This is a genomic window from Pseudoalteromonas sp. JB197 (genome assembly GCF_002332205.1).
In the GTDB taxonomy this organism is placed as follows: domain Bacteria; phylum Pseudomonadota; class Gammaproteobacteria; order Enterobacterales; family Alteromonadaceae; genus Pseudoalteromonas; species Pseudoalteromonas nigrifaciens.
The window spans coordinates 461,374-576,716 of the sequence record NZ_NRGZ01000001.1 but is presented as its reverse complement, the minus strand read 5'-3'; the positions used below and the strand labels follow the sequence as shown (position 1 = coordinate 576,716).

General features: G+C 39.6%; 114 protein-coding genes, 1 pseudogene and 1 riboswitch (2 of these 116 only partly in view). Of the genes and pseudogenes, 30 read left to right on the top strand and 85 right to left on the bottom strand.

All coding sequences use genetic code 11. The annotated features are described in order from the left end of the window. The 3 genes in view from CIK86_RS02730 to CIK86_RS02720 are tightly spaced (at most 59 nt apart) and all read left to right on the top strand, a layout consistent with a single transcriptional unit that may run on beyond the window. Positions 1-209, top strand: the 3' end of a protein-coding gene (locus tag CIK86_RS02730; RefSeq protein WP_086998834.1) for a carboxylate/amino acid/amine transporter. 646 nt of this gene lie to the left of the window's left edge; the window shows 209 of its 855 coding nt (coding positions 647-855); its start codon lies off the left edge, out of view; its stop codon occupies positions 207-209. A 41-nt stretch (positions 210-250) separates the two neighbouring features. After that, the gene (locus tag CIK86_RS02725) at positions 251-1,492 is read left to right on the top strand and encodes a glycerophosphodiester phosphodiesterase family protein (protein ID WP_086998832.1); all 1,242 of its coding nucleotides are present in this window, start codon (positions 251-253) and stop codon (positions 1,490-1,492) included. A gap of 59 nt (positions 1,493-1,551) precedes the next feature. Then, a complete protein-coding gene (locus tag CIK86_RS02720; protein ID WP_086998829.1) occupies positions 1,552-2,286 on the top strand; it encodes a dienelactone hydrolase family protein in 735 nt (244 codons plus the stop codon). Positions 2,287-2,344: 58 nt separating this feature from the next. On the opposite strand, the gene CIK86_RS02715 is transcribed toward CIK86_RS02720, so the two are convergent. Further along, the gene (locus CIK86_RS02715) at positions 2,345-3,268 is read right to left on the bottom strand and encodes a LysR family transcriptional regulator (RefSeq protein WP_011328846.1); all 924 of its coding nucleotides are present in this window, start codon (positions 3,266-3,268) and stop codon (positions 2,345-2,347) included. 143 nt (positions 3,269-3,411) lie between these two features. Between CIK86_RS02715 and CIK86_RS02710 the strand changes: the two genes are divergently transcribed. The 3 genes from CIK86_RS02710 to yghU all read left to right on the top strand — a co-directional run bounded on the left by CIK86_RS02710 (position 3,412) and on the right by yghU (position 5,705). Then, positions 3,412-4,095: a type 1 glutamine amidotransferase domain-containing protein gene (locus CIK86_RS02710; protein ID WP_086998826.1), complete on the top strand. Its 684-nt coding sequence runs from the start codon at positions 3,412-3,414 to the stop codon at positions 4,093-4,095. 113 nt (positions 4,096-4,208) lie between these two features. Then, on the top strand, positions 4,209-4,793 hold the full coding sequence (locus CIK86_RS02705; RefSeq protein WP_086998823.1) for a rhomboid family intramembrane serine protease: 585 nt from the start codon (positions 4,209-4,211) through the stop codon (positions 4,791-4,793). Positions 4,794-4,865: 72 nt separating this feature from the next. Continuing rightward, a complete protein-coding gene (yghU, locus tag CIK86_RS02700) occupies positions 4,866-5,705 on the top strand; it encodes a glutathione-dependent disulfide-bond oxidoreductase (protein ID WP_086998820.1) in 840 nt (279 codons plus the stop codon). Between the two features lie 75 nt (positions 5,706-5,780). Here the strand turns inward: yghU and CIK86_RS02695 are convergent, their stop codons facing one another. The 7 genes from CIK86_RS02695 to CIK86_RS02665 all read right to left on the bottom strand — a co-directional run bounded on the left by CIK86_RS02695 (position 5,781) and on the right by CIK86_RS02665 (position 11,711). Further along, on the bottom strand, positions 5,781-6,236 hold the full coding sequence (locus CIK86_RS02695; RefSeq protein ID WP_086998817.1) for a hypothetical protein: 456 nt from the start codon (positions 6,234-6,236) through the stop codon (positions 5,781-5,783). Positions 6,237-6,248: 12 nt separating this feature from the next. Further along, positions 6,249-6,527, bottom strand: a complete 279-nt coding sequence (locus CIK86_RS02690; RefSeq protein WP_086998814.1) for an EF-hand domain-containing protein — start codon at positions 6,525-6,527, stop codon at positions 6,249-6,251. A 209-nt stretch (positions 6,528-6,736) separates the two neighbouring features. Continuing rightward, positions 6,737-7,417, bottom strand: a complete 681-nt coding sequence (locus tag CIK86_RS02685) for a response regulator (RefSeq protein ID WP_086998811.1) — start codon at positions 7,415-7,417, stop codon at positions 6,737-6,739. An 8-nt stretch (positions 7,418-7,425) separates the two neighbouring features. Next, on the bottom strand, positions 7,426-8,877 hold the full coding sequence (locus CIK86_RS02680) for an ATP-binding protein (protein ID WP_011328853.1): 1,452 nt from the start codon (positions 8,875-8,877) through the stop codon (positions 7,426-7,428). Further along, positions 8,877-9,407, bottom strand: coding sequence for a hypothetical protein (locus CIK86_RS02675; protein ID WP_086998807.1), 531 nt, complete (start codon positions 9,405-9,407; stop codon positions 8,877-8,879). The genes CIK86_RS02680 and CIK86_RS02675 overlap by 1 nt, the downstream gene beginning before the upstream one ends. Positions 9,408-9,416: 9 nt before the next feature. Then, complete coding sequence (locus tag CIK86_RS02670; protein WP_086998804.1) at positions 9,417-11,069, bottom strand: YHYH protein; 1,653 nt, start codon at positions 11,067-11,069, stop codon at positions 9,417-9,419. Positions 11,070-11,102: 33 nt separating this feature from the next. Next, complete coding sequence (locus tag CIK86_RS02665) at positions 11,103-11,711, bottom strand: flavin reductase family protein (protein ID WP_086998801.1); 609 nt, start codon at positions 11,709-11,711, stop codon at positions 11,103-11,105. A gap of 120 nt (positions 11,712-11,831) precedes the next feature. Here CIK86_RS02665 and CIK86_RS02660 point away from each other — a divergent pair, with 120 nt between their 5' ends. The 3 genes from CIK86_RS02660 to CIK86_RS02650 all read left to right on the top strand — a co-directional run bounded on the left by CIK86_RS02660 (position 11,832) and on the right by CIK86_RS02650 (position 14,023). Further along, positions 11,832-13,343, top strand: coding sequence for a deoxyribodipyrimidine photo-lyase (locus CIK86_RS02660; RefSeq protein WP_086998798.1), 1,512 nt, complete (start codon positions 11,832-11,834; stop codon positions 13,341-13,343). Then, on the top strand, positions 13,333-13,467 hold the full coding sequence (locus CIK86_RS02655; protein WP_086998795.1) for a DUF2256 domain-containing protein: 135 nt from the start codon (positions 13,333-13,335) through the stop codon (positions 13,465-13,467). The genes CIK86_RS02660 and CIK86_RS02655 overlap by 11 nt, the downstream gene beginning before the upstream one ends. Positions 13,468-13,594: 127 nt before the next feature. Beyond that, positions 13,595-14,023 (top strand): OsmC family protein, encoded by a 429-nt coding sequence (locus CIK86_RS02650; protein ID WP_086998792.1) that lies wholly within the window; start codon positions 13,595-13,597, stop codon positions 14,021-14,023. Between the two features lie 62 nt (positions 14,024-14,085). On the opposite strand, the gene CIK86_RS02645 is transcribed toward CIK86_RS02650, so the two are convergent. Next, positions 14,086-15,579 (bottom strand): dipeptidase, encoded by a 1,494-nt coding sequence (locus CIK86_RS02645; protein WP_086998879.1) that lies wholly within the window; start codon positions 15,577-15,579, stop codon positions 14,086-14,088. Positions 15,580-15,754: 175 nt separating this feature from the next. On the opposite strand from CIK86_RS02645, the gene CIK86_RS02640 reads away from it, so the two are divergent. Beyond that, complete coding sequence (locus tag CIK86_RS02640) at positions 15,755-15,943, top strand: DUF2986 domain-containing protein (RefSeq protein ID WP_086998789.1); 189 nt, start codon at positions 15,755-15,757, stop codon at positions 15,941-15,943. 147 nt (positions 15,944-16,090) lie between these two features. On the opposite strand, the gene CIK86_RS02635 is transcribed toward CIK86_RS02640, so the two are convergent. Further along, positions 16,091-18,217: a TonB-dependent receptor plug domain-containing protein gene (locus CIK86_RS02635; protein ID WP_086998786.1), complete on the bottom strand. Its 2,127-nt coding sequence runs from the start codon at positions 18,215-18,217 to the stop codon at positions 16,091-16,093. A 366-nt stretch (positions 18,218-18,583) separates the two neighbouring features. On the opposite strand from CIK86_RS02635, the gene CIK86_RS02630 reads away from it, so the two are divergent. After that, entirely contained in the window at positions 18,584-19,786 is a 1,203-nt protein-coding gene (locus tag CIK86_RS02630; protein WP_011328864.1) for an MFS transporter, read from the top strand. Positions 19,787-19,846: 60 nt separating this feature from the next. Here the strand turns inward: CIK86_RS02630 and CIK86_RS02625 are convergent, their stop codons facing one another. Both CIK86_RS02625 and CIK86_RS02620 read right to left on the bottom strand, forming a co-directional pair. After that, positions 19,847-20,893 carry an NAD(P)-dependent alcohol dehydrogenase gene (locus tag CIK86_RS02625; protein ID WP_086998783.1) on the bottom strand — a complete coding sequence of 349 codons (1,047 nt, stop codon included), beginning with the start codon at positions 20,891-20,893 and terminating at the stop codon, positions 19,847-19,849. 158 nt (positions 20,894-21,051) lie between these two features. After that, positions 21,052-21,765, bottom strand: a complete 714-nt coding sequence (locus CIK86_RS02620; RefSeq protein ID WP_086998780.1) for a DUF1499 domain-containing protein — start codon at positions 21,763-21,765, stop codon at positions 21,052-21,054. Positions 21,766-22,074: 309 nt separating this feature from the next. Between CIK86_RS02620 and CIK86_RS02615 the strand changes: the two genes are divergently transcribed. Continuing rightward, positions 22,075-22,290: a hypothetical protein gene (locus CIK86_RS02615; protein ID WP_011328869.1), complete on the top strand. Its 216-nt coding sequence runs from the start codon at positions 22,075-22,077 to the stop codon at positions 22,288-22,290. A gap of 58 nt (positions 22,291-22,348) precedes the next feature. Here the strand turns inward: CIK86_RS02615 and hrpB are convergent, their stop codons facing one another. The 40 genes from hrpB to flgB all read right to left on the bottom strand — a co-directional run bounded on the left by hrpB (position 22,349) and on the right by flgB (position 60,026). After that, positions 22,349-24,775, bottom strand: a complete 2,427-nt coding sequence (gene hrpB / locus CIK86_RS02610; protein ID WP_086998777.1) for an ATP-dependent helicase HrpB — start codon at positions 24,773-24,775, stop codon at positions 22,349-22,351. Between the two features lie 72 nt (positions 24,776-24,847). Beyond that, complete coding sequence (locus CIK86_RS02605; RefSeq protein ID WP_086998774.1) at positions 24,848-25,264, bottom strand: hypothetical protein; 417 nt, start codon at positions 25,262-25,264, stop codon at positions 24,848-24,850. Beyond that, the gene (locus tag CIK86_RS02600) at positions 25,254-26,606 is read right to left on the bottom strand and encodes a FliI/YscN family ATPase (RefSeq protein ID WP_086998771.1); all 1,353 of its coding nucleotides are present in this window, start codon (positions 26,604-26,606) and stop codon (positions 25,254-25,256) included. Before CIK86_RS02600 ends, CIK86_RS02605 begins: the two co-directional genes overlap by 11 nt. Next, on the bottom strand, positions 26,596-27,228 hold the full coding sequence (locus tag CIK86_RS02595; protein ID WP_086998769.1) for a FliH/SctL family protein: 633 nt from the start codon (positions 27,226-27,228) through the stop codon (positions 26,596-26,598). Before CIK86_RS02595 ends, CIK86_RS02600 begins: the two co-directional genes overlap by 11 nt. Before the next feature lie 2 nt (positions 27,229-27,230). After that, positions 27,231-28,229, bottom strand: coding sequence for a FliG C-terminal domain-containing protein (locus CIK86_RS02590; protein ID WP_254910766.1), 999 nt, complete (start codon positions 28,227-28,229; stop codon positions 27,231-27,233). Between the two features lies 1 nt (position 28,230). Further along, on the bottom strand, positions 28,231-29,973 hold the full coding sequence (fliF, locus tag CIK86_RS02585; protein ID WP_086998764.1) for a flagellar basal-body MS-ring/collar protein FliF: 1,743 nt from the start codon (positions 29,971-29,973) through the stop codon (positions 28,231-28,233). 9 nt (positions 29,974-29,982) lie between these two features. After that, on the bottom strand, positions 29,983-30,306 hold the full coding sequence (locus CIK86_RS02580) for a flagellar hook-basal body complex protein FliE (protein ID WP_086998761.1): 324 nt from the start codon (positions 30,304-30,306) through the stop codon (positions 29,983-29,985). Between the two features lie 16 nt (positions 30,307-30,322). Then, a complete protein-coding gene (locus tag CIK86_RS02575; RefSeq protein WP_086998758.1) occupies positions 30,323-31,636 on the bottom strand; it encodes a sigma-54 dependent transcriptional regulator in 1,314 nt (437 codons plus the stop codon). 15 nt (positions 31,637-31,651) lie between these two features. Next, positions 31,652-32,533 carry an OmpA family protein gene (locus CIK86_RS02570; protein ID WP_086998755.1) on the bottom strand — a complete coding sequence of 294 codons (882 nt, stop codon included), beginning with the start codon at positions 32,531-32,533 and terminating at the stop codon, positions 31,652-31,654. Between the two features lie 100 nt (positions 32,534-32,633). After that, a riboswitch (cyclic di-GMP riboswitch) is annotated at positions 32,634-32,721 on the bottom strand. A gap of 132 nt (positions 32,722-32,853) precedes the next feature. Next, the gene (locus tag CIK86_RS02565; protein ID WP_086998752.1) at positions 32,854-34,929 is read right to left on the bottom strand and encodes a flagellar biosynthesis protein FlhA; all 2,076 of its coding nucleotides are present in this window, start codon (positions 34,927-34,929) and stop codon (positions 32,854-32,856) included. A gap of 16 nt (positions 34,930-34,945) precedes the next feature. After that, positions 34,946-36,076 carry a flagellar biosynthesis protein FlhB gene (flhB, locus tag CIK86_RS02560; RefSeq protein ID WP_086998749.1) on the bottom strand — a complete coding sequence of 377 codons (1,131 nt, stop codon included), beginning with the start codon at positions 36,074-36,076 and terminating at the stop codon, positions 34,946-34,948. Positions 36,077-36,079: 3 nt separating this feature from the next. Beyond that, positions 36,080-36,859 carry a flagellar biosynthetic protein FliR gene (gene fliR / locus CIK86_RS02555; protein ID WP_086998745.1) on the bottom strand — a complete coding sequence of 260 codons (780 nt, stop codon included), beginning with the start codon at positions 36,857-36,859 and terminating at the stop codon, positions 36,080-36,082. Next, positions 36,856-37,125: a flagellar biosynthetic protein FliQ gene (locus tag CIK86_RS02550; RefSeq protein ID WP_086998742.1), complete on the bottom strand. Its 270-nt coding sequence runs from the start codon at positions 37,123-37,125 to the stop codon at positions 36,856-36,858. The genes fliR and CIK86_RS02550 overlap by 4 nt, the downstream gene beginning before the upstream one ends. Further along, positions 37,122-37,874, bottom strand: a complete 753-nt coding sequence (gene fliP, locus CIK86_RS02545) for a flagellar type III secretion system pore protein FliP (RefSeq protein ID WP_086998739.1) — start codon at positions 37,872-37,874, stop codon at positions 37,122-37,124. Before fliP ends, CIK86_RS02550 begins: the two co-directional genes overlap by 4 nt. Before the next feature lie 4 nt (positions 37,875-37,878). Then, positions 37,879-38,217 carry a FliM/FliN family flagellar motor switch protein gene (locus tag CIK86_RS02540; protein WP_086998736.1) on the bottom strand — a complete coding sequence of 113 codons (339 nt, stop codon included), beginning with the start codon at positions 38,215-38,217 and terminating at the stop codon, positions 37,879-37,881. Further along, the gene (locus CIK86_RS02535; RefSeq protein WP_086998733.1) at positions 38,210-39,130 is read right to left on the bottom strand and encodes a FliM/FliN family flagellar motor C-terminal domain-containing protein; all 921 of its coding nucleotides are present in this window, start codon (positions 39,128-39,130) and stop codon (positions 38,210-38,212) included. Before CIK86_RS02535 ends, CIK86_RS02540 begins: the two co-directional genes overlap by 8 nt. A gap of 40 nt (positions 39,131-39,170) precedes the next feature. After that, the gene (locus CIK86_RS02530) at positions 39,171-39,554 is read right to left on the bottom strand and encodes a PilZ domain-containing protein (RefSeq protein ID WP_086998731.1); all 384 of its coding nucleotides are present in this window, start codon (positions 39,552-39,554) and stop codon (positions 39,171-39,173) included. Then, entirely contained in the window at positions 39,547-40,539 is a 993-nt protein-coding gene (locus CIK86_RS02525; protein WP_086998728.1) for a flagellar motor protein MotB, read from the bottom strand. Before CIK86_RS02525 ends, CIK86_RS02530 begins: the two co-directional genes overlap by 8 nt. A gap of 2 nt (positions 40,540-40,541) precedes the next feature. After that, positions 40,542-41,405 (bottom strand): flagellar motor stator protein MotA, encoded by an 864-nt coding sequence (gene motA / locus CIK86_RS02520; protein ID WP_086998724.1) that lies wholly within the window; start codon positions 41,403-41,405, stop codon positions 40,542-40,544. A 17-nt stretch (positions 41,406-41,422) separates the two neighbouring features. Next, on the bottom strand, positions 41,423-42,145 hold the full coding sequence (locus tag CIK86_RS02515; RefSeq protein ID WP_086998721.1) for a FliA/WhiG family RNA polymerase sigma factor: 723 nt from the start codon (positions 42,143-42,145) through the stop codon (positions 41,423-41,425). Between the two features lie 12 nt (positions 42,146-42,157). After that, positions 42,158-42,607 (bottom strand): flagellar basal body-associated FliL family protein, encoded by a 450-nt coding sequence (locus tag CIK86_RS02510; protein ID WP_086998717.1) that lies wholly within the window; start codon positions 42,605-42,607, stop codon positions 42,158-42,160. A 27-nt stretch (positions 42,608-42,634) separates the two neighbouring features. Then, positions 42,635-43,999 (bottom strand): flagellar hook-length control protein FliK, encoded by a 1,365-nt coding sequence (locus CIK86_RS02505; RefSeq protein WP_086998711.1) that lies wholly within the window; start codon positions 43,997-43,999, stop codon positions 42,635-42,637. Next, entirely contained in the window at positions 43,996-44,313 is a 318-nt protein-coding gene (locus tag CIK86_RS02500) for a hypothetical protein (RefSeq protein ID WP_086998708.1), read from the bottom strand. The genes CIK86_RS02505 and CIK86_RS02500 overlap by 4 nt, the downstream gene beginning before the upstream one ends. Positions 44,314-44,523: 210 nt before the next feature. Then, complete coding sequence (gene fliS / locus CIK86_RS02495; protein WP_086998704.1) at positions 44,524-44,916, bottom strand: flagellar export chaperone FliS; 393 nt, start codon at positions 44,914-44,916, stop codon at positions 44,524-44,526. Positions 44,917-44,931: 15 nt separating this feature from the next. Next, positions 44,932-46,224: a flagellar filament capping protein FliD gene (fliD, locus tag CIK86_RS02490; RefSeq protein ID WP_086998701.1), complete on the bottom strand. Its 1,293-nt coding sequence runs from the start codon at positions 46,222-46,224 to the stop codon at positions 44,932-44,934. 172 nt (positions 46,225-46,396) lie between these two features. Next, positions 46,397-47,311: a flagellin gene (locus CIK86_RS02485; RefSeq protein ID WP_086998698.1), complete on the bottom strand. Its 915-nt coding sequence runs from the start codon at positions 47,309-47,311 to the stop codon at positions 46,397-46,399. 333 nt (positions 47,312-47,644) lie between these two features. Then, the gene (locus tag CIK86_RS02480) at positions 47,645-48,511 is read right to left on the bottom strand and encodes a flagellin (RefSeq protein ID WP_096317078.1); all 867 of its coding nucleotides are present in this window, start codon (positions 48,509-48,511) and stop codon (positions 47,645-47,647) included. 351 nt (positions 48,512-48,862) lie between these two features. Continuing rightward, complete coding sequence (locus tag CIK86_RS02475) at positions 48,863-49,738, bottom strand: flagellin (protein ID WP_096317077.1); 876 nt, start codon at positions 49,736-49,738, stop codon at positions 48,863-48,865. Positions 49,739-50,037: 299 nt separating this feature from the next. Continuing rightward, complete coding sequence (locus CIK86_RS02470) at positions 50,038-51,063, bottom strand: flagellin (RefSeq protein WP_086999040.1); 1,026 nt, start codon at positions 51,061-51,063, stop codon at positions 50,038-50,040. Between the two features lie 21 nt (positions 51,064-51,084). Then, positions 51,085-51,981, bottom strand: a complete 897-nt coding sequence (flgL, locus tag CIK86_RS02465) for a flagellar hook-associated protein FlgL (protein ID WP_086999036.1) — start codon at positions 51,979-51,981, stop codon at positions 51,085-51,087. 12 nt (positions 51,982-51,993) lie between these two features. Continuing rightward, a complete protein-coding gene (gene flgK / locus CIK86_RS02460; protein WP_086999033.1) occupies positions 51,994-53,301 on the bottom strand; it encodes a flagellar hook-associated protein FlgK in 1,308 nt (435 codons plus the stop codon). Between the two features lie 9 nt (positions 53,302-53,310). Beyond that, complete coding sequence (locus CIK86_RS02455; RefSeq protein ID WP_086999030.1) at positions 53,311-53,778, bottom strand: rod-binding protein; 468 nt, start codon at positions 53,776-53,778, stop codon at positions 53,311-53,313. An 11-nt stretch (positions 53,779-53,789) separates the two neighbouring features. Beyond that, complete coding sequence (locus CIK86_RS02450) at positions 53,790-54,899, bottom strand: flagellar basal body P-ring protein FlgI (RefSeq protein WP_086999027.1); 1,110 nt, start codon at positions 54,897-54,899, stop codon at positions 53,790-53,792. Positions 54,900-54,914: 15 nt separating this feature from the next. After that, entirely contained in the window at positions 54,915-55,637 is a 723-nt protein-coding gene (locus CIK86_RS02445; RefSeq protein ID WP_254910773.1) for a flagellar basal body L-ring protein FlgH, read from the bottom strand. 5 nt (positions 55,638-55,642) lie between these two features. After that, entirely contained in the window at positions 55,643-56,428 is a 786-nt protein-coding gene (gene flgG / locus CIK86_RS02440) for a flagellar basal-body rod protein FlgG (RefSeq protein ID WP_086999021.1), read from the bottom strand. A gap of 2 nt (positions 56,429-56,430) precedes the next feature. Next, the gene (gene flgF, locus CIK86_RS02435; protein ID WP_086999018.1) at positions 56,431-57,162 is read right to left on the bottom strand and encodes a flagellar basal body rod protein FlgF; all 732 of its coding nucleotides are present in this window, start codon (positions 57,160-57,162) and stop codon (positions 56,431-56,433) included. A gap of 11 nt (positions 57,163-57,173) precedes the next feature. Beyond that, entirely contained in the window at positions 57,174-58,550 is a 1,377-nt protein-coding gene (locus tag CIK86_RS02430; RefSeq protein WP_086999015.1) for a flagellar hook-basal body complex protein, read from the bottom strand. A 25-nt stretch (positions 58,551-58,575) separates the two neighbouring features. Continuing rightward, positions 58,576-59,232, bottom strand: a complete 657-nt coding sequence (locus CIK86_RS02425) for a flagellar hook capping FlgD N-terminal domain-containing protein (protein WP_086999012.1) — start codon at positions 59,230-59,232, stop codon at positions 58,576-58,578. Positions 59,233-59,235: 3 nt separating this feature from the next. Further along, positions 59,236-59,652: a flagellar basal body rod protein FlgC gene (flgC, locus tag CIK86_RS02420; protein ID WP_086999009.1), complete on the bottom strand. Its 417-nt coding sequence runs from the start codon at positions 59,650-59,652 to the stop codon at positions 59,236-59,238. Beyond that, entirely contained in the window at positions 59,652-60,026 is a 375-nt protein-coding gene (flgB, locus tag CIK86_RS02415) for a flagellar basal body rod protein FlgB (RefSeq protein ID WP_086999006.1), read from the bottom strand. Before flgB ends, flgC begins: the two co-directional genes overlap by 1 nt. 106 nt (positions 60,027-60,132) lie before the next feature. On the opposite strand from flgB, the gene flgA reads away from it, so the two are divergent. The 3 genes from flgA (at position 60,133) to CIK86_RS02400 (ending at position 61,704) form a co-directional block, all read left to right on the top strand. Beyond that, positions 60,133-60,888: a flagellar basal body P-ring formation chaperone FlgA gene (flgA, locus tag CIK86_RS02410; protein WP_086999003.1), complete on the top strand. Its 756-nt coding sequence runs from the start codon at positions 60,133-60,135 to the stop codon at positions 60,886-60,888. Between the two features lie 100 nt (positions 60,889-60,988). Next, complete coding sequence (gene flgM, locus CIK86_RS02405; protein WP_086999000.1) at positions 60,989-61,276, top strand: flagellar biosynthesis anti-sigma factor FlgM; 288 nt, start codon at positions 60,989-60,991, stop codon at positions 61,274-61,276. Then, complete coding sequence (locus tag CIK86_RS02400; RefSeq protein ID WP_254910772.1) at positions 61,276-61,704, top strand: flagellar protein FlgN; 429 nt, start codon at positions 61,276-61,278, stop codon at positions 61,702-61,704. Before flgM ends, CIK86_RS02400 begins: the two co-directional genes overlap by 1 nt. Positions 61,705-61,964: 260 nt before the next feature. On the opposite strand, the gene CIK86_RS02395 is transcribed toward CIK86_RS02400, so the two are convergent. Continuing rightward, positions 61,965-62,378 carry a group II truncated hemoglobin gene (locus CIK86_RS02395; protein WP_086998997.1) on the bottom strand — a complete coding sequence of 138 codons (414 nt, stop codon included), beginning with the start codon at positions 62,376-62,378 and terminating at the stop codon, positions 61,965-61,967. Between the two features lie 265 nt (positions 62,379-62,643). Between CIK86_RS02395 and CIK86_RS02390 the strand changes: the two genes are divergently transcribed. Next, positions 62,644-62,841 carry a CsbD family protein gene (locus CIK86_RS02390; RefSeq protein WP_011328875.1) on the top strand — a complete coding sequence of 66 codons (198 nt, stop codon included), beginning with the start codon at positions 62,644-62,646 and terminating at the stop codon, positions 62,839-62,841. A gap of 62 nt (positions 62,842-62,903) precedes the next feature. Here CIK86_RS02390 and CIK86_RS02385 read toward each other — a convergent pair whose 3' ends face one another. From CIK86_RS02385 to metA, 7 genes are all read right to left on the bottom strand, one after another. Continuing rightward, a complete protein-coding gene (locus tag CIK86_RS02385) occupies positions 62,904-63,515 on the bottom strand; it encodes a hypothetical protein (protein WP_254910771.1) in 612 nt (203 codons plus the stop codon). Positions 63,516-63,717: 202 nt separating this feature from the next. After that, positions 63,718-64,692 carry a transposase gene (locus tag CIK86_RS02380; protein WP_096317076.1) on the bottom strand — a complete coding sequence of 325 codons (975 nt, stop codon included), beginning with the start codon at positions 64,690-64,692 and terminating at the stop codon, positions 63,718-63,720. 193 nt (positions 64,693-64,885) lie between these two features. Then, entirely contained in the window at positions 64,886-65,641 is a 756-nt protein-coding gene (locus tag CIK86_RS02375) for a hypothetical protein (RefSeq protein ID WP_086993885.1), read from the bottom strand. A gap of 76 nt (positions 65,642-65,717) precedes the next feature. Continuing rightward, positions 65,718-67,076 (bottom strand): Fic family protein, encoded by a 1,359-nt coding sequence (locus CIK86_RS02370; protein ID WP_086994049.1) that lies wholly within the window; start codon positions 67,074-67,076, stop codon positions 65,718-65,720. 147 nt (positions 67,077-67,223) lie between these two features. Continuing rightward, positions 67,224-69,854 carry a methionine synthase gene (gene metH / locus CIK86_RS02365; protein ID WP_086993888.1) on the bottom strand — a complete coding sequence of 877 codons (2,631 nt, stop codon included), beginning with the start codon at positions 69,852-69,854 and terminating at the stop codon, positions 67,224-67,226. 12 nt (positions 69,855-69,866) lie between these two features. After that, a complete protein-coding gene (locus CIK86_RS02360; protein WP_011328880.1) occupies positions 69,867-70,946 on the bottom strand; it encodes a homocysteine S-methyltransferase family protein in 1,080 nt (359 codons plus the stop codon). Beyond that, positions 70,936-71,883 (bottom strand): homoserine O-succinyltransferase, encoded by a 948-nt coding sequence (gene metA / locus CIK86_RS02355; RefSeq protein ID WP_011328881.1) that lies wholly within the window; start codon positions 71,881-71,883, stop codon positions 70,936-70,938. The genes CIK86_RS02360 and metA overlap by 11 nt, the downstream gene beginning before the upstream one ends. 239 nt (positions 71,884-72,122) lie before the next feature. On the opposite strand from metA, the gene ettA reads away from it, so the two are divergent. Together ettA and CIK86_RS02345 are read left to right on the top strand one after the other, a co-directional pair. After that, a complete protein-coding gene (gene ettA, locus CIK86_RS02350) occupies positions 72,123-73,796 on the top strand; it encodes an energy-dependent translational throttle protein EttA (protein ID WP_011328882.1) in 1,674 nt (557 codons plus the stop codon). Positions 73,797-73,882: 86 nt separating this feature from the next. Further along, positions 73,883-74,791 (top strand): histone deacetylase, encoded by a 909-nt coding sequence (locus tag CIK86_RS02345; protein ID WP_011328883.1) that lies wholly within the window; start codon positions 73,883-73,885, stop codon positions 74,789-74,791. A gap of 157 nt (positions 74,792-74,948) precedes the next feature. Here CIK86_RS02345 and cyoE read toward each other — a convergent pair whose 3' ends face one another. From cyoE to CIK86_RS02260, 17 genes are all read right to left on the bottom strand, one after another. Then, positions 74,949-75,833, bottom strand: coding sequence for a heme o synthase (gene cyoE / locus CIK86_RS02340; protein ID WP_086993891.1), 885 nt, complete (start codon positions 75,831-75,833; stop codon positions 74,949-74,951). A gap of 9 nt (positions 75,834-75,842) precedes the next feature. After that, entirely contained in the window at positions 75,843-76,202 is a 360-nt protein-coding gene (gene cyoD, locus CIK86_RS02335; protein ID WP_011328885.1) for a cytochrome o ubiquinol oxidase subunit IV, read from the bottom strand. Next, positions 76,202-76,849, bottom strand: coding sequence for a cytochrome o ubiquinol oxidase subunit III (cyoC, locus tag CIK86_RS02330; protein WP_225740995.1), 648 nt, complete (start codon positions 76,847-76,849; stop codon positions 76,202-76,204). Before cyoC ends, cyoD begins: the two co-directional genes overlap by 1 nt. Then, positions 76,846-78,849 (bottom strand): cytochrome o ubiquinol oxidase subunit I, encoded by a 2,004-nt coding sequence (gene cyoB / locus CIK86_RS02325; RefSeq protein ID WP_086993894.1) that lies wholly within the window; start codon positions 78,847-78,849, stop codon positions 76,846-76,848. Before cyoB ends, cyoC begins: the two co-directional genes overlap by 4 nt. Positions 78,850-78,851: 2 nt before the next feature. Then, on the bottom strand, positions 78,852-79,766 hold the full coding sequence (cyoA, locus tag CIK86_RS02320) for a ubiquinol oxidase subunit II (protein WP_086993897.1): 915 nt from the start codon (positions 79,764-79,766) through the stop codon (positions 78,852-78,854). A gap of 316 nt (positions 79,767-80,082) precedes the next feature. Next, positions 80,083-80,502 carry a hypothetical protein gene (locus tag CIK86_RS02315; RefSeq protein WP_086994055.1) on the bottom strand — a complete coding sequence of 140 codons (420 nt, stop codon included), beginning with the start codon at positions 80,500-80,502 and terminating at the stop codon, positions 80,083-80,085. Positions 80,503-80,873: 371 nt separating this feature from the next. Beyond that, entirely contained in the window at positions 80,874-81,086 is a 213-nt protein-coding gene (gene nqrM, locus CIK86_RS02310; protein WP_011328891.1) for a (Na+)-NQR maturation NqrM, read from the bottom strand. A 94-nt stretch (positions 81,087-81,180) separates the two neighbouring features. After that, the gene (locus CIK86_RS02305; RefSeq protein WP_086993900.1) at positions 81,181-82,212 is read right to left on the bottom strand and encodes an FAD:protein FMN transferase; all 1,032 of its coding nucleotides are present in this window, start codon (positions 82,210-82,212) and stop codon (positions 81,181-81,183) included. 159 nt (positions 82,213-82,371) lie between these two features. Further along, complete coding sequence (nqrF, locus tag CIK86_RS02300; RefSeq protein ID WP_086993904.1) at positions 82,372-83,604, bottom strand: NADH:ubiquinone reductase (Na(+)-transporting) subunit F; 1,233 nt, start codon at positions 83,602-83,604, stop codon at positions 82,372-82,374. Positions 83,605-83,622: 18 nt separating this feature from the next. Beyond that, positions 83,623-84,231 carry an NADH:ubiquinone reductase (Na(+)-transporting) subunit E gene (nqrE, locus tag CIK86_RS02295; protein ID WP_011328894.1) on the bottom strand — a complete coding sequence of 203 codons (609 nt, stop codon included), beginning with the start codon at positions 84,229-84,231 and terminating at the stop codon, positions 83,623-83,625. Between the two features lie 10 nt (positions 84,232-84,241). Next, the gene (locus CIK86_RS02290) at positions 84,242-84,874 is read right to left on the bottom strand and encodes an NADH:ubiquinone reductase (Na(+)-transporting) subunit D (protein ID WP_011328895.1); all 633 of its coding nucleotides are present in this window, start codon (positions 84,872-84,874) and stop codon (positions 84,242-84,244) included. Beyond that, positions 84,874-85,647 carry a Na(+)-translocating NADH-quinone reductase subunit C gene (locus CIK86_RS02285; RefSeq protein ID WP_011328896.1) on the bottom strand — a complete coding sequence of 258 codons (774 nt, stop codon included), beginning with the start codon at positions 85,645-85,647 and terminating at the stop codon, positions 84,874-84,876. Before CIK86_RS02285 ends, CIK86_RS02290 begins: the two co-directional genes overlap by 1 nt. Next, positions 85,640-86,842 carry an NADH:ubiquinone reductase (Na(+)-transporting) subunit B gene (locus tag CIK86_RS02280; RefSeq protein WP_011328897.1) on the bottom strand — a complete coding sequence of 401 codons (1,203 nt, stop codon included), beginning with the start codon at positions 86,840-86,842 and terminating at the stop codon, positions 85,640-85,642. Before CIK86_RS02280 ends, CIK86_RS02285 begins: the two co-directional genes overlap by 8 nt. 4 nt (positions 86,843-86,846) lie before the next feature. Then, a complete protein-coding gene (locus CIK86_RS02275; RefSeq protein WP_011328898.1) occupies positions 86,847-88,190 on the bottom strand; it encodes a Na(+)-translocating NADH-quinone reductase subunit A in 1,344 nt (447 codons plus the stop codon). A gap of 345 nt (positions 88,191-88,535) precedes the next feature. Beyond that, positions 88,536-89,729 (bottom strand): enoyl-ACP reductase FabV, encoded by a 1,194-nt coding sequence (gene fabV, locus CIK86_RS02270; RefSeq protein WP_086993907.1) that lies wholly within the window; start codon positions 89,727-89,729, stop codon positions 88,536-88,538. A gap of 116 nt (positions 89,730-89,845) precedes the next feature. Beyond that, positions 89,846-90,151, bottom strand: coding sequence for a BolA family protein (locus CIK86_RS02265; RefSeq protein WP_011328900.1), 306 nt, complete (start codon positions 90,149-90,151; stop codon positions 89,846-89,848). 62 nt (positions 90,152-90,213) lie between these two features. After that, positions 90,214-90,804 carry an alpha-ketoglutarate-dependent dioxygenase AlkB gene (locus CIK86_RS02260; RefSeq protein ID WP_011328901.1) on the bottom strand — a complete coding sequence of 197 codons (591 nt, stop codon included), beginning with the start codon at positions 90,802-90,804 and terminating at the stop codon, positions 90,214-90,216. A 43-nt stretch (positions 90,805-90,847) separates the two neighbouring features. Between CIK86_RS02260 and CIK86_RS02255 the strand changes: the two genes are divergently transcribed. From CIK86_RS02255 to CIK86_RS02240, 4 genes are read left to right on the top strand one after another with little or no spacing between them, the layout of a single operon-like run. Further along, the gene (locus CIK86_RS02255) at positions 90,848-91,996 is read left to right on the top strand and encodes a methyltransferase (protein WP_011328902.1); all 1,149 of its coding nucleotides are present in this window, start codon (positions 90,848-90,850) and stop codon (positions 91,994-91,996) included. Next, a complete protein-coding gene (locus tag CIK86_RS02250; RefSeq protein ID WP_011328903.1) occupies positions 91,997-92,557 on the top strand; it encodes a YajG family lipoprotein in 561 nt (186 codons plus the stop codon). 2 nt (positions 92,558-92,559) lie between these two features. Continuing rightward, on the top strand, positions 92,560-93,180 hold the full coding sequence (locus CIK86_RS02245; RefSeq protein WP_086993910.1) for a peptidylprolyl isomerase: 621 nt from the start codon (positions 92,560-92,562) through the stop codon (positions 93,178-93,180). Positions 93,181-93,230: 50 nt separating this feature from the next. Then, positions 93,231-94,610, top strand: coding sequence for an MFS transporter (locus tag CIK86_RS02240; RefSeq protein WP_011328905.1), 1,380 nt, complete (start codon positions 93,231-93,233; stop codon positions 94,608-94,610). A gap of 88 nt (positions 94,611-94,698) precedes the next feature. Here CIK86_RS02240 and CIK86_RS02235 read toward each other — a convergent pair whose 3' ends face one another. Next, a complete protein-coding gene (locus CIK86_RS02235; protein ID WP_011328906.1) occupies positions 94,699-94,938 on the bottom strand; it encodes a helix-turn-helix transcriptional regulator in 240 nt (79 codons plus the stop codon). 387 nt (positions 94,939-95,325) lie between these two features. Between CIK86_RS02235 and CIK86_RS02230 the strand changes: the two genes are divergently transcribed. Further along, the gene (locus CIK86_RS02230; RefSeq protein WP_011328907.1) at positions 95,326-95,514 is read left to right on the top strand and encodes a hypothetical protein; all 189 of its coding nucleotides are present in this window, start codon (positions 95,326-95,328) and stop codon (positions 95,512-95,514) included. 315 nt (positions 95,515-95,829) lie between these two features. Here the strand turns inward: CIK86_RS02230 and erpA are convergent, their stop codons facing one another. Next, entirely contained in the window at positions 95,830-96,168 is a 339-nt protein-coding gene (erpA, locus tag CIK86_RS02225) for an iron-sulfur cluster insertion protein ErpA (RefSeq protein WP_011328908.1), read from the bottom strand. Between the two features lie 254 nt (positions 96,169-96,422). Between erpA and CIK86_RS02220 the strand changes: the two are divergent. From CIK86_RS02220 to hemL, 4 genes and pseudogenes are all read left to right on the top strand, one after another. Next, positions 96,423-98,106: pseudogene (locus tag CIK86_RS02220) on the top strand (chloride channel protein). Between the two features lie 16 nt (positions 98,107-98,122). Further along, complete coding sequence (locus CIK86_RS02215) at positions 98,123-98,557, top strand: CopD family protein (RefSeq protein WP_011328910.1); 435 nt, start codon at positions 98,123-98,125, stop codon at positions 98,555-98,557. 117 nt (positions 98,558-98,674) lie between these two features. Then, positions 98,675-99,691 (top strand): aspartate carbamoyltransferase, encoded by a 1,017-nt coding sequence (locus CIK86_RS02210; protein ID WP_011328911.1) that lies wholly within the window; start codon positions 98,675-98,677, stop codon positions 99,689-99,691. Positions 99,692-99,727: 36 nt separating this feature from the next. Further along, the gene (gene hemL, locus CIK86_RS02205; RefSeq protein ID WP_011328912.1) at positions 99,728-101,008 is read left to right on the top strand and encodes a glutamate-1-semialdehyde 2,1-aminomutase; all 1,281 of its coding nucleotides are present in this window, start codon (positions 99,728-99,730) and stop codon (positions 101,006-101,008) included. A 74-nt stretch (positions 101,009-101,082) separates the two neighbouring features. On the opposite strand, the gene mrcB is transcribed toward hemL, so the two are convergent. From mrcB to CIK86_RS02185, 4 genes are all read right to left on the bottom strand, one after another. Then, positions 101,083-103,425, bottom strand: a complete 2,343-nt coding sequence (mrcB, locus tag CIK86_RS02200; RefSeq protein WP_086993913.1) for a penicillin-binding protein 1B — start codon at positions 103,423-103,425, stop codon at positions 101,083-101,085. A gap of 176 nt (positions 103,426-103,601) precedes the next feature. Further along, positions 103,602-104,831: an ammonium transporter gene (locus CIK86_RS02195; protein ID WP_011328914.1), complete on the bottom strand. Its 1,230-nt coding sequence runs from the start codon at positions 104,829-104,831 to the stop codon at positions 103,602-103,604. 9 nt (positions 104,832-104,840) lie between these two features. After that, positions 104,841-105,179 carry a P-II family nitrogen regulator gene (locus CIK86_RS02190; protein WP_011328915.1) on the bottom strand — a complete coding sequence of 113 codons (339 nt, stop codon included), beginning with the start codon at positions 105,177-105,179 and terminating at the stop codon, positions 104,841-104,843. Between the two features lie 181 nt (positions 105,180-105,360). After that, positions 105,361-106,626 (bottom strand): diguanylate cyclase, encoded by a 1,266-nt coding sequence (locus tag CIK86_RS02185; RefSeq protein ID WP_086994059.1) that lies wholly within the window; start codon positions 106,624-106,626, stop codon positions 105,361-105,363. Positions 106,627-106,978: 352 nt separating this feature from the next. Here CIK86_RS02185 and CIK86_RS02180 point away from each other — a divergent pair, with 352 nt between their 5' ends. Then, a complete protein-coding gene (locus CIK86_RS02180; RefSeq protein WP_011328917.1) occupies positions 106,979-108,499 on the top strand; it encodes a carboxypeptidase in 1,521 nt (506 codons plus the stop codon). 60 nt (positions 108,500-108,559) lie between these two features. Here CIK86_RS02180 and CIK86_RS02175 read toward each other — a convergent pair whose 3' ends face one another. Continuing rightward, positions 108,560-110,080 (bottom strand): CYTH and CHAD domain-containing protein, encoded by a 1,521-nt coding sequence (locus tag CIK86_RS02175; RefSeq protein ID WP_086993916.1) that lies wholly within the window; start codon positions 110,078-110,080, stop codon positions 108,560-108,562. 216 nt (positions 110,081-110,296) lie between these two features. Here CIK86_RS02175 and CIK86_RS02170 point away from each other — a divergent pair, with 216 nt between their 5' ends. Beyond that, entirely contained in the window at positions 110,297-110,902 is a 606-nt protein-coding gene (locus CIK86_RS02170) for a TIGR04211 family SH3 domain-containing protein (RefSeq protein WP_086993919.1), read from the top strand. Positions 110,903-110,969: 67 nt separating this feature from the next. Here CIK86_RS02170 and CIK86_RS02165 read toward each other — a convergent pair whose 3' ends face one another. After that, positions 110,970-111,452 carry a winged helix-turn-helix transcriptional regulator gene (locus CIK86_RS02165; protein WP_011328920.1) on the bottom strand — a complete coding sequence of 161 codons (483 nt, stop codon included), beginning with the start codon at positions 111,450-111,452 and terminating at the stop codon, positions 110,970-110,972. Between the two features lie 169 nt (positions 111,453-111,621). On the opposite strand from CIK86_RS02165, the gene putA reads away from it, so the two are divergent. Next, a protein-coding gene (gene putA / locus CIK86_RS02160; protein ID WP_086993923.1) for a bifunctional proline dehydrogenase/L-glutamate gamma-semialdehyde dehydrogenase PutA crosses the window boundary here: on the top strand, positions 111,622-115,343 show its 5' portion. 82 nt of this gene lie beyond the right edge of the window; only the first 3,722 of its 3,804 coding nucleotides appear in the window; its start codon is at positions 111,622-111,624; the stop codon falls past the right edge of the window.

The window sequence follows — 115,343 nt, the reverse complement described above, 5'->3', positions numbered from 1 at the left end:
TTGGTTATTTTGTTTGGAACAAAGGGGCTACCTTAGTAAATGTGGGGGCGCTGGCGGTAATGAATAACTTACTGATCCCTGCTGGTATTATTGTTAATGTGCTTATTTGGAACAGAGATGCCGATTTATTCAGGTTAACTATTGGTGCAGGAGTTATTTTAGCTGCATTATTGGTGAATCAATACTTTAATAAAAGTGCCATAAAATAGCGCTACACTTACAGCATCTTAATAATTTAAAGTTGTTTTAAATGCTCGGTAAAATAATTTTAGTCGCCGGTTTTATTTTTATTATTACTGGCTGTAGCAATACACTAATTAACGAACAAAATGCTCAACTGGGTACGCGTCCTTATTATTTAATTAACGATATGGACGCTGGTGATTTAAAAGCACAATTAGAATCGTGTAGTGAAGGCCCTTTTTATCGCACCGACTTTTCAATTGGGCATCGCGGTGCGTCTATGCAGTACCCTGAGCATACCAAAGAAGCCTACACTGCGGCAGCAAGAATGGGCGCAGGTGTTGTAGAGTGCGATGTTACATTTACAAACGATAATGAGCTTGTATGTCGCCATTCACAATGCGATTTACACACCACAACCAATATTTTAGCCATTCCTGAATTAGCGGCTAAATGCAGCGAACCATTTATCCCCGCCGACGCTGAAAACGCAGTAACCGCCTCTGCAAAGTGCTGTACTAGCGACATTAGCTTGAGCGAGTTTTTAACGCTTAAAGGCAAAATGGATGGTGCAAACATGCAAGCAACTACTGCTAAGCAGTATATGCAGGGCACTCCCAATTGGCGCACCGACTTATACGCAACTAATGGCACATTAATGACGCATAAACAAAGTATTGCGTTATTTAAAGCACTCGGGGTAAAAATGACTCCTGAGCTTAAATCACCAGAAGTTAGCATGCCTTTTAAAGGCATGACACAAGAGCAATACGCGCAAAAAATGTTAGATGAATACATGCAAATGGGTATACCGGCATCGCGAGTATACCCGCAATCATTTAATCTTGATGACGTAAAATATTGGATAAACAACAATCCTGATTTTGCTGATCAAAGTGTCTATCTTGACGGGCGAGATAGCGATGCAGGGTTCGATCCAAGTAATCCACAAACATGGCAACCTAGCATGGATGAACTGGTTACTAATGGGGTGAAAATTTTAGCCCCACCTATTTGGATGATGTTAAAAATAGATAAAGAAAGCAATATTGTGCCATCACAATACGCAATTGCCGCTAAAGCTGCAGGCTTAGAGCTTATTGCATGGAGCCTTGAGCGCTCAGGTCCACTTAACCAAGGTGGTGGCTATTATTATCAATCAATTGCTGATGTAATAAATAACGATGGCGACATGATGAAAGTAGTTGATGTACTTGCGCAAGATGTTGGCGTAATGGCTATATTTTCCGACTGGCCAGCAACCGTAAGCTACTACGCAAGTTGCAATAAAATGCCTGCTAGTCTTTAACTAGTCGTATATTTTATCGCGCTCAGTTACCATATAAATTTATATAACTGAGCGCAATTATGATCATCGAACAACATAACGCCGACTTGCCTACCCCTACAGGGTTGATGCGAACCACTATATACCGCCCTCAGGCGCAAGGGTTGTTTCCTGCACTTATTTTTTACTCTGAAATTTTTCAGCAAACCGCCCCTATTGCCCGCAGCGCCGCTATTTTAGCAAGCCATGGCTTTGTAGTATTAGTACCTGAAGTATTTCATGAGTTAAATCCTATTGGCACTGTGCTCGCTTACGACGACGCAGGTAAAGACAAAGGTAATGCCGACAAATGGGCTAAACCTTTAGAGCATCACGATAGCGACACCCAAGCCATGATCGACTTTGTAAAACAACAAAACTATTGCACAGGTACGCTTGGTGTAATGGGTGTATGTATTGGTGGGCATTTAGCATATAGAGCCGCATTAAACCCTGAAATTAAAGCTGCATTTTGTTTATACGCAACCGATATTCACAGTAATACATTACCGGCAAAACCAGGTAATAACTCATTTGAACGTATGGCAGATATACAAGGCGAAATTCACTTTGTATGGGGTAAACAAGATCCACATGTGCCGCAAGAAGGCCGCACTAAAATTTATCAGCAATGCGTTAATACGGGTATAAATTACCAATGGCAAGAAGTAAACGCACAACATGCCTTTATGCGCGACGAAGGTGAGCGATACGACGCAGCGCTTGCAATAAGTATGTATCAACAAGCTGTGGCATTATTTAATCGCACTTTATAAATTAGATGTTTAAATTAACCCAAACGCTGGATAATAAATCTTTTAACCAGCGTTCATGTTAAATGTTTTTTAGCATGCCTAAAGCAGTATGTTGTTTTACAAAGTAGGCTTTTAAATAATCTATAAATAGCCGCAATTTTTTAGAGCCTGCTGCGCCTGGCGGAAACACCCCATAAAGCTCAATATCTTTGCTTTTGTAATCGTCTAATATAATTTCTAGCAACCCTGCTTGCACTTTAGGCCACGCATCGTACAGCGGTATACGGCCTATGCCATGCCCGGCTTCAACAAAAGCAGTACGGGCAGCAGCGTTATTGGTACTTAAACCGCCTTGCATTGTAATGTCGTGTTTTTTACCTTCTTTTGAAAGAGTTAACGTTTTACTGCCCAATTGATACACCACCCATTGATGCTGAGCTAACTCAACAGGGTTTTTAGGTTTGCCAAAATGAGCAAAGTAATCTGGCGAGCCACAAATACAGGTACTCATTGTTGTGAGTTTCGTTGCTTGTAAATTAGAGTCGCTTAGCGCCACCCCACGAATGGCAAAATCAAAACCATGCTTTATAATATCAACTACATCATCGCTAAGTTGTAGGTCTATGTTAATTTTGGGGTATTGGCGTTTAAAGCTATTAATAGCAGGCACTATTAATTGCATCCCTACATTTACCGGACAACTAATTTTGAGCAGCCCCTGAGGCTCACTTTTTATATTTTCTATTTGTTGATTTGCCGCATTGGCTTGCTCAGTAATTATTCTGCAGCGCTCGTAATACGCCACTCCCGCCTCTGTTAATGCCATAGTGCGTGTTGAGCGATTTAGTAGGGTAATTTCAAGTTGGGTTTCTAATTTTTTTAAATGGTAACTTGCCACCGCACGCGTTAAACCTAAATGCTTAGCCGCAGCGGTTAAACTACCCTGCTCTACAATTTGTGCAAACACCACCATACTTTTTAACTGCTCAAACGACACTTTCATAACATCTCCTAAATCCACTGCATTATTGTATCAATTATTGAATCAATAAAGTTAAATTTATCATCGTTGTTTAAAGCATTATTAGTGCATATAGTAGTTGGTAGCAAAGTTAACTAATTTAAATCATCAAAAGGAATATTCTAATGGCTAAAAAAATACTTATGGTTTTAACCTCACATGCAGAATTGGGCAACACAGGTGAAAAGACAGGTTTTTGGGTAGAAGAATTCGCAGCCCCTTATTACGCATTTAGAGATGCAGGCGTTGAAGTCACTCTTGCATCGCCAAATGGCGGCCAGCCCCCGATAGACCCTACAAGTACTCTTGCTGATTTTCAAACTGATGCAACTAAACGCTACGACGCAGACAGCGCCGCACAAGCATTAATGGCCAATACCAAAGTGCTTAGTGAAGTAAATTCGACAGATTTTGACGCGGTATTTTACCCAGGCGGCCACGGCCCACTATGGGACTTAGTAGAAAACACCGACTCTATTGCACTTATTGAAAGCTTTATTAAAGAGCAAAAGCCAGTAGCGGCTGTTTGTCATGCCAGTGCCGTATTTTTGAATACTAAAGATGCCGATGGTAATGCACTTGTTGCTGGTAAAAAAGTAACTGGTTTTACTAACAGTGAAGAAGCGGCAGTACAACTTACCGACATAGTGCCGTTTTTAGTAGAAGACGAACTGATTAAAAAAGGCGGCGACTATCAAAAAACGGATGACTGGGGTGTACTTGTACTCGAAGATGGCCTAGTAATTACCGGTCAAAACCCAGCAAGCTCAGAACTTGCTGCTAAAAAGCTACTAACCAAACTAGGTTAATAACGATTTATAAGTAAAAAGCACAGCATTTAATGCTGTGCTTTTTTAATTGCTTTGCATTAGCAAATACAATTCCTATACTGGCAACTATTAAGCTCAACTAGGACTATTATATGGCAACCACACGGTCATTACTAACAAGCAAACGCTTCGCTATTTTTAGTATTGTTACAATTTGCTTTGTTTTACAGCTAATTAATAGCTTACCTGGCATTAATCTTAATGGTTTTGGCATTTATCCGCGCAGCATTAATGGCTTAATTGGCATACTGAGCGCGCCATTTTTACATGGCAGTTGGTGGCACTTTGCCAGTAACATGCTGCCTTTTATGGTTTTAAGTTGGTTGATTTGCCAATACAGCGTTAAGCGTTTTTATAACGTATTTATTTTTACCGCATTAGTAGGTGGTTTTTTAGTATGGGCACTTGGTCGTAGTAATATTCATGTTGGTTTAAGTGGCGTTATATATGGGTTGTGGGGTTTTATACTTTGCTATGGCGTAATTAGACGTTCATTTAAATCCATTGTTATTGCTGTTGTCGTTGCCCTACTTTACAGCGGATTTGTTTGGGGTGTACTACCACAGCGCTTGCATATTTCGTTTGAAAGCCACTTATTTGGAGCATTGAGCGGATTGTTTTTAGGCTATAAATTAGCAAAATCCGACAAACTTAAAAGTCAAAAAACTCGCCTTTAATTTATTTTAATGGCCACATTTATTAATACATATATTTTTTATATGTATTTCATTTAAACAGAGGTTATTTTTATGAGTGATCAAAATCAATACACCCCACCCAAAGTTTGGACATGGGACAGTGAGAGTGGCGGTAAATTTGCCAGCATTAATCGCCCCATTGCCGGCGCAACTCATGACAAAACCTTACCTATTGGCGAGCACGCATTTCAGCTTTATTCGCTTGCTACACCAAATGGTCAAAAAGCCGCTATTATGTTTGAAGAGCTGTTAGAGCTGGGCTTAACCGATGCAGAATACGACGCATATTTAATCAGCATAGGTGATGGTGATCAGTTTGGTTCTGACTTTGTTGATATTAATCCAAATTCAAAAATTCCAGCGTTAATGGATCATTCAACCACGCCGCCAACGCGTATTTTTGAATCGGGCTCTATACTGCAATACCTAGCAGAAAAGTTTGATGTGCTTATACCTAAAGATTTAAAAGCTAAAACTGAATGTCGTAACTGGCTATTTTGGCAAATGGGCTCAGCGCCGTACTTAGGTGGTGGCTTTGGCCACTTTTATAGTTATGCACCCACTAAAATGCAATATCCTATTGATCGTTTCACCATGGAAACCAAGCGCCAGCTTGACGTGCTAAACCGCCATTTAAGTGCAAACGAATACATGGCAGGAGATGAGTACTCAATTGCCGATATCGCAATTTGGCCTTGGTATGGCTCTTTAGTGCTTGGCGACATTTATGATGCAGCTGAATTTTTAGATGTTGCCTCATACACTCATGTTGTACGTTGGGCTAAACTGGTTTCAAAGCGCCCTGGCGTAAAACGTGGTCGTCGCGTTAACCGCACATGGGGACCTGAAGAAGAGCAACTAGCAGAGCGCCACAGTAGTAGTGACTTTTAACCTTGCTGTTATTGGTAAACTAAAAAATCAGCAGTAATAGCTGATTTTTTAGTTTAGGTGTTGCCTTATTTATAATTACGCTTTAACACTCAGTATCGAATCACCTTGTGATAAAGCAAACTTTTCTTGAACCGCCGATAAAATAGCACTTTTATCTTCGTCATTTAACTGGCTTGAATACTGCGCTAACAACTCATCTAAATAACTAACTACATCTTTAGTATTTACTTGCTCAATTGAATTTTTAGGCGGTAGTGGTGGGCGCTGACCTTCAGGTCGAGCAGCATCACCTATGCTTTTAGCCTCAAACTCCAACTCGCCCATTAGCTCAGCCAACTCTTTTGTTGGCGCTATACCTTGCTCTTTAAGTGCAGCTTGAATACTTAGCGCGTTTTCTGCCGTTAAATTTTCGGCATCGAATTCAGCGAGTGTTTGTTTTACAAAGTCACTTTGTGCTGTTGTTAACTTTGCGGTTTGGTTACTTTGTTGCTGCACCAGGCTTGCAGAATTACTGCTAATATTATTAATCATTACAGTATCCTTTCAACGCTTACGACGAGGTGGTTTATGATCATTTACTTCTTGCTCACTAATTTCGCCATTACCATCTGAATCTATTTCGTCAAAAATTGTTTGTGCGTCTTCGCCGTGTGGTGGTTTTTTAGCGCTAAACTCTGCATAGCTAATTACGCCATCGCTATTGGTATCCATGCTTGAAAAATCAGGTTTAGGTGGTTTGCAATCGCTGCCTCTTGCTGCAACATTTACTGAAAAAGCAACCGACAATAGTGTAATAATTGTAAGTGATGATAAGTGTTTCATGCTCGTAACCTTTTGTTTAATTAATAACGAAAGATTACGCTATAAAAATGCAAACAATGTGCAAATAATGAGGAAGTAAAAATAATGTATATCGCTAATGCATAAATTTAAAATGATAGCGAAATGCTAATGCGAGTAAATAGCTAAAGTGGCTATTAATTACTTACGTTAACGCATCGTATTATGCTAATTAATCAAACATTTTGTTGTTAATTACACTGCTGTGGATTTACAAAGCGATAACCAACACCATAAACCGATTGAATAACGCTGTCGGTTTTGGTTAATTCGTCCAGCTTTTTACGCAATTTTTTTATATGACTATCAATAGTACGCTGGCTCACAATACGTTGATCGGCGTACATAGTATCCATTAAGCTATCGCGCGAAAAAATACGGTTAGGGTTGTTAAACAAGGGCTTAAATAACTGAAACTCAACATTAGTAAGCTCAATACTTGCTGCTTTGTATTTTACACTGTAGGTGCTTTCATCAAGTTGCATAACATTGGTTTTTGGCTCAACGTTATTCAAGCGCCTTAAAATAGCTTTAACACGCGCCACCAGCTCCGCATAACTAAAAGGCTTACAAATATAATCATCGGCTCCTAATTCAAGCCCAAGTAATCGGTCAATCTCCTCTACCTTTGCCGACACCATAATGATAGGCACATTAGAGAACTGCCTAATTGCTTTACACAATTCAATTCCGCTTTGACCAGGTAGCATTATGTCGAGCAAAATCACACTAGGCTTGTTAATTTCAAGCCAAGGTAGTACTTCATTACCATGATGTATTTGATGCGTTATGTAATGATGGCTTGTTAAAAAATCGCTTATTAAGTTAGCCAGCTTAACCTCATCTTCTACAATCAGTATTTGCTCTTGCATAGTGTCCTCTAAGCTTTAAATAAGGGTAATTTAATAATGATAGCAAGACCGCCTAAACTAGATTTTTCAGCTTTAATCTCGCCTTTATGACCTTTAACTATGTGCTGACAAATAGATAACCCCAAACCCGAACCGCCCTCTTGGCGATTTCGCGAACTATCTACTCGGTATAAATACTCAAATAAGTGCGATAAATGCGATGGCTCAACCCCCACGCCATTATCTTCAATAATAAGCTGTAAATACATTTGCCCTTTAATACTTATATTACTCGCCGTTAATGAAATAGTAGAGCATTGTGCGTAATGCACTGCGTTCATTAAAATATTATCGAATAACTGTAAAAGGCGTGTTTTATCTGCTTGAACGGTTATATTTTTTGCAGCATTTAATAGGTAGAGCTTTATATTATGTTGCTCAAGTATAACCTGATATTTTTGCTCAATAGTATTTAATAACAATGCCATATCAGTAGCTTGCATAGTGTAATGCATGCCCCCTAACTCTGCGCTATTGAGCATATGCAAATCGTCTATTAAGCGCTTTAAATGCAGGGCTTCGTCGTTGGCCGAGTTTATATTTTTTGCATTTGGCTCGCGTATGCCAAGTAGCATAGCTTCAAGCTCACCAAGCAAAATGCTCATTGGCGTTCTAAGCTCATGAGAAATATTGGCAAGCCAGCGTTTACGTACTTGCTCGTCTTTGGCGAGCGTAAATGCAAGCGTATTAAAATCCTCGCTTAACTGCCCTAGTTCGTCTTTTCGATCTAGGGTCAGCTTAGTCTCGTAATTGCCTTGCGTTAAGCGGTGCATACCGTTAGCTATTTGTTTTACTGGGCTAACTAAATGCCGAGATAATAAAAAGGTAACCAGTAATGTAAGCAGTACCGCCGCTAAAGCAATAAACCATAAGTAGTTTGTTTGCTGCTGTAAAAAATCAAGTTCGTAGCCATCAACTAAGCTATCTCTTTTGGATACAGCTAAATAACCAACCGCTTTATTATTCACTGTAATGGCTGTAGTCATATAGTTTAAATTACTTAAATACCTGCCCACTATTCGCTGTTTATTTTCGTCAAGCAAAGCATAATGAGCAATATTTTCAGGAGGTGGTCGGCGCGCGCCTAAAACAATATGCTCGGATGGTGGTGGCCGGCGCATCATTCGCCCTCTTGGATCAGGGCTTTTTGGTAACTTAGATAAAAACTGGCTGTTTTCTAGTTGCGATTCTATAAGCATTCTAAAGTTTTTGTCGCCGCCAATAACTAACTCCCACGAGGGCGTTTTTTGATACTGCTTTGCAAGTTGTAGCGTAAGTGGTTCTAATGCTTTTATCTCTTTTGCATTAACAAAATCAATAACGCCTTGCCCTATACTCCACTGTATAAGTATTACCATCCCTGCAATAACACTAAAGGTAAAACTAAATAGTATTAAAAAAAGTTTATTATGAATTTTCATTAATGCGTATTTTTAACCTTGCTAGGAAAGCTTTCAAATCGGTATGTTATAAACTCTTTGGTTTGATCATTAACATACAACGTAGCAACTATTTTTTTGCCCTGAGCGGTCCAATACATGTGACCATGATTATTTAAAGTAACCGATACAGTATTTATACCACTTTTAAATAAGTTAGCAGGTAAATGCAATGCATGTCCGTAAATTCGCTGTATTTTAACGCCATTAATATATAAATGAGCGTGGCCTTGTAAAAAACCGGTATTTTCGTTTGTTGTCGCGCTCATCATTTGTTGCATGTTCATGGCGCCCTCAGGAGGCACTGATAAATCATAACGCTGTGTATCTAAAATTAAGTTATAACCCGACATACTATCTTTTAATAACTTAAGGCTCAGTGCCGGTGTGGGTGCAGCGTTTGGTACTGCAATAGGCATATGGCTATGACCCATCATTTCCTGCTGCGCAAAGAGCTTAAAGCTCAATAGCACAGCAGTAGTTAGGATCAATGCGTATTTAAAATAACGCATAGTTACTCCTTACCTTCTTGGTGGTGGACCCATTGTTTCGCCCGTATCACAGCGACCAATTGAATTATCAGCTAATTGACCTTTAAAACGTGGCCCAATTTGATAAGGGAACGAAGGCTGTAATTTACCATCGCTGTCTAACGAAAGTGTTATGTGGTAGTGATAACCTTTACCATCGTTGGTATCGTGGCCGTTATGCTCATCAAGTTGTGCACCTGCTACTGTTTTTTGGGCGTAGTAATAATCTTCAAAATAATAACCGTCGTCGGCATTTAATGTATTACCTGAAAGTGTTGTTACTTCTGCGCCAATAGCTGGGCCTGTATCGCTTATTTGTGTACCTTGGCTAATATCGTATTGATTGACTAAAGTACAGCTTCGCTCACCTTGCGTACCACAACCGCCCTCGCTTGTTGATGCACCATAATCGCGCATTTCCCAACCGCTTAATGCAAGTTGCCCGTTACTTTCATAAGGGCCATAAAGTGGGTAGCCATCAGCTGCAAAACCATAAATTGGTGAATGCGCATCGCCATCATCTTCAAGTAAATCAGCTAAGCAGCTCGTGTAAAAATGATGATGATATTCTCCGTTAGCAGCGTGTCCGCCACATACATCCACATCGTATTGTTCGGCAATTGGCGCTAACGTATACCAAACATTATTACCGTAGCTCATACCATCGCCCCAATTAAATATGCTGGTGCCATTAACCATTAAACCAACTGTACCTAGGCCAGTTTCACAGGTTTCGGTGTCAGGTAAATCGGTGGGTGTTATTGGAAAGTACGCTTCTACAGCTTGTTCAGTCGGACAACCAGATCCTGGAGGCCAATAGCCTGCACCGCCTGTATCATTACAATTTTCAGTGCTGCTGTTATAACCTATGTCTTCACCAAAAGAGATTGTTTGCCCTACTGCTGCTGAGGTTACACCGTTATAAAAATCGGTGGCTGCACGTGGGCGGTTATTTAGCGCGTCTACTTGCTCTTGTGTAAGCGTTACGTCATATTTTGGAATATCTGTGGTTTGCACGTACATGTATTCAACGTCAGCATCATCTTGTGCAACGCTAACAACTTCAACTGATTGCACATCTTCAACCACTGCACCATTATTTTGTATATAAGTAGAAGTTGTATCCTTGTTAATTAGCCAACTAGCAAGCTTTGCACTGGTATTGCTAGTATAATCTGATGATGCACGCACAGTAATTGTTACACTATCTATAACAACATCATTAGTGCCATCATCTGCACTGAGTTCAAATATCAGTGCTTCGTCGGTTAATACCTCAGGTGCTACAAACTCTGTTGACGTTGCAGTACTTAAAGATAAACTAACGGTTGTGCCCGATGTTTGCGACCAGCTAACCGATACTTCACCATCATCTTCAACCGTAGCGTTTAAATAAACGGTATCACCCGCATTAACTATTTGATCAATACCCGCATTAACTGTTGGAGCTGCATTACTGACTATTTCGCCTTCAATAGTTGCACTTGTTGAATCGCTATTACATGCGCTTAAAGCGATGCAAAGTGCACTTAATGCGAATAACTTAGCTACATTCGAGGTTTTTGTTTTAGAGTGCGTTTTCAATGTTTGAACCTTTACATTAACGTTTAATAAAACAAAGTTAACAAGTAAAAGTGCAAACAATGTGCACAAACTAAGGAAGAATCTACATTTAAATTACAATTGTGGCCTTTTGAGCACAAATTTATCTTTGGTTGTACTAAAGTAATCGCCGCCCATTTTGCCCACTGCATTTAATAATTTGGGATCAATATAGCCATTACTCATCACGCTATCGTTTATACAAATACCCACTACATCCAATAACATCATTTTTCCGCCGCCAGGCTCATTGGAAATGCTAATAACCTCGCGTAACTTACATTCAAACCGTACTTTTGAACCGGCAACACTTGGCGCGTTAACTAACAGACTTGGAGCTTGGGCGATGTTAGCTGCATCAAATTCACTTATATCACTAGGATAATTTGCACAACTTTGATTCATTTTTTCAACTAGCTCTTGGCTAACTATATTAACCACACATTCTTTAGTTGCCATTAAATTACTGAGCGTATCTTTATTCGTTTTATCACTTGGGTTTACTTGCGTAACGCTTAAAACAGGTGGTTTGCAGCTAGCCACAGTAAAAAATGAATAAGGCGCAATATTCGCAATACCTTCGCTATTTAATGTACTTATCCATGCGATAGGCCGTGGGCTTATACCGCCTACTAAGTAAGAATAAACATTTTGACTGGTGTTTTCGGTTAGATCTAAAAACATACTTTTCCCTTTAATACATTAAAACTAAATCTTAATTCAAAGTAGTTACGTATAGGCTTGGCTGACTTAGCTAAATAACAAACTAATTTTTATCTCCATTTAAAGCAATAAACAAATTATATGAAAATAAACATAGTGTGGTTTAAACGCGATTTACGCCTTAGCGATCATCAACCATTAAAAAATGCATTTAGTAACGGCTTACCTACCCTACTACTTTATAACTTTGAGCCATTAATGCTTGAAGATCCACACTACAATGAGCGGCATTGGCGCTTTGTATATCAATCAATAGTTGAGTTAAATAATCAACTAACATGCTTTAATGCCTGCATTTATATATTTAATTTAAACATGGGTGACTTACTTGAATCGTTAAAGACGCAGTTTGAAATAGTTAATATTTTTAGCCATCAAGAAATAGGTTTAAACAATACCTTTGAGCGCGATAAAGCCATTAAAGTGTGGTGCCAACATAACCACATTAATTGGCAGGAGTCGCAAACAGGCGCAGTAATTCGCGGCAAAAAAAATCGTAATAATTGGAACGAGCGCTGGCAGCAAACAATGCAAGCACCTATTGCTGTTCCTAATTGGAAGAATATAAAAACAATTACACTCAATAACTACCAAACACCTGAGCTGCCAAGCGCTTATACGCAAGATCACGACAGCTTTCAACAAGGTGGCCCGCTGCAAGCGCGCACTGTAATGCAGAGCTTTTTTGCCGAGCGTGGCAAGGGTTATCAAAAAGGAATATCGAGCCCAAGTTTAAGCCAAACTTATTGCTCTCGGCTTTCGCCGTATTTAGCCTGGGGGAACATTAGCCTTAGGCAAGTGTATCAAATGGCCGTTGATGAATATTATTCAAAGCATCCTGATAAAAGAGGCTGGAAGCGCCCGCTTGCTGCATTTGTATCGCGCTTGCATTGGCACTGCCACTTTATGCAAAAGTTTGAGAGCGAATGTTCTATGGAGTTTTTAGCCCTTAATCCGGGGTATCACGTATTTCCGTATCGCGATGACGAAAACGTAAAAAGCGATATTGAACGCTGGGCGCAAGGCCAAACAGGTATTCCAATCATTGACGCTTGCATGCGCTGTTTAAAAGCCACCGGTTATATAAACTTTAGAATGCGTGCCATGTTAGTGAGCTTTGTAACGCATCATTTAAATATAAGCTGGCAGCAAGCAAGCTTGCCTCTCGCTAATTACTTTTTAGATTTTGAGCCTGGAATTCACTACCCGCAAATTCAAATGCAGGCCTCGGTTACTGGCATTAATACCATTAGGCATTACAACCCAATAAAGCAGTCGGAAGATCAAGATCCAACAGGCGCGTTTATTAAAAAGTGGTGCCCCGAACTTGAAAAACTCCCTATTGAATATTTACACCAGCCTTGGCAACAAACGCCAATGGAAGCACTATTCAACGACTTTAAATTAGGAGTGGATTACCCCGAACCCATGCTTAACTTAACCGCAGCCTCAAAAGCAGCGCGCGAACGTTTATGGCAGTACCGCGAGCGAGCAGATGTTAAACGCGCCATAGGGAGTATTCTTAAAAAGCACGTTGGCGTTACCCGCACTACAACTAAAGTAAAAAATAAAACCACTAACGATGGCTCATAAAAAGCAAATCTTACCTCAGAAAATATGCCCCATTTGCAATAAACCTTTCGCGTGGCGTAAAAAATGGCAGCGCGACTGGGACAATGTTATTTACTGCTCAAAGCGCTGTAAGTGCAACACCTAATAATAGCTGGCGCTCATCTTGCACTAACCTTATAAATACAACGCTTTTTAGCTATATTGTGATTATTTTTGCAAATAACTCTCACCTAGCATGAAAAGCTTACCGCCAATGCAATAAGGAGAAGATGATGACAATTAAAAAATCTGCAAACTCAAAATGGTCTGGTGATATTAAAACAGGTAAAGGCAGTATTTCTACGCAAAGTGGCGCGCTTAATAATCAACCCTACGGATTTAATACTCGCTTTGAAGATAAGCCCGGCTCAAACCCTGAAGAATTAGTAGCTGCGGCGCACAGTGCATGCTTTAGTATGGCATTATCGCTAGCATTAGGTGAAGCAGGGTTTACCGCCGACAACATTGATACCAAAGCGGTAGTTAGCTTAGATGAAGTAGACGATGGTTTTGCTGTTACCCGCATTGCGCTTGAAGTTAATGCTAAAATTGCTGATATTGCAAACGAGCAGTTTCAAGCTTTATGCGATCAAACCAAAAAAGGCTGCCCTATTTCTAAACTAATGAATGCTGAAATATCACTCAAGGCTGAGCTGAACTAACTATTGTAAATACATTATTAAAACGCCGCATTTATTTGCGGCGCTATATTACATGCGTTTAGTTACATATTACCTAGCTCTATCATCATCGCGGTGTACATGCGCAAGTTAAGCTTTAGCTGCTCAAGGGTAATAAACTCATGCTCAGAGTGTCCGGTGTAACGCTTACCTGGCATTGATGGGCCAAACGATACCGCATTATCAAATAACTTAGCGTTAGTACCGCCGCCAATAGAGACAAAGCCGGCTTGTTGATCACCCGTAAAGTGCTTAAAAATATCAAGTAATTTTTGCGCATGCGGCGCGCCATCAAGTAGCATAGGCGTACCAATAATAGTTTTAACATCATTTAGTGTTACATTGTTAGTGGCTTGCCATTTTGCTAATGCAGTGTCTATTTGCTGCTTTAACACCAACTCTTCTTTGCCCATAGGGCGGCGCGCATTTACACTAAGCGTTAGGGCATTTCCCTCTCGTTCAATCACAGTAGGTGCCACTGTCATTGGCCCCATAAAATCATGTTTATAGGCAATATCGCCAAACTGTTTGCCATGAATATCTAAACCAATCAGCTGATTTACAAAGTTAATTAACTGCCCATCGCTATTATTTTCAAGCACTAGACCTTTAAATATTTCGGCTAAATAAGCAATTGCGTTAACACCCGACTCTGGCTCTGATGAATGCGCCGATACGCCTTTTACACTAATTGCGACAGCAGTATCGCTTTGCTGAGCAAAGTTAAACTCTACTTGCTTAAGCGTACTGGCTTTGGCTTTTAATTGAGTAAGTAACTTAGCATCGGCATTATGCAGTACTAGGCTGGCGTCTTCTGGTATTTGGCTTACAAATGCACCACCTGCAACATCACTAACATAAACGCCTGTTTTTGCCGAGGTAGCATTGAACGTTGGCGCAATTAAACTCCAACCTTTTTCAGCCACCACTACCGGGTATGACGCATCAATTGTTACTGCGTACTTTGGCTGCTCATAGGTTTTCATAAACTCAGTAAGCGGGCCCCAATCAGACTCCTCAGCAAGGTAAATCATTAACTCAATACGGTTATTAAGCGTTATGCCTTTATCTTTAATGGCTTTCATGGCGTAAAGCGCTGTCGCTATTGCGCCTTTATCGTCTTCGGTACCGCGGCCAATTAAGCGCCCAGGCTCTGATGTTGTATCAATAATAAATGGGCTTTGCTGCCACTTACTCGCATTAGCTGGTTGCACGTCGCCGTGTGTTACTACGGTTACTTTATCGCTTTGTTCCCCAAGTCCAATTAATACTGTGTAGCCTAGATCCTGATAATCTAAACCCAGCTCGGCCGCTTTCATTTTGAGTAAGGCTTTAAAACCAATAAAGTCGGGATTTTGTGGTGCGCTAATATCGCTTTTATTCACAGTAGGAAATGATACTAAATTGGTTAGTGTATGTACCTGGGCGCTTTGGTAGGTATTTACGGCATAATTGGCAACACTATCAATATTTTTATTTAACTGTGCTTGGGCACTAAACGCAAATAATGCAACACTGGCTAACGCTAACTTTTTCAAAACAATTCCCATTTAATTAATCACTAAGAAACATAATTATAACCTTGTGTATCTCACACAAACAGCGCTTTGCGGTAAAGTCACATAACAACCAGTGCAATTAGTTAAATATTTATATAGTTGCTTTTATACTTGGTGCTATATAATGCGCGCCTTAAAATTATGAGTATTAAACATGAACCGTCGCAAAAAAATCGTTACTAAATTTCAAAAGAAAGACAAGCGCACCAATGCCAAATTACATAAAAGCAAAAAGCCAAGTTATGTATCAAAAGCTGAGCGCGAAAAACTTGAAAAACTTACTGACGAAAAAGTAGAACAAACAACTGAGCAAACCGCTGAACCTGAAGCTGAGCAACAATAAGCGCTTTAAGGCGCTTATTGCTTTAAGTTTTTACGGATCTATTGTGGTAAAAGTAGCGTATCGCTCAATAACCTACTACCACAGTGGTAACTATTAATTTAAAAGCCATAGTAAATTTATATAGCCCTTCTATTTACCGTTTCAACCTTAAAACGCGTAGCTTAATGCTAAATTTAATGATCTTCCTTGTCCTGCTAATTGCGTAAAGCCGGTTGCGTTATCTTGTTTAAACCCCGCAATGCTAACCCCACCTAATGGTAGTTGGTAATACTGATCAAATAAATTTGTTACCTCAACACTGAGTGTAAATGCATTCCACACTGCTTTAGAACTTAAATTAACTAAATGGTAGCTATCGGTTTGGTTTTCAAAGCGGTTGTTATCTACTCTTGTTTTAGTATCGACCCATTGCCATAAAAGCGAGTTTTCAACATTGCCAATTTGCTGGCTAATACCAAGTTGAGTTTGCAATGGTTTAATTTGATAAAGCGACTGAGTGCTAGAGTTATCGTCGCGCTTGCCACGGGTGTTAGTTATATTTGCTTTTAACTGCCACTGACCTAACTGTTCAGATTGATGAATACTGGCACTTAAATCTACTTTAGCGCCATATAAAATGGCATCTACATTAGTAAACTGCAAAATATTGCGACTATTACCGTCAATACCTGAACTATTAAAGTTCCTTACTATGTCAGCATCAATATAATCACTCACATCGGTATACCAAATATTAGTGCTTACACGCCAGCTGTCGTCTTTTGCCAATTTAGTATAAGTAGCACTCATTGTATGTGCGGTTTCAACGCCAAGATCTGGGGTGCCAATATAACCATTCCCATTGCCGTACCAGCCAATCATGGTGGTTGCCATATTGCTAACCCCCCAACTGTATCGCTCGTATAAGTTGGGCGCGCGATTTTTACGAGCAATACCAAGTTGCAGTTCATCAACGTTAGTTATTTGGTAATTAATTAATACGTTTGCATCAACTACAGTATCGGTTTTACTTCTACTTCCTGCATTAAACGTATTTGCTGCCATAGCGTCACTTGGCCCCATATGCATACCGCCCATGTGCATACCTGTGTTATACGCCTGTACTTCATCTACTTGGGTATTTATATTTTCAATACGCACACCCGTGTTTAACCATAGTTTTTTACTATTTTGGCTTTCATATTCTGCAACAAGTGCAATGCGTTGACGCTTACCATTATTAATGTTTTTATAGTCGTTTGGCCCCATCATGGCCGAACCAGTAATACCTGGCCACCAATCATCAATACTGTAATGGTAATATTCTTGAGCTAGCAATATGCTGCTATCGTTATCTAAATTTATACGCCATTTTAACTGGCTGCTTATATCTTCTGCATCGGTTTTCATTGGCATCATGCCGGTTTTTTCTGGGCTAAAAAATCCCATATCGTGTTTTACACTATGCCAATTTAGTTGCCCGGTAAATTCACTATTTTTTAATGTCCTTTTATATTGTGCGGTTGCCCCATAACTGGTGTTATCTGTCATATCCATATACTGGTTAGCAAAGCCTTGATAGGGGATTTTTTGATGACTAAGCTTAACTACAACTTGCTGTTTATCGTCGCGTATAGCCGCTGTTAAGCTATGATTTTGGGCGCGATATAAAGTATCTAATACAGTATCGCCGTTACCGTCTTCATAGCTGTTTGCATCACTAAACGAGCCCTGGTAATTAACGCTAAATGTATCACTTGCTAAACGCGCGCCTACCCCAAGTTTACGGCCATTATCAACAGTGCTGTACTTTGCCGATACATAACCAGAATGCCATGCTAAATCGCTATTTTGAGTGTACTGCGGTGCTATAGAGTTAACACTTATTACACCGGCTATATTATCGCCACCCGCACTTACCGGCGATACACCAGCAGCCACATGATAAGACGTAACTTGGTTAGCCGAGATATACGACAACGGTGGGTTCATTTGATTAGCACATGCCGCAGTTACTTCTGCCCCATCAACTAACACTTTTACTCTGTCACCCATTAAACCATTTAAAATAGGCAAATTAGATACGCCACCAGCGGCTGAAAAATCAACTCCTAAATCACTTAATAGCGACTCTGTAGAGCCAAGTGCTAAATGTTTATTTTGAGCATCCCCATGTACTTCAATCACTTCTAAAGATGTATCGTCGGCAAATACTAAAGGAGATAAAAGCCCACTTGTTAAAAACACTAAAGGTGAGAGTAAGTAAGGTGTACGGTATATTATTTTATGCGCCATTATTTTATTCTTTGGACTGCTATTATTAATGACGTAATTATACTGGATTCACCTTACTTGCATGCGCGACATAATGTCGCACTTTATTAACTATAATCAGCATTTTTAGCCAAGCTTATCTTTTTATATTAGGTTATTTGCCTCTCTAAATTAACCACACGACATTAAGATTTTATTAAAGTAATTAATTTACCTTTAACGGCCAGCTAATAGATGACGCCCTATGTTATTTAGCTTAAAATGGCCGCCTATTTATTCCCAGCATTTACAACAACACTTCTTTTGCTTTTTTCGCAGCAACAACACTTTACAGTTTGCTTGTTGCCCTAGTTTTTATGAATTAAACATTAATCTCAAAGGATTTTTATGACCGCTAATGTAGCGCCGCCATCTAATCAACTTAACCGAACAGCTATATTAATCGTGCTTGCGCTCGGTACTTTTATTTTAGGGTTATCTGAATTTTCGATGATGCCTATGCTGCCACTGATCAGTGAAACTTTTGGCTCAACGCCTTCGCAAAGTGGCTACGCTATAAGCGCTTATGCTTTAGGTGTTGTTGTTGGTGCGCCTATTTTAATGTTAACTACTGCAAACATGAGAAAACGCAAAGCGTTGCTTATATTTTTAAGCTTAATGTGTATTTCTAATAGCTTAAGCGCTTTTGCAACGTCACTTGAGCAATTGGTATTGTTTCGCTTTTTAAGTGGCTTGCCCCATGGTGCTTATTTTGGTGCAGCCATTTTATTAGCCTCTGAAATTGCCCCTGCAGGTAAGCGTGCAAGCTTTATGTCGAAAGTTTTTATGGGTTTGACCATTGCCACCATTGTTGGCGTACCTGTGGTAACTTTAGTAGGGCAAAACTTAAGCTGGCGTTACTGCTTAGCCGGTGCAGGTGTTTTAGCTTTTATTGCTTTTATTTTTGTATATAAAGTTGTGCCAAATATTGAAAACACTAAACCATCTAATTTACTTAATGAGTTTGGAGTATTAAAAAACAAGCTGGTTTGGTCTATTTTGGGTATTGTAATTATTGGTTTTGGTGGGGTATTTTGTATTTATACCTATGTTGCCGATACTATTTTAGAAGTAACCGAAACAGCGCCCTACACCATTTCGATTGCTATGGTGATGTTTGGTATTGGCTCAACATTAGGTAATTATGTATTAGGTAAAGCGGCAGATAAATCTGCAATTAAAACAACTGGCTTAGTACTGGTTTGCACTATTGTATTTGCCTTTGCTTATGTAACCGCAAGCTATAACATTTGGCTGCTTTATGGGGTTATATTTTTTATTGGCTGCAGTTTAGGTTTAGCAACGCTAGTACAAACCTTACTAATGGATGTGTCTCCTAATGGGCATGCCATGATAGGCGCGTTAGTACAGTGTGCTTTTAATGTTGCTAATGCAATTGGCCCTTGGGTTGGAGGCATTGCAATTGCGCAAGGTGCCGCGCCAAATCAAACAGGCTATGTTGCCGCTGCTCTTTTTGTTGGTGGGTTTATTATGTGGTTACTTAGCTACTTACAAATGAGCAATAAATCGTTTGTAGCAAAAGAGGCTTAATAGTTAACTAAAAAGAGCCGCTAATTTGCGGCTCTTTTTATTTTTAATTACTAAGTGTAATTAAACACTTAACGATGCCATATCAATAACAAAACGATAACGAACGTCAGACTTTTCCATTCGCTCATAAGCTGTATTTATTTCATCAATATTGATCATTTCACATTCGGGTAAGACATTATGCTCGCCACAAAAATCAAGCATTTGCTGCGTTTGTGCAATACCACCAATAAGTGAGCCTGCAATACGGCGACGCCCCATTAATAATGGCACTGTGCTTAGCTCATCAACCGGGCCAACCTGACCAACAATAACCAGTGTGCCATCAATATCTAGCAGTGGTGTGTAAATAGATAGATCGTGCTTTACCGGTACGGTATCAATAATAACGTCGAAGGCTGACTGCGCACTTTCCATTGCATCATCGTTTGACGACACTAAATAATGCTGGGCACCTAGTTTAACCGCATCGTCTTTTTTAGACTCACTACGGCCAACTACCGTAACGCTTGCGCCCATAGCGACAGCGTTTTTAACCGCCATATGGCCAAGACCACCTAAACCAACTACAGCAACACGACTGCCTTTTTTAACGCCCCACTTATGTAATGGCGAGTAGGTAGTAATGCCTGCACACAACAGCGGTGCAACACGCGACAGCTCTAAGTTTTTAGGTACTGAGAGTACAAACTCTTCACGCACTACAACATGTTTAGCATATCCACCTTGGGTCATATCGCCGCTAACACGATCTGTTCCTGCGTATGTGCCTACCATGCCTTCACGGCAAAACTGCTCTTCGTTGTTATCGCACTGATCGCAACTTTTACATGAGTCGACCATACAGCCAACTGCAACCGTATCGCCTTGCTTATATTTTGTAACGTCGCTACCTACCGACATAACCTTACCAACAATTTCGTGTCCGGGTACTAACGGGTAGCGACTACCACCCCAATCATTACGTACCGCGTGTAAGTCTGAATGACAAACTCCACAGTATAATATTTCAATTTCTACATCGTTATCTCGTAAATCGCGGCGCTCAAAAGAAAACTCGGTGAGTTCTGAACCTTGGCTTTTTGCTGCATATCCTACTGTTTTCATAATAACTCCATAGTATGTTAAAAATATAAATACCAAATAAGTATACTTGCTTAGCTGTGAACACTAACTGATGATAAAAAACCCAAGCCGTACGCTTGGGTTCCATTTGATTGCTGATAACTTAATTGTTAGTAACTTAACATTTAGGTTTGCCCTAATTATTTTGCCAGTACCGCGTTTAATTCATCTACAAATGTATGAATACGCTCTGCATTTTTACCTAAATCACTGCGACCAATACGCGACTTACTACGAATATCAACAAAACGCTGAGAGCCTTCATCTTTAATACGCACCACTATATCGTCTTTAAAACCAAACCAGGTGGTTGTCTCGGTTGCTTCAACAATCCCTTGACTGGCATCGCTATTAACTAACTCCCAACCCAAATTTTTAATCGCTTGCACTGTAGCCACTACTAGCTCACTTTTTGGGTAAGCATAATTAAGGGTAGTCAGTTCTGGGTAAGCTTTAAGCTGTTGCGCAGCCGTTTCTGCTCCGGCATAGGTCACTGGGTTTGGCGCATCGGCACGCAGTGGTGCAATAGCTACAAACTTTGGTGGATTAACTACGTCTGTCGAAATATCATGAATTGGCGGCACACTTTTCGCTTTATCCATCATATTAAGCGGCATAAAAATAGCAATACCCGCAAATATAACAGCCACTACAGTGCTACTTACAGTGGCTGTTTTACGCATAAATATAACCTGCACCAAAAGTAATACAAGCGCAGCTCCCCCCACGTAAACACCAAACCTAAATCCAGCAAATGCAGTGCCTAATTCAACAACGCCAAATTTATATAATGGCCCGGGCAATACAACCATTAAAAAGGCGATTAAACTCACCAAACTTACTAAAACTTTCATTATATTACTCCAATATTTTTAAGATTATTGCTTTTACTAAGCTTAATACTGCTTATAGGTACTTTTGGATTACTCTTTACGCCTAATTATTCAATAAAATTAATACTGTAATCACCATACTCTAAATATAGCTGAGCTCATAATTCAAATAAATAAAGGCTATCAATGTAATACGCGGTAGCTGCCCAGAAATAAGTAACTTTAAAACGATAAACGTATAAAAAACACTGGTTTTTATACCCAAAACTTGACTAATTCGTAAAAATGCACAAACTGCAGAGGTTAAAAATAGCCAGAGCCTTATTAATTATGAAAACAGAAATTAGCTATCGTTTTGAATCTTCTCAAGTTGCCAACCGATTTATACACCTGCTTAAAAATTGGCCCATTAACGATGTAAAAACAAAATTATTTAATGGCGGCAATTGCGTAAAGGTTAATTATGACTATGACGAGAGTGGTTTTGACTACACAGTTGCAGAGCTAGACGATTTAGCCGAAACACACGGCGGTAAAGAAATTTAAAGCACCTTAATAACTCCTAGCGCTTTATTAAACTTTAGTATTTTTAGGTTAAGGCTCTCTACATTTTACTTTTTACTTTATTAGTTGCAATGCTATTGGCCGGATCGTCGGGCCAAAAATGCTTGGGGTAACGCCCTTTCATTTCTTTTTGTACATCGCGATAACTGGTATTCCAAAAGTGTGCTAAATCTTGAGTAAGTTGCAACGAGCGTTTCCCCGGCGACAATAACTCCATCAGCAGTGGCAATTTCCCCTGCGCCAACAACGGCGTGCTGGTCATACCGTATACTTCTTGCATACGTACACTGAGCTTTGCAGGGCCTTCAAGCTGATATTCAATCCTAATATTAGAGCCGCTCGCTACCGTTAAACGCAGTGGCAGTAAGCTTTTTAAGGCACTTTGTTGTTGCCAGTCAAAACAATTTTGTAATGCCTCAAAGTAGTTAAACTTTTTAAGCTGCTCCAGGGTTTTAATATCTTGTAAAAATACACCTAGCCACTGCGGTGCCGTTTGAATAAGTTGTTGCTCGTTAATTTTCGGAAACTTTTCGCTCATTAGCTTACTTGCTAAGCTCATTCTAATTAATAGTTGCTCAGCGTCTTTTTGTTCATTAAACAGTGCAAAGCCATGTTTAGTAAATAAATTTAACCATGCTTTGGCGCGCTCACTTTTATCGAGTTTTTGCGCACTTGGCTGGCTAGTAAGCGTAATAGCGCCAAGTTTCACTTCGTCTTGATGGATAAAGCGTGCGGTTTTTTCATCAAACTCACAGCGAGTTTGCATGCTAAATAAATGCGGCAAATAAGCTTGCAGCTCAAATGGGCTAAGTGATGTGGCACTAAAAATACGCCCGCCTTTGTGCCCGCCCATAGTGGCAATTGCAAGGTAGTCGTCGTTATGCCAGTAATCGCGGTTTAGCTCAGCGCCTGCACCATTGGCAAGTAAGTATCCACTGCCACGCTTTTTCGCGATTCGATCGGGGTAAGCAAGCGCCACCAGCAAGCTTAAGTGCCCGGTATTTAAATCGCCATTTGACTCTTTTACTTTTAAGCGAGTTTGCCAATATTTTAATTGCTGCTTGAATACCGGATGTGGCCGTTGTTGTTGGCTATGCAGCGCTAAGCTTAGCTCATTAGCAGTATTAACTCGGCTTTCAAGTAATGCCACCAAATAAATAGCGAGTCGATAAATACCGGGGAGTGCTTGCTCTAATGCCTGCGCTTTTAATAGCATATGCGCCAAACGAATATCAGCGCCAAAGCCTAACATTTTACTGCCAAGCGGTGTGAGCTTGCCTTTGCTGTCTATGGCTTCAAGCATGCTAAGTAAGTTACTTGCCTGTATGCCTTGCTGCTCAGTAGGCTTATCAAGCAAGGTTAGCTCCTCAATGCTTGCCCCCCACTGCTTAGCTTCTAGCATTAGTTGGCTTATGTCTGATGTGAGTATTTCGGGATTGTCGTGACTATTACGGCGCTCAAAAGTTTGCTTAGAGCCAAGCCTATAAACCACACCTGGCTCTATTCGCCCTGCACGCCCTGCACGCTGCACTGCCGATGAGCGCGATATGCTTTGTGTTGTGAGTTCAGTAACACCGGTTTTTAAATTAAAGGTCGCGGCGCGGCGTTTACCGCTATCAATCACAATCCTTATGCCTTCAATGGTTAAGCTAGTTTCGGCCACATTGGTAGTAAGTACCACCTTGCGCATCCCTTCAGGCGCAGGAGCAATAGCTGCTTGCTGGTTGGCTTTATCTTGCTCGCCAAATAGCGTTGCCACTATACAATTGTTTGGTAAGTCAGTGAGTGCTTGTTGTACCCTGAGTATTTCGTGCTGCCCTGGTAAAAACACCAACGCGCTGCCTGTTTGCTCACTCAGTGCTTGTTTTATTATAGTGGGGATTACATCAAGCCAGCGGCTTTCATCTTTTATGGGTATATATACTTCATCTATTGGATAGCTGCGCCCATTTGATTGAATTACAGGGCAAGCAAAAAACTCAGTGTAGCGCTGGGTATCAAGGGTTGCCGACATCAACATTATGGTTAAATCTTCGCGCAGCGCACTTTGGGTCTCTAACGCAAATGCCAATGAAGTATCGGCTGCAATAGAGCGCTCATGAAACTCATCAAATATCAGTAAATCAACATCGCTAAGCTCAGGATCGTTTTGCAGCATACGAGTAAGCATGCCTTCGGTAACTATTTCAAGGCGCGTATTAACACTTACTTTGCTCTCACCTCTTATACGCAGACCAACACTTTGGCCAACACTCTCGTTTTGACACTTTGCTAAGTAACTAGCAATATTACGCGCAGCTAAACGACGCGGCTCTAGCATTACAATACGTTTAAAGTGCCCATCACGCATAAGTTGCAGCGGCAACCAAGTAGACTTACCTGCACCCGGCGGCGCTTGCAGTAGCGTAATTGGGTTGCTTTGTAATGTTATTACGAGTTGTTGATATATGTTTTGAACCGGCAGCACAGCTATTTACCCTAAATTGCTTTACCGGCATTGTAACAAAAAATGCAGAGGATATAGACTTTGTAATTATAGCTATTTATATAACTGGCGAATATGCGCTTGGCTAATCATTTCGTCTAAGTTCTTTTCTTCTTGTTTATTGATATAAGCTTGCTTAGTCGCTATTCGGTTACTTACAAGACCTTCAATCCCTTTAGTAAAGCTCATTTGCTTTAAGCAGGCTTGCTGTTGGCGCATTTCGTCTTGTTGCGAGTCTTTAAAGCGCTCTATTTGCTGGGTAGAAAGCCCACTTAAAATACTTTTCATACCCGATAAGTTTTGTAAACCTAAAGCCGATTTCATCTGAGCACTTTTGTCCATACTATTAATATGTACTTGTAACTGAGCTAGACGCTGCTGTTCTTCTAAACTTTTTAGCTGTAATTGTGATTGTTTAGCTAACATTATATCTAGTTTATCTTTTTGAATTGTTAAAAATTTATTTAGCATTGAGTTTATTCATTATTTCATTAAGTTGATTTGCGGATTGCGCAAAATCAAATTTATCATTTAGCCCTTGGCATAAAAAAGCTTCAATTTCAGGATAAAGAGCAACAGCGTTATCCAGCTCAGAATCTTTTCCGACTTGATACGCACCTAAAGGAATAAGCTCATGGACTTGCATGTACCGGCTATACAATTTTTTTAACTTATAACATTGTTCTAACTGCTCAGAAGAAACTATATTTGGCATTACTCGGCTTATTGATGCCCCAATATTAATAGCTGGGTAATGACCTTTTTCAGCTAAAGCTCTATCTAGTACTATATGTCCATCAAGTATAGCTCGGGCATTATCGGCTATAGGATCTTGCTGATCGTCACCCTCTGCAAGTACCGTATATATAGCAGTAAGTGAGCCTTTACTTTTTTCACTATTTCCAGAGCTTTCAACAAGCTGTGTTAACTTACTAAATACTGACGGCGGATAACCTTTAGACGCAGGCAGTTCACCTACAGATAATCCTATTTCACGCTGTGCTTGCGCGTATCTTGTTAATGAATCCATTAACAGTAAAACATTTAGGTTTTGATCTCTAAAATAAGCCGCCAACTTATGGCTTAATTCAGCCGCCTTAACCCGTAATAGTGGTGAGTCATCTGCTGGAGATGCAATAACAATCGCTTTTTTTAAACCTTCGGGACCAAGGCTTTGCTCTATAAATTCTTTAACTTCCCAGCCACGTTCACCCACTAAACTAACAATAACTACATCCGCAGATGTATAACGAGTCATCATGCCTAACAGCTTACTTTTACCTACACCAGAGCCAGCAAAAAGCCCTAAGCGCTGGCCCATTCCAACACTAAATAAGCTATTTATTGCTCTTATACCTACATCTAATGGCTGTGTAACCCCTTTTCGCTGCAAAGGAGTCATTGAGTAATCTTTTGCTAATGATGACAAGTTACTACTTTCATCTTTTTCTAATGCACCTAAGTTATCAATTGGCTGCATTTGGGCATCAAGTACACGTCCAAGTAACTTTTCAGAAATTGAAACATTCGAGGTTTTTAATACAGGCCTTACTCGCCCTCCAGAGCATAAGTTTTGCACCTTTTTAAGCGGCATTAAATAGGCTTCAGATTGATTAAAACCAATTACTTCAACGTCATACCAAACACCATCAACACTCTCAACTTGATATTTTCCGCCTATTGCAAACTGCCCACCTGTTGCTGTTAGTGTTAAACCATTAACGCGTGTTAGCCTGCCATAACTTTGAATTAAAGGCGGACGATTTAATGTAGCGTATGCTTGCTCTAAACGTATATGAAGATCATTGTTCATGAGTGTCTTTAAGTATCACCGGTGTTATTTCATCAAGAAGACTTTGCAAGCGCTGAGAAAACGAAAAGCTATGTGTTTGGCGCTCTGCTACTAACTCAATATCACCAGAAGCTAACTTGTCATCAAAAGACACCGCAATAGAAAAACTTTTTAAACTCTCAGCGTTAAGCCATTCTTTATCTAAAGATGAAAAAATAATTTTAGTTATTAAGTCTCGATCAGCAAGTAACTTAATTGCCTTTTCAACCAACTCTAAGCGTATTTCCGGCTTGGTTTGAAGCTCAGTATCAATAACAAATTCAGCTAATCGCGTTATGATTAAAGTAATATCTGTTTTCAAACTGGCCGAAAGCTGTGACAACTCACTGTTTGCTTTGTCTAAAATAATATTAAAGTTATCTATAAACTGTTTCTTTTCAAGCTCTAAACGCTCTTGAAGCAACGCATCAACACGCGCTTCAATTTGCTGCTCTAGCGCTGCTTGTTTTTCAAGCCGCCCTTGCTCTAAACCATTTTCAAATCCACTTTGCCAACCTACTCTTTGCGCAGCATCTAGACGTTCTTGAAGGCTTTGATGCTGCTCAACTTTATTTAAGGTTGGGAAACGAAACGCTTGGCTCATATTTATCCCGCTGTTTCTTCTTCGTATAAGCGATAGTCAATTTCGCCTCGTTTAGACATGTCTCTAACTATTGACATAATTTCTTTTCGAGCCGCTCTGACCTTGCTAATCGGTTGTGAACTTAAGCCGTCAATCTGCTGTTGATAAACCTGTGCTAACCTTTTCGGTAAAGCACCTAAAATACGCCCTAAAAGCTCACTATCTGCACCTTTTAATGACATAGTCCATAACTCATCTGGTATATCATTAAGTAACTGTGTTAGCGTTTCATCTGTTTGTTTAGATAAGCCATCAAAGTCATACATTTTTTCTTGTATTTCAGCAGCAACATTACTGTTTTGTTTTTTCATCATTTCGATTATTTGGCTCTTATTACCATTATATCGATTGATTATTTCTACAGCTTTATCCACGCCATTAACTTGAGCGCCCACTTGACGACCCACAAACTCTATACATGCTTCTAGCGTTAAACGAACATCATCAATAACATGCTCACTCACTTCTCTTAAGCTTGCTATTCTATAAAGTAAATCGTCATGCTTAGATTCAGGAAATAACGCTATAATTGCTGAAGCTTGTTCTGGTGGTAAAAACGCTAAAAATAAAGCCTGCATTTGTACATGCTCTTGCTCTAAAAAACGTACGATAAGCTCAGGCGGGATCCACTCTAAGCGTCGCAAATCATCATTCATCGCTCCACCATAAATATCGTCAAGCATTGTTTTAGCTAGCTTACGACCAACGGCTTTATCTAATGCTTTTTCAAGATAAACGCGAGATGCTCCATTTACACCGCTTTCATTTCTATAGCAGTCAAAAAATTCACTTAGCGTAGAGGCAACATCTTTTTGAGTAACGTTAGATATTTTGGCCATTCTTTGTGAAATTGCTTGGACTTCGCGGCGGCCTAATTTACGAATAACGCTCGCAGCATTTTCCTCACCCATGCTTAACAATAAAATGGCAGCTCTATCTAATGCTGGTAATTGTGTTGCCATATCAGCCCTTTCTTGATTCAATTTCAACCCCTTGCTCTACCCAATACTTTATAACCGACGTAACTCGCTCAGTTTCTCTGCTTGCTAGTAGTTGCATATGCGCAATTTGCTCTTCAAAGTCATTGCCTATCTGAGGAAGAGCTATGGCTGCGTGTTTCGAATTACCTTCCCTAGAGGTTAAGTCATCTACTTTAGAGTCTGAGCTAATAGCCTCATCTAAAGGAGTACTTTGCCTTTCTTTGACATCTTTATTAGCGCTAGAAGCCTCTGATGTTTGTGCTAGAGCTGGGGCTTGTGAATTATTTTTACCTCTGATTAAGTGATTAACCAAAGGGCGAACACCAAATAAAATAAGTAATAAACTAATTAAAGTACCAAATATATAACGAGCATATTCTTTAAGCTCTGGCATTTGCCACCACTCTAAACCTTCACCCGGTGCTAACAGTTTTTCTTGTACAAAAGTGAAGCTTGTTATATTAAATTGATCGCCTCGTGCATCACTGTAGCCAGTCGCTTTTTTTATCATTTCACCTAATGAGGCTAACCCTTCATCAGACCACCCCTCAGCTGCAGCAGAAGCGCCATCATTAACTAAAACAGATAAACTCATCGACTTAATACGCCCTACTTCAAACTGCGTATGTGTAACAGAACGTCCATTTTCAAACTGTCTATTGCTTTCACTTCTCTCAGAAGTTCTTTCGTTGTTTTCATCTTCGCCTTGCTGATCAGGTACTGGTGGTTCATTCGCTAATGAACCTGGAATGCCTGCAGCAAATTGATCTAATGTACTATCAGACTTTATAAACTCTTGTTTAAGTACATTTTGTGGGTCAACCTGCTCTCTTGTTTCTTCAACAACACTAAAATCAACGTCTGTAGAAACCTGGATCCTAAAGTTACCTTCACCTAATATTGGCAATAACATTATTGATGCTCTTTGCTCAACATTACGCTCAATCTTCTCAACAAAAGCGAGCTTTTTATCTGTTTCTTTACCCACTGGGGTATTATCAAATAAGTCACCACTTAGCAGTTTTCCTCGCTGATCAACAACTGACACTGATCTTGCATCTAACCCAGGAACACTGCCAATAGTTAGTGCAATAATAGCCTCTACTTGCTCAGGTTTTAGATCATGCCCTGGGGCTAAATCAACCATCACCGATGCAGCCGTTTTTTGTTCTGTACGACCAACAAACAAGCTTCTTTTAGGTACTGCTAAATGCACGCGAGCATTTCTAACACCCTGCATATTAATAATAGTGCGAGCTAACTCGCCCTCTAATGCATGCTGGTATTGCATTGACTCAATGAACTGACTTGTTCCCATAGAAACTTTGTCACTCATGCCTTCCATACCTTGCGGCATAGAGGCTTTAATACCTCGAGCTGCTAAGGTAATCCTAGCATCGGCAAGTTTCTCTTGAGGCACTAAAATATTACCGCTGTCGGTATCAATGCGAAATGTAATTTTTTCTTTATCTAAAATTTCAAGAATATTGGCTTTATCATAACTTTCTTGGTTCCCATAAAGCGGAACGTAGTTTTTAGCAGAAGTCCACAAAATCAATACAATTGTAGCCGCCACCAGTGTTGCCAATAAAGCGATCGTGGCAATACTTCTATCATCTGTTCCACTAAAATTTAACTTATTAGAAAAATTAACAACTTTTTCTTTTAATTTGAGGTCGCTATTAGCAGATCCAGATTCTGGTATTTTGGTTAATTCTCCTTTCATAATAAGCCTCTACAGTGACATCCGCATTACATCATCAATGCCATTGAGCACCTTATTACGCATTTCCATTAACATAGAAAAGCTTAAACTTGCTTTTTGACTTGCAACCATAGCACCAACAACATCATCACTTTCTCCGGCATCAACCGCTTTCATCATATCCCCAGCTATATTTTGCTGCGCGTTAATAGAACGAATAACGTGTTTAAAATCGCCACTTATATTAGCTCCGCCATTGCTAACAATCGCAGGCTCAATATTATCTGAGGCTGCCATTTTTTGCATTTCTACCATTTTACCAAACATTGTTTGTTGGCTTTCAATCGGTGACATTCTAACTTCCTTTAAGTTATATTATTGCATCAATATCAATGCCGTATTCGCGCATAGCGGCAATTTTGTATCTTAATGCTCGGGTACTAACGCCAAGCGCCTCTGCGGTGCGAGTTCGGTGTCCATTAAAGCGACTCAATAAACTGTAAATATAATCAAACTCAGCTTGTTTTTTATTATTCTTTAATTGAGACGAACAAAAAGCAGCTGCAGCTAATGAGCACTGTGGTAAATTTAAATCTTCTGCTTGTATTTCTGCGCCCCTAGCCATTACTAACGCTCTTTGAATAACGTTCTCTACTTCTCGTACGTTACCTGGCCAGTTGTAGCAAAGCATCAAGTCTTTTGCTTGTTTACTAATATGATAATCAGACGAGCCATACTTTTTTATAAAGTAGGAAGCTAATGGCATAATGTCATCAACTCTGTCACGAAGTGGTGGCCAGTTTAGTGGTAAAACATCAAGTCGATAAAATAAATCTTCACGAAATGTTCCCTTTTCAACTTCTTCTCTTAATATTTTATTCGATGCGGCAATCACTCTCACATCAAGCTTAATTTTTTGATGACTCCCTAACCTTTCTACCTCTCGCTCTTGCAAAACACGCAATAGCTTAGCTTGCAGATCTAATGGCAGTTCTGTAATTTCATCTAATAAAATAGTCCCACCGTTTGCTAATTCAAACTTGCCCGGCTGAGAGTTAATAGCGCCAGTAAAAGCGCCTTTATTAAAACCAAATAACATAGCCTCTAGCATATTTTCTGGAATAGCAGCGCAATTAACAGCAACAAATGACTCATCATTTCTCTTTGATGCTTTATGAATAAAGTGAGCTAACTTCTCTTTACCTGTTCCAGACTCTCCCGTTATTAAAATTCCAGCAGAAGTTTGTGCTGCGCGATTAGCTAAACGAAGCACTTGCTGAGACTTAGTCGATACAGCGATTAAATCTTTAACCCCATGCTTCATTGAGTCTGTATTTCGGATTGTATTTTTAAGCTGCTCTGCAAAAAAAGGCTTTAATAAATAATCTACCGCCCCACCTGCATTTATAGTCTTTGAAGCAATTTCACTTTGTGATGAGTCAACTAAAGTAACCACCTGCGTAATAGGATTTGTTTTAATAAGCAGTTTAACTAACTCAACCTGCTCGATATGCTTAATATCAGCATCAACAAAAATAAGCTCAGGCTTTGTATCTATACAATAGCTAACCGCATCTGCAATTGAACCTGCGTACAAAAACTTAAAATTTTCCGACGAAACAGCCTGTTTGTACTCAATACTTGGCTGATGTTCGCTGACCCATAAAAGGTACCTTAAACTCATTTTATCCTCTGTTTACTAATTTGAATGTCGAAACAATCGGATCAACACGCGACGATTCGAAGCCTGCTTTAACTTTGTATTTTCGACCAGAGGATAACGTTGACCGTGAGCTCTGACTTCTAACATATTACTTGGTAAGCCAAATTCTATTAGTCTGGAAGCAACATCATCTGCTCTTTCTTTAGAAAGCAAACGATTAGCTAAAGGAGAACCTACATTATCAGTATGTCCATCAATCATGACCTTTTTGACACTTGTATCTAAAGAAACATAACGAACTAAGTCTTTCAAAAACATTAAGTCTTTAGTGTTCTCAACCGTTCTACTCCCAGTATCAAAGAAAATCTCATTATCTCTAGCTTGTGACCACGTTAATGGGGATAAATTATCTAGGCATTGCTGATAGCTATTAACAACTTCATTACTGTAAGTATTAGTAAACGTAAGGCGAAGCTGTTCGTCACCAAAACCAATTATTGTATCAAGCCACCCACCTTGTTTTATGACTCTTAATAATGATGAAGGGTCAGTATCAAAGCTAATAATTGAATTTGCCATGTCTGCAGAAAAAAAGTTTATTTGAGGGAGTAAAATATCTTTAGATTGCCAATCGGCCTTTCTTGAAATTATCTGTATATCGGTAATTTCTCTATCGGGGAGTAGCCATGTAAAAACCAGTTGTTCTGGTTTTGAAGGGAGCTTAATTAGCTCTAACTTTGCATAATTATCAAAACTTTGATTTAAGCTGCAGTAAAAAGAATTGCTTTCATTAATCCACTCACCGCTTTCGTAGCTTTGTATTAATTTTTGTTCGGTACCACCATTTGCTTTGCCTGAAATGATCACTATTACAGTAAAAACAATTAAATTTTTAATAATTAAAAACATCTTCTCCATAAGTATTCCGTTTACAGCTTAATCAAACAATTAAGTCTTTTTAATATAAGTAGCGAAATACATACCAATACAATCATAGTATTAAACGATATCACTAAGCTAATGTAACCCCACGATCTTAGCCAAATAAAAGCCTTAGACTGGAAGCTTTGCGTCCTATACTTTCATATAGTTTGCCATTTAATTTATTAGTACGCTTATTCGTAACCAAAAATAGTAACTATGTACCATACTGTAAGACAGAATATAGTTATTTATAACCAAATGCAAATACCCTAGTTAAGAATTCACTTTATATTCATCTTTAACTAGGATCGAATTTATCCTAATGAACCGAGTATATCAACTCTAACATAATCAGGAACTTCATTATAAGAAAGAACAACTAAGCTTCCTTTTGTAAACGTTCGTGCGTAACGCGCTAATAACGGCCTTAGTTGTGGAATAACAATCAGCGTTGGGGTAACCCCTCTTGATTTCATGTCATCTACAATCAAGGGCATAGTTCTTTGAAATTGCCCTAACAAGTTTGGATCAACTGGAAAACTATCAAGTGAAACCTTGCCCGCCTGCATGGCTTGATCAAGTGAGCTTTGCATTGTACTTTCAAGCTTTTCGTCCAGGCTATACGCAGCAAGTTCCTCTCTATTACCCATAACTTGTTTAGCTAACACTTTTTGTAAAGCGCACCGCACATCAGACACCAACAATATTGGATCTTTTGTAACCTCAACGCTATCAATTAAAGTACCGGCAATCGTTACTATATCTTTAATGCTAATATGCTCTCTTAAAAGCAAGCGTATTACTTTTAACTGTAAGTTTGTGGGAAGTGCTTTTTCAAATGTTTCAGCTAAGCTAGGTGAAATATCCTTTAATCGTTCATTTAATCTTTGAATATCTTCATAACTAAATAGCTCATCTAAGTGCTCTTTAATTATTTTCCCTGTATGTGTAGCGATAATAGTAGCTAAGTCGACAACAGAATATCCCATGTTTAACGCTTTCGCTTTATCGTCATCTTTAATCCAAACCGCTTCTAATCCATATGCTGGATCTGTCGTTATTTCTCCATCAAGAGTGCCGTACACATCTCCGGTATTTAACGCTAAAAGTTCTCTAGCATTTACGTGGCCATTAGCAATGGGAACTGCTGAGAGGTTTACCTTGTACTCTTGCGGGTTTAATTTTAAGTTATCTTTTATTCTTATTTCTGGTAATAAAAAACCAAGTTGTTCTGAAAGATTTTTACGAACACCACGCAATGTTTTAACAAGCTCCTCGCCTTTTTCCTTATCTGCTAAATAAACCAGACGAAAACCAAGATCTACAGATAATTTATCAACATGAGAAATATCACGCCATTCTAAATTAGCTTGTTGCTCACTTAAAATAGTATCTGTAATGCTTTCGGCTTCAAGAAGATCAGAGGTTGGAAGCGACTTTTGTAATCGCCAAGCGACATAAAATAAAGGAAGTGCAAACCCTAAAAATGCCACTGTAGGCATTCCAGGAACCATCCCTAATGTAGCCATAATCAAACCAGCGGTTAAAATAACTCTAGGTGAAGCTAGTAACTGCTTACCTACAGTTTCACTCATATCACCTTCGTCATTCATTCTTGTTACAATAATTGCAGCAGCAACAGCAAGTAACAATGAAGGTATTTGAGCGACTAAACCATCACCTATAGTTAACAAGGCAAAGCGTTGAAATGCTTCAGCTAGGCTTAATCCATGCTGGAATGCCCCTATTGAAACACCCCCAAGTAAGTTAATTACAAGAATAATTAAACCGGCAACAGCATCACCACGAACAAATTTTGAAGCCCCATCCATAGAGCCATAAAAGTCGGCCTCTTGTGATATGGTCGCACGCCTTTCTTTTGCTTGCTCTGGGCCTATTAAACCCGCGTTTAAATCTGCATCTATTGCCATTTGTTTACCTGGCATTGCATCAAGCGTAAAGCGGGCTGCTACTTCTGAAATACGTTCGCCGCCCTTAGTGATCACCACAAAGTTAATCACCATTAAGATAATAAATACAACAATACCAACGACGTAGTTGCCACCAATAACCACTTCACCAAAAGCTTGAATAACACGCCCTGCTACATCAGATCCCTCATGTCCATGCAGTAATACAATACGGGTTGAAGCTATATTAAGCGTCAACCTCATTAGCGTGGCAACAAGTAAAATAGTAGGAAAAACAGAAAAGTCTAATGGCTTTTTTGTTGAAGCGGCCACCAACAACACAATGACAGCAAGCACAATGTTAAAAGTAAATAATGCGTCCAATAACCAACTCGGCAATGGTAAAATAACCATCGCAAGCACAGCTAAAAGTAAAACAGGTATGGCTGTATAAGGCCGAGTAAAACTACGCCAGTTCAAATTATAACTCCAACATCTAAGATTTTTGTAAGTTTTTAGGGATTTTCAATTTTGGTAAAGGTGCGGGAGGTTGCCCACGCCCTTGTTTATAGGCTTTTAGCTGCATAACATAAGTTAAAACATAGGCAACTGCCGCATATAAACCATTAGGCACTTCTTGATCTATTCTAGTCGAGAAGTATATAGCTCGTGCCAATGCTGGTAGCTCTATAACTTCCTTATTATGCATTTTAGCAACTTCTCTAATTCTAAGCGCCATTTCATCCACACCTTTAGCTACAACATAAGGTGCTTTTGCAGCCTCCTCACTATATTTTATTGCAACAGCATAATGAGTTGGATTGGTAACAATCACATCGGCTGTAGGAACCCGCTCTTCAATTTTACGATTTGCTTGCTGGTACTGAATTTGCCTTATTTTATTTTTAATTTCGGGACTACCATCTGAAGACTTTCTCTCTTCTTTTACTTCTTGGTGGGTCATTTTAATTTTTTTAGCTATTTGATGTTGCTGAAAAGGAACATCAATAACGGCAATAAACAATAATAACGTTACCGTTATCATCAATGATAAAAACAACAGCTCAATACCCTGCCCTATAGCCACTTTAATATCTAAGTTCTGCAAAAACATTAACTGCATCCATAACTTAGTTAAAAATGTATATAAACATATAGCAAGTAAGGAAATTTTAAGAATCGATTTAAGTAGTTCAACCAAAGATTGCATACCAAACATTTTCCCAAGCCCTTTAATGGGGTCGAGCTTACTAAATTTAGGAGCAACTAATTTACTTGAAAAAACAAATCCGCCCGGTAAACAACCAGTGATCCACATTGCTATAAACGATAAAACCAAAAAGGGTGTTAGGGTCGACAGCATATCTAGCACAGCTTGCCCTAAAGCAAGGGGCATCATTTTTGTATTATTTATAATATTATGATCAAGCTGCATGCTCGTGTTCATTAAATTTACAAATAGCGTATAAAATAAATTTGCAAACCAAAGTAAACCAGACACACTAACCATTAATAAAATAGCGGTATTTAACTCTTTAGAACGTGCAACTTGCCCATCTTCTTTGGCTTTTTTTAATCGTTTTTCTGTGGGTTCTTGTGTTTTTTCTTGAGAACTATTTTCTGACATAACTTATCTCATTGCTGCGCTAAAGGTAGAAAGAACATAATAAGTGAGTGATGAAAAAGAACTACCTGTATATTCTAAAGTCATAAAAACACAAAAAAATCCCATAAGAAGAGACATAGGAAACCCTAACACAAAAATATTAAGTGAAGGAGCAGCCCTACTCGCCACACCAAATGTAAGGTTAACCAACAACATGGCAATAATACCAGGCATAGAAAGTAATAATGCTGAGGAAAACATCCACGCAAATAACATTACAATAGAGTGAATATCAAATTCGTAAATACTCCTACCAATAGGAAATACTTCAAAGCTATCAACCATCACAGTTAGTGTAATTAAGTGACCATCTGCTGCAAAGAATAATAAAGCACACATAATCCAAAATAATTGCCCTAACAAAGCAACTTGGTTGCCACTACCAGGGTCCATAACAAGCGCCATAGATAAGCCCATTTGCATTGACAAAATCAAGCCAATCATTGCCATAACTTCAAAAAGTATACGCAGTGATAGACCCATCATTACACCAAATACAATTTGTTCTACCGTTAATATAACCGCATCTAAAGAAAAAATATCAATTGCAGGGGCAAGTGGTAATTGAGGAGCCACTAAAAAAGCCAACATCATAGCAAGCATAATTCGTGATCTGGGTGTTACAGCAGGGTTATCAAAAACAGGCATTGACCACAACAAAGCTGAAAACCGAACGAATGGCCACCACATGGTCCCCATCCAGCTAACCAACTCACCTGACGTTAGCGAAAGCAAAGAGCTCAACCAAATACTCCTGGCAGCATATATTTGAGCTTTTCAAACCAATCAATCATCACTTGCAACATCCAATGCCCAGCAAAAACGATCATTAACAAAGTTAATATCATACGAGGTAAAAATGTTAAAGTTTGCTCTTGTATAGACGTTGCACCTTGAATAATTGCCACAATAATACCTAAAATCAAACCAGGCACAATTAACACTAATATCAATTTTATTATTGTATAAACGGCGCTAGAAATAAGCTCAACAGACATTTCTGGCGTCATGGCGACATTCCAAATGTCGCAGCTAAAGTACCAGCGATCATCGACCAACCATCCGCTAAAACAAACACCATCAATTTAAAAGGTAAACTTATTATTAATGGAGAAAGCATCATCATACCCATAGACATTAAGACACTAGCTACAACTAAGTCTATAATTAAAAAAGGTATAAACAACATAAATCCTATTTGAAACGCGGTAGTCAATTCGCTTAAAACAAATGCGGGCATCAAAACCTCAAAAGGAATTTCTTCGGCCGTTAGTGTCGTTGGCTCATTGGCTATTAATAAAACCTGTCTTAATTCACTTTCTCGTGTTTGCCTAAGCATAAAATTACGTAAAGGTTTTTCTGCTGTTAGTAACGCCTCTTCTAAGCCAATAGTTTGGGCTTGAAATGGTTTATACGCATTTTGATACATGTCTTGCCAAACAGGTCTCATAATAAGCATAGTTAGCATTAATGAAATACCAATTAAGATTTTATTAGGCGGACTTTGTTGTAAGCCCATTGCTTGTCTTAAAATTGCTAAAACAATAATAATTCGTGTAAAAGAAGTCAGAACCATCAATAAAGCTGGAATTAAGCTTAAAACAGTCATTAGCAATAATATTTGCAACTTGACGTTGTAATCTTGCCCTTCCCCAGTATCTTTTAAAGAAAATAGCGTAAATTCTTCAGCACTTAACCAACCAGGTACTAAAAGTAATATTAAGATTAAAGCCGTTTTGAGAATTACGCTTTTACTCATTTGATTATTCTTCCTCTTGCCCTAAAGCTTTATTAGTAATGAACTTTAGTCCGTATTGACCTTCAGTCATCACTACTTCTGCTTTAGCAAAGAAAACGCCATTTACTTTAACGTCTAGCGCCTCTCCCGCAGCTTTATCTAACCTTAATACATCACCGTCCTTTGCTTGGCTTAACTCACCTAATGTAATTTCAGTGCTTGCAACTTCGAGGGTAACTTGCAAAGGAACATCACGAAAAAAAGACATGTTTTCAGCGTTATCTTCGGTAATTGACTTTACATCAAACTCATCAATACCGTCTAAATCTAAACCAGCCAAAGCGTTATCAAGATTATCATTCATAATTTATGTTGCTCTTTTCTTTATTTGTTAATTCGGTTATTTGAAATGCCAAACCAGTATCTTGCTCTACTACTTGGCCTTTAAATATATTCTTTTTACCAAGTTTAAATAAGGCAGGGTCATTTAGCTCAATTGGTAAAATATCACCTTTCATGCATTTTTTTAGCTGATTAAGAGTTACTTTTTTAGTTGCCATTTCAATTTTACCGCGCACAGCAAACTCACGCCACAGCTCCATAGAAACGTTGTCAGCAATAGTATTTTGCGCGGGCTCTATAAGGGCTTTTTCACTAAAAAATGAAATAGGTACCCAAAGAAACCAACTTATTACTTCACTATCTAAAATAAGGCGCACTTTAAATGCTAGGTATTTCAGGGGATCAGGGAGTTCTTCATATTTTTGAACCTCGCCCAACAATGTCGAGCGTTCTTTAAATAACAGATTCTGTATTCCTTGAATCTGCCTTTGTAGTAAACGACTACATATTCTCGCCTCAGTTGAACTTAACTCTGCAGGTAACTCAACTTCATCTAAAGAACTACCTAAACTGTTAAACTGTCCACCCAAACACAAATCAGCCGTTCTATGTGCGCTTTTATAGTCAAGCGCTAAGTAAGCCGAGTCTTCTTCAGGCAAAAACACTGGGCATTCAATAAAAATTCGTGCCGATTCTTTAAACCAACTTTTTATTACTAAGTGATTGCATTGCGATATTTCAATACCAAATCGAGTATCATTAAAAAGCTGTGCTAACTCCAACTCTAATACTTTGCGCATATTAACATTTATCGCATCAGCTTTTTGTATTGCGCCATCAAAAACTCTTTGCTCTAATGTAAGAGGAAAAGCAGTACAATCTGTAGCATCTTTTGCTTTGATTAACTTTGCTTTAGATTTCAAATTTTTACGCATATAAACACTTTTCCTGACTCATTTTTTTCATTTAATTCCGCTACTTTTTATATTGAGCTTGTTGCTGTAAGTACGACACTATTTTACTTTTTTTACGCTCATTTTTAGTGACCCACTCAACACCTAAAAACATCAGTTTTTCATTAACGCTACGTCTATACATAACCTTACCAACCAAGCGATTATGTTTATCGAATACAACAATAATCTTGTCAGGAATTGCTCTTTCAGCAGGAACTAACAACCCAACTCCACCTACACTTATATCTTTGGCAACCGCATGACAAATCGAAAAATCAATAAAAAAATTACGTAACAGCTCTACGGCAATTCCACCGCGCTGTACAGATTCAGGTTCATAATTATCTTTTTGATTTAAGTTCCATCTTTTATAATTTCGTTTTGTTTCAAATTGATTACTCATAACCACCTTCTAGGCGTAATACAGGCTTATTTGCTGTCGCAGCTCTTGCTGACGTATTTACAGGACTATTTACATTATCATTATTAAATAGCGCATTTAGTTTTTGTTCTGCATCTTCAGTAAGTATCAAAAGTTCAACGCGTCTATTTTCATTAGCGGCTGTATTAGCTACATTAATAGGCCTATTTGAAGAAAAAGCATTCACTTGTAATACACTCGTAGCAGGCATTCCACCGGCTGCCATTACTTTTCTGGCTTCTTGCGCTCTTGCGCCTGACAAGTCCCAGTTTCTTGATTTTCCATCTTTGAAACTACTTGAATCACTGTGTCCAGATATTATAATCTTATTATTTATACCAACAAATAACCCGCCTAAGTGTAAAAACAAATCCTCAAAAAAAGGCGTCATTTGAGTATTAGAACGCTCAAACATATTATGATTTTTATCATCCCTAATAATTACTCTAAGACCCGAGGGAACTTCTTCTACTAGCAAATTATTTTTTAGTAAGTCTTCTTTAGTTAAGTCTTGAAAGCTTTTTAATAATAAACTCAGCTCAGAAGACGCTTTAAAGTCACTATCAATAGCAGAGTTTAGTTTTTCTCCCTTACCCGCTTCAGGCGCTAATTCACCTTCAGGAATTTGTAAAAACTCACTCATCCCAGGCATAGGAGCATCGGGAGGTGTATCACCCGACTCCAAATGTTTTATTACTGAAGGAGAGCCTCCTAAATCAACTGGAAAAGGAGTATTTTGTGGGTTAAAAATAGCTGGGCCACCATCAAATACCGAATGCGTTCGCATATAATGTGCTATTTCCTCTCGCTCAGACTCATTCGTAATAGCCATAATCCACATCACCATAAAAAATGCCATCATAGCTAATGTAAAGTCAGCAAATGCTACTTTCCAAGCCCCTCCATGAACCTCATTTTTAGCTTTTCTACGGCTTTTTCTTATTATTATTTCATTATTTTTTTCCATCACTAAGCCGCCTTATTATTTATCCACTCTTCCATTGTGGTGAAAGTCGGCTTAATTTCTTCATTTATTAATTTTCGACCTGAGTCAGTCGCAACAATAGGCACATGCCCTTTTGCATGTGCTACCAACATAGCTCTTACGCATTCAAGCATTGCCATTTGCTTTTTTACATACTGCTCCATAGCCGATGCCAAAGGGGCTATTAAGCAATAACATGCAAATATACCAATAAAGGTACCCACTAAAGCGGCCGCAATATGATAACCAATTTCACTTAGTGCGCCATCAAGGTGTTGCATGGTAATTATAATACCACCTACAGCTGCCAATATCCCAAAACCAGGCATAGCCTCTGCAATATTACTAAGCGCATGAGAAGGCTTTAATTTTTGCTCTTCAATTGTATAAATTTCTTGCTCTAGCATTGCATCAAAGTCATGCGATGTGATTTTCCCCATACTAAATAAGCGTAAGTTATCGCAAATAAATGTCACTAATTGAGGAAACTCATAAACCTTGGGGTAAGCAAGAAAAATAGAACTCGTTTCCGGGTTTTCAACATGTTCATCAAGCCCTTTAATTCCTTTTACACGCGCTAAATCTAATAGCGAGTATATAACTAATAAAAGATCATGATATAAATCTGAAGTGCTGCTCGCCTTGCCACTTATAAATTGATACTTTAACTGACTCAACATCTCGGTTAAAACATACTTTGAGTTACCAATTATTAATGCCCCAATACCTGCGCCAAATATTATTATAAATTCAGCGGGCTGCCATATGGTCGATAAATTACCGCCCGCAATAGCAAAACCACCCAATACTGTAGCAAGTACCACAAGTAAACCTATAACTCTTTGCATTGTTTATCCCTTAGATATTAGATTTTGTGAAGCTTTTTAGTTAGTGTTTCAAGTGCACGCTTATGTAATTGGCACACTCGTGCTTCTGTGAGTTCAAGTGTTAGTGCAATTTCTTTCATATTCATTTCATGGGTGTAATATAATTGCAAAAGAAGCTTCTCTCGGGTATTCATTTCACCCATTGCTTTTTTTAGCATCACGGCGGTGTCTGTATCATCTTGTGAACAAGGAGTTGTTAGAGATAGCTTAGGGTTATCTTCAAGTAAGCTTTCTAAACTTTCAATCGCTTCTGCTTGCTCGCTATATTGCAATTTAATGAGCTCTTCATGCTCTATATTAAGGGCAATACACAGCTCACCATCTGTCGCTTCTCGGCCATATTCTTTACTTAATGTGCGTGTCATATCGCGTAGTTTATGCGATTGCTGTCTAAGCTGTCGCGGCCGCCAATCTAAACGCCTAAACTCATCTAACATAGCACCGCGAATACGCTTAAAAGCAAATGCTGAAAACCTTTCATCAACATCACGGCCATAACGTCTTATTGATGTAAGTAGCGCAACAAGCCCTATTTGCTGAATGTCATCATTATCAACCAGCACACCAACTTGTGTACGCATATGCGCAGCGGCCCTTTTAACTAAAAAAGAATATTTATTAAGTAATGCGGTTTCTTTTTCAGGAGACAATGTCACCAATGACTCAGAGGCTATTTCCCCCCACTCCTCATTCAATAACATATTTAAAATAACCTATTGAATAAACACATTAGTAACAAGCACATCATCTAGCTTTAAAAATGTTTTACTTTTTAAAGCTAAATTAAATTGCTCTAATAACGTTTTTTGCACTGAATCTATGTCTGTAAATAGGGTTTTAACATTTGCATGGCTCATATTTGCAAATTGCTTAACCAACACATTTCGTAATAACGGCGTTATTTTTTTCACTTCTAATTTACTATCAACATTAGGCTCTAAAACCAACACAAGATCCAAAACTAAATAACGGGCATAGTTTTTATCTGAAACACTAATTATAAAGCGTTCCATTTCAAAGTACTGAGATTCGTTAACCTCCTCAGAATTAGTAGCAGACTGAGTTGCTTCATTAGTTTTCGCGTTATCTGTAAATAATTTCCCTGCAAAAAATGCGCTGCCAATTAATACTAATGCGCCAATTCCTATAATTATTTTTTTCACTCTTCTCTCGCTCTAACAAAATGTTAATTACACTAATCTATTTAACCAATCCGATGAGGTACTTTGCTTATTTTCTGTGTCTTGCGACGTGGCATCAATGATGGAGTCATTTTCAGCAATTTTTTCATCCTGTGTTTTCTGATGCTGCTCTTGCTGCTTGTCGCTTAAATTTAAATCAACCGATACACTGCCATTTTGTAACAGCGTTTGACGCAATTGCTCTAGTGTTTGAGAAATAGCCTCCCTAACCTGAGCATTACTCGTTACTAAACTTACTGAGGTTTTATCTCCATCTATATCAATAGATATTTCTATACTGCCTAAATGAGGTGGATCTAGTCTTATGTGCGCGCGCTGTAATTGCTGCCCTATTTGTAAGCTAACTTTATCGCCCAGCACATTTAGTAAACGCTGCCCCCATTCATTTTGGGTTCCTTTAAGCGTTTCTGCTCGCCATTCAAAGCTATTCATAGCTTGCTCTTGGTTTGTTGTAACGGCACTAAATAAAGGGGCTTTAGGAGTTAATAATTCACGGCTTTCAATATTAAAAACACCTTGGGGTGTATTCACTATTTGTTTTAGTTGCTCACTTTTTGTGGCATTTAAGTTTTCAGTAATGACAGTTTTATTATTAACATTAGTAGCATTAACATCAGTAGTATTAGCATTAGTAGTGTTAACTAAAGTTGGAGCCGCATTTAAACGACTTGATACTAACTCTAAAGTCCTAAAATCACCTTGCGACATTTTTAAATTATTAACGCCACTTGTATCGGTTAGTTGCCCCGCACTAGTAAAGTTAAATTTAAGATCTGCGCGTTGCAATTCAGTTAATTCAACATGAGTTAATTGATTTACTAGCGGTGTAGCCGTAGCAGCTTTAGTTACTTGTTCATTAGTTACTTGTTCATCACCTACATTTAACAATAAATCATTAGCCACTAATGCAGCTTGTGTAGGACGATTTTCGCTATCACCTTTTACTATTTCACCAAGCGTTGATAACACTTCAACCGGCATGCCTTCCTTTAGTAAAGTTAGCTTATTAACGGCTGCTTCACCCTGTTCTTTTATGGTTGAGCTTTGTGTTAATGTACTATAAAACTTTAAGCTTGGGTTAAGTAACGGATGAGTAGAATCTTGCTTTACTATCATTTCATCTGCTAAAAGAATAGCTTCAATGTCGTCATTACTAAGCTCATTTGTATTAAATGTCTCTTGTGTTAACTTTTCACTCTTAGGGTGTTCGTTTTGAAAAAGTAATGAGGGCTGATCAAATTCTTTATTATCAATAGCAGCATGCTCATTGCTGGCATTTTTTATTATTGTTTTTTTACCCGGCGCAGCCTCTGGGCTAGCCTTAGATACAGCAAGGCTTAAATCAACATTCATATGCTAGTGTCCTCCGACAACGCTTTATAAGCTTCAATGCCATCTTTATCATTTTGATGCCGCTGCATTTTTATTTTAATTTCTGACTGCTTATCGCCAATCTGCTTTATAACGTCTTTATAACGTTTTTGTAGTTGCTCTGGCTGTATGCTCATAGTGCTAAACCAAGGCATGCTTTTAGCGTAACTAAATAATAACTGAATTTGTTTATCGGCTTCTTTAACTTTATACCAATTATCTTTTTGCACAGCCTGAAACATAATTACACATAACTGCTCTAGCTTTTGCTCAGTTTGCAACTTAGATAAACTCATTTATTTAATTAAACCCATAAAAAACATAACTACCACAAGCAAAAAACAAGCCAAAATATAAAACACTGTTTTTACTAACAATAAACTATTAAACACCGCCACTACGGAAGGTAAACTTCCGCAGTGGAAGCTAAGGGAAACAACAGCTGTACTCAAAACAAAAAACCAGCTAATAATTTTTAGCTGGTTTTATTACGCGGCGTTAATAAATTAAGCGATTTGAGTGCCTAAACCTTGCCAACCTTCTTGTAAATTAGTCATTACTACACGAGTTGAATCTATAAAGCTTAAGTCATTTTTCAAACTTGCTTGCAGTAACGCTTGGCCACAATGCTCATATAGTTTTTGCATGTTTTGCGCAACTTCACCGCCTTTATCAAGATCAAGTGACGCTTCAAGGCCACCTAAAATACGCATTAGCTTTTCAATACTTTCGGCTTTTTTATCGTAGCGCTTTTGCTTAATATGCCCGCTAACTCTTTCAAGCTCATCTAAAAAACCATCAAACAACATTAAAACAAGTTTGTGTATATCGGCACTGGCTGCTTTAGCATCTACCGAGGTACTTTTATAGGCCGAAAAGCCATCGTTTAAATCCAACATAGTTAGTCTCTACCCTTAAAATTGACCCATTGTAGATTCTAATTTAGCAATCGTCTGTTGCATTTGTGTAAACTGCGATAAATAACGCTGATACACCTGCTCCATACTCACTTCATGGTCTTTTTGCTGTCTAATTACAATATCTAAGCTTGACTGCAAAGTATCTTTTTTATCGGTCATTAAGCCATAACTTTTAGTATAAGGCTCAACCCGTGTTTCTAACTTTGACAATAAACCATCCGGGCCACTAAGCATAGCGGTTAGCTTTTCAGGGTCGGATGCCATGGCTTCTTCAAGCCTTTTACTGTTTATTTTTAAATTACCACTGCGGTCAAACTCAATACCTACAGAATAAAGTGTTTTTCCTTCAAATGTACCCTGAAAATCATTACGCAGTGAGCGAGCAAGGCCAGAGGCCATACTGTCTCTTTTTAAAGAGTCGTTTCCCGTAATACTGTTTGTTAAGCTATTAAATTGATCAACAAATTTTTGAATGTTTTCTTTACTGGCATCTTGATCTTGATTAACCGATATATGAACGGGTTGATCGCCCGTCGTTTGTGCTTTAGTTAGGTTAAGCGTTACACCATCAATCACATTGTCGAGTGTATTGCTTGCTGAGGTAATAGTTAACGCTGAATTTGCGCCTAATTTAACTATAGCATCTTGTCCCAAGGTTAAATCTTGTTTCGTGTTTATAGCATTAGTAATATCGCTGCCATTAGCATCGGCTGCAGGGGTAAAGTTAACCGTAATTTGATTAGCAGCACCCGATTCTTTACTGGTTAGAGTTAAAAAAGTTTCATTACCTGAGCGCACTAACGCTGCTTTAACCCCGGTGTTGTCAACATGTGAGTTTATCGCATTTGCTACATCACTTAACGACGCATCGGCACCTAAGCTTGCAAAATCAACACTAAATGCACTGCCCGCTAAATCTATATTAAGCTCGCCATCGGTAGTTAGTGTTTTTGCCGGATCAAAGCTAAGCGCAACTTGATGCGCTTGCGCTAGTTGCTCTACAAAAATATCATACTCACCACTGGCTGCCGTGCCACTGGCGGTAATATTTAAAGCGCTCTCGTCGCTCACTTTAGCGCTATTAGCAAACAAGCTACTTTCTGTTTTTAAACTGGCTTTTAAACTATCGTAAAAGCTCGATAAGTTGCTTTTCAAACCATCAAACGCTTTTATTTGATTGCTAAACTTAGTACTTTTTGTATTTAACAACTGATCTTTTGATGCGCGTTCAATTTGCGTGTATTGACTGGCTAATTGCCCGGGGTTTATTCCTAGTGCAGCACTCATTTTAATCTCCAAGCTTTTTTATTTATAAGTAAAAATCTATATAAAATACCTTTTACTTATAAATACAATTACCTATAAATACTTTAAAAGAGAATAGCTACATTATAAATGTAGCTATTATTAACTAAATTACTAAGCTATTAAATAATTAAATCATCAATGAACGTGCTAATTAACGAAGTAGTGAACCAATCATTTGTGTAGTACTGTTAGCTGTGCTTAGTACTGAAATGCCTGAGTTCATTAACAACTGCTGCTTAGTCATGTTAGACGTTTCAGCAGCAAAATCAGCATCCATTAACGTAGAAGCCGCTGCTTGGGTATTCTCTTTCATGTTAGTTACGTTCGTCATAGTATGCTCAAGGCGATTCATTGACGCACCTAATGATGATCGAGCCGTACCGATAGTACTAATAATCGTGTCAACAAAACCAAGCTGTGCCTGTGCATCCGCAACATTCGCAATGCTGCCAGCAGTTACTACTGGTGTACCACCCGTAGTACCAGTTGCAACTCTAGTTGATGAATTAGTCATCGCACCTTCAACAGCCGTTAAGCTACCTGCAATATCAACTGTTAATGTTTCAGCCGCACTTGAACCCACTTGGAATTTAACTGCAGTAGCAAACTTACCAGCGGCGGTAACAGGAGCAGGTGCAACCGTTGCAGAGCCTAATAACTTTGTACCACCAAACGAGGTATTTTGCATAATACTCGTTAATTCTTTTGACAAAGCTGAAAACTCAGCCGTTTGCGCAGCCCACTCTTTATCGCCATTCGCGTCACTTGCACCTTGTGTTGCAAGCTCTTTCATACGAAAAGCAATATTTGTCATCTCATCAAATGCGCCCTCTGCTGTTTGCATCATCGACATTGCATTCGCGCCGTTGTACAAACCTGCTTCTTGGCCTTTTACTTGTGCATTTAAGCGTGAAGCAATTTGCAGGCCTGCTGCATCGTCTTTTGCTGAGTTAATTTTAAAACCAGAACCTAAACGCTCAAGCGCGGTAGATAAATCGTTGTTACTACGCCCTAGTTGGTTTTGAATTGACATTGATGCCATGTTTGATTGAATTGATAAAGCCATGTTTAATTTCCTTTATGATTTTAACGCTACCCACACTTTAAAAGCATAAATAGCAGTGACTAATCATTTAGAGCGACCATATTAAGAAAAAACTAAACTTTATTTTGATTTTATTTATTATATTTTAGTTTAGCCCTCATATTCATAGTGGCACTAAACCACAAACTGCCCTCAAACAACTATCAAAACAGCTAAATAACTGCATTCAATATTATTAAAGCACTATAAAAACAGCCGCACCAAAGGCGCGGCTGTTTTTATGTTTGCTCATTGGTCACTTATTAATCGTGTATTAATTACTTATTATTGCTTAAGTAACCCTTAGCTCAGCTATTAACGAAGTAATGAACCTATCATTTGTGTTGTGCTGTTAGCAGTACTTAGTACCGAAATGCCTGAGTTCATTAACAACTGCTGTTTAGTCATGTTAGACGTTTCAGCCGCAAAATCAGCATCCATTAGCGTAGAAGCGGCTGCTTGGGTGTTTTCTTTCATGTTTGTTACGTTCGTCATGGTATGCTCAAGGCGGTTCATTGATGCACCTAGTGATGAACGAGCTGTGCCAACACCAGCAATCAGCTTATCAATTTCTGCCAAATGTGCTTGCGCCTCACCTACAGATGCAAAACCACCCGTAGTTAGGCCTTGGATATCATCAATGTTTTTAGCTACACCTGTAGTGGCATCCAAAGATGCAGCGATGTTAACCGTTAGCGTTTCAGCATCACTTGAACCAACTTGAAATTTAACACCAGCGGCAGCAGCGAATTTACTTGTGGCGCCCTCTAATAGTGCTGTACCACCAAACGTCGTGTTTTTCATAATGCTATCAAGCTCTGAGGTCAAAGCAATATATTCAGCACTTTGTGCAGCCCACTCTTTATCGCCATTCGCGTCACTTGCACCTTGTGTTGCAAGCTCTTTCATGCGAAAAGCAATATTTGTCATTTCATCAAACGCGCCCTCTGCTGTTTGCATCATCGACATTGCATTCGCGCCGTTGTACAAGCCTGCTTCTTGGCCTTTTACTTGTGCATTTAAGCGTGATGCAATTTGCAGACCTGCTGCATCATCTTTTGCTGAGTTAATTTTAAAACCAGACCCTAAACGCTCAAGCGCGGTAGATAAATCGTTGTTACTACGACCTAGTTGGTTTTGAATTGACATTGATGCCATGTTTGATTGAATTGATAAAGCCATTATTTATTTCCTCTATGATTTTAACGCTATCCACACTTTAAGGCATAAACAGCAGTGACTAATCATTTAGAGCGACCACATTAAGAAAAAACTAAACTTTATTTTGGGTTTATTTATTATATTTTTAGCTTAGTCCCTATATTCACAGTGGCACTAAACCACAAACTGCTCTCAAACTGCTCTCAAAAAGTATTAAAACGATTAAATAGCGACACTCAATATTATTAAAAAGCACTGCATAAACAAAAACAGCTACACCAAAGGCGTAACTGCTTTTATGTTTATTCATTGGTCACTTATTAATCGTGTATTAATTACTTATTATTGCTTAAGTAACCCTTAGCTCAGCTATTAACGAAGTAATGAACCTATCATTTGTGTTGTGCTGTTAGCAGTACTTAGTACCGAAATGCCTGAGTTCATTAACAACTGCTGCTTAGTCATGTTAGACGTTTCAGCAGCAAAATCAGCATCCATTAACGTAGAAGCCGCTGCTTGGGTATTCTCTTTCATGTTGGTTACGTTCGTCATGGTATGCTCAAGACGATTCATTGAAGCACCTAATGATGAACGAGCTTCGCCTACTGCATCTATAAACTTATCTACTTTAGCTAATTCATCCTGCGCTGTGGCAACAGTAGTAAAAGAAGCTGCAAACTTAGTAGCGGGAGTCGCTGAGTTCAAAATATCATCAACAGCATCCAATTCATCGGCAATATCAACTTCTAATGTTTCAGCAGCACTTGAGCCAACCTGAAAGCTAACTTCGTTAGTAGCTGTAAGAACTGAGCCAAACTTACCAAGTGTTTTATCCAATAGCGCAGTACCACCGAACGAAGTATTTTTCATAATACTACCAAGTTCATCAGCTAAAGCCTTATACTCTGCACTTTGTGCAGCCCACTCTTTATCGCCATTCGCGTCACTTGCACCTTGTGTTGCAAGCTCTTTCATGCGAAAAGCAATATTTGTCATTTCATCAAACGCGCCCTCTGCTGTTTGCATCATCGACATCGCATTAGCGCCGTTGTACAAACCTGCTTCTTGGCCTTTTACTTGTGCATTCAAGCGTGATGCTATTTGCAAACCTGCTGCATCATCTTTTGCTGAGTTAATTTTAAAACCAGAACCTAAACGCTCAAGCGCGGTAGATAAATCGTTGTTACTGCGACCTAATTGGTTTTGAATTGACATTGACGCCATATTTGATTGAATTGATAAAGCCATTATTTATTTCCTCTATGATTTTAACGCTAACTACACTTAAAAGTATAAATAGCACTGACTAATCATTTAGAGCGACCACATTAAGAAAAAACTAAACTTTATTTTGATTTTTTTATTTATATAACATTTTATATAACGAATATAGTTGCGGCACAGTGAAACTGGTGGCTAGCGGTAATTTGAAGTTTTATTTAGGCTATATTTGGGCTTATGTTTGGGCTTTATTTTAGCTAAGGCATGCCATGTAACATGCGCAGATACATTAAAAAGTGAAGTAGTTAAGTTAAGCTTGGTTTAATTTAGTTTAATGAATACTGCACCATATTACGGGTAACATTAGCTTGCGCCATAATAACACTAACGCTATTAGCGCCTGCACTTAGCATTTGCTGCTTTGAATTACTGCTCAGGCTTGTTAATGCCTCAGTATTGTTGAGTGTACTGGCGGAGTCTATTTGCTGTAATTGCGCAAGTAATTGTTGTTTTTGCGCCTGTACTTTTATTAAATTAGCTTTGAGCTGGCGTTGAGCACTTTGAATTTGCTCTCGGTGCTGCGCAATTGTGGCATTTTTTTCTGCCACTTTAGCTAACTCATTTAGTGGGTTGTCTATATCGTTTAACTGCAATGAAATAGGGTTTCCTGCAGCTACACGCACACCTTGCCCGCTCATAACCCAAGGCTCAAACAAGGGGCTTGCATGTTCTTTTTGCGCGCTAAAAAGCAAACGGTTTTCTCGTGTTAGCTCAACATTAATTTGGTGCTGGGCGAATGCATCTTTAATGGCTGAATAATTATTACGCTCGTCTTGGTTTGCGGGTAAATGTAAACTGAGCGACTTACCACTGCGCCCCATTAATAATTGAATGCTTTCTTCATGTGGGCGCTTACTAACTAAATCAATATTGGCGCTAAGCTGGCGCGCTACTGGGCGATTTTCATCAGCAATCATTAGCTGTGCATCAAGCCCCGAGCCTTGTTTATTTGCTGTGGTTTGTAACCCTGTAATGTGCGAGCTAATACTACGCTGATGCATGGCCGATGGTTTACTTGTTGCCGCTTGCGTATTTAATTGCTGTGCGAGTTTTTCAAGCCCTGTATATAAGTTACGAATAGTTGCTTCGCTTTGCTCAGCCTTAGCCAATTGCTGAGCTAAATTACCACGAGCAGACCAATGCGTTAATATTTGTACCTGCTCTTGCTTAGCAACCACTTTATTTTTAACAAGCTTGCTGGCAGTGTTTTTTTGTAAGGTAACGACCTCGCTAGACTTTGCCGTAGTGGCTTGATCTAGTGATTGAACTTTTTCGCTACTTTTAACGAGCATGGTACATTCCTACTATTATTATTAAATATACGAAAACAATGATAAATTACTAATGTTTGAATAAACCTGCATTGACGCTTCATAAGCGGCCATAGATTCGTTCATTGATATAAACGCTTCGGGGTAATCTACGGCGCTTAAATCGTCGCGTAGGTTAACTGTAAAGGTAGTAATATCTAGGTTGCTATCTATAACTGAGTCAAGCGATGCCATTGTTGCACCTATTGTAGTCACTTGCCCACTAATAGTACTTAAAAAGCCCGCTAGCTTATCAATCATTGCTCTTGATTCATTACCCACACCGCCTGCTGGCGGATTATTAATAACAGCAAGATAGTCTTTCATGTCATTTAAAAAACCAGCCCCAGGGTCTAAGTCATTACCTATAATGTTATTTAGTACCCTTGAGTCATCTGAAACAGCTACATCTCTTACTATATCATCGCCGCTATAAACGTAATTACCTAACGCATCAACTTGAAATGGTTTTTCGTCAGTTTTACTGCCCGAAAAATAATATTTACCGTCGCTATCTGTGGCATTAAGCAAATCGACAATGGCCGGGAACGCAATACTCATTTCTTGACCCAGTGCTTTTATTTCGGCCTCCCCCATTGAACCATCGGCGGCTGTGGTAATTAAGCTTTGCAGTGAATATATTTGATTAACTATGCCGGTTAATTGTACTTCTTGTTGGCCTAGTGAAAAATTAACTGCATTTATGTTTGTTTTATATTGTTCTAATGAGTTAATTTCTGAGCCTAGGTTCATTAACATTACTGTTCCTAGTGGATCGTCAGACGGCTTTAATATTCTTTTATTTGTTGCAAGCTGAATTGACTTTTCATTAAAGTTTGCTGTATTTTTTTGTATATTTTGAATTGAGTTTAAATGAAACTGATGACTACTTATTCGCATAGTAATTTTCCTTTAAAACATTTGCAGTAAAGTATTAAACATTTGATCTGCGGTGCTAATTACCTTTGCATTAGCGCTATACATTTGCTGAAAGTGCATTAAGCTTGCTGCTTCTTCGTCTAAATTAACGCCACTTAAACTATCTCGTGCTGCAACTGCATTGGTGTTCAAACTTGAGGCTGTGGCAATACTTGTTTGATTTTGCTTACTGGTAATGGCTAAATCGCCAACAAGCAGGGTAAATCGGTCACCTTTACCCGCCATTGCAGAAATAATATTAGTTATATTGCTGTTATCTCCTGGGCCTGCGGTATTACTGCCTTTAAATGCCAGTTCATCTGTGCCTATATTTGGGTTTATACCAATGCTACCTAACGGATTAGTTGCATTGTATTCAAATAAAGCAATACCAGCATTATTATTTAAATCGAAGCCACTTTGTAGCGCCGTATTTATGTCGTCTGCTAAATCGGCTACTAAGTTATTTAAGCTTGCTAGTGTAGGCTGTATTACTTGTGTATCTGCACTAATTAAGCCACCAAATTGCCCACCAACATGCTCGTTTAGTTTAAACTTTTGACCTAAAAAGTTACTACTAACCGTTGTGCCATTAATTTCAATCGACGCTCCCTTTGTACCAACAACTAAAGGGGCTCCACTTAATGTACTAATATCAACTAAGCCATTACTTCTTTCGACTGTTGATACACCAATGTGCTTTGACAATTGGTTTATTAATCTTTCTCTGTTGTCTTTTAACTCTGCACTGGGCTGATTATTTGCTACCGCTTTGCCTATACTGGCATTAACATCTGCAATTTGTTTGGTTAAAGATGTTACTTCAAGTGCTACATTGCTCATTTGCGTGTTTAATTTATTGAGTTGCCCCTCTAATGCGCCATTTATTTGCCCAAAGTCTCGCATTAGCCCTTCTGCGGCTGATAAAAACTGCTGCCTGTATGCATTTGAATCTGGAGTAGTTGCTGCAGCATTTAATGCACTCGTTAAAGAAGTAATTGAGTTATTTAAATTAAGTGAGTCACTACCAACAACTTGCTCAATAAAACCAAGGTAAGTTTGTTTATTTTGAAAGTAAGATAAATCAGAATTTGTACGCCAAATATCATCGTTTAAAAAGGCATCAACAATTCGATCGACAGAAGCAACTTCTACACCGCCTAAATAAACATTAGATGTTTTAAATTGTGCTTGTTGACGAGAATAGCCATCAACCGCTGCATTAGCTACGTTTTGCCCTGCAACTGTAAGTGCTATATTTGCTGCATTAAGTCCACTCAGCGCATTGTTTAACATCGACATATTTTATAGTTACCTAATTGTAATAGCATTTAACGGCTGTATAAAAGAAGTTCCTGAGTAAATATCGTTACTCTGGGCTTGTTTAACTACTTCACCACTTCTGTGTATAGGATCAGCGACCAGTTCTGGGATTTTCTTAAATGTATTTTCAATTGGCGTGATTTTTTCATCAAACTGTCTAATTATAGCTTCAGCTAAACCAAGCTGCTGTGTAGATGCTAAATGCTGGGCTGTTTGTGCATCGTGCATATCTCGGTAGTGTGCTTGCTCTTTACTATTAAAAAAGCCGTTTTCACCCGATAAAGTTTCTGTAGCGCTATTCATGCTTTTTAGCACAAGCTGCAAAAATATAGCTTCAAATTGCTCTGCTGCTTGTTTAACGCTGTCGCTTTCACTGGTATTTTTAGTAATCTTTTCTAAATTTGTAGGGTCAATAGCCAGTGATTGTGACAATAAGTGGGTAGGCTCTATTTTCATCGTGTTATCCGTTAAATTACTAAAAGTTCGGCTTCTAATGCACCTGCATTATCTAAAGCAATTAAAATAGACATTAATTCTGCAGGTGTAGCACCAAGGGCATTTACAGCTTTAACTATTTCATCTAATGATGTGCCTTCTGGCCATAAAAGCATATTTTTTTGTTGTTGCTCTACACTAATATCACTGGCTTGAGTTTTTGCCGTTTGTCCGTTAGAAAAAGCACCCGGTTGAGATACGCTTTCTTGCTCGCTAATTGTAATGGTTAAATTACCATGATTAACTGCTGCCTTATGAACTTTTACGGTATCGTTCATAACAACCGTACCGGTGCGGCTATTAAATACAATTTTAGGGCGCACTGTTCCCTCTTCAACAACAATGTCTTGCAGCATTGACATAAAGGTATTACGGCTATTTGCATCACTTGGCGCACTCACAATTAACCGTCCCCAGTTTTCTGCAGACGCCACTTCAGGGCCAAACACTTTATTTATTGCTCGCACAACATTACGCGCAGTTTGATAATTTGGGCTTTTTAAATTTAATACAACCTCTGGTTGCATTTTAAACATATCCATAACGTTACGCTCAATAATAGCGCCGTTAGGAATAAGCCCTGATGTAGGTACGTTAACTGTTACCGATGATCCGCTTTTACCACTGGCATTAACACCGCCAACCACTAAGTTACCCTGTGCTAACGCATATACTTTTCCATCAACCCCTTTTAAAGGCGTTAACATTAAACTACCACCGTGTAAGCTTTTAGCATCTCCTAAAGAATTTACTGTTACATCTATTAGCTGTCCGGGGCTTCCCATTGGCGGCAAGGTTGCGTGCACAGCAACTGCGGCTATATTCTTTGATTTAGGTAAGCTATTTTCATCTACTGATACACCAAACTGCTTAAGCATATTACTTAATGATTGACCCGCAAATTTAATTTGTGCTTTGTCTCCCGAGCCTGGCAGCCCCACAACTAAGCCATAGCCTACTAATTGATTGTCGCGCACTCCTAACACATCAACTATGTCCAGCAATGGCCTAGTTTTAGCTGCATAACTAAGCTGTGGTATTAAACCCATAATACTTATGCATACCAGTAAAAAATATTTCATTAAAACCTCTAATAACTAAAATGGATTCAAGTATCGTGTGAACAACTTAGTAAACCAACCTGGGCTACTTGCATCTGCTAAAGTTCCTTTTCCTGTATAACTAATTTCAGCTTCGGCAATTCGCAGTGACGACACTCTATTACTCACATCAATATCTTCTGGGCGAACAAGTCCTTCTATTTTTATGTATTCGTCACCTTGGTTTAGGCGTATTTTTTTACGCCCATTTATAACCAATGAACCATTAGAAAGTACATGTTCAACACGAACTGTAATAGAGCCGCTCAGTGAATTACGCTGATTAGCGCTGCTTTCACCATCAAACTTAGTGCTAGAACCCACGCCTAAATTAAAGTCTGAAACATTTAAGTTACCAGCAAGCGGAACGCCAACATCAAAACCTGTGCTTTTATCTAAACTTGAGTCGGCGCTTTTACTTGACTGAGTTCGCTCATTTAAAATAACGGTTAAAATATCACCTACTCTGTATGCCCGTTTATCTGCATAAAGTGAAAACATATAGCTATCTTGAAATAAACTACCATCTTGATGACTCAAGCCATCTTGATAGGCGTCTTGATTTATTTCATAGTCTTCGCGGGTTTTTTTTACCGTTTTTTGAGGGCATTTAACCTCGTCATAAACAACTTCACATTTTACAAACTGTCTATTTTCAAGCCCGCTACTACAGCCTGAAATTAGTAATAAAAGTATAAGCAATGCTAATTTATTCATCATAATAATTATACGTTTTGGTTTATAAAACGTAGCATTTCATCGGCTGCTGAAACAACTTTAGCGTTCATTTCATACGCGCGCTGTACAGCTATCATGCTAACCATTTCGTCTACTACACTTACATTTGAACCTTCAATGGTGAACTGCTGTAAAGCACCAAACGCTTCTTCGCCTGGCACGCCTTCAACAGGCTCTCCTGATGCTGCTGTTTCGCGGTATAAATTACCACCTAAGCTTAATAAACCAGCTGGGTTTGCAAAGTTCACCGTTAGTAATTGCCCTAACTCTACTGGTTGAGCTTCTTTACCAACCACTGCGGTAATAGTTCCGTCAGTACCAACACTTACCTTTGTAGTGCCTTCTGGCAGCGCTATATTTTGTGCTAGCGGCAAACCATTACTGTTTACAAGTAATGACTCTGAATTAAGCTGAAACTGCCCATTACGCGAATATAAAAGCTCTCCATCTGGGCTTTCTATTTGAAAGAAGCCTTGCCCTGCAATTGCAATATCTAACTGATTACTGGTTGTTTCAAAGCTGCCTTCGGTAAATTGCTTTTGCGTGCCGTTAATACGTACACCTGTACCAACCTGTATACCCGATGGCAGTTGGTTAAGATCATCAGCTTGCGCACCCGGTTGCTTTTGTACTTGATAAAATAAGTCTTCAAATACGGCTCTGTCTTTTTTAAAGCCCGCAGTGCTTACGTTTGCTAAGTTATTAGAAATGGTTGTCATTCTTAAGTCTTGGGCAGCTAGACCTGTTTTACTCACCCATAATGCTGAATTCATTCTTAACCTTCTCCACTAATAAGCTTGTTGCCGCTTGTTGCTAATTCGTCTGCCGATTTCATCATTTTTACGTTCATTTCGAATTGGCGACTAATGTTCATTGTTTTTATCATTTCGGATACTGCATTAACGTTAGACCCCTCTAAAGCACCGGCTCTAAGAGTAATAGTGTCGTCTGCTTCAAGTGGCTGTAAATCATTACTTCTTAGTAACCCATCAGCCCCTTTTATTAGGTTAGCGTCTGTACTTGCTAGCTTTATTCTTGCTTCTTCGGCAATAACACCACCACCAACAGGTGTAAGGTTAATTATTCCATCCGAACCTATTTCAATATCACCAAATTCTGGAAGCTGAATATCTCCGCCATCGCCTTGTAAACGACGCCCATGCACTGTAATAAACCCTTCAGCATCAACAACAAGGTTGCCTGAACGGGTATAAGCAGGGTTACCGTTATCATCCATTACTTCTAAGTAACCACCATCGCTTAGGGCAATATCTAGGTTACGCCCGGTATCCATAATTGGCCCAGACGATAAGTCGGTAGTAACAGGAGTAAGCTGGGCGAGGTAGCGAGTTCTAAAGCCATTACCCTGAACCATCATTGATTGCGCTTGTTCCATGTCGGCCTTAAAGCCAACGGTACTCACATTTGCTAGGTTATTAGCAGCAACACGCAATGCTGTGTTATTAAGTTCAGCACCAGAAACTGCGGTATAAATTAACTTTTCCACAATTTATTCCCTTAGGTATTGCTAAACAAAATTTGCATCATTTCATCAGCTGTACTAATTGTTTTAGCGTTAGCTTGATAGTTTTGCTGAAACGACATTAAACCTACCAACTGTTCACTAATATCAACGTTAGAGCCCATAAATGACCCCGCAAGTAATTTACCTAATGAACCACTATCTGGCTCGCCATAAAGTGCATTACCCGATTCTTCGGTTTGATACCAAACTGTATTACTGCCTTGCTCTAAACCATCAACATTAGCGAACGATGCAAGCACGACTTGCCCTTGTAACTTTGATTCACCATTGGTGAAGGTAGCGAATACTTTACCGTCGTCACCAACGGTTACACCCGAAAACGCACCTGACGTATAACCATCTGCATCATTTTCGTTTACGCTAAAGCTTGACCCAAATTGGGTTGTACCATCAAATTTCAGGTTTATAGCTAAAGCGGCAGCGCCTGTTTTTATTTCAGCATTAGTGGAAGTACCAGCACCAACAGCAACGGCTAAATTAACACCGGTTACACCTGGAGCAGCTCCATAAGGCACCATTTGGCCATTTGGATCAAATGTCATTTTTAGAACACCAGCTGAAACAGCTGTACCAGTTCCATCATCAACACTTTGAGCACCAACGTTTGCCCCTACCACTGGTGGTGTATCAGACATACCAGAAGTAAGACCAGCACCAGTTAATTGAGCTTCCGTTAATGGCTTTCCATCAAGAAAAAACATTGCTTGCCACTCGTTGCTACCGGTGTGGTTAAAATACTGGGTCATTACATGGCTATTACCTAAGGAGTCAAACACTTCTGTTGATTGAGAAAAGTTATATTGGCTACCATCTTTAGGATCAAAAAGAGCGGGAGTTACAGGATACGGAATCACATCACTCGCTGAACTTAAGTTACCGTTAAAGTTAATTTCGGTAGTTGCTTTAGCTTCAATATTTGATGCTTCTATTTTTAAATCAGTTAAAACGCCCGATACGATTGTTGGTTCACCACCAGCCACATTAGAAACACCGAAACCCTGTAATTTCCCACCATTGGCATTAACAATGTTTAACTCATTATCTAACGTAAACTGACCTGCTTGGGTATACGCTGTTCGGCCATTTTCTGATACAGCAAAAAAACCTTGCCCATCAATTGCAATATCAAGTGCATTACCCGTACGAACAATTTCGCCGCCAGTAACAAAATCTTCTTTAATGTTTGCAACTTTAACACCACCACGTTGCCCACCATTGTAAACAGCTGCAAATTCTGCGGTATTATTTTTATATCCGGCAGTACCTGAGTTGGCAATATTATTACTGGTTACTTCTAAACCGGTTTGAGTACTTTTAAGGCCACTAAGACCAATATTAAACATAGACATATTAATTTATTCCTACTTAGCTTAATTACGCTAGTTGATTAATTTCAGTGAGACCAAAATTACCTAAACCATCAATTTGTAATAAAATATCTTGTGGTGTAGCACCAACAGATACTCGCTCTACATCGCCACTAAGCCAAGTTTCTAATTGTTTAGGCACACCTGATGTGGTTGTATAAGCTCTAACGGCATAGCCGCCGGCATCTTGGTTGTCAAATTCAAAACGAAGCGCGCCAACACCAGAGTAAGGCAGCTCTTTCTCCTCGACCAGCTCACCATTTTTGTTATATAACTGAACAGTAACGCTATCCGCTGGAGTATCTAAATTAACAAGCCCTTTAACACTGCCATCTTTTTCAAGTGCAATACTATTTGCTTTAACATCAACAGACTGGCCAACCATTTTAGTCGCTTCTAGCACGGTTAAACTGCTCATATAATCAAGGCCACTGCTTGTATTTTGTCTAATACCTTGCAGCGACTCAACATTTGAAAACTCCGCTAGTTGGCTCACATATTGTGTCCCGTCCATAGGTTGCAATGGGTTTTGATTTTTTATTTGAGCTACTAGCAATTCTAAAAACATGTTAGACATTTCACCTGCTGAGCTATTACCTGCAATATTGCTTACGCTATTTTTTACGATGTCTTGTGGGTTAGTATTAGTTGTATCCACTTGCATTTATTATTGTCCTAACTTTAAAATACTTTGCTGCATGCTATTAACTCGTCCCATCACTTCAACTGATGTTTGGTAACTGCGACTTGCCGACATCATGTCTGCCATTTCTTCGAGCACATTTACATTTGAATAAAAAACATAGCCGTCGCCATTCGCAATTGGATTGTTTGGTTCATAACGCTGCTCTACTGTTCTATTTGATTCTGTAATCCCTAAAACATCAACAGAAGCCGAAATAGATTGGCTATCTAATGTTTGCTTATATAACGCAGAAAAAACAGGCTTGAGGGCTTTGTATGCATCAGCTTCTGATCCTGCTGCGGTGTCGGCGTTCGCTAAGTTAGAAGCAATTGTGTCTAAGCGAATAACTTGCGCGCGCATTGCACTGCCGCTTGCATCGTAAATAGAGCTAAAAGACATTATGACTCTCCTTTAATTACTTTATATAAACCATTTATTTTCATATTCAAAAAGGTCAAACTTGTCTGAAAATCCATACTGTTATTTGCAAATTTGGCTTGTTCTATATTTAATTCAACCGTATTTCCATCACTTGATGGTTGATAAGGCACGCGATATTTTAAGTCTTCAACTTGTGCCCCAGCAAAATCAACATTTCTATTTTGCGCAATACTCGAAGAAACACTTTCCATTACTTGACGGTAATCAACATCGCGAGATTTAAACCCAGGTGTGTCTACATTAGCCAAGTTGCCTGCTATTATTTCAGCTCTATCCAAGCGTAATTGCATTGAAAATGGATGAACTCCCAACGCCTTATCAAATAGTTCCATTGTTGCCTCTAGATTCTGATTCTTGTATGCTCACTCTATTCACATACTTCTACCACTGCAGCGACACATCAAGCTTCATGCCAACTTTAAAAAGAACTAAATTTCAATGGTATACACAAAAAAAGCACTCATAACACCAAGCGTACCGGAAGCCCTACTTCCTCTATGGAAACGCTATACCTTCCGTGCTTTTTTATTAACGTTAGTTTTTTGTACACAAAGTTATGCAGGCGAAATAAACTTTGATAAAGAAATCCGTCACTTTATAAAAAATGAAATTAATAGTTACTTTACAAATGTCAGTGCAGATAAATATAAAATAGATCTCTTTATCCCTAAGGGAAGTGAAAGTTTGCATTGCAATAACATACTAATTAGCCGCTCTAAAAAAAATAGCCCTCCGGCTGGGCGCATAAGTATTACAATTAAATGCAAAGAACCAACTTGGCGCTTTAGGGCTAGCGCTAAAGTTAATGTGTGGATTGATCTTGTTGTGGCAAAAAGAAATTTAAGCAGAGGAGAGGTACTTACTCCTAAACTTTTAGAATATAAAAGTATTGATATTAGCCACCATCTGCACACATTAGAAAGAAACCTAGCTCAATTAGTGGGCATGACAGTTAAACGAGAAATAACCAAAGGTGATGTAATATCACGACGATATTTAGACAATAAATATTTAGTAAATAAAGATGAACATATTTTACTGCAAGTAAATACCAGCAACTTTTCAGCTAATGTAAAAGCAATTGCATTGCAAGATGGTCAGCTAGGTGAAGTAATTAATGTAAAAAACTTAACCTCAAATAAAGTTATTCAAGGTAGAGTCGTTGCTTTAAGAGAGGTAGAGGCTATTTTTTAATAGCTATTCTTATAATAAAAATTAAGTTTAAAAGAATTTTGGTCGCTATAATTATTTATGCAGGTAACCAGTAATTTTTAAATATGATGAGTAACCCCAAATGAATATAACAAATACACCCGTTACACAAATAGATCAAAGCCATAAACTAACTTCACGCTCTTCAACAGCCAATACGCAAGAGCAAAAGTCAGCGCAAACATCTGATAAAAACACTAGTGAAGTGAGTAAGTTAAGTAAATCTATCGATTCTACTTTTGATAATTTATCTACTCAACCTGATGTTGATATGGAAATGGTTTCAAAGATGAAGGCCGCTATTGCAAATGGTGAGCTTAAACTAAATATTGATGCAACAGTTAACGCAATTATTGAGCTACACAAATAATGAAAATCTCGACAATAAAAGAATATATTATTAGTTTACAACATGATATTACTAAATTAGATTCTTTAATTAGCTTTCTTGATTCGCAATATGAACTACTAAGCCAGCGCAACCTTCAACTTAAAGAGCATAACGATAAAATGCTCACTATGTTAGATAGCCTAAATATTTCGCATATGCAGCGTGATGATTTTTTAGTTAGTTTAGGACTTTCTAGTGGTAAAGAAGGGCTAATGCAGCTAAGAGAACGCTTACCTGAAGATATTAAAAAGCTAACGACCAAGTTATTACAAGAGCTAGAGATAAAAGCTAAAACCTGTAAAATAATGAATGAACGCTCTGGCCAATTACTTTCGAGCCAACGCAGATTAATGCAACGCTTAATGGGCGGTGAAAATAAACAATCTTACCCTGATATGCAACTCTAGATTATAGCCACTGTATGCTCTATTTTTATATTAAGTTATATCAGCATCAAAACACCGCAAAATATTAGCCTCATTATTTAACTGCCCCTGGCAGTATTTATAATTAAATAATTGCATTGCGACAACAATACTTCCTTTAATTTTTAGTGGCAATTGTAACAAAAGCATAGCTTAACTGCGGCTTTTTGTTTAATTATTAATACTCCTTTACAAGTAACTAAGTTCAATAAGTTGCCCGCTTAGCACCTATTAACTCTCTACTAGCTACCCGATACCATTCTAATTCGCTCTGCGGGTACGCGCAATTGCTGCATTAAATACACTTTAAACGACTCTGCATAAGGCTGATCATCTACGGCTTTTTGCATGCATAATAGCCAAGCTTCACTTTCGGCAACGCCTACCACCAAGTGTTTATGCGCCTGTGGAATGTTAATGCTGCCAAAATGCTCCGCGTACAGCTTAGGGCCGCCCATCCAACCTGACAAAAAGTAAGCTAACTTTTTACGCGACTGCGACAAGTCTTTACTGTGCATACCTCTTATGTGCTTAGCCTCTTTTAACTGTTGCATATAATCATAAAATGCATCAACCAGCTGGGTAATACCTACTAACCCCCCCGCCATTTTGTAAGAGCAATCTCCTACGCCATATTCACACACTTTAGTATCCATAACTCACTCATACCGTCTGTTTTATCGCAACATAATAACTTAAAACCTATATTGGATAAGCAATTATTACAAACTGCTATGTATATTTTGTATACATTTAAAGAAAGGCCACATAATTACACCCACCTTTTAGCCTTACTCTATTTATGATTGATATTAAGCTACTGATATTAATTACAAAAAATATTTATACTTTTTTTTGGTATACGACTTGCTACTTTATAGTTGACTGTTAATTTCACTAATCTAAAGTAAGGAGCTACTTATGAACAGCGATCGTATCAAAGGTAATTGGAAAGAACTTAAAGGTAAAGCGCAACGTAAATGGGGCGACATAACCGACGATGATTTAGATAAAATTGAAGGTAGCCGCAAAGAGTTAGTTGGCAAAATTCAACAGCAATACGGTAAGTCGAAAGAAGAAGCCGAACGCGAAGTTGATGAATTTGAAAAAGACCATTAATTTTAGCTATTAGCTACTTAAAAATAACCGCCTTTGTTGGCGGTTTTGTTTTTGGCTAAACATTAATGAGCACTTATCACATCTTCAGCTAATAGTAGCTCACCGCCTTTATATACTTCGAGCCAGCCTGGCGGGGATGTATCGCAACCAATAATAGTTACCTGTAACACATAACTATAACGACCATTTTTAAACGTATAATTATGATTGCCACCACTGCCTTCAAATGTAATATCGCCATTTAGTAAAACCATATCAGGCTTGTCGCTTGGCTTTTTATCAATACCCCACACTGCATAACGAAAATTATGATCGCCTAAATCATCCACACGAATATGGTAGTTAGCTGTTTTCCAATCAAGTACTGGCTTTTCAAAAGTATTGATACTTGCATGCAAAGATTGCTTACCTTGTTCTATTAAGCTTTTAGCAAGTGCCTGCTCTTTAGCGTTTTGGGTATTTACAGCAATAATTTTACCGTCGGTATCTACCCACATAACGCCGCTATTGAGCATAATGCCGCGCCAACCTACACTATCCCAATCGGTATCAATGTTTGAACTGGCAATAACTGCAGTGAGTTCATCATTAAATACTTCATCAAAGCGGTTAATAAGCTCAGCCTCATCTTTAATGTCAGGTATAGGATATAGAAACATAGAATGAAGAAACATAGAATGACACCCACCCTAATAATTAATCCCTTTGATGTTTATCTAAATAAACATTGCTGAGCTTAAAACCCTATTAGCTTTAACAATCTCTCTGCTTATTTAAATAATATTCAAATAACGCTGTTTTTATTCATTTTTAGGCATGCGAAATACTCTGCTTTCACAGTGAGGGGGGAATAACGAGGAGTTTTGAAGTAAAGGTTTAAGCCAGTAGTTTTTCACAGTTACTCACGTTGGTGCGCCGCTTTCTATTTAGGTGTTCGCAGTATCCTTCGTGTGACGCTGGGCGACCTACTGCGCCATGAAATACGCGACTAAATTGTGTGGTGAGTTTTAGCCAGTTTTCGGGGGTAATGTTTACTCTTTGTAACAGGGGTAAAGTGGTACTCTCAATATGGCCTTTCTTGCCTTCGCGTATACAACGTCCAGTTAATTCTACTAGTTCAAGGTAAGATTTAAGCGCAAATGGTAATCCTTTTGCCATTTGCTTTTTTGGTTTACCTGAAAAGCGCAGGAGTTGCTTCGGTTGCTTACCTGCCGTGGCACTTTCAATGCGTATTTTTACACTGGTATGCTCTGATGTTTCTGGTGTTGTTGCTGCCTTTGCTCTTATTGGGTTTAAATCAACATATGCCATACAGGCGATTAATGCGGCTTCATCTAAGAGGGCTTGTGATTTAAAGCGTCCTTCCCAAAAGCGGCCGGTACAGTTATCTTCTTTATTAGCTCTGCGCGCAATGTCTTCATTTAATAAGCGCATAAACCAACTGATATTAGCTAAGCGTTCTCGGTATTCAATGATTGTTTCATTTAGAAAGAGCCATTCAATTTTACTTAGCTCTTCACCTTGCAGATATTTGTTAGTGAGTACAGTGCCTTTACAAAGCCTGTGCCACCGCTGAATAATGGCTTTATCGGTTAGTCGCTTGGCTTTTTTATCATCAACATAGAGTACTAAATGAGTGTGATTGCTCATTACTGCATACGCGCACACATCGATACAAAATACGTTAGCGAGGGCAAGTAATTTGCTTTCAACCCACCCTCTGCGATGTTCATACGATTGATTAGTAAAGTTGTCTACGCCGCATAAAAATGCACGGCGTACACAGCGCGAAATACAGTGGTAGTATTTTGTATCGACCAAACTAACCTGACGTTTTCTTGCGATAGCCATGTGACACCCTGCTTAATTATTGCACTAAACAGAGCATAGTTAATTACACTGATATTACAAATATTAAGGTGGGTGTCTGTTCAATTTCTACTTTTAGCCTACCACTTAGATCTATTTTATAAAAATACTAATTATTAGAACGCTTAATTGTTAAAAACAGATCCACATTGTTTAATACACTCAAAAACATACATTAATTAGCACTTACCACAGGCTCGTTTAACAACCGCTCATCGTCTTTGTAAACTTCAAGCCAACCTGGTGGTGATGTATCGCAGCCAATAATGGTTACTTGTAGCACATAATTATAGCGACCATTTTTAAACGTATAGTGATGATTCCCGCCGCTACCCTCAAATGTAATATCGCCATTTAGTAAAACCATATCAGGCTTGTCGCTTGGTTTTTTATTAATACCCCACACTGCATACCGATAATTATGATCGCCTAAATCATCAACACGAATATGGTAGTTAGCCGTTTTCCAATCAAGTACTGGCTTTTCAAAATTATTGATACTTGCGTGCAAGGATTGCTTATCGTGTTCGATTAAGCTTTTAGCAAGTGCCTGCTCTTTAGTATTTTGGGTATTTACAGCAATAATTTTACCGTCATTATCTACCCACATCACGCCGTTATTTAGCATAATTCCGCGCCAACCTACGCTATCCCAATCGATATCAATGTTTGAAGCGGCAATAACTGCGGTGAGTTCATCATTAAATACTTCATCAAAGCGGTTAATAAACTCAGCTTCATTTTTAATATCAGGTATGGGGTACTGTCGTTTTAGCGGGTAGCGAATAAGTGCTGCAATCGCAGGCTTATCATGCGTTTTAAAAGCAGCAATAACAGGTAAAACACTCCCGTGATACTTTTGCTCAAGAGCAAATGTGTTTGATGTAAAAAGTAGGCAGAACCACGACATTATGTGAATAAAAAACTTCATTTATAGTCCTTTTTTGAAGCCCCCTAAAAAACCAGAGCTACATCCACGAAAAATAAAAGTATTAACTTATATTGTATTAACTTTTCCATGACTCAATTATTTTTTTCTGGCTCAACATACTGTAAACCCACTCCCTACCCTGTTTTTCTTTTTTAAATAAATTTAGCTCAACTAAACCATTTAAAACATTTGATGCAGTATTATAAGCGCATCCTAAATTTTCTTTTACATTCATTGCAGTAAATTGGTGCGCGACTCCACTTCTTGCGACTTGGAAAACAGTTTGTTGCTTATCGTTTAACTTTCTATATAAACCAGATTCCCAAAGCCATTTATTAAAAGTTTCTGCATCCTTAAGAGTATTTTTATAGGATTCTTTAAACTGACTTATTGCACGTATAACGACACTGCACTGATAGTCTATAAAGTATGTTAGATCCATATTATCTGTTTCACTATAAAGGTAGCTTTTACCATATTTGATTGGAGCTGACTTTAAAAGTACGCTGATAGCTATATATCTAAATGCTGCAAAGTCATTTTTAAACATATACCAATAGAATAAAGCTCTGGCAACCCTTCCATTACCATCTCTGAATGGATGCTCATAACCAATAACAAAATGTAATGTGATAGCTTTTATTAATGGATGAAAATACTCTTTATTATCAACATCATGATGACATTCATTTACCCACTTTGATAATTCTTTAATACGTTTTGTTAAACCTTCTGCTGGGGGAGGGATATGGACTGTCACTCCTTCAGAATCAACAACTTCAACGTCATTTGTAACTCTAAATACACCGGGAGTGTAATTATCATTATCAATATTTTCGACGCCTTCTTGGTGGATAGAAAATATTAAATCAATCGACAAGTCTCTGTGTCTATTATCCCAAGCAAACTTCATCATCTTAAAGTTTCCAACAATCATTTTTTCGTCTGGAGATCTTGGCTTTCTTTTTCTTTTCAGCAAGTCCTTTGCTACTTTAGTTGTTGTTGCAGCTCCCTCAAGCTGGCTGCTACTTATAGCCTCATCCTCAACTAAATCATTTAGTAAATATTCTAAATGCTTTTCTTCACCAATCTTACTGCACATCCACTCTAAGGAAGCACTAGTTGTGTTTCTGTCTGTTTCTGAAAGTGCTTTTTGGATTGTAGGTGTTAAGTAAAACTTACAATTTTTTGATGGAAAACCTACTGATATGATGTGTCTCAATTGCCTATCTCTGGCAAGCTTGACGATAGACCATGATATTTTTTGATCTAAGTTTTTTGGTAGACGATACTTAAAGTCATCAAAATGTAAATAACGACCTTTTGTATCTACGGGTGAAAATAGCTCTAAGTAATCTTCTAATTTATTAGGCTCTTTTTCTGCTATGAGTTGAAAAGGGTTTTTTATTAATTCTTGCGGTGGTTTATTTACCATTTTAATCTCAAAAAGTAGCAATATTGAAATAAGAATAAACTAATTCATTAACCTTGTCTCACTTTATGTATAAATTGAAATATAAAACACAAAAAAACGAGCCAAATTTGGCTCGTTTTTATTTTACTGATAACTGACCGCTCCGCTCTATTCCGGATCATACCCTAAGTTAGGCGATAGCCACCTTTCAGCTTCTTCCAGCGTCATATTGGTTCGTTTAGCGTAATCTTCAACCTGATCCTTTTGTACCGCTGCTACTGCGTAGTATTTTGCCTCAGGGTGTGAAAAGTACCAGCCCGAAACGGCCGCACCTGGCCACATGGCGTACGAGCTTGTTAGCTGCATGCCAATACGTTTTTCGATGTCGAGCAACTGCCAAATTTTCTTTTTCTCGGTGTGCTCTGGGCACGCTGGGTAACCTGGCGCAGGGCGAATACCTTGGTAGTTTTCGCGTATTAGCTCATCGTTTTCTAGGTTTTCATCTGGTGCAAAACCCCAGTATTCTTTACGTACTTGCTCGTGTAGGTACTCGGCAAACGCTTCGGCGAGCCTGTCGGCAACGGCTTTAATCATTATTTTGTTGTAGTCGTCTTGCTGGGCGTCAAACGCATTAGCTAGGTCGTCTTCTTCCAACCCCCCCGTTACTGCAAATGCGCCAAAGTAATCTGGCGTACCTTTTGGGGCTATGTAATCGGCTAGGCAGTAGTTAGCAAAGTCGGTTTTTTCGGTTTGCTGGCGTAAATGGCACGAGGTAGTTAACACCTCTTTGCGTGTTTCGTCTGTGTATATTTCTATGTCGTCGCCAACGCGGTTTGCAGGGAATAAACCAATTACACCCAGTGGTTGCAAACTGCCTGCTTTTTCAAGGTCGTCTAACATGTCGTTGGCGTCTTTAAATAAGCTTTGCGCTTGCTCGCCAACTACTTCATCGGTCATTATGCGCGGGTATTTACCAGCAATTGACCAGGTCATAAAGTATGGCGTCCAGTCGATATATTTACGCAAAGTAGTAATTGATACATTTTTAAACTCTTGCACGCCAAGCTGTTTAGGCACTGGTGGTGTGTAGTGTTCCCAATCGAGTTTTACGGCGTTATCGCGAGCACGCTGAATTGTCACTGGTTTTGAGCGTGGTTTTTTACGCGCTTGTTGCTCGCGTACTTTCACGTACTCGGCTTGTGTTTTTTCTAAAAAGTCACTTTTGTGCTCTTTCGATAATAAGTTTGAAACCACACCCACTGCACGGCTGGCGTTACTTACATACACTACGCCTTTATCGTACTGTGGCTCAATTTTAACGGCGGTGTGCGCTTTTGATGTAGTAGCACCACCAATTAACAGCGGCAGTTCAAAACCACGGCGTTTCATTTCTTTGGCTACGTGTACCATTTCGTCAAGCGATGGGGTAATTAGCCCCGATAAACCAATAATATCGGCTTTTTCATCGATTGCGGTTTGCAGTATTTTATCAGCAGGCACCATTACGCCTAAGTCAATTACTTCGTAGTTATTACATTGCAGTACTACGCCAACAATGTTTTTACCTATATCGTGTACGTCGCCTTTTACTGTGGCCATTACAATTTTGCCGTTGGTTGAACCTTCTTCTTTTTCAAGCTCAATGTAGGGATCTAGGTAGGCTACGGCGCGCTTCATTACACGGGCCGATTTAACTACTTGTGGTAAAAACATTTTACCTGCACCAAATAAGTCACCTACTACGTTCATGCCGTCCATTAACGGACCTTCAATTACGTGAATAGGTTTAGCGGCAGCAGCGCGGCACTCTTCGGTATCTACTTCTATGTATTCGGTAATGCCTTTAACAAGGGCATGCTCAAGACGTTTTTCAACGCTCCAACTGCGCCATTCTAAATCTTCAACGCGCTCGGCTTGTGCCATACCTGAGTATTTAGGCGCAAGCTCTACTAAACGCTCGCCTGCACCGGGGTCAGTATTGAGTATTACGTCTGTAACGGCTTTGCGTAGCTCTTCTGGTATGTCGTCGTAAACGGCTAGTTGCCCCGCATTTACAATCCCCATATCCATACCCGCTTGAATGGCGTGATATAAAAATACTGAGTGAATGGCTTCACGTACTGGGTTATTACCGCGAAACGAAAACGACACATTCGACACCCCACCCGACACTTTACAGTGCGGCAAGTTTTGCTTTATGCGCCGTGTGCCTTCAATAAATTCGACCGCGTAGTTGTCGTGCTCTTCTATCCCTGTGGCTACAGCAAATATATTTGGGTCAAAAATAATGTCTTCGGGCGCAAAGCCAACTTCTTCTACTAATATTTTGTAGCTGCGCTCACATATTTCAAACTTTCTATCGGCGGTAGCGGCTTGGCCGTCGGTGTCAAAGGCCATAACTACAGCCGCTGCACCAAAACGTTTAATGGTTTTGGCTTGACGAATAAACGGCTCTTCGCCTTCTTTTAACGAAATTGAGTTAACAATGGCTTTGCCTTGAATGCACTTTAAACCGGCTTCTATTACTTCCCATTTAGAGGAGTCGACCATTATAGGTACGCGAGAAATGTCGGGCTCTGAGGCAATTAAATTTAAAAACTTAACCATGGCGGCTTTTGAATCCAACATGGCTTCGTCCATGTTTATATCAATTACCTGCGCGCCGTTTTCTACTTGCTCGCGGGCAACAGTTAGCGCGGTTTCATAGTCTTCTTCCATGATCAAACGTTTAAACATGGCGGAGCCGGTTACATTGGTACGTTCGCCGACATTAGTAAATACTGCTATTTTTTGAGTCATGTTGGCGGCTCCTTAATTTAAGTTACAGGCTTCGAGGCCCGATAAACGCATGCGTACTTCAATTTCTGGCAACTGGCGTGGTTTAACGCCTTCAAGCCCTTTTGCAAAGGCGCGAATATGCGCAGGTGTGGTGCCGCAGCAACCACCTACAATATTAATAAAGCCCGACTTACCCCAATCAATAATTTCGGTTGCCATTTCTTTTGCTTCTAGGTCGTAGCCACCAAATTCGTTAGGCAAGCCTGCATTGGGATGCACTGAGGTAAAGGTTTCGCATACACGCGACAACTCTTGCACATATTGGCGCAGTAAATCTGGGCCTAAGGCGCAGTTAAGGCCTATAGAAAGCGGTTTAATATGGCGAATAGAGTTATAAAAGGCTTCGGTAGTTTGCCCCGAAAGCGTACGCCCTGAGGCATCGGTAATAGTGCCGGAGATCATAACTGGTAATGTGCGCCCTGCTTGCTCAAACGCTTCCTCTACTGCAAACGATGCAGCTTTAGCATTGAGGGTATCGAATATGGTTTCGATTAAAATAATATCGGCGCCACCTTCCATCAGTGCCAAGGTCGATTCTACATAGGCAGTAACTAAACGATCAAAGGTAACATTACGATAGCCCGGATCGTTTACATCTGGCGATAGTGAACAAGTTTTTGATGTTGGCCCAAGTACGCCCGCTACATAACGTGGTTTTTCGGGTGTTTTAGCACTAAACTCATCGCAAAGTAGCCGTGCCAATTTTGCCGACTCTAGGTTTATTTCACGGCTTAAATTAGCCATGTCGTAATCTTCCATCGAAATGGTGGTGGAGTTAAAGGTATTGGTTTCGATAATATCGGCACCGGCAGCTAAAAAGCTACGATGAATATCGGTAATTATTTTAGGCTGCGTAAGGCTTAGTAAATCGTTATTACCGCGAATAAGTACATGCCAATCTTTAAAGCGCTCACCGCGATAGTCTTGCTCTTCTAATTGGTGTGCTTGGATCATAGTGCCCATAGCGCCGTCTAAAATTAAAATTCGCTCTTTTAACGCTGCACTTAGTTCGTCGTGCTTATTTTGGTCATTATTAAGAGGGTTATTCGGCATAGTTGTTAGTCCTTACGTCTTGGCTAACTAAATTAATATCATAGGGTGTAGTTTGGTACACGTAATAATTTAACCAGTTCGAAAAAAGTAAAAAAGCATGGCTTTGCCACGTTTTTGAAGGTTGTTTAGTTGCATCGTCATCTGGAAAGTAATTTTCGGGCTTGGGCGCATTGTCGCTTTTTTCGCAATCGCGTTGGTATTCAGCTTTTAACGAGTCGGCGTCATACTCTGGGTGGCCGGTAATAAACACTTGGCTGCCCGACTTATTTTTAACTAAGTAAGCACCTACTTTCTCAGAACCCGCTAGCACGACTAGTTCATTGCAAGCATTTATTTTATTTACATCTACATGGCCATAACGCGAATGCGGTACTAAAAAGGTGTCGTCAAAGCCGCGCGTTAACGCCCCATGTTCAAAATAACATTGGTGCGTAAATACGCCGCACAGTTTATCGGTTTTTAAATCGCGCTTTATTTTATAATGATGATAAAGCGCTGCATGCGCTGCCCAACACGAAAAAAGTGTAGACGTAACATGCTGCTCAGCCCAATCTAAAATTGCGGTAAACTCATCCCAATAAGCTACATCCTGGTACTCTAAATGCGCTAGCGGCGCGCCGGTAACTATTAATGCATCGTAGTTATTGTTTTTTACTTCTGAAAAATAACGATAAAAGGTGTCTAGGTGCTGCTCTGAATTACTGCTACTGCGATGAGTGTCAAGACGCAGTAGTTCTACATTTACTTGCAAGGGCGAATTGGCAAGCAAACGAATAAACTGTACTTCGGTTTCAACTTTATTAGGCATTAAATTAAGAATAGCCAAACGCATGGGGCGAATTTCTTGCGTTTTTGCACGAGTTTGTGGCATTACAAATACGTTTTCTTGGCGCAGGCGAGCAATAGCTGGTAGCTCGTCTTTTACTGTAATTGGCATCCTTTTACTCCTATTCATCAAAACCGAAAACTTATTATGAACAGATAAGAAAAAATATCAACCAATAGATGGATAGATGTCTAAATATCCAAATGAAATTTTTTCATCCTATTTTATAATCGTTTTTGTGCACTTTATAGTTTGTTTGTCGGTTTAAAATTGGCCATTCGTTGACTGCCTTACCCGTCAACCACTACAATACAGCATTGAAATTTTTATTATTATTGAAGGCTTCTTCTATGGTTTTACCTGATAAATTTATATTCTCGATGAGTCGAGTTTCTAAGGTTGTGCCACCTAAGCGCACTATCTTAAAAGACATCTCGTTACACTTTTTCCCGGGCGCTAAAATTGGTGTGCTTGGTTTAAACGGCTCTGGTAAATCAACATTGCTACGTATTATGGCCGGTGTTGACCAAGACTTTGAAGGTGATGCCTTTCCACAACCAGGCACTAAAATTGGTTACTTACCGCAAGAACCTGTTTTAGACGAAAGCAAAACCGTACGCGAAATCGTTGAGCAAGCTGTTGGCGAAGTTAAATACGCGCTTAAACGCCTTGACGAAGTGTATAACGAATACGCCATGGAAGACGCTGACTTTGACGCACTTGCAAAAGAGCAAGGCGAGCTTGAAGCGGTTATTCAAGCGCACGATGGTCACAACATAGACAACGTTTTAGAGCGCGCTGCCGATGCACTACGTTTACCTGAGTGGGATGCTAAAATTGAGCACCTTTCGGGTGGTGAGCGCCGCCGTGTTGCTATATGCCGACTGTTACTTGAAAAACCAGACATGCTTATTCTCGATGAGCCAACTAACCACTTAGACGCTGAGTCGGTTGCCTGGTTAGAGCGCTTCTTACACGATTACGAAGGCACAGTTGTGGCGGTAACGCATGACCGTTACTTCCTAGATAATGTAGCAGGTTGGATTTTAGAGCTTGACCGTGGTGAAGGTATTCCATGGGAAGGTAACTACTCTTCGTGGTTAGAGCAAAAAGATGCGCGCCTACAACAAGAGCAAAAATCTGAAAAAGCACGTCAAAAGTCAATTGCACAAGAGCTTGAATGGGTTCGTTCAAACCCTAAAGGCCGCCAAGCTAAGTCAAAAGCACGTATGGCGCAGTTTACCGAAATGCAGCAGTCTGATTATCAAAAACGTAACGAAACTAACGAAATGTTTATTCCGCCTGGCCCACGTTTAGGGGATCAAGTGCTTGAAATAACTAACTTACGTAAAAGCTTTGGCGACCGTGTATTAATCGACGATTTAAGCTTTAGCATGCCAAAAGGTGCCATTGTGGGCATTATTGGTGCTAACGGCGCGGGTAAATCAACACTGTTTAAAATGATCAGCGGCGAGCAACAGCAAGACAGCGGCAACATCACCATAGGTGAAAGCGTACACATTGCAACGGTTGATCAGTTCCGTGACGGTATGGACGAAAGCAAAACTGTTTTCCAAGAAATATCAGACGGGCAAGACGTACTTAAAATTGGTAATTTTGAGTTCCCAAGCCGTGCTTACGTTAGCCGTTTTAACTTTAAAGGTAACGATCAGCAAAAATTTGTTAAAGACCTATCGGGTGGTGAACGTAACCGTTTACACCTTGCTAAGTTATTAAAAGCTGGCGGTAACGTGTTACTACTCGATGAGCCAACTAACGACTTGGACGTTGAAACACTACGTGCACTAGAAAACGCTATTTTAGAGTTTCCTGGTTGTGTAATGTGTATATCGCATGACCGTTGGTTCCTTGACCGTATTGCTACACATATTTTAGATTACCGCGACGAAGGCCAAATTAACTTCTTTGATGGTAACTACACTGAATACGAAGAGTGGCTTAAAAAGACGTTAGGTGCTGAGGCAACTCAACCTAAGCGTATTAAGTACAAAAAGATTGGTTAATAGCTAATTTTAAGCTCTAGGCAATAATTAAGCCCTGCATTTATGTAGGGCTTTTGTTTTATAACTATAACTACAAATAGAATTTTATGACCCTAAATCCTCACTTGCCGTTAGTTTATCATCCTAATTACTCGTTTAGCTTTGATCCTAAACATCGCTTTGTAATGAGTAAATTTGCACATTTATACCAGCACGTTAAGCAGTTAGGATTAGTTGGCGATAACTTAGTACAGCCGTTATTAGGTACGCCAGAGGCACTAGAATTAGTACACTGCGAAAACTATATTCACGACCTATATCATAATCAATTAGACGAAAAAGCCATGCGCCGTATTGGTCTACCTTGGTCAAAAGAGCTAATGGCGCGTACCTTTACAGCCCCACAAGGTACACTACAAACCGCTCGCTTAGCCCTTAAACACGGTATGGCATGCCATTTAGCAGGCGGTACACACCACGCGCATACTGATTTTGGCTCAGGCTATTGCATGGTTAACGACTTGGCTTTTACTACGCAAACACTAATTGAGTCGGGTGAGGTTACTAATGTACTTATTTTTGATTTAGACGTACATCAAGGCGATGGCACCGCGGCCATGCTGCAACATCAGCCTTATGCGTATACCTGCTCGATTCATTGCGAAAAAAACTTTCCGTTTCGAAAATCCCCTAGCGATTTAGATATTGGCTTAACTAACAATATGCAAGATGCTGAGTATTTAGGCATAGTTGACGACACCCTGCAATTTTTGCTCAAAGAGCTAAACCCCGATTTAGTGCTGTACGATGCGGGAGTTGATGTGTGGCAACAAGACGGTTTAGGCAAACTCGATATTAGCTGGCAAGGTATAGAGCAGCGCGATCATCTCGTACTTAAACGCTGCCTTGAGCACAACACTCCGGTAGCTACGGTTATTGGCGGCGGTTACGACAGAGATCACCAGCGTTTAGCTCAGCGTCATGGCATTGTAGTTGAGCAAGCAGCACGTTTTTAATAGTTTTAGAGTTTTGGTATAAATACATATTGCAGCGGGCGTTAAAACGAAAAAAGGCTCCTCGAATATCTCAGAGCCTTTGTTAACTTTGGAATTAACTCGGTACTATTAACTAGGTGTATTAATTAGGTATGATTAAATTAGCCGCAACTTAAACTTAACTAAGTACGAGTAACTGCGGCGCTATGCTTTGATAATCTACCGCCATAGCAATACTAAGTGCGGTAATATTAATAATTGAAAACGCGAATACTTGACGCGCCCAGCCGCTTATATCTATATTACGACGATAGCCCCGCAGCGCCATTAACAGCCACCAAAAACTAGTAATACAGGCAACCGCCATAAAAGCAGCACCGGTATAACCACTAATAGGTAGCAGCATTACAACCAAGGCATATATGGCAATATAAAGCACAATATGGCGTTTTGCTTTATCAATACCTTGCGCTACAGGTAATACAGGAATACCCGCTGTTTGGTAATCTTTAAAGCGAAAAATAGCAATGGCGTATGAGTGCGGCATTTGCCACAGGCTAAACATTACCAGTAAAATTAATGCCCCCATATCAAACTCCCCAGATACTGCGCAGTAACCAACAACCGGTGGCACAGCCCCCGATAAACTGCCAATAAAAGTGCCATAAACTGAGTTACGCTTCATGTAAAGGCTATAAACCCCTACATAAATAAAGTGACCAAAGGCGGCAAAAAATACTGCTGCAGGAGTGGTATAAGCTATTAATAAACCAAAGCCTATAATCCCCAATACCACCCCATGACATAAAGCAGCCATTGCAGACATTTCGCCCGTTACTGTTACCCGGGTGCGAGTACGCGCCATGGCAATATCTATATCTCGGTCAATCACATTATTAATAGCACAACCTGATGCAACCACTAGCGATAAGCCAATTAAGGTAGTAACCATTAGCCATGGGTTTATATCACCGCGGGAGGCTAGTAAAAACCCGCCCGCTACGCTGATTAAGTTACCCATAATAATACCTGGCTTAGTTACTGATAAATAACGACGAAACATCTTTAGCTCCTAATACATCATCATTGCGTTAGATTCGTAAATAATCCAAACAGATAGCCCAACCACCATAACAATAATTAGGGCACTGAATAAAAACGAGAAGGTACTTGCACGGCCATCTTCGGTAATAAAATTAAGGTGTAAAAAGTATTTTAAATGTACCCAAATTTGTACTACGGCTAGAGTAATAATGCTGTAAAGCGTGGTTGCTTTTGAAAAGTCGCCACTCATTACCATATAAAATGGTATAGCGGTTAAAATTACCGACAATACAAAACCAATTAAATAACTTTTAACACTGCCGTGAGATTCATCGTGGTGATGCTCATTTTGCATTTGCTTTAAAGCATGTGTTTCGCTGTGGCTCATTACATTGCTCCCATTAAATAAACTAGGGTGAATACACAAATCCACACAATATCTAAAAAGTGCCAAAACAAGCTTAAGCAGCTCAAACGCGTTACGGTTGCTTTACCTAAGCCACGTTTAGCAACTTCAATCATCATTACACTCATCCAAATTAAACCTGCGGTTACGTGTAAACCATGCAAGCCAACTAATGCAAAAAACGAGGTTAAAAAAGCGCTATGTTGCGGACCATGCCCGTTCACAATTAGGTGATTAAATTCGTAAACTTCCATACTAATAAACACCACACCTAAACAAAAAGTAACCGCTAACCATATTAAGGTCAGCGCCTTTTTTTGCCCTTGCGCGGCTATCATTGCAAAACCAAAGGTAATACTACTAATAAGTAGTGCGGCAGTTTCTACTGCTACAAAGTCGAGTTCAAAAATATCTTTACCCGATACGCCGCCAGCGGTGTTCATAAACAACACCGCGTAGGTAGCAAAAAACGAGGCAAACAATAGGCAATCGGTCATTAAGTAAAGCCAAAAACCAAAAGTAGTATTACTAGAGGTATCATGATGCGCGTGAGCATCATGATCCTGTTTGGTATTTACAATTGCAGAGTTTAAAGTTACTGACTCTTGACTAACAGACAAGGTACTCATGCGTTTAGCTCCTTATCAGTGGCTAAAATAGTGGCACTTAAGTTATGTGCTTGTTCAATACGTGCTACTTCGTCGGGCTGCACATAGTAGTCAACATCCCTTGCATAACAACGTTTGATAAATATAGCTATGCCTCCTACTAAACCTGCCGCAGCTAACCACCAAATATGCCAGATCATGGCAAAACAAAATGCGGTTAAACTAGCAGCCATAAGTACCCCTGCCGAAGTGTTTTTAGGCATATGAATTGGGCTATAGCTTATTTTACCTTGATAAGCTTGGCCTTTTTCTTTCATGTCGGTCCAGGCATCAATATCGTCAACATGCGGTATTTGGGCAAAGTTATAAGCCTGTGGTGGTGACGATGTTGACCACTCAAGCGTGTGACCGTTCCATGGATCGCCGGTAGCATCGTCAAGTGCTTCACGGTCTCTAAAGCTCACATACAATTGAATTACTTGGCAAATAATACCAAACATAATAATGACTGCGCCTACTGCAGCTATGTATAACCAAATATTCCAATCTGGGTTATTGGTGTGATTTAAACGACGGGTCATACCTAAAAAGCCTAATACGTACAGCGGCATAAACGCGACAAAAAAGCCAATAATCCAACACCAAAATGCGCCTTTACCCCAGCCTTCATTTAGCTTAAAGCCCATTGCTTTAGGGAACCAAAATGCAAAGCCAGCAAGGTAGCCAAATACCGCGCCACCAATAATAGTATTATGAAAATGCGCGATTAAAAACAAACTGTTATGCAGTACGTAGTCGGCACCAGGTATTGCTAATAGCACCCCGGTCATGCCACCTACGGTAAAGGTAACCATAAAGCCAAGCGTCCACAATACGGGTACGGTTATACGTAAACGGCCACGGTAAATAGTAAATAACCAGTTGAACAATTTAACCCCGGTTGGTACGGCAATAACCATGGTCATTACCCCAAAAAACGCATTAACGTTGGCGCTCGAACCCATGGTAAAAAAGTGATGTAACCACACAATAAAGCCTAAAATAGAGATAGCACCACTGGCGTAAATCATCGACTTATAACCAAATAGACGTTTGCTGGTAAAGGTAGAAATTATTTCAGAGAACACACCAAATGCTGGCAGCACTAAAATATAAACCTCTGGATGACCCCACGCCCAAAATAGGTTGATGTACATCATGGCGTTTCCGCCCAGATCATTGGTAAAGAAGTGAAAATCGAGATAACGGTCAAGCGTTAGCATGGCCAATACGGCTGTTAAAATAGGGAATGATGCGGCAATTAAAATATTAGCCCATGTACAGGTCCAAGTAAAAACCGGCATTTTCATTAAGCTCATACCTGGTGCACGCATTTTAAACACGGTAACTAAAAAGTTCACTGCGGTTAATAATGTGCCAAGCCCTGATATTTGCAACGCCCATATATAATAGTCGACCCCCACCCCGGCACTAAAAGTTAGCTCCGAGAGCGGTGGATAAGCCACCCAACCTGTTTTTGCAAACTCACCAAAAATAAGTGACAAATTAATTAAAATAGCGCCACTGGCAGTAAGCCAAAAGCTTAAGTTATTTAAAAATGGAAAAGCGACATCACGTGCGCCAATTTGCAATGGCACTATAATATTCATTAAACCTATCATAAATGGCATGGCCATAAAGATGATCATAATAACGCCGTGTGCGGTAAATATTTGGTCGTAATGTTCTGGTGGCAAATATCCAGGAGCGCCACTGGTAGCAAGTGCTAACTGAGCACGCATCATAATGGCATCAGAAAACCCACGAAATAGCATAATTAACGCTAATAAAATGTACATTACGCCTAAGCGTTTATGATCAACCGAGGTGATCCAGTCGCGCCACAGCACGCCCCATTTTTTATATTTTGTAATAAGCCCGGCAATAATAAGCCCAGCTAATGCAATAACGGCCATGGTTACCATAATAATGGGTTCATGAAACGGAATTGCATCCATTGAAAGTTTACCTAAAAACAACATGGTTATTCCTCGCCTTGGCTGTGAGATGAGTGCGTTGAATGCTCGCCCATTGCAGGGTGCTTTTTATTCATATCGCCGTGTGCGCCCATATATTTCATCACTATGGTATGAAATAAGCCTGCTTCAACGTCGCCGTAATAGGCCACCTGGTTGTTTTCGCTCGCTTTAGCTAGCTCAACATAATTGGCGTGAGTAAGGTTATTACCTTGTGCTTTAATATCGCTTACCCATTTGTCAAAACCGGCTTGGGTAGGAGTAGCAATGGCATTAAACTTCATACCGGTAAAACCTGCACCACTGTAATTGGCCGAAAAACCTTTAAAAGTACCCGGTTCATTGGCGATTAAATGCAGTTTGGTTTCCATGCCAGCCATTGAGTATATTTGACTCCCCAATTGCGGAATAAAAAATGAATTCATGGTGCTCTCTGAAGTGATTTTATATTCAACCGGTACATTTGCCGGAAACACTAATTCGTTAACCGTAGCAATGCCTTGCTCAGGGTAAATAAATAACCACTTCCAGTTTAGCGATACCACTTCAACAGTGAGGTGCTTGCCTTTGCCTTCAATTGGCTTGTAAGGGTCTAACGCTTGTGTAGACTGCCAAGTAATAACACCTAAAATAACAACAATAACAATAGGAACAGCCCACACAACAGCTTCAATTTTATTAGAATGAGCCCATTTGGGAGCGTAAATTTCATGAGTTTGTGTGTCTCTATATTTCCAAGCGAAATATAAAGTCATCACAATAACGGGGATCACTACCAGTAACATAAGCACAGTAGCTATGATGATTAAGTTTTTCTCATCAATGCCTATCTGCCCTTTTGGATCGAGTATCCCGCCTTTACAGCCTGACAACGCCAGTACTGTACTAGCTAAAGCAATATTACAGAGGTTACGAATTATCAAGGGACTATCCTACAAACCTAAAAGTTCTAAGGTGCTGCTTTAAAATAGCGCTAAGCAACGGTTTATCGGTAAACCCAAGTTAACTAATATCAAATTATAAAAAAATAAGGGGGCTATTCAAAATCTAAAGCTCATGCCAATAAAGACCTAGCAACAAACCCAGCTTTCTAAACGCATTTATATAACGTAATAAAAGTTAACTTGGGTGAGTGGTGGTTGGCTGAAATGTGTTTAAAAAACACTGAGCTACTTTGTTTACAACAGGCTAATTATTTACAGCAAGACTAAATAATTAAACCAATAACAAGGGGTAACCTTACAGACAACCTGTAAAGCTAGGTGGAGCACGACAACCATGTGCGGCTTGCACTGGTTGGCTAACTTTAGCCTCGCTAAAAGCAAAGGCTGCTTTACGGAGGATTATTCCAGCACGACGTGCTGAAAATGTATGAAACAATAACCAACAAAGGCCAATAAGTAACTGGCTAGAAATAATCGGATAAGCTAAAAATTCAGCAATTGTTAGTAATAACGGCTCTACAAAAGTGTTATCGCTTAACAAAGCTTCAAGGCTAAATGCATCCTCTGCAGCTCCGCTTAGCAGCATTAGGGTATTAAATACGACTAATGTTATAGCCACGCACACGCCTTTTCCTACCTTATTCAAGCGCCCACACAATGCACTCTCGCCAAAGGCAAGTTCCACATTAGTATGCTTACAAGATAGTGCGTTCAAAGACATTAACCTACTTAAATGACTAATAACAAAAATAACTCAATACGCAAATAGTGAAAAATCACATCTGCTGTAAGCCTAAAATCAGCTGCTAAATACAATTAGATCCGGTTAGCACAAATTAGCTAAGTGGCAATTGATTTGCATCAATCAAACTTTCAAAACTTACTGAAAGTTCGAACGAGAGTATAACAAAGCGAGTGTGCGGCACAAGAAAAAATTAATATTTTTTAAAAAGAGTTTTCTTTAAACTCGAGTAACATAATACCCGTGTGCATAACTGTTTGAGTTCGTATAAAAAGCAGATACTAAAAAGCCCCCAATAATTAAATATTGAGGGCTTTTTTACGTATGTTTTAAATAAAAATACGTTACATAATTTGGTTTTCTTTCCAAACTTGCTCTTTTGCCATGCGCTGTTTGCGTTTATCACACGGATCATCGCAATCGCAGGCTTTATCAATACCTACGGCACCTAGGCCACCGCAACTGCCAGCCATAGATTTTTTTTGTACAATCATGCCCACAGCCATCGCTGCCACAATCAAAATAAGTAAAGTAAAAGTAAGAAGAAAAAGTGACATTGCTTAGCCCCTATTGTTCAGCAATAAATTAGGCTCAAACATATTTGAGCAACTGTTATTATATACCTTAGTGATTAAAATATAAACCTAAGCGTTATAAATAAGGCTTAAATGCAGGGCTTGAATATGTTATTAAACCCTCATCTGACTTTCCTATTAAATACACTGGTAAATCATGTTTTTGTGCATAAGCTTGGGCTTTTTTCATACCCATTACGGTTAATGCCGTTGCAAGCCCGTCTGCTGTCATAGCACTTGGGTGCAATACTGTTACCGATACTAAATCGTGACGGCTAGGCATACCTGTTACTGGATCGATTAAATGGCTGTATGTTTCACCTTCCATTTCATAAAAAATACGGTAATCGCCCGATGTAGCAATACCATTGGTACCGGGCGCTAAAACTCGATGCACTTCACGCTCACCTGGCTGTGCATCAGGTTGTTCAATGGCTATTTTCCAGTCTTGATTATTGGGTTTAACACCGCTTATACGCAGCTCGCCACCAATTTCTACCATATAGTTACTAATATTATGGCTTTCTAAAAGTTGCGCTACTTTATCTATGCCATAACCTTTAGCGGTTGCCGAAAACGTCAGCTCTAAGCCATCAACGGTTTTAGCCAAACCTTGCTCGGTTAAGGTAAGTTTATCAACGCCAATATTTGCCAACATTTTTGCTAGGGCTGCATCGCTTGGGCGCTTAGTTGGTTTTTTATTAGGGCCAAAACCCCATAAATCAATGAGCGGCCCCATAGTAATGTCGAGTGTTTTAGTTGATTCGCCTAATCGAATTGACTCAGTAACAACCGCTCTAAAGTCTGCACTTATTGGCATTACTTCATTGGCTGGTAAACGGTTAAAAGTGTTTATTTCAGAGTCAGGTATGTACGTTGACATAGACTGATTTATATCGTGTAAAACAGCATCAACTTCCTCTTTAAGCACTACTACGTCGCGCTGAGGCTGCTCATCGTAAAATTTAATATGGTAAGTAGTACCCATTGTTTTACCTTCTAGGTAAAAGCTCTCTGGCTGCGGTTTTTCATTACATCCACTAAGTAAAAAAATCAGCGATATTAAAAACAAGGCCATTATGCCTTGGGGAATACTTACACGATTCATCACAACCCTACTTCCATTAATTTAAGAATAAAACTTTATGAATAAAAAAGCCTCGTAGCATAATATGCTACGAGGCTGATATTTTAACCAAAACTAAGTTGTTTTGATATAGATCTTGTTGATCTTTAAGGATTGAAATAGGTTCAACCCATTTAGCTATTAGCCACCGAAATCATCTAGTAAGATATTCTCGTCTTCAACACCTAAGTCTTTAAGCATAGTAATAACTGCCGCGTTCATCATTGGAGGACCACACATGTAGTACTCACAATCTTCAGGGGCTTCGTGATCTTTAAGATAGTTCTCAAATAACACGTTATGGATAAAGCCTGTGTAGCCTTCCCAGTTATCTTCTGCTTGCGGATCTGAAAGCGCGGTGTGCCAAACGAAGTTATCGTTTTCAGCAGCTAGGCCGTCAAAATCTTCAACATAGAACATTTCGCGTCTAGAACGTGCACCATACCAAAAGCTCATCTTACGCTTAGAGTTCAAACGTTTAAGTTGATCAAAGATATGAGAACGCATTGGCGCCATACCAGCACCACCACCAACGAAGATCATTTCTGCGTCAGTATTTTTAGCGAAGAACTCACCAAATGGACCAGAAATAGTTACTTTATCGCCTTTAGTTAGTGACCAAATGTACGAAGACATTTTACCACATGGCAGGCTTAGGTTTCTTGGCGGTGGAGCAGCAATACGCACGTTAAGCATAATGATGCCTTCTTCTTCTGGGTAGTTAGCCATTGAGTAAGCACGAATTGTTTCTTCGTCTACTTTTGACTCCAGGTCGAAGAAACCAAAATGGTTCCAATCACCACGATATTCTTCTGGAACATCGAAATCAGCATATTTAACATGATGAGGTGGCGCTTCAATTTGGATGTAACCACCCGCACGGAACGGCACTGACTCGCCATCTGGAATTTGTAGTACAAGTTCTTTAATGAACGTTGCTTTGTTATCGTTAGAGATAACTTCACAATCCCATTTTTTAACACCGAAAATTGACTCTTCAAGCTCAATTTCCATGTCATTTTTAACATTTACCTGACACGCTAAACGACAGCCTTCACGGGCTTCACCTTTAGAAATGTGATCAAGTTCAGTTGGCAGAATATCGCCGCCACCTTCTTTAATATGTACACGACACTGACCACAAGAGCCACCGCCACCACATGCAGAAGATACGAAAATACCTGACTCAGATAGCGCGCCTAATAGCTTGCTACCTGCTGATGTTTTAATGGCTTTGTCTGGGTCGCCATTAATCCCAATGATGATATCGCCACTTGCAACTAACTGAGATTTAGCACCAATGATCACTAAAACTAGTAGTACAACGATAGCGATGAAAACACCAACTCCTAAGAAAATATCAGTATAACCCATGATTTATCCTCGCTACCTTTACAGTGAAATACCAGAGAATGACATAAAGCCAAGAGCCATTAAGCCAACAGTAATAAAGGTAATACCTAAACCACGTAAGCCATCTGGAACGTCTGAATATTTCATTTTCTCACGGATACCTGCAAGTAATGTAATTGCAAGTGCCCAACCAACACCAGCGCCAATACCATAAACCACAGACTCGCCGAAGTTATAGTTACGCTCAACCATGAAAGATACCGCACCAAAAATTGCACAGTTAACTGTGATTAGTGGTAAGAAGATACCTAACGCGTTGTAAAGTGCTGGGAAGAACTTATCTAATGCCATTTCCAAAATTTGCACAAGTGCTGCAATAACACCAATGAAAGTTAAGAAACGTAAAAAGCTAAGATCTGCATCTGGGTAACCAAGCCACGTAAGTGAACCCGGTGCTAACACTGCATGGTAAACTAAGTTGTTAACTGGTACCGAAATACCTAATACAACAATAACCGCTACACCTAGGCCAATTGATGTGGTTACTTTTTTAGATACTGCTAAAAAAGTACACATGCCTAAGAAGAATGATAACGCTAAGTTTTCAATAAAAACGGCTTTTACAAATAAACTAATATAATGTTCCACTGTGTGCCCCTTACGCTTTAGCTTCTACTTGGTCTTTCTTATAAGTACGTAGTACCCATATGAATAAACCAATGATGAAGAATGCACTCGGTGGTAATATCAATAGACCCATAGGTTGATACCAACCACCATTTTGTACTAATGGGATAATATCAACACCGAATAGTGAACCCTTACCAAATAGTTCACGAATGAAACCAACGGTAAGTAGTACTACTGAATAACCTAAACCGTTACCAATACCGTCAAGAAACGACATAAGTGGCGGTGACTTCATTGCGTATGCTTCAGCACGACCCATTACAATACAGTTAGTAATAATTAGACCGATAAATACCGAAAGCTCTTTTGCCGTAGCGTAAGAAAATGCTTGTAGTACTTGGTCAACAACAATTACCAAAGATGCAATAATCGTCATTTGTACAATAATACGTACTGACGATGGGATCTGGTTACGAATAGTCGAGATAAAGAAGCTAGAAAACGCGGTTACCAAGGTCAAAGCAATTGACATGATTAATGCGTTTTTTAAGCTAGATGTTACCGCTAGCGCAGAACAAATACCAAGTACTTGTAGTGCGATTGGGTTGTTAGCTAAAACCGGGCCAAATAGGACCGCTTTCATTTCTTTAGTATCAGCCATTATTTCAATGCTCCTTTACGTACTTCCGCAAGGAATGGACCAAAGCCATTGTCACCAGTCCAAAAGTCAACTGTATTATCAACACCGTTAGACGTTAAAGTTGCACCCGATAGACCATCAATTTGATGCTCATTGCTAGCGCCACTTTTTACAACATCGATAGGTAATTCTTTACCTTCCCATTTTGCAGTCCACTGTGGATTTTGGATTTCGCCACCTAAACCAGGTGTTTCACCATGCTTATAAAAGATAATGTTTTTGATTGTTTCGCCATCATTTTCAAGCGAAAGGAAACCATACATTAAGCCCCATAAACCGTAACCTTGAATAGGAACAATAATAGTGTCAACTGACCCATTATCTGCTCTAGAGATGTATACAGGTGCCTCTGTCGTTACGCGCTGAATGCCCGCAATGTCAGTAATGCCTTTTTCAGCAAGCGCAAAGCTTAGCTTAGGGTCAAATTTGCTTTTTTCAAAGTCAAATGCATTAACCTTAGCCTGAACTTCTTCACTTGAGTCGCTTGCAAAAGACTCACCCGTTTTCATATTAACTAAGCGTACTTCGATTTTGTTGTTGAATGTTTCAGAAACATTTTCAACTTTTCCGATTCCCGCTGCAACTAAGATATTACTTTGAATATCTTTCGCTTTATTAGCTTGCTGTAAAGGACGAAGCTGTACAGCAGCAAACGATACGATAATTGCACACACTAAACATAGCGCAACAACTACTGCTAACGTTTTACCGATTGATTCGTTATTACTAGACATTACGTGCCAACCTCCGTTTGATATTAGCTTGCACTACAAAGTGATCGAACAGTGGAGCAAATAAGTTAGCAAATAAGATTGCTAGCATCATACCTTCTGGGAAAGCAGGGTTCACAACACGGATCATAACAACCATAAAACCAATAAGCGCGCCATAAGCTAACTTACCTTTATCGGTAAATGCAGCAGACACAGGGTCGGTAGCCATAAAGAACATACCAAACGCAAAACCACCTAGTACAAAGTGCCAATGCCAAGGCATAGCAAATACTGGGTTAGTCTCAGAGCCAACTGTATTTAGCAGTAATGCAGTGATTACCATACCGAAAAATACACCTAGCACTATACGCCAAGAAGCGATACGCACGTAAATAAGGAACAAGCCACCCACTAATAATGCAAGTGTTGATGTTTCGCCTACAGAACCTTGAATGAAACCGTAAAACGCATTCCACCATAACTCCATGTTTGAAAAATCAAGTGTGCCAACAAACGCTTGACCAAGCATAGTCGCACCAGAGAACGAATCTACTGCTGTCCATACTGTGTCACCTGAAATTTGTGCAGGGTATGCGAAGAATAAAAACGCACGACCAGCTAACGCAGGGTTTAAGAAGTTACGACCTGTACCACCAAAGATTTCTTTAGCAATTACAACACCAAATGTAATACCAAGCGCAACTTGCCATAAAGGAATAGTTGCTGGCAAAATAAGTGCAAATAACACTGATGTTACGAAGAAACCTTCGTTAATTTCGTGTTTACGCACTGAAGCAAATATAACTTCCCAAAAACCACCTACAGCAAAAGTAACTGCATAAATTGGTAGGAAGAAACACGCTCCATAGAACATTTTAGCGCCCCAGCCTGCATCAGCGGTTAATTGACCGCCTAACAGTTGAAACAAATCAACTTGCCATATATTAGCTAGTTCAAAACCTTGTGCTAAAGCACCAGCGGCCTGATGACCAATATTGAACATACCAAAAAACATAGCAGGGAACGTTGCCATCCACACTAAAATCATCATGCGTTTTAGGTCGATGTTGTCACGAACGTGTGTCGCGCCTTTATTTACGTAGCCTGGTGTATAAAAAATAGTTGCTGCTGCTTCATACAGAGCATAAAACTTTTCATATTTACCACCGGCTTCAAAATTCGGCTCGATATCTTCAAGATATTTTTTTAAACCCATCTCTCTAGCCTTCCTTCTCGATCGTAGTTAAGCAATCGCGTAGGGCTGCGCCATACTCGTATTTGCCCGGACAAACGAAGGTACATAACGCTAAGTCTTCTTCATCTAGTTCAAGCGCGCCTAATGACATTGCACTGTCTACATCGCGTGACAATAGGTCGCGTAATAATAGAGTTGGCAAAATATCTAACGGCATTACACGCTCATAGCTACCAATTGGTACCATGGCACGTTTTGAACCACCTGTTGACGTTGTCATTTTAAATAAACGACTCGGTGCAAGGTGAGAAATAAAGGTACGCGTTACGGAAAATTTATCACTACCTGGTGCAATCCAACCAAACAATTCTTTTTCGCGACCTTCAAGTAAAACAGATACTTGAACGTGGTAACGACCTAAGAATGCATGAACACCGTTTGAAATAGAACCTGACAATACTGAACCAGAAATAACACGGTTATCACCGTCTTCTAATTCGCCAGCAACTAAATCATCCAATGAAGCACCTAATTGTGTTTTCACTAAACGAGGGTTTTTAACGCGAGGACCTGCAAGAGAAATTACACGATCAGTGTAAATTTCACCGGTAAGGAATAAGTGACCAAAGGCGATAACGTCTTGGTAACCAATATGCCAAACCTGCTTGCTAATAGATACTGCATCAAGATGATGGATATGTGTGCCAACAAGGCCAGCCGGATGCACACCACCAAACTCATGTACTTCTACTTGAGCTATAGATGAGCTAGGAACTTGGCTACCTGCTTGTTTACAAACAAATACTTTACCGTCGGTTAAACGCGACACAACAGCTAAACCTGCTTCGAATGCTTGCACATTTTCAGCAATAATTACCGCAGGATCTGCAGCAAGTGGATTAGTGTCGATTGCGGTCACAAAAATAGAGCTAGGATTTGCATCCACTGCCGCTACTTTACTGAATGGGCGAGCACGAAGTGCTGTCCACTGACCAGACTGTATAAGTACTTCTTTGGCTTTTTCACGATCTAAGCTCGAAAGCTCGGCATCAGAAAAAGTACCAAAGGTGATTTGCTCACTGCCGTTAACTTCAATAACAACAGATTGCAGTACACGTTTAGCACCACGATTAATTTCTTTTACTGTGCCAGAAGCTGGAGCAGTAAATAATACACCTGGGTTCTTTTTATCTTCAAAAAGTACCTGGCCTTTTTTCACTTGGTCATCCACACGAACATGCATGGTTGGACGCATACCGATAAATTCTTCACCTAGCACAGCTACACGTTTGACGGTAGAACCATCATGAATAACTTGCTGAGGAGCGCCCTCTATGGGTAAGTCCAGACCTTTTTTTATATTGATCATACGCACTTGCACTACATTAACGGAAAGAAACTGAAAAATCGTATCAACCACGTCGCCATATTAACTATAACAAGTTGTGTAAAACTAACTTGCTATAAATACTAAACAAGCAACGCAGTAAAACTCCTCACATATTGCTATGATTTTAACATCATTGTGCAACACTATGCGAGTGTATTTATAAAAATTATACCAGAGAAAGACTTATTTACGCTTGATGTAGCTATTTAATAAAATTCAAGCTAGACCAAAGTTGTACGTTTACTAAGAAACATTATTTTTATAAAAAAATCAGTAATAAAAAAGTCGCACTAGGCGACTTTTCAAACTGTTTTGTACAATTGATTAGTCAATCATATTCGCAATAGGCTGAACAGGGTCAACCTCTTGCTCATAATCAACGCCTTGTATACCAAAACCAAACAAGCGTAAAAACTCATTATGATAACCAACATAATCGGTTAGTTCATCAATGCTACTAGTATCTACTTTATCCCAAATAGCTTGAATACGTGCTTGTACGTCATCTTCTAGCTCTTTATAGTTTTGGAATAAATGACCGCCTTCGTCAAAACGTGGCGTGTCGCCGTATAAGTTTTCGCTAAATAACGCCTGTATTTGCTCAATAGTACCTTCGTAGGTGCCATCGGCTTTCATTACTTTAAATAAAGCAGAAATATACAAAGGCATAATAGGAATAGCCGAGCTAGCTTGTGTTACTACCGCATTAAGTGACGATACATACGCTTCGCCATTTAAATCACTAGTCGAAGCTTTAATAGCAGCCGTTGCACGATCCAAATCTTCTTTTGCTTTACCAATCGTTGCATGCCCGTATATTGGCCATGTTAGCTCTTTACCTATGTAGGTATAAGCAGTGGTTTTGAAGTTATCGGCTAGCACATCGGCTTGTTTTAGTGCATCAATCCACATTTCCCAATCTTCACCGCCCATTACTTTAATAGTATTGTCGATATCATCTTGGTTTGCCGCTTCAACGGTTATTTCATCAATTTCACGCTTTGAGGTATTCAGATTTTTAGTTGTAACTGCATTACCAATTGGTTTAAGCGTAGATGAGAACACTTCACCGGTATTAGGATCGGTACGACGCGGAGACGCTAAGCTGTAAATAATTAAATCTACTTTGCCTAAATCGGCTTTAATAGTATCAATTGCTTTTTGCTTAATTTCGTTTGAGAACGCATCGCCATTAATATTTTTTGACCAAAGGCCTGCTTCGTCTGCAGCATTTTGAAATGCAGCTGTATTGTACCAACCTGCAGAACCCGTTTTGCGCTCAGTGCCTTCTTTTTCAAAGAAAATACCTAATGTTTTAGCACCGCCACCAAACGCCGCAGTAATACGCGATGCAAGGCCATAGCCTGTAGAGGCACCAATAACTAATACATTTTTAGGGGCATTTTTTAATGCACCTTGTTGCTTTACATAATTAATTTGTTCTTGAACATGTTCGCTACAGCCCACTGGGTGGGCATTGGTGCAGATAAATCCACGAATTTTAGGCTTAATGACCATTGATCATCCTATATCTTTACAATAAAAATTAGCGCTAGTTTAAAGGCTAATACTAAAAACACTGATCTGATCAGTTAATCTTGAGTGTAAACATCAATCAAATCGCTATTAATTGTTTAAGCTGACTTAGAGCCACCCATACAATTGGGTGAATCAGGCGCTTCACCATTATGTTCAGCAAACTCATCTGGCGTATAAGTATGAATAGCCAGTGCATGAATATGATTGGCTAATTCATCTTTTAAAATTTCATTAATTTCGCGATGGCGCTGTAATAAGCGCTTACCAGCAAACTCTTCGCTAACCACTATCACTTTAAAATGCGAGTCGCTGCCAGCACTGTGCATATGGCTTTCGTTAATTACATTTAAATGCTTACAGGCAATTGCATCGCTGATTTTTTGTTGAATTTGTTGCTGCATGACATAAACCATTATTGTTACTTATTTATAAGCCCACTATAGCAACTTGCTAAGCCTAATGGCTAACGCTTTATCAAGCGAAAGGTTAAACTTATTCGCGGATGAGCCAAGGTAGTTTGCTTAGCAATAGCGTGTTGATAGTCGCGCTGACTATTGCCACTCATAATTAAACAGCTGCCACTATGTAGCTTTAAATTAGTAACTTTATTGCTGGCTTTGTGTTTTAGTTTTAATACTCGTTCAGCCCCAAGCGATATACAAACAATAGTAGGTTGATGGCCAAGCTCTGCTTCATCGTCGCTATGCCACCCCATAGTATCGTTACCATCGCGGTAATAATTTACTAATAGTGAATTTAATGGCTGGTTTAAATGCCGCTCTAAACGTTTGCGCATCGCCAGTAAAACATCAGGCCAAGGCTCTACTATTAACTTACTGTGAGAATAACCATACTCAATATTATTTTCACTGATAAAACACTGCAGCCGAGGAATTGGCCCCGTTTTATTGTAAACCGTAACATTAGGCTGCTGCCAACACAGGTTTTGCTGTAAATAGTAGAACAAATCGAGGCTTTTTTGTGCACTAAGCGCCCTACTTTGATAAGAAAAGCCATTTGGTAACAGTTGGGGGTTGGCGTTTGGCCGTTGCATGTTAGAATTTACCTATCATTTGATTACTGATCACTAAACTATTATGACCATGCAAGCACAGCTCGGCGATAAAACCTTTACTCTTGAACGCTTTCCTTTGGATCAAAAAAACCGCAGCTTACAAGCTTGGGATTCAGCCGACGAATATTTAATCGACTATGTTAGCGAACATCATCCTGATTGTCGCTCTTTGCTGATTTTAAATGATAGTTTTGGCGCGCTTTCTTGTTATTTTAGCCACAAGCAATTAACTGTTTGTTCAGTAAACGACTCTTATATTAGCCACCAAGCAGCAGCTTATAACTTAGCAGAGAATAAAATACCTGCTATTACCTTTAGCCAGCTCGATAGTTTATCGGCTTTACCTGAACAAGTTGATTTGGTACTTATAAAAGTGCCACGCACATTAGGCTTTTTACAGTATCAACTGTCTGAGCTTAGCGAAGTGCTTGCACCCGGAACGCCTGTTATTGCCGCGGCAAAAACAAAAGATGTGCATAATTCAACAATTAAAGCGTTTGAGCAGTTTATTGGCGAAACAAAAACAAGTTTAGCGGTTAAAAAGTCACGCTTAATTATAAGCCACGCACAAGGTGGGTATAAAGCCGCTGATTTTCCGGTAAATTGGCCACTTGAAGGCACTGACTTTACTATTAGTAACCATGCAAATGTGTTTTCGCGTGATTCATTAGATATTGGCGCACGGTTCTTTTTTAACTACTTACCAGAAACCAATAAAGCTAAAAGCATTATTGATTTAGGCTGTGGTAATGGCGTGGTGGGTTTAATGGCATTATCGCGTTGCCCAAATGCAAATATTACTTTTGTTGATGAGTCGTATATGGCCGTTGAATCGGCACGCTTGAATGTAGAGCTCAATATGGAAGCTAAATATGAGCAATGTTCATTTGTTGAAAATGACTGTTTATCGGGATTTGAGCGCGACAGTGTTGATATGGTGCTATGTAACCCGCCATTTCATCAAGCTCAAGCGGTTACCGACCACATTGCATGGCAAATGTTTAAAGAAGCAAAAGATACTTTAAAAGAAGGTGGCGAATTGCGTATTATTGGCAACCGTCATTTAGATTACCACGACAAACTAAACCGTATGTTTGGTAACTGTAAGCTACTAGGTTCTAACAAAAAGTTTGTTGTACTTAGTGCCACAAAAAATACCGGAATGTTATAAATGCAAATTATAAAATACCTTTTACCTTGGTTGGTGTTTTTGGCACTGCCTGCATGTAGTAATCAGCCAAATCAGATAATACTTAATCCTGTTTATAAAAATGGGCAAATAAGTTCAATCAACAGCAGCTTAAGTACCAGTGTAATTGATTTAAGAGGTGATACTGCCACCTTAAAACTTATAGAGTCTGACAAAACTAAAACTTTTGCCAGCCATGGTATTACAGCCTCAGTAAAAAGTGCGCTCGACAGCGCCCTAAGTCGTAACGGTGCCAGCATTTCTAACTTAGCCACGGTGCGCTTTGAAGTAGATATTCATGCTTTGCAAGCAGTTGTTACCGAAAAACTAATGAGCCACACCAGCGCGGCTTCTATAGAGTTTGGCGTGCGGGTTATTCGCGCTACCAGTAACTTTAGCAAAGTATACCGAGGCAATGCTAATTTAGCAGGGCCACTGGGGCACGACAGAGCAAAAATAGAAGGTCAGCTTAATAAGTTGACTGAGCAAATTATTACCCGCATTGTATCTGACCCTGAATTAATAGAATTTTTAGAAGGTTAACAATGAAACGACTTTTTTTAATCTGCTTAAGCCTATTCTTTAGTACCACTACGCTTGCTGCTAAAGAAGGCCGTTTTGTACAAAAAGATAATATTTTTCCGCGTGTTGAAATAGTCACTTCACTGGGTAGCATAGTGATTGAGCTTGACCGCTCTAAAGCCCCCATTACTGCAAATAACTTTTTAACCTACGTAATGGATAAAAGCTATCAAGGCAGTGTGTTTCATCGTATTGAGCGTGATGTAGAAAACGACCGCGACTTTGTTATTCAAGGTGGCGGCTACGATAAAGACTACGATGGACTACACGAAAACGATCCTATTTTTAACGAAAGCGGTAATGGCTTAAAAAACGATATGTATAGCATAGCTATGGCGTATCAAGACCGCCAACCTCATTCAGGAACGCGCCAATTCTTTTTTAATATGGACGATAACGACCATTTAAACCCTGGCAGAGAATGGGGGTTTGCGGTATTTGGCAATGTAATGGACGGCTACGACACGCTAGATAAAATTATGGCGGTAAAAACCGGATTTAACGAAAAAATTGGCTACGACTTTGTACCCAAAGAGCCTGTAGTTATTTTAAATATTAAATTACTTGAACAAGTTCCCCTGTAACTATTAAAAGAGCAGCCTAGCTGCTCTGTGTTAAAGCCAATGAAGGCCCTATGAGCAAAACACTCTCTATTCGCGAATATTTTTCTTATTTTAAAGACAAACGCCTTATCAATATTTTTATATTTGGTATGAGTAGTGGTTTTCCATGGGTGCTGATTGGCTCTGTAATGTCGGCATGGCTAAAAGACGAAGGCTTAAGCCGCAGTATGATTGGCTTATTTGGCATTGTGTTTGGCGCTTACAGCATTAACTTTTTATGGTCGCCGTTAATTGATCGTACCAAACTACCCTTTTTATACAAATGGTTAGGCCAACGCCGAAGCTGGATACTGTTTTGCCAAAGCTTTATTTTACTTGGCACACTGCTATTAGCAGGGCTTGATTTAAAAGCCAATTTAGCGCTCGTCGCCGCACTTTGTTTATTAATAGCCATAGCCTCTGCCACTCAAGATATTGCTATTGACGCTTTTAGAATAGACGCCCTGGGCGAAAATGAATCTCACAAAGCGACCGCCGCCGCTGCCATGGCAACCTCGGGTTGGTGGTCGGGTTATGCGCTACTTGGGGCCATTCCGTTTTATATGGCCGATATACCTTCGATAGATTGGCCGCAAGTATACTACTTTTTATCCGCCATAATGCTGCTACTAATGAGCTGTGTATTTTGGGCAAAAGAACCCGAATCAAACCGCGAAGCAGTGCACGCTGAGCTTGAGCGGGTATACCTTGAAAAACTTGCCGCCAGCAAGCAAACACCATTAACTAAAACACTCGCTTGGCTTGCAGTTACTGTGGTTGATCCGTTTAAAACCTTTTTTGCTAAAAATGGCGTTAAAACCGCGTTGGCACTGCTTGCATTTATTTTCTTATTTAAAATTGGCGAAGCGTTTTTAGCTCGCATGTCGATTGTATTTTATAAAGAGGTTGGCTTTAGTAATACCCAAATAGCCAATTACTCTAAGCTAGGCACCGGATTAATTACCATCGTATTTGCCTTTTTAGGCAGTATTTTTAATCATAAATATGGCATTGTTAAAGGCTTATTTATTAGTGGTGTGGCAATGGCGGCATCTAATTTAATGTTTTCTTGGATTGCACTTGCCGGCCCACAAGAGCATTTATACGCCATGGCTATTGTGGTTGATGGTTTTACTCAGGCATGGTCGCTAGTAGCTATGGTGGCATTTATATCCATGCTATGCGATAGAGCATTTAGTGCAACACATTATGCGTTACTTGCGTCGCTGGGTAATTTAGGGCGTACTTTACTGTCGAGTTACAGTGGGGTAGTAATAGATGATTGGCTGGCGGGTAACTGGTCGCTATTTTTTATTCTTACGGCATTAATGGTGTTGCCATCGTTGATATTTTTATACTTAATTCGTCATAAACTGTATCAGCTAGAGCGTAATTATCACCAAAATACTTAAACTCAATACTTAAACTCAATACTTAAAATAAATTATTTACTTGGCATATTTAAAGGTGCATTAAAATATGCCAAGTAACTTGCGGCTATTAATCAACTTTAAGTAAGTTTAATGCCTCATGCGGATCAACTTCGAGTGCATTACAGTAGCGCACAAATTCAATTACATCTAAGCGGCGCTCTTGGTTTTCAATTTTGCCAATAAACGAATGTGGTGTACCCAATAACTGCGCTAAACTACGCATTGTATGCCCTTTGTCATGACGTTTACTTTTAAGCCATTTGGTCAGTTTTGCATTTTCTTCTGATGAAACTGTTTTACCCATCATGTACATCTCCTACTTAATGCGGTGTAAATACTAATTGATGCAATTTATTAATAGCGCTCAGTGAGTACACTGCACAACAGCCTAATTGGGCATTGATTGCAGCTCAGCTTTACTAATTACTCATTGTGAGCTAAAAAACGCTATAAATAATACTTACTTATTGTGGTGGTGAATGAAATTTTGCCCGTCTCATTCTTATATATTGTATACTATTAACCCATTGGTAAAATGGCTAATTACATTCGGCACAGGTTAAATAATGAATATATATTTACCAAGCCTGAATAGATAGCTTAAACCATTAATAAATATTTGTAACAATTTTGTTCCATTTTAGTGTTACATGTTTATGCTTAATCAATAACGAGCACCCTAAAAGGCTAAATAATGTTCAGGCTACTTTTTTTACTTCCTATTATACTGTGCTTAGGCTGGTGTTTTTTTCTTCGCCACCATGGTGTGCCTATTAAAAAAGGCAAAAGAGGCTTTGTATATATACTCGCGTTTTCTACTTTTGTACTTGGCTTTTTTATATTAATGATGCAAATAACCGAATTCACTCCTAGCGAATTTTAGGCATTAAAAAAGCCGCAAAAGCGGCTTTAATATTTTATTGTTTACCCAGGGTTTGTTGACCTTTGCGGGTTAATATTTGTTCCAACTAGGGGCAATTTAATCGCGGCGCTAGGTTTGTAACCTAGTGGGCTAAGTGAAAACCGAGCAACAAAGAGTTAATTGCCCCTAGGCAGAACCCTTCGGGCAGCGCATGTTTGGCATTGATGCTACGTTATCGCCTATTTATGGGGAATAACCACACCACATAGGCTCTGCCTTGCCTAAATACCAAACACACTGCTGCAAATTTAACCTTGAAAGATCAACAGACCCTTGTTAAATAGTAAAGCTTGAACCACAACCACAGGTTGTAGTTGCATGAGGATTAGTTACAAAAAAGCGTGCGCCTTCTAATCCTTCAGTGTAATCAACTTCGCCGTCTACTAAATATTGTAAACTCATCGGATCAACCACCAGCATCACGCCATTTTTGACGATTTCTAAATCACCTGGATTGGCCTTTTCATCAAAGGTAAAACCGTACTGAAAACCAGAACAACCACCACCCGTTACATATACGCGTAATTTAAGTTCTGGATTTTCTTCTTCATCGATTAACTGTTTAACACGATCGGCTGCCGCGTCAGTGAACTTAATTGGTAATTCTTCAGACATTTTAAAAACCCTCAATATCGTAATGCCGTGATTATCTAATACCCGAGTGTTTTAATCAAGTATAGTAAAATAAAGGTTGCAGGCACTCGCTGCTGTTAGTAGCAAACTAAACCTAAATATTGAGTCCAGCATCGCTTATTTGCGTATTTTAACGTTAACTTTTCTATAAATGTAATTATTTTACAAAATCACAACGACTTAGCGAGTGGCTTTTGCTAAAATGACCGCTGAAAAATGCTGCGGGGAAATAAAGCATGTGGCTTGAGCAACTCAGGCGTCGATTAGCCAAACCTAAAACATCCGTACAATTATGCTTATTAGGCGTAAGTGCCGGATTAATAGCTGCATTTTTTATTATTTTATTTCGCTTAACGATTCTTTTTTTTCAAAGTATATTTTTAGAAACTCCCGACAACTTTACCACCCTCCCCACTTTAGAACGTGTATTAATGCCCCTTATTGCGGCACTCTTAATTGCGCTTTTTGCGGCTTTTACTGGCTTTAAACATTATCGCTTGGGTATTCCGTTTGTAATTCATCGTATTAAACGCCATTACGGGCAAATGCCACTGTATAACACCCTAAACCAATTTGTTGGTGGTGCATTGGCCCTGATCAGCGGCTTTTCGGTGGGGCGCGAAGGACCTTCGGTGCATTTAGGTGCAACTGGGGCAAGTATCTTAGCAACTAAACTGCACTTACCTCATAATGCCATGCGTACCCTTAGTGGCTGTGGCATTGCAGCTGGTATTGCCGCCTCGTTTAACACGCCGTTAGCAGCGGTTATTTTTGTAATGGAAGTAGTACTTCGAGAATACAAAGTACATATATTTGTGCCAATTATGCTTGCAGCTGTTACTGGCGCTTTAGCAACCCAATTTGTATTTGGCGAAGGCTCAGAGTTAGCACTTATAAGCATTGCACCGCTAAGTGGCTGGCATTACCCGTACTTAATATTGTGTGGCATGGCGCTGGGCGCAATAGCCTATAGTTTTAATCAAAACTTAATGTTAATTATTAAAACGTTTAAACCACTTAGCATGTTTCCTCGCTTACTTATTGCTGGCTGTATTGCCAGCTTAATTGCGTATACCGTCCCCCAAGCTATGGGGTCGGGTATGAGTGCAATTACTATTGCGGTTGAATCCCCCTGAAGACATGCAATTATTAACTACTATTTTAATTGCTAAGTTACTCGCCACATTATTTGCGATAGGTTTGGGTATTCCCGGTGGTTTAATTGGACCGGTTATAGGGCTGGGGGTTTTAATTGGTACTTTAATGGCCTTTTTTGCCCAGTTTATTAGCCCAGGTACAGATATAGCAGGCACTTATGGTGTACTTGGCATGGCAGGATTATTAGCAGCAACGCTGCATGCACCGCTTGCGGCTTTAACCACAGTGATGGAGCTCACTTCGTCTCCAGAAATAATAGTGCCTGCAATGATAGTTATTACCACCGCTTATGTTACCGCGCTGCAAGTGTTTGGTAATCGCTCGATATTTTTACAACAGCTGGATTTTCAAGAGTTACCTTACCAGGTATCTCCCGCTACTGAGGCACTACAAAAAGTAGGGGTAATGGATGAAATGGATGAAGACTTTAAGTTGCTTTACTCCGACGATAAACAGCAAATAAAAAACACCCTTGATGCGATGGACAGCCAAACCCCATTAATTGTATTTGATGAAGAAAATGGTTACCGATTGGCTGAATATGACTTGAGCTTAATGTCGGATCAAGCAACTAACCTTAGCTATATTAGTTTGGCCGGTATTAGCAGCCAAGCCACTTTAGCTGATGCCTTTGAGCTATTAAATGATAAGCGCAGTGGCGCATTGTATGTATATAACTTATTACATAATCAACAAATTATGGGATTACTACGTTGGGATCAAATCCATCATATTTTAACCATTCGTAACAGCTTACTTTAATTTAAATGAGGGTAATATGAGCGCATTATTAATTTACAAAACCTTGCATATATTTTTTATGATTGCCTGGTTTGCCGGTATTTTTTACTTACCAAGGTTATTTGTGTACCACGCTATGAGCGAAGAAAGGGCATGCAACTCTATGCTTAAAGTAATGGAACGTAGGCTGCTTTTTTTTGTCACTCCGTTTGCCGTGTTAACCGCGGTATTTGGTGTACTCACTATAGTTGAATATGGCCGCGATTGGTTTAAGTACAGCATGTGGTTGCATTATAAACTAGTGCTAGTAATTATTTTATACCTATACCATGGTTACTGTTTTAAGCTTTTAGCTGATTTTAAACATGACCGTAACACTAAAAGTGACCGTTTTTATCGTATTTTTAATGAGTTACCCGTTATAGCACTATTAATAATAGTGGCACTGGCGGTAATAAAACCCAGTTTATAATAAAATGTTTCTAGGTAATTTACTCTGCCAACTAGCTAAGTAACTTTGCTATAATATGCGCGATTGCGTGCTCCTTTAAGGATTATCGCGCCTTTTTGAATAAGTAGGAATAACCCCATGTTAAGTTTCCAAGGTGAAAATATACTCTCAGTTAATCAACTCGACAGAGACTGTATTGAACGTATATTTGCAGTAGCTAAAAAAATGGAACCCTACGCTAAAAAACAAAAGCGTACTAACGTGCTAGAAGGTGCCATTTTAGCCAACTTATTTTTTGAACCTAGCACACGCACACGCGTAAGCTTTGGCACCGCTTTTAACTTACTCGGCGGACTCGTTCGCGAAACAACCGGCATGCAAAGCTCAGCGCTCGCTAAAGGCGAGTCGCTTTACGACACCGCCCGTGTTATTTCGGCGTATGCCGATGCTGTCGCTATGCGCCACCCCGATGCAGGTTCGGTAAGTGAATTTGCAACAGGCTGCTCAATCCCTGTGATTAATGGTGGCGATGGCCCTAACGAGCACCCCACTCAAGCACTGCTCGATTTATTAACCATTGAGCGTGAGCTTAACCGTTTTGAGCAAAACATAGATGGTATGCACATTGCGCTAGTAGGCGATTTAAAATATGGTCGCACTGTGCACTCTTTATCAAAACTATTATGCCACTATAAAAACGTGAAATTTTCGATGGTTGCACCCGATGGTCTACAAATGCCTAGCTATATATTAGATGCAGTAGATAATGCAGGTCATAAAATTGAATTGGTAAACAAAATGGAAGGTAACTTAGCTGCCGACATAGTTTATCAAACGCGTATTCAAGAAGAGCGCTTTCCTTCGCAAGAAGAAGCCAACAAATACCGTGGTGGGTTTAGAATTAGTCAATCAATTTACACTGCACATTGCAAACCTAATTCAGTGTTAATGCACCCGCTACCACGCGATAGTCGCCTAGAAGCCAACGAGCTAGATAACGACTTAAACGCAAATGACAATTTAGCTATATTTCGCCAAGTACAAAATGGCGTATTAATTCGTATGGCACTGTTTGCTTTAACCCTCGGCGTAGAAAACAAAGTCGAGCAGTATGAAGTAGACGTACCTTGGTTTAGCCGCAAACGCGATAGCTAAACCCACTTTTTTTGTGACAAAACAATAGGATTTTTCATGACAATTAGCCAAGACTTATTTGCACGCGCTCAAGCTTCTATTCCTGGTGGCGTAAATTCACCAGTACGTGCTTTTAATGGTGTAGGCGGCACACCGCTATTTATCACTAAAGCTGAGGGTGCGTTTACATTTGACGCCGATGGTAATCGCTATATCGATTATGTTGGCTCTTGGGGCCCTATGATCATGGGCCATAACCACCCTGCAATTAAACAAGCAGTACACGACGCGGTAGAAAACGGCCTAAGTTATGGCGCGCCTACCGAAGCCGAAATTTTAATGGCTGAAAAAGTAAAAGAGCTAGTACCATCAATCGAAAAAGTACGTATGGTTAGCTCAGGCACAGAAGCCACCATGAGCGCTATTCGCTTAGCGCGTGGTTTTACTGGCCGCGATAAAATACTTAAATTTGAAGGCTGTTACCACGGCCATGCCGACTCATTATTAGTTAAAGCGGGCTCTGGCGCATTGACTATGGGCGTGCCTAATTCGCCGGGTATTCCTGAAGATTTTGCAAAGCATACGCTTACTGTATCGTTTAATAATTTAGATGAAGTGAAAGCTATTTTTGCTAAATATGCCGACGAAATTGCATGCATTATTGTTGAGCCTGTTGCTGGTAACATGAACTGTATTCCACCGGTTCCGGGATTTTTAGAAGGTTTGCGCGACGTTTGTGACGAATACAAATCGGTACTTATTTTTGACGAAGTAATGACCGGGTTTCGAGTTGCACTTGGCGGCGCACAAGCCTACTACAATATAAAACCAGACTTAACCTGTTTAGGTAAAGTAATTGGCGGCGGCATGCCAGTGGGCGCTTTTGGCGGCAAAACCGAAATTATGGATTATATTGCACCGGTTGGCCCTGTTTATCAGGCGGGTACATTGTCGGGTAACCCAATTGCCATGGCTGCAGGTTTAAAATCGCTAGAGTTATTAAGCGAGCCAGGCTTACATGCAAAACTAGAAGCAACCAGTAAAGCAATTTGTGAAGGCTTTGAAGCCGGTGCTAAAAAAGCAGGCATTGCATTAACCACTAATTACGCCGGTGGCATGTATGGTTTTTTCTTTACTGATGCTGAAAAAGTAACAACTTACAAACAAGCTACTGAGTGTGATTTAGAGCGTTTTAAACGTTTTTTCCACCTGATGCTTGAAGAAGGTGTTTACTTAGCCCCCTCTGCTTTTGAAGCAGGCTTTGTATGTGCAGCGCACAACGAGCAAGAAATAAAAGATACCATTGCAGCCGCAGAGCGCGCGTTTGCTAAGCTGTAAAACATCAGTTTTATTCAGCCAATAAAAAAAGCCCTAACGGGCTTTTTTTATGTCTTGTAGTTATTCAAAACAGCTTAACGAATACACTGCGGCCTTGGTTCAAATTCACTGGCTCTTAGTGGTAGCTGAATAACTTTGCCGCACCCTGGTGGCGCTTGTTTACCCGTTAGCTCGTTAATAAACGCCCAGCGAATTGAAGGTGGACGAGTATCGGCTATCGCTTCGGGATTTAGCGGTTTTAAATAACGAATATAGGTCTCTAAAGCCCCTACACTACCGGTTAAGCCGGTACTTTTGTTATCATCTCGGCCTAGCCAAGCAACGGTCACTGTGTTTTGATCAAACCCGGCAAACCAGCTATCGCGTAAATCGTTACTAGTGCCCGTTTTACCCGCAAGTTGAATCGACGGAAAGTGTAAGTTTAACCGTTTTGCGGTGCCATCTTTAGTCACTCGTTTCATTGCGTATTTTGTCATGTACATGGCATCTTTAGCAAAACGCGGCTCAGATTTCACCTCATGCTTATACAATACTTTGCCTATTGAGTCGGTTAACGCAGAAATAGCGGTTAACTTTCTATATTCGCCATCGGCAGCAATGGTTGTGTACAATTGTGCTACCTCAAAACTAGACATTTCAAGTGCCCCCAATAACAACGATGGGTATTCGTTAATTCTTCCCTGCGCGCCTAACCCTCTTAGTGTATTTGCAACTTTATCTACACCTACATCAAGGCCAAGATTTACCGCAGGTATATTTATACTGCGACTAAAAGCTTTGTATAACGGGATCGCTCCGCGAAATTGACGATCGTAGTTTTCAGGTTGCCATACTTTACCTTGCTCATTGGTAACTTGCACCGGTGAGTCGTCAAGTAAAGTGGCTAGGTTATAATGTGGTAACTGCAACGCGCTTAAATACACTGCAGGCTTAACTAATGAGCCAATATTACGTTTGCTATCAAGTACTCGGTTAAAGCCTGAATAACGCACATCGCGCCCAGAAACTAATGCCGATACGCCACCTTTTTCTACGTTAACTGAGATCATCGCCGCTTCAAGCGCGCGAGTATTAGGGCGTTTTTCTAAATAAGGCAAACTTGCCTGAATCGACTCTTCCATTGCCGTTTGTTTTTGTAAGTCAAAATAGGTAAACACACGAACACCGGCATCTAACACATTTTGATCGGGCAATAACTGCTTGAGTTCACGATTTACTAGTTCTAAATAACCTGGGTACGATTTTTGTAAACTGGCTTTCATTGGCGCTATATTCAAAGGACGTTTTAATGCAGCGCGGTATTCATTAGTACTCAAAAGTTTGTCTTCAACCATTAAGCGCAGCACTAAGTCACGACGTTCCATTGTGCGCTCTTCGTAACGACGTGGATTGTAATAAGACGGCCCTTTTACCATAGCCACCAGCAGCGCTATTTGATCGTACTCTAGCTCATCTACTGGTTTAGAAAAGTAAAATTCAGCAGCCAAGCCCATACCATGTACACCTTGGTTATAAGACTGCCCTAAATATACTTCATTTAAATACGCTTCAAGTATTTGATCTTTTGAATAACGGTAATCTAAAATAAGCGCAATAAACGCTTCGTTTATTTTTCGTGTAAGTGAGCGCTCTCGGGTTAAGTAAATATTTTTAGCCAGTTGTTGCGTTAGCGTACTGCCGCCCTGAACTGTTCGTCCAGCACGAATATTACTGTACAACGCACGTAAAATAGAAAATACCGATACGCCGTGGTGCTGATAAAAATTACGATCTTCAACCACTAAAAGCGTGTCTTTTAGCATTGCCGGAAATTTATCCAGCGGTACAAATTCACGATCTTGTTTAGAGTCGTTACCTATACGCGCTATTTGCACCGGCTCCAGCCTAGCGTTGTTTAAACGCCGACCAAATTTGTCTTTAATACTAGCCACTTTTTGCCCAGCAAAACGCAGTTCAATTATATGCGCCTGTTCTAGCGCGTCATAAAATTCAAAATCGCGACGATATATTTTAATGCTGTTGGCAGTTTTAACATATTGCCCTGTACGACTTAACCTATTAACGGCTGAGTAGTTTAGCCGCTCTAACTCCCAAATAACCTCTTGGCTTGATAAGAACTGCCCGGGGTAAAACGCCATCGAGCGTGCATAAACTTGCGCAGGAAGCTGCCATTTATTACCTTCAAATTGACGAGTTATTTTTGCATCGAGGTAAATAAAATAAAGCGCCATAGCAATAAATGTCGCTAAACCAAGTTTCCAAAAAATAGACCATAGTTTATTGAGTAAAGATCGCTGAGCAACTGATGATTTGTTTTTTGTACTTTTTTTTGCGCCGTTACGCGGTGTACTTTTAGAGGGTTTAGCGCTGCGCTTTGTGGGGGTTTTACCTGTCGGTTTTTTTTTGTTATCAGCCATTTAAATGTAATTTATTCCAAGGTTTATTTTACAGACGTGAGCTTAGCATAGTCACCTACTAGTTCACCATTATAAGGTAAATTAACAACCCATCTTAGCAGCACTAAAGTTAACCTCCCCTGAAATAAAAAAGCGCTACCTAAGTAGCGCTTTGGACAACACACAATAACTTAAATTTAATTACTACGAACCGATACAAATTCTGGGTAGGCGTCAATGCCACAATCGTGTTGATCCATACCGTTTAGCTCTTCTTCTTCGGTAACCCTAATGCCCATAGTATGCTTTAAGATTGCCCACACCAGCAGCGAAGAAATAAACACAAAACCAATAATACACAACAAGCCTATTAACTGAGTTACCAAGTTTGCCTCGGCGTTTGTCACAGGTACTAGCATAATACCAAGTACTCCACATACGCCATGCACAGAAATAGCGCCAACTGGGTCGTCTATTTTTGCCTTATCAAGTATAACAATACTAAATACCACTAATGAGCCGCCTAATAACCCTAATAAACACGCCATCAATGGTGAAGGTGAAAGCGGATCGGCGGTAATCACAACCAGCCCAGCTAACGCGCCATTTAATACCATAGTTAAATCGGCTTTACCCCATAATGCTTTACAAACAAACAGTGCTGAAACAGCCCCCATTGCAGCAGCAGCATTGGTGTTTAATAAAATTTTCCCTACAGCAGTCGCGTTTTCTGCATCTGATATAAGTAGCTGCGAGCCGCCGTTAAAACCAAACCAGCCCATCCATAAAATAAACGTACCTAACGTTGCCAAAGGCAAGTTTGACCCCGGAATTGGGTATATTTCGCCATTTTTACCATATTTTCCTTTACGTGCACCCAGTAATAATACGCCAGCTAATGCCGCTGATGCGCCGGTTGCATGCACTATTGCTGAGCCCGCGAAGTCAACAAAACCCATTGCCGATAAAAATCCAGAGCCCCAAGTCCAGTAACCCTCAATAGGATATATAAGCCCAGTTAACACCAAGGTAAACACCAAAAATGCCCACAACTTCATGCGCTCAGCCACCGCACCCGAGACAATAGACATAGCCGTGGCAACAAAAACAACTTGAAAGAAAAAATCAGATTCTAGAGAGTGATCAGCATCAGCGGCTTGTGTACCAATTAAGCCACCAAATGAAGGAATGATGCCTCCCTCGGTATTCCCTACATACATAATATTGTAACCAACGAGTAAAAACATGGTGCATGCAATTGAATACAAGGCGATATTTTTAGTTAATATTTCTGTGGTGTTTTTTGAGCGTACTAAACCCGCTTCTAGCATGGCAAACCCTGCGGCCATCCACATTACTAATATGCCACAAATTAAAAAATAAAAGGTGTCGAGCGAAAACTTTAGTTCTATCAGTGTACTTTCCATAAATCCCCCTTAAAGTGCATCTTCATCAAGTTCGCCCGTACGAATACGAACAATTTGATCTAGGTCGTACACAAAAATCTTACCGTCACCTATTTTTCCGGTGCCTGCAACTTGCGTAATTGAGTCAACTACGCGTTGGCAGTTTTCAGTACGAGTGGCAATTTCGAGTTTAATTTTAGGAATAAAATCAACTTGGTATTCAGCCCCACGATACAATTCGGTATGACCACGTTGTCGACCAAAGCCTTTTACATCAACAACTGTCATCCCTTCTATGCCTAAATCAGCGAGTGCTGTACGCACTTCATCTAATTTAAATGGCTTGATGATTGCACTAATCATTTTCATTTTAGTCCCCTTAGGACACGTTATTGTTTTTCTTAGTTAATACAATCCAAGCTTTATGCCATTTTTATATGGCAATAAAAAACAATAACTTATAAAAATATTTTATATTTAAAACAAAAAAACGCACCAATTAGGTGCGTTTTTTTATATATAATACTTAATTGGTGCGTGTGTATTTAACTCAACGTATAGCTGTAACCTCTGCTAGCTGCAAAGTACTATTTAAAACCACACAATTGCGCCCTTGCTCCTTAGCTTGATACAAAGCTCTATCGGCAACACGCATAGCAGCGGTTAAATTGGTATTTTGAAATTCGGCTAGGCCTATACTTGCTGTTATTGATAAGGTTTTATCACTGATAGTAAAGTCGTAACTTGCGAACTTTTGTATAAATAAATTTAAACACTTCTCGGCTTGTTCAACTTCTACTTGCGTTAATATAATTGCAAACTCTTCACCGCCAATACGTGCCACTGTACTGTTAGAAAATGAAGTACGGATTAAATTACTCACTTGTTTAAGTGCCTGATCGCCGCCGTCATGCCCAAATTCATCGTTTATTGCTTTAAAAAAATCTATATCGAGTAACACTAAGCTATTTTTCTGATTTTTATTTTTGAGTAGTTTTTCAGCATACTGATAAAAGTAACGACGATTATAAAGCCCGGTAAGGTGATCTCGAAAAGCACTTTCTTTAATGTCTGCAATTAACGATAACTGCTCCATGGTTTGCAATACACGACAATGAAACTCTTCATTCATAAAAGGTTTAGTTAAAAAATCATTAGCACCATATTTAATAAATCGCGCCGATAAACCATGCTTACTCGCGCCTGATAACCCAATAATTGCTAAGTCATCACGGCCTCTAAAGTTTCTCACCGCTTTAACTAATTCAAAACCATCCATTGTTGGCATTGCATAGTCTGTCATGAGTAATTTAATTTCAGCATCGTTTTTGAGCATATCTAATGCTTGGCGTCCATCGTGCGCCTCACTGACTGCAAATAATTGTTTTTCTAGCATTTGCTTCATTAAAGTACGACTTAAAACCGAGTCGTCGGCTATTAATGCTTTACAGCCTTGGTTACGCAACAGCTGTGCAACTAATTTTATAGCGTAATTATATGAGTCACGGTTATCTTTTATCACATAATCAATTACGCCTAATTCTAACATTTGCAGGCGCTTGTACTCATCCATCTTAGAAGTAAGCACCACAGTAGGAATACCTTTTAATAAGGTATATTTGGCCACCTCACCATTTGGTGCGTCGGGGAGCGTTAAATCAACTAAGGCTAGTGTATAGCTGTGCTTACTTACAAACTCCTTACACTCAGATAAAGACCAAGCAAAATCAATGGCAACATCAAGATACTGTGCAGATATATGGCGAAGGACTTGTTGTACTACTTTACTATCTTCAACTATCAACAGTCTTTGCATAGGGCTTCTCTTTACTTCTAATTTGATTACTTGTTTTATAACCATGTGTTCATCATAAATTTAAAGCCTTTGTTGAGGTTTTAAATTTATTAAAAAGCAAATTACACACCCTGTCGGTTTGCCACTATTTTTTTAAAGTAAATCTCACTTATTTAAGCTGCTATTTATAAATAGATGCGAATATACATTACTTTCATTACGATCGAAATAAAGAGCGATACAAAGCGTTAAAAGCTAAGTTTTTACACATTCTATTTACTCAACCACTATTATCGGCAACTAGTCTCAATACTTTTGTTTTTTTACTGAATATTTCTTTTAATAGAACATTAACAATAAAAAAGGGTCATTCATGAAGTTTAGCCAAAGTATTTTTTTACCTATTGCCGCCATTGCCTTAACACTTAGTAGTGCCTCCTTTGCCGATAATAACCAGCGTCGTATTGATATCGACAGCAAAGTGGTTACTGAGCACAAAGCAAAAATTAATAATCAGCGCTTTTCATATACGGTTGCAACCGGTACGCAACCTGTTTGGGATGACAAAGGCGATGCTATAGCAACCTTGCAATATACTTACTACACCCGCGATAAGGTAGATGACAGAGCAAAACGCCCTTTGCTTATTTCGTTTAATGGCGGCCCTGGTTCGGCATCGGTTTGGATGCACCTTGCTTATACTGGCCCTCGTGTATTAAAAATTGATGATGAAGGCTACCCTATTCAACCATATGGGGTTAAAGACAACCCTTACTCAGTGCTCGACATTGCCGATATTGTATATGTAAATCCGGTAAACACCGGCTACTCTCGCGTAGTTGAAGATAAAGACGGTAAATTACTCTCTAAAGCTGAGCAAAAAGAGCAGTTTTTTGGCGTAAAAGCCGATATTAAGTACCTCGCTGAGTGGCTTAATACCTTTGTAAACAGAAACGAGCGCTGGCGCTCTCCTAAGTTTTTAATTGGCGAAAGCTACGGTACAACACGTGTATCGGGCCTTGCCCATGAACTGCAAAATAGCCAATGGATGTACATTAACGGCGTAGTATTGGTTTCACCAACCGATATTGGCATTAAGCGCGACGGCCCAATTAAAGCAGCTAACCGCCTGCCTTACTTTGCCGCTACAGCTTGGTATCACAAAGCATTAAATGCCAACTTACAAGCTAAAGACCTAGACGAGTTACTGCCTGAAGTTGAGCAGTTTACAATTAACGAACTGATCCCCGCACTGGCTAAAGGCGGCTTTATTGCAGATGATGAAAAGCGCCGCATAATTAAAAAAATGGCGCAATATGCTGGGCTTTCTGAAACCTTTGTAGAGCAAAATAACTTAGATATTCCAACGCAGTTTTTTTGGAAAGAGCTATTACGTGACCGCGGCCAAATGGTAGGACGCTTAGACTCGCGTTATTTAGGTATTGATAAACGCGATGCGGGCGAGTCGCCTGATTACTGGGCAGAACTCACGTCGTGGTTACACTCTTTCACACCCGCTATTAATCATTACTTACGTGAAGAGCTAAATTATAAAACAGATATTAAATATAACCTGTTTGGTAATGTGCACCCATGGGATAGAAGCGGTAATAACACCGGCGAAAACTTGCGTTTAGCTATGGCGCAAAACCCGTATTTAAAGGTAATGATTCAATCGGGTTATTATGACGGTGCAACTAACTACTTTGATGCTAAATATACGTTATGGCAGTTAGATCCAAGTGGCAAAATGCAAGACCGCTTAAGCTTTAAAGGCTACAGAAGCGGACATATGATGTACTTACGCCATGCGGATTTAGAGAGCTCTAATACCGACTTACGTGAATTTATAAAAGCGGCATTACCTAAAGAAGGCCAAGCTGCTAAATACTAATCAGCAAACATAAAAAAAGGCTCGTAATGAGCCTTTTTTATTTAATCATATTCTGTAAATCTAAAGCCAATAAGGCTTTATATCGAACGAAGCCAATCTACTTTGCTCCATTGCACTTACCAAATATTCTGTCTTTTGTGCTAGCCATGTTTGAATTTTAGCTAGCTTTTCATCTTCTTGACCACCGCAAAGCTGCTTTAAATAGTCAAGGGTACTAAGCTCGTACATACCATGAGAAATATCAAGCCAAGGGAGTCTAAACTCTAAGCGCTCTTCTTTATCAAATAACGCACCTAAACAATTACCACTTAGTAAACTGTTCTCTAATTGTGTGCGTATATTAAGGTAATCATTCGCGGTTAAAGTTTGTTCTTTAGGTAACAGCTTATGCAAATTTCGCCAATCTTTATCAAACAAACGGTTAGCAATGCTGGCTACCGATTGGTCAGCGTTTTGTAATTGCTTTTGATCCCAAAACTTGCGCCATTGTTTGTCTATTAACCAGGTTGTTAACGACAGTATTAAACGATTATAGCGTGCACTATGAAACAGCGCATAAATGTCGTCAATGCTAGGCTGTAGCTCTTTTAGGTCATTAATAACTTGTGTTAATGCCGGTGCGTTGTTTATTTTTTTATAAAAAGCGTGGCGTTTTGAAGTATAGGTTTTTAATTGAATTGCATTTTCAACCCACGCTAACTCGCTGAGTAACCACTTTAATTCGTTGCGTAAATGCTCAGTACTTTCTTTGCTAACAATGTCGTCAAACAACCAAAAGTTATGACGAATTAAGCTTATACCGTCGGTTACTCGCTTTAATGTTTTTAAACTTGGCTTATTGAAATAACATTGTTCGTGCTTTTGCACAAAACGAATACCAAAACCCATAGCCTCTATTAATGCTTGCTCTTGGGTTACTTGCCCTTTGAGTTTAACAAACCCAATAGACTTACTTGGTTGCAGTGGCGTGTCGTCAGCAAGGCGATACCCTCTTGCGGCCTTTGAATACAAACCTAAGCGAATACAGTTTTGGCTTACTAATTTATCGGCTAGCGCAAATAATTCATTACGGCTGCCCTCAACAAGTTCAATTTCAAGCTCGCTGATCACCTCAACTTTACCCGCTGCGGCAATTTCACCTTTATCAAGCACTACTTCAATTTTTGCACCGTTTTGAGTCTCAATTAACCAAGTACGGCGAATAAAGTTAGTACTAAAAATCGGATGTATATTTTCTGCAATAACATTGGCTTGCATGCCATGAGGCCAAATAGATGGGTCAAATGCCATTATATCTGGACGATTAGACTCTATTGGTAAGTTAAATTCAGGGCGTTGATGTAAGCCCCCAACAACCTCACCGGCGAGTTTAATTGTTTGCTCACATTTATTATCAGCACAACGCGTTCTATAGCCAATATCAAGGGCTCTAAGCTCACGGCTTGGCGTATCATAATAAGCATTTTGTAAACTTCGAGATGGCTTATTAGTAACTGTTTTTGCAAATTGTGTAATTAATGAGGGGATCAGTGGAATGACGGCATCTGATACCAAAAATTTTAGTTCTATCTCAGTATCCATTAGTTATGCGGATTACCCTTAAAATTAATAAGTGGTCAAAATAAACAAAGCCGCCCCATATTGCAAATATTTTAGTCAAAATGGGCCGCTAATAAAATAACACCGGTTACAATATCAACCTTGCTATTGCGCTATTTAATCCATATTATCGCTATACTTATGTGAAATATAAAATCACGTTCTAAACGGACACGGTTAGATTAACAAGGTAAATAAATGCTAAAACACTGTTTATTATGGCTGTTTTTAACAGCCTCAACATTTGCGAGCCAAGCAGAAGAAGCTCAAACAGCAGCCCCCACCAATGCAAAAACAGCTTATATAATTGACAATCTTTATACGTTTATGCGCTCTGGTGCGAGCAAAAACTATCGTTTACTCGGCTCTATTGATGCAGGCACACAACTGACCTTATTATCGAGTGAAGAAAACGGTTTTTTAAAAGTTAAGGATGATAAAGATCGTGAAGGTTGGGTTGAAGCTAAATACATTACACAAACAGCTGGCTTACATAAGCAGTACCAAACGTTAAGTGATGAAATGAGCTCAATACAAAATGAACTGCGCCAAGCACAAGTTGAATTACCGCAGTTGCAAGAGCAAAACGTGCAGTTAACAAACCAAAACAAACAATTGTTTACACAAATAACTGAATTAAAAACCACGCTTGAGCAAGAGCGCACTTTAAAGCAAGCCACTAGCTCTAAAGAAAAACGCCAATTACTTACTTATGGCGGTGCTATTGCATTTTTAGGATTATTTTTAGGTATTATATTAACGATTGTGTTGTCTCGCCGTAAGCGCTACCAAGGCTGGGCATAATACGACAACTTAATTAGTCGCATAAAAAAAGCATCATTTGATGCTTTTTTTATGCCTGCAATTTGTATTACAAATCTAGGCGCAGACCCGGATCTTGTTTTATTTTTTCAATTACCATATAAGTGTGGTGCGTCCCCACTCCTGGAATATCAACTAAGTCGCCAAGCACTTGCCTGTACTCGTCCATGTTTGATACCCTGATCTTCAGCAAGTAGTCGTAGCCACCAGCAACCATGTCGCACTCCACTACTTGCCTAATTTTTAAAATGTGTTCTCTAAACACTTTAAATACCGCGGTATTTGAAGTCACCAACGACACTTGTACATGTGCAACTAAGCTTTGATTAAGCTTGGCTTCGCTAAGCTTAGCAACATAGCCTTCAATATAGCCTTCTTGCTCTAAACGCTTTACACGATCAAGACAAGGGCTGGGGCTTAAATTAACCTGCTTTGCGAGGTTAACATTTGAAATTCTGCCGTTCTGTTGCAGAACGTCTAAAATAGCTAAATCGATACGATCAAGCAGGCGTAATCTATTTGGACTCGTCATAACAGAACTTTATACGGATAAGTAGAAAATATGCCCTGTAAATTAGCGTAAAACGCCAAATTTAACCAGCATATTCTGCTGAATTTTAATTAGAATGCACGCCTTATACCAACGAATATTTAGTGGTAATTAATTTTACCTTAAGTTTTAACACTCCTGAGGGTTGCTTATGTTATTCAATAGCGATTTGACAACGACTTGTCCAATTAGACAAAAAATCCGTGACTTCTACCGCATCGACGAAAATGCGGTTATCGATCATATTTTACCACTTGCTGAAGTAGGTGTTAAAGCACGAAGTCGTGCCTGGGAAAGAGCTCGCCAAATTGTTTTAAATATTCGTAAAGACCAAGATGGTCAAAGCGGTGTTGATGCACTATTAAATGAGTTTTCACTCTCTAGTGAAGAAGGCGTGGTATTAATGTGCTTAGCCGAAGCCCTGCTTCGCGTACCAGACAAAGCAACTCAAGACACATTAATTCGTGACAAATTAGCAAAAGGCGACTGGAGCTCTCATTTAGGCAGCAGCGATTCGTTATTTGTTAATGCATCGTCTTGGGGCCTATTAGTAACCGGTAAAATGGTTAACTACACAGATAAAACCAAAGAACAGCAATTTGGTATGCTTAAAAAAACCATAGGTCGTTTAGGCGAGCCGGTTATTCGTAAATCAGTAAACTTTGCGATGAAAATTATGGGTAAGCAATTCGTTATGGGTCGTACCATTGACGAAGCAATAGTACGTGCTGCCGATAAAGAACAAAAAGGCTACGTATATTCATACGATATGCTAGGCGAAGGCGCGCGCACCATGAAAGATGCACAGCGTTACTTTGACAGCTACATGAACGCGATTCATGCTATTGGTAAAGCGGCAAATGGCCGTGGCCCAATAAAAAGCCCTGGCATTTCAGTTAAGCTTTCTGCTATTCATCCTCGTTATGAGTTTACGCATAAAGAACGCGTAATGGCCGAAATTGTGCCTAAGCTTAAAGAGCTTGCGCTAGCTGCTAAACAATATGACATTGGCTTTACTGTTGACGCTGAGGAAGCAGACCGTTTAGATATTTCTTTAGATGTAATTGAAGCGGTATTTAGTGATGACGACCTAGCAGGTTGGAACGGCTTTGGTTTAGCGGTTCAAGCGTATCAAAAGCGCGCTATATTTGTAATTGAATGGCTAACTGAACTTGCAACCCGTGTGGGTCGTAAAATGATGGTGCGTTTAGTTAAAGGCGCTTATTGGGACACCGAAATAAAATCCACACAACAGGATGGTTTAGAACATTTCCCAGTATTTACTCGCAAAGCAACCACCGACGTGTCTTATAAAGCGTGTGCCATGAAAATGCTCGAAGCACGTGATGTACTTTACCCACAGTTCGCTACCCATAATGCCTACTCTGCAGCAACCATATTAGAAGTAGCTAAAGGTGATAACACTGGTTTTGAATTCCAACGTTTACACGGTATGGGCGAATCTTTATTTGACCAAATCGTTACTGAGGAAAAAATTCAGTGCCGCGTATACGCACCGGTGGGCCAACACGAAGACCTACTGGCTTACTTAGTACGCCGTTTATTAGAAAACGGTGCTAACTCATCGTTTGTTAATGCCATTGTAGATACCACTAAGCCGGTTGAGACACTATTACCTGATCCGGTAGAAACACTGCAAGGTTTACGTAATAAATACAATACACAAATTAAAATGCCAATTGACTTATATGGCGCCGAACGTGCCAATTCAAAAGGCATGGATTTAACCGATATAAACGTGATCACCCCGTTTAAAGAAAACCTTGATCTGTGGTTTAACGAACACTTAATTGAGCAAAGCCAAGTACCTGAAGGCTCTGTGGCAGTTAAAAACCCGGCAAACCACAAAGAAATAATTGGCCATATAAAACTGCAATCTAGCGATGAAATGCAAGTTTTGCTAGCCAACGCAGAAAGCGCTTTTGAATCATGGTCACAAACATCGGTAAAAGAACGTGCTAACTTATTACGCCGTGTTGCCGATATTTTAGAGCGTCATCATGACGAACTAGTGGCTATTTGTATTAAAGAAGCCGGCAAAATAGCTAAAGATAGTATTGATGAAGTACGCGAAGCGGTTGATTTTTGTCGTTACTACGCAGCCCGCGCTGAAGAGCTATCGCAAGATGAGCGCTTTGAAGCCCGTGGTGTTATTTTATGTATTAGCCCATGGAACTTCCCGCTAGCTATTTTCTTAGGCCAAGTAGCCGCTGCCATTGTGACCGGTAATACCGTTATTGCAAAACCAGCTGAGCAAACCAGCCTAATTGCGCTGCGTGCCATTGAACTTATGCTGTCGGTAGGTTTACCAGAGCATGTTGTGCAAGCGGTAATAGCCCGCGGTAGTGACGTAGGTAAAACAATTGTTCCGGATGAACGCGTTCAAGCAATTATGTTTACTGGCTCGACTGAAACAGGCACGCTTATTTCACAAACACTCGCGGCGCGTAGCGATATTCAAGTACCGTTAATTGCCGAAACAGGCGGCCAAAACTGTATGATCGTTGACTCAACAGCACTCCCTGAGCAAGTGGTTGACGATGTAATTAGTTCTGGTTTTCAAAGTGCTGGGCAACGCTGTTCAGCGTTACGTGTATTATTTATTCAAGAAGACGTTGCCGATGGCATAATCGAAATGCTTAAAGGTGCACTGGCTGAATTACATATAGGCGACCCATCGTTACTATCTACTGACGTAGGCCCGGTAATTGATGAAAAAGCACTGAAAAGCTTAAACGATCACGTTGAGTACTTAAAAGGTAATGCGACATTACATTACGAGTGTAAAATTCCAGATAACACAGTAAATGGTGCGTACTTCTTTGCTCCTCGTTTATACGAAATAAAAGACTTATCGGTACTTAAGCGCGAAGTATTTGGCCCATGTGTACACGTTATACGCTTTAAATCGAGCGAACTAGACAGTGTTATGGATCAAATAAACAACACAGGTTACGGCTTAACTATGGGCGTGCATTCGCGCATTGAAGAGCGCTGTGAATACCTAGCTAAAATGTCGCGTGCAGGTAACGTATACGTTAACCGTAATATGATTGGCGCTATTGTTGGTGTGCAACCATTTGGTGGCCGTGGTTTATCTGGTACTGGTCCTAAAGCCGGTGGCCCTAACTACTTACAACGTTTAGTAAAAGAAAAAGCATCGCCAGAAAACGTGCAAATGACCAATCTAACGCCAGACGAGCTTGATTTACACCACTACAGCGGTGCAAACGAGCAAGTAGAAAAGTTAATGATTAACTCAATGCGCGATGAAAAAATTTGGCGTTCAACACCACTAAACGACCGTGTATCTGCGGTGCGTCAATTGCTTGCTAAAATAGCCACAGTTGAAATTATTGACGACTTAGCAGACGATTTAGCACTAACACTTGCCGATGCACGTGCACAACTTAATCGCTTAGAAAAGCACATGCGTAAATTTACTACATTACCAGGGCCAACAGGTGAGTCTAATACTCTGCACCTTGAAGCACGTGGTTGTGTTGTATGTTACGCCGATAAGAGCACATCGTTTAACTTTTGGGCATTATCGATCATTACTGCAATTGCTGCGGGTAATACGGTAATTACTGTTGCTTCTGAAATATTTTATGAAGAAGCGGTTGCCTTTAGAGATAAATTTATTGCCACCGGTGTTGCCGAAGGCGTGTTCCAAGTAGCTAAACCAAATCAGTTACAAGCTATATTGGCACATCCGCACTTAGCCGGCGCTGTGGTTGCAGCACGCTCTTCTCGCTTTGGTTATTTCAGTCAGCAGCTAGCGCAGCGTAAAGGTGCTATTTTGCCAGTGATCAGCTCTGAATATTACGATACGCTTATTAAACGTTTAGT

What these genes read in the sequence shown, in the direction of transcription:
- CIK86_RS02725 (WP_086998832.1), top strand. Translation starts at nt 251, where the DNA reads ATGCTCGGTAAAATAATTTTAGTCGCCGGTTTTATTTTTATTATTACT.
- CIK86_RS02720 (WP_086998829.1), top strand. Translation starts at nt 1,552, where the DNA reads ATGATCATCGAACAACATAACGCCGACTTGCCTACCCCTACAGGGTTG.
- CIK86_RS02715 (WP_011328846.1), bottom strand. Translation starts at nt 3,268, where the DNA reads ATGAAAGTGTCGTTTGAGCAGTTAAAAAGTATGGTGGTGTTTGCACAA.
- CIK86_RS02710 (WP_086998826.1), top strand. Translation starts at nt 3,412, where the DNA reads ATGGCTAAAAAAATACTTATGGTTTTAACCTCACATGCAGAATTGGGC.
- CIK86_RS02705 (WP_086998823.1), top strand. Translation starts at nt 4,209, where the DNA reads ATGGCAACCACACGGTCATTACTAACAAGCAAACGCTTCGCTATTTTT.
- yghU (WP_086998820.1), top strand. Translation starts at nt 4,866, where the DNA reads ATGAGTGATCAAAATCAATACACCCCACCCAAAGTTTGGACATGGGAC.
- CIK86_RS02695 (WP_086998817.1), bottom strand. Translation starts at nt 6,236, where the DNA reads ATGATTAATAATATTAGCAGTAATTCTGCAAGCCTGGTGCAGCAACAA.
- CIK86_RS02690 (WP_086998814.1), bottom strand. Translation starts at nt 6,527, where the DNA reads ATGAAACACTTATCATCACTTACAATTATTACACTATTGTCGGTTGCT.
- CIK86_RS02685 (WP_086998811.1), bottom strand. Translation starts at nt 7,417, where the DNA reads ATGCAAGAGCAAATACTGATTGTAGAAGATGAGGTTAAGCTGGCTAAC.
- CIK86_RS02680 (WP_011328853.1), bottom strand. Translation starts at nt 8,877, where the DNA reads ATGAAAATTCATAATAAACTTTTTTTAATACTATTTAGTTTTACCTTT.
- CIK86_RS02675 (WP_086998807.1), bottom strand. Translation starts at nt 9,407, where the DNA reads ATGCGTTATTTTAAATACGCATTGATCCTAACTACTGCTGTGCTATTG.
- CIK86_RS02665 (WP_086998801.1), bottom strand. Translation starts at nt 11,711, where the DNA reads ATGTTTTTAGATCTAACCGAAAACACCAGTCAAAATGTTTATTCTTAC.
- CIK86_RS02660 (WP_086998798.1), top strand. Translation starts at nt 11,832, where the DNA reads ATGAAAATAAACATAGTGTGGTTTAAACGCGATTTACGCCTTAGCGAT.
- CIK86_RS02655 (WP_086998795.1), top strand. Translation starts at nt 13,333, where the DNA reads ATGGCTCATAAAAAGCAAATCTTACCTCAGAAAATATGCCCCATTTGC.
- CIK86_RS02650 (WP_086998792.1), top strand. Translation starts at nt 13,595, where the DNA reads ATGACAATTAAAAAATCTGCAAACTCAAAATGGTCTGGTGATATTAAA.
- CIK86_RS02640 (WP_086998789.1), top strand. Translation starts at nt 15,755, where the DNA reads ATGAACCGTCGCAAAAAAATCGTTACTAAATTTCAAAAGAAAGACAAG.
- CIK86_RS02635 (WP_086998786.1), bottom strand. Translation starts at nt 18,217, where the DNA reads ATGGCGCATAAAATAATATACCGTACACCTTACTTACTCTCACCTTTA.
- CIK86_RS02630 (WP_011328864.1), top strand. Translation starts at nt 18,584, where the DNA reads ATGACCGCTAATGTAGCGCCGCCATCTAATCAACTTAACCGAACAGCT.
- CIK86_RS02625 (WP_086998783.1), bottom strand. Translation starts at nt 20,893, where the DNA reads ATGAAAACAGTAGGATATGCAGCAAAAAGCCAAGGTTCAGAACTCACC.
- CIK86_RS02620 (WP_086998780.1), bottom strand. Translation starts at nt 21,765, where the DNA reads ATGAAAGTTTTAGTAAGTTTGGTGAGTTTAATCGCCTTTTTAATGGTT.
- CIK86_RS02615 (WP_011328869.1), top strand. Translation starts at nt 22,075, where the DNA reads ATGAAAACAGAAATTAGCTATCGTTTTGAATCTTCTCAAGTTGCCAAC.
- CIK86_RS02605 (WP_086998774.1), bottom strand. Translation starts at nt 25,264, where the DNA reads ATGCTAAATAAATTTTTAACAATTCAAAAAGATAAACTAGATATAATG.
- CIK86_RS02600 (WP_086998771.1), bottom strand. Translation starts at nt 26,606, where the DNA reads ATGAACAATGATCTTCATATACGTTTAGAGCAAGCATACGCTACATTA.
- CIK86_RS02595 (WP_086998769.1), bottom strand. Translation starts at nt 27,228, where the DNA reads ATGAGCCAAGCGTTTCGTTTCCCAACCTTAAATAAAGTTGAGCAGCAT.
- CIK86_RS02590 (WP_254910766.1), bottom strand. Translation starts at nt 28,229, where the DNA reads ATGGCAACACAATTACCAGCATTAGATAGAGCTGCCATTTTATTGTTA.
- fliF (WP_086998764.1), bottom strand. Translation starts at nt 29,973, where the DNA reads ATGAAAGGAGAATTAACCAAAATACCAGAATCTGGATCTGCTAATAGC.
- CIK86_RS02580 (WP_086998761.1), bottom strand. Translation starts at nt 30,306, where the DNA reads ATGTCACCGATTGAAAGCCAACAAACAATGTTTGGTAAAATGGTAGAA.
- CIK86_RS02575 (WP_086998758.1), bottom strand. Translation starts at nt 31,636, where the DNA reads ATGAGTTTAAGGTACCTTTTATGGGTCAGCGAACATCAGCCAAGTATT.
- CIK86_RS02570 (WP_086998755.1), bottom strand. Translation starts at nt 32,533, where the DNA reads ATGGAGAAGATGTTTTTAATTATTAAAAATTTAATTGTTTTTACTGTA.
- flhB (WP_086998749.1), bottom strand. Translation starts at nt 36,076, where the DNA reads ATGTCAGAAAATAGTTCTCAAGAAAAAACACAAGAACCCACAGAAAAA.
- CIK86_RS02550 (WP_086998742.1), bottom strand. Translation starts at nt 37,125, where the DNA reads ATGACGCCAGAAATGTCTGTTGAGCTTATTTCTAGCGCCGTTTATACA.
- fliP (WP_086998739.1), bottom strand. Translation starts at nt 37,874, where the DNA reads ATGAGTAAAAGCGTAATTCTCAAAACGGCTTTAATCTTAATATTACTT.
- CIK86_RS02540 (WP_086998736.1), bottom strand. Translation starts at nt 38,217, where the DNA reads ATGAATGATAATCTTGATAACGCTTTGGCTGGTTTAGATTTAGACGGT.
- CIK86_RS02535 (WP_086998733.1), bottom strand. Translation starts at nt 39,130, where the DNA reads ATGCGTAAAAATTTGAAATCTAAAGCAAAGTTAATCAAAGCAAAAGAT.
- CIK86_RS02530 (WP_086998731.1), bottom strand. Translation starts at nt 39,554, where the DNA reads ATGAGTAATCAATTTGAAACAAAACGAAATTATAAAAGATGGAACTTA.
- CIK86_RS02525 (WP_086998728.1), bottom strand. Translation starts at nt 40,539, where the DNA reads ATGGAAAAAAATAATGAAATAATAATAAGAAAAAGCCGTAGAAAAGCT.
- motA (WP_086998724.1), bottom strand. Translation starts at nt 41,405, where the DNA reads ATGCAAAGAGTTATAGGTTTACTTGTGGTACTTGCTACAGTATTGGGT.
- CIK86_RS02515 (WP_086998721.1), bottom strand. Translation starts at nt 42,145, where the DNA reads ATGTTATTGAATGAGGAGTGGGGGGAAATAGCCTCTGAGTCATTGGTG.
- CIK86_RS02505 (WP_086998711.1), bottom strand. Translation starts at nt 43,999, where the DNA reads ATGAATGTTGATTTAAGCCTTGCTGTATCTAAGGCTAGCCCAGAGGCT.
- CIK86_RS02500 (WP_086998708.1), bottom strand. Translation starts at nt 44,313, where the DNA reads ATGAGTTTATCTAAGTTGCAAACTGAGCAAAAGCTAGAGCAGTTATGT.
- fliS (WP_086998704.1), bottom strand. Translation starts at nt 44,916, where the DNA reads ATGTTGGATTTAAACGATGGCTTTTCGGCCTATAAAAGTACCTCGGTA.
- fliD (WP_086998701.1), bottom strand. Translation starts at nt 46,224, where the DNA reads ATGAGTGCTGCACTAGGAATAAACCCCGGGCAATTAGCCAGTCAATAC.
- CIK86_RS02485 (WP_086998698.1), bottom strand. Translation starts at nt 47,311, where the DNA reads ATGGCTTTATCAATTCAATCAAACATGGCATCAATGTCAATTCAAAAC.
- CIK86_RS02480 (WP_096317078.1), bottom strand. Translation starts at nt 48,511, where the DNA reads ATGGCTTTATCAATTCAATCAAACATGGCATCAATGTCAATTCAAAAC.
- CIK86_RS02475 (WP_096317077.1), bottom strand. Translation starts at nt 49,738, where the DNA reads ATGGCTTTATCAATTCAATCAAATATGGCGTCAATGTCAATTCAAAAC.
- CIK86_RS02470 (WP_086999040.1), bottom strand. Translation starts at nt 51,063, where the DNA reads ATGCTCGTTAAAAGTAGCGAAAAAGTTCAATCACTAGATCAAGCCACT.
- flgL (WP_086999036.1), bottom strand. Translation starts at nt 51,981, where the DNA reads ATGCGAATAAGTAGTCATCAGTTTCATTTAAACTCAATTCAAAATATA.
- flgK (WP_086999033.1), bottom strand. Translation starts at nt 53,301, where the DNA reads ATGTCGATGTTAAACAATGCGCTGAGTGGACTTAATGCAGCAAATATA.
- CIK86_RS02455 (WP_086999030.1), bottom strand. Translation starts at nt 53,778, where the DNA reads ATGAAAATAGAGCCTACCCACTTATTGTCACAATCACTGGCTATTGAC.
- CIK86_RS02450 (WP_086999027.1), bottom strand. Translation starts at nt 54,899, where the DNA reads ATGAAATATTTTTTACTGGTATGCATAAGTATTATGGGTTTAATACCA.
- CIK86_RS02445 (WP_254910773.1), bottom strand. Translation starts at nt 55,637, where the DNA reads ATGATGAATAAATTAGCATTGCTTATACTTTTATTACTAATTTCAGGC.
- flgG (WP_086999021.1), bottom strand. Translation starts at nt 56,428, where the DNA reads ATGAATTCAGCATTATGGGTGAGTAAAACAGGTCTAGCTGCCCAAGAC.
- CIK86_RS02430 (WP_086999015.1), bottom strand. Translation starts at nt 58,550, where the DNA reads ATGTCTATGTTTAATATTGGTCTTAGTGGCCTTAAAAGTACTCAAACC.
- CIK86_RS02425 (WP_086999012.1), bottom strand. Translation starts at nt 59,232, where the DNA reads ATGCAAGTGGATACAACTAATACTAACCCACAAGACATCGTAAAAAAT.
- flgC (WP_086999009.1), bottom strand. Translation starts at nt 59,652, where the DNA reads ATGTCTTTTAGCTCTATTTACGATGCAAGCGGCAGTGCAATGCGCGCG.
- flgB (WP_086999006.1), bottom strand. Translation starts at nt 60,026, where the DNA reads ATGGAACTATTTGATAAGGCGTTGGGAGTTCATCCATTTTCAATGCAA.
- flgA (WP_086999003.1), top strand. Translation starts at nt 60,133, where the DNA reads ATGGTATACACAAAAAAAGCACTCATAACACCAAGCGTACCGGAAGCC.
- flgM (WP_086999000.1), top strand. Translation starts at nt 60,989, where the DNA reads ATGAATATAACAAATACACCCGTTACACAAATAGATCAAAGCCATAAA.
- CIK86_RS02400 (WP_254910772.1), top strand. Translation starts at nt 61,276, where the DNA reads ATGAAAATCTCGACAATAAAAGAATATATTATTAGTTTACAACATGAT.
- CIK86_RS02395 (WP_086998997.1), bottom strand. Translation starts at nt 62,378, where the DNA reads ATGGATACTAAAGTGTGTGAATATGGCGTAGGAGATTGCTCTTACAAA.
- CIK86_RS02390 (WP_011328875.1), top strand. Translation starts at nt 62,644, where the DNA reads ATGAACAGCGATCGTATCAAAGGTAATTGGAAAGAACTTAAAGGTAAA.
- CIK86_RS02385 (WP_254910771.1), bottom strand. Translation starts at nt 63,515, where the DNA reads ATGTTTCTTCATTCTATGTTTCTATATCCTATACCTGACATTAAAGAT.
- CIK86_RS02380 (WP_096317076.1), bottom strand. Translation starts at nt 64,692, where the DNA reads ATGGCTATCGCAAGAAAACGTCAGGTTAGTTTGGTCGATACAAAATAC.
- CIK86_RS02375 (WP_086993885.1), bottom strand. Translation starts at nt 65,641, where the DNA reads ATGAAGTTTTTTATTCACATAATGTCGTGGTTCTGCCTACTTTTTACA.
- CIK86_RS02370 (WP_086994049.1), bottom strand. Translation starts at nt 67,076, where the DNA reads ATGGTAAATAAACCACCGCAAGAATTAATAAAAAACCCTTTTCAACTC.
- metH (WP_086993888.1), bottom strand. Translation starts at nt 69,854, where the DNA reads ATGACTCAAAAAATAGCAGTATTTACTAATGTCGGCGAACGTACCAAT.
- CIK86_RS02360 (WP_011328880.1), bottom strand. Translation starts at nt 70,946, where the DNA reads ATGCCGAATAACCCTCTTAATAATGACCAAAATAAGCACGACGAACTA.
- metA (WP_011328881.1), bottom strand. Translation starts at nt 71,883, where the DNA reads ATGCCAATTACAGTAAAAGACGAGCTACCAGCTATTGCTCGCCTGCGC.
- ettA (WP_011328882.1), top strand. Translation starts at nt 72,123, where the DNA reads ATGGTTTTACCTGATAAATTTATATTCTCGATGAGTCGAGTTTCTAAG.
- CIK86_RS02345 (WP_011328883.1), top strand. Translation starts at nt 73,883, where the DNA reads ATGACCCTAAATCCTCACTTGCCGTTAGTTTATCATCCTAATTACTCG.
- cyoE (WP_086993891.1), bottom strand. Translation starts at nt 75,833, where the DNA reads ATGTTTCGTCGTTATTTATCAGTAACTAAGCCAGGTATTATTATGGGT.
- cyoD (WP_011328885.1), bottom strand. Translation starts at nt 76,202, where the DNA reads ATGAGCCACAGCGAAACACATGCTTTAAAGCAAATGCAAAATGAGCAT.
- cyoC (WP_225740995.1), bottom strand. Translation starts at nt 76,849, where the DNA reads ATGAGTACCTTGTCTGTTAGTCAAGAGTCAGTAACTTTAAACTCTGCA.
- cyoB (WP_086993894.1), bottom strand. Translation starts at nt 78,849, where the DNA reads ATGTTGTTTTTAGGTAAACTTTCAATGGATGCAATTCCGTTTCATGAA.
- nqrM (WP_011328891.1), bottom strand. Translation starts at nt 81,086, where the DNA reads ATGTCACTTTTTCTTCTTACTTTTACTTTACTTATTTTGATTGTGGCA.
- CIK86_RS02305 (WP_086993900.1), bottom strand. Translation starts at nt 82,212, where the DNA reads ATGAATCGTGTAAGTATTCCCCAAGGCATAATGGCCTTGTTTTTAATA.
- nqrF (WP_086993904.1), bottom strand. Translation starts at nt 83,604, where the DNA reads ATGGGTTATACTGATATTTTCTTAGGAGTTGGTGTTTTCATCGCTATC.
- CIK86_RS02290 (WP_011328895.1), bottom strand. Translation starts at nt 84,874, where the DNA reads ATGGCTGATACTAAAGAAATGAAAGCGGTCCTATTTGGCCCGGTTTTA.
- CIK86_RS02285 (WP_011328896.1), bottom strand. Translation starts at nt 85,647, where the DNA reads ATGTCTAGTAATAACGAATCAATCGGTAAAACGTTAGCAGTAGTTGTT.
- CIK86_RS02280 (WP_011328897.1), bottom strand. Translation starts at nt 86,842, where the DNA reads ATGGGTTTAAAAAAATATCTTGAAGATATCGAGCCGAATTTTGAAGCC.
- CIK86_RS02275 (WP_011328898.1), bottom strand. Translation starts at nt 88,190, where the DNA reads ATGATCAATATAAAAAAAGGTCTGGACTTACCCATAGAGGGCGCTCCT.
- fabV (WP_086993907.1), bottom strand. Translation starts at nt 89,729, where the DNA reads ATGGTCATTAAGCCTAAAATTCGTGGATTTATCTGCACCAATGCCCAC.
- CIK86_RS02265 (WP_011328900.1), bottom strand. Translation starts at nt 90,151, where the DNA reads ATGCAGCAACAAATTCAACAAAAAATCAGCGATGCAATTGCCTGTAAG.
- CIK86_RS02260 (WP_011328901.1), bottom strand. Translation starts at nt 90,804, where the DNA reads ATGCAACGGCCAAACGCCAACCCCCAACTGTTACCAAATGGCTTTTCT.
- CIK86_RS02255 (WP_011328902.1), top strand. Translation starts at nt 90,848, where the DNA reads ATGACCATGCAAGCACAGCTCGGCGATAAAACCTTTACTCTTGAACGC.
- CIK86_RS02250 (WP_011328903.1), top strand. Translation starts at nt 91,997, where the DNA reads ATGCAAATTATAAAATACCTTTTACCTTGGTTGGTGTTTTTGGCACTG.
- CIK86_RS02245 (WP_086993910.1), top strand. Translation starts at nt 92,560, where the DNA reads ATGAAACGACTTTTTTTAATCTGCTTAAGCCTATTCTTTAGTACCACT.
- CIK86_RS02240 (WP_011328905.1), top strand. Translation starts at nt 93,231, where the DNA reads ATGAGCAAAACACTCTCTATTCGCGAATATTTTTCTTATTTTAAAGAC.
- CIK86_RS02235 (WP_011328906.1), bottom strand. Translation starts at nt 94,938, where the DNA reads ATGATGGGTAAAACAGTTTCATCAGAAGAAAATGCAAAACTGACCAAA.
- CIK86_RS02230 (WP_011328907.1), top strand. Translation starts at nt 95,326, where the DNA reads ATGTTCAGGCTACTTTTTTTACTTCCTATTATACTGTGCTTAGGCTGG.
- erpA (WP_011328908.1), bottom strand. Translation starts at nt 96,168, where the DNA reads ATGTCTGAAGAATTACCAATTAAGTTCACTGACGCGGCAGCCGATCGT.
- CIK86_RS02215 (WP_011328910.1), top strand. Translation starts at nt 98,123, where the DNA reads ATGAGCGCATTATTAATTTACAAAACCTTGCATATATTTTTTATGATT.
- CIK86_RS02210 (WP_011328911.1), top strand. Translation starts at nt 98,675, where the DNA reads ATGTTAAGTTTCCAAGGTGAAAATATACTCTCAGTTAATCAACTCGAC.
- hemL (WP_011328912.1), top strand. Translation starts at nt 99,728, where the DNA reads ATGACAATTAGCCAAGACTTATTTGCACGCGCTCAAGCTTCTATTCCT.
- mrcB (WP_086993913.1), bottom strand. Translation starts at nt 103,425, where the DNA reads ATGGCTGATAACAAAAAAAAACCGACAGGTAAAACCCCCACAAAGCGC.
- CIK86_RS02195 (WP_011328914.1), bottom strand. Translation starts at nt 104,831, where the DNA reads ATGGAAAGTACACTGATAGAACTAAAGTTTTCGCTCGACACCTTTTAT.
- CIK86_RS02190 (WP_011328915.1), bottom strand. Translation starts at nt 105,179, where the DNA reads ATGAAAATGATTAGTGCAATCATCAAGCCATTTAAATTAGATGAAGTG.
- CIK86_RS02185 (WP_086994059.1), bottom strand. Translation starts at nt 106,626, where the DNA reads ATGCAAAGACTGTTGATAGTTGAAGATAGTAAAGTAGTACAACAAGTC.
- CIK86_RS02180 (WP_011328917.1), top strand. Translation starts at nt 106,979, where the DNA reads ATGAAGTTTAGCCAAAGTATTTTTTTACCTATTGCCGCCATTGCCTTA.
- CIK86_RS02175 (WP_086993916.1), bottom strand. Translation starts at nt 110,080, where the DNA reads ATGGATACTGAGATAGAACTAAAATTTTTGGTATCAGATGCCGTCATT.
- CIK86_RS02170 (WP_086993919.1), top strand. Translation starts at nt 110,297, where the DNA reads ATGCTAAAACACTGTTTATTATGGCTGTTTTTAACAGCCTCAACATTT.
- CIK86_RS02165 (WP_011328920.1), bottom strand. Translation starts at nt 111,452, where the DNA reads ATGACGAGTCCAAATAGATTACGCCTGCTTGATCGTATCGATTTAGCT.